Source organism: Leclercia adecarboxylata (assembly GCF_035787115.1).
GTDB lineage: Bacteria > Pseudomonadota > Gammaproteobacteria > Enterobacterales > Enterobacteriaceae > Enterobacter > Enterobacter adecarboxylatus_E.
In genome coordinates this window covers 1-114,937 of the sequence record NZ_JALKTL010000004.1, presented here as the reverse complement: position 1 = coordinate 114,937, position 114,937 = coordinate 1, and the positions used below count along the sequence as shown (strand labels likewise).

The window sequence follows — 114,937 nt, the reverse complement described above, 5'->3', positions numbered from 1 at the left end:
CCAGCACGTTTATTTGCTGCTTAGTTTCAGTCAGATGCTGTTCAATACGGGCACGGATGTCAGGGTAATTATCGATACGGCTCGCCATTGATTCGAGCATCGATTCGGCTTGCTTTTCCATGGCGTGAGCATCGCGTAGCCAGTCATGGTAGTGTTCTACGTGATTCATATTCTCTTCCTCGGGTTCGGTTAATTCCGGCTTACTTTTCCGCTTTCTGGTTAATATTACCGACGGCCAGATCGGTGAGTTTAAGATCGGTGGATTTCTCTTCTTCCAGCGTCTCGGCTAATAATTTTACCGCCTGGGTATAGCCTAATTGCTCCGCCAGGGTGGCGAGCGTGCCATAGCTGGCAATTTCATAATGTTCGACTTTCTGCGCTGCGGCGATTAGAGCCGCATCGCGGACTTCATTTTTATCTGTACTTTCAATAACTTCATTGGCTTCTTCAATTAAGCCTTCCATCGCCACACATTTCATTCTTTTCAGTTTGATATTGGGCGTTTTCTCAACAACCTGATCGATACGTTCAATCTGACCGTGCGTCTCTTCCAGGTGCGCTTTAAACGCTGCGCTTAATTCAGGGCTGGAGGCTTCGCGGGACAATTTAGCCAGCGCGCGGGTAAGCTGTTTTTCTGCACTATAGGTATCAGATAGTAAATGAATAAATACATCCTCTATACTTTTCATATTCATATCTTTTCTCCGGTGACATAGAAATTCTGCGAGCCCGCGGACTCGCAGATTACCGATTCAAGTGAAGAACAGGCTTTAATAATGAGATGAATTAAGAGTTATCAGACTTACGTCCGCCACCATGGCTATGCTGACCCCCCTTTTTACCTGCTTCAGAAGCACGCTGCGGATCGTTTTTGAAATTACCGCCGCTTTGCTGTCCACCTTTTTTCCCTGCTTCAGAGGCCTTTTCACGATCCTGCGAGAAATTACCTGAACCACCACGTTGCTCTGCCATATTATGTTTCCTCATTTACATCGTTTATGTCAGTAAGATACGTTTTTATTCGTATCCGTTGTCGTTCAGGATTAAATTTAGCGTCTGTTTGCGAGGAGTCAAACTGGCTTCATGAAATAAATATCTTGTCACTTTTAGTCTTAGCTGAAAATAACGCTTCGCTTGTTTCACAAATATTCTTCGACAAGATTATGTAAACAAACGACCTTCCACTACTTCTGCTTTTTTGCTGTTTTTATGTTTCGCTGAAACGGGCGAGTCCAGGCGTGGCGGGGCTCTTTACGTAAGTTTACATTGGTGCTAATGGCATATAGTGCAGATAAATTTAATGTACGTGAGATTAGTCTTAATTGGGAGGTTGTATTATTTGCAGGCGCTTGTTCCGGTTATTAAATAATATGGCGAAGCGCTTGCGTATATTATGTATGGAATACAACTACTCACGTAAATACTACTTAGAACAGGGTAAACGAAGGGCGAAAAAATAACCTGACAAAGTATGATGGTGAATGCTGCGCCATACGCGATACTCAGCCGGAGCGGTGACGCGGTGTCATCCCTGTAGCGGCGACGGTGAACCCCATGTTTGATTTCATCTCTGGTGTCCTGATCCATACCCCCGTATGGGTGTATCTGATTCTGCTGTTTCTGATTAGCAGGGGTATCCGGGCGCGTAAGCCCGCTACCGTCACGCTGGAGAAGCTGGCCATCATCCCGGCCATATTTCTGCTCTGGGACATTTACGATTTGCTGGCGTTTCGCAAATTGACGATCGCCACGGGCTCCCTGTGGCTGGCAGGGTTACTCAGCGGCGCGGCGATAGGCTATATCCTGATCAAAGGTTCGGCGGTAACACGCGCTGCTGCCCCGCGCAGTATTTATCGTGCGGCGGATTATTCGGCGCTGCCCTTTATGATGCTGGCCTTTGCGGTGAAGTACGTGCTGGGGGTGATGAGCGCCATCGCGCCTGAGGCATTACAGCGCCCCGGGGCAAGTGCATTCGCCATTATTACCGGCGGACTGTTCGCCGGGGTCTTTGTGGGCAAGTTTGTGCGCTACGTGCGGGTGTATATGTCGGCACAGGTTCAGCAGGCAGGGTGAAAGGGGGGATTAAGCAACAAGGTTGCACAGGTGCGGCCGGACTGCCCGCGGCGCTACGCTTGCCGGGCCTGCGGGATTAGTGCGGATTGGGTTGGCCGGGTAAGGCGCAGCCGCCACCCGGCGATGGAATACTGGCACACAACCTTCCTTCGTCTATCTGGAGGGGTACAGAGTGGTTGTTGCGAACCGGGCATTCAGTCAAACCAGGTCGGGCGATCGCTGGTGGCGATCGCCATGCTGACCTCCAGCTCTTCCGCCACAATCCTCGTCAGTGATAAATCGGGCAGGTCATTAATATCGAAGAAGCCGATGCTGGTGGTTTCGTGATTAATCGCCAGACTGCCGCCCGTCTCTTCACACAGAAAAATGAGCTTGTAGACGTGCCAGGGCAGGGGGGGATGGCCGTGCAGATTGCGGTCCCAGACGCCCAGCAGTTTGGTGGCCTTTACCTCAAGCCCCGTCTCTTCGGCAACTTCCCGGCAGACGGCGGTGGAAGGCGTATCCCCCACATCGGCCCAGCCGCCGGGCAGGCTCCACAGGCCGTCCTCCGCTTCCCGCACCATCAGCAGCTTGCCGTCACGCAGGATAAAGGCGCGCACATCCGTCTTGGGCGTTGCGTAACCGGACTCGGTCACGTGATGGAGTGTTTCAGCGTCGATGTTAAAGCGTGTGCCGGCAAGCTCGGTGGCGATCTGCCGCAGGGCTTCATAACGCTCCTGGTCAAACACATCCCTGGAGTAGGTTAAACCGGTCTGGGCAATGGCGTTCAGTTTCTGAAACAGAGTATTGATATCGTTATCTTTCAGCGCTTCTGGCATTGTTTGTTCCTGGTTATTTGAAGGACATATAACCCTATCAGTTAATTCAGGTTGATAACATCACCGAAGCGCGGTGCATCAGGCGGATAGCCAGCGTTGACCCTCGGCTTTCATGGCTGATTCCAGTTCGCTGCCCCGGGTGGCAAATACCATTGAAGGTCACTGCGGGCGAGGCGATGCGGTGTTTGGCGCGTAAATCAGATGCGTCTATGCGCATGGATCCTTCAGCAAACTCGCTTGCCAGCCCCTCAGGCTACTATTGAAAATCCTGAAATTGCGGTAAGGCGCATCGGCGACTGGCAAATCCAGGTTGCGCTGTCAGAGGATCATCCTCTCGCACAGCAGGAGGCGATAACGCTGGAGATGCTGGCCGGACAACCCCTGGTGCTGTATGAAGCGCACCATGCTCATGAACATCTGTTTCTCGTGCTCACGCAGAAGCTGGGGGACAGGTGTCACATCGCCTGTCGCTCTGGCTGCACGCTGAGCACGCTGGCGATTGCGGCCACCGGATTAGGGCTGGCACTGGTTCCGGCACCTTTGCAGCAGGTGCATATCCCCGGCCTGGTCTACCGCCATCTTAATGAACCGGATTTAAGTGCCAATCTGGTGCTGATCGGCGGCGTCATGAACCCAGTGAAACGGTAAAAGCCTTTCTTAAGCTGTCTGGATAGCGGATCAGAACGGGCTGGCATGCCGGATGTGGACGGGCTCCCCGCTCACCGGATGCACAAACTGTAGCGCGCTGGCGTGCAGCATCAGGCGCGGCGCCCGTTCGGTGCCGGGCAGCCGCCGTCCGCCGTAGAGATCGCAGCCTAAAATCGGGTGGCCGAGATGCTGGCAGTGAATGCGCAGCTGGTGGGTGCGTCCGGTCTCCGGCGTCAGTTCAACCCGCGTCACCGGCACGTTCCCCTGATAATACCCGCGCTCAACCACCCGATAGCGGGAGCGGGCGGGCTTGCCGTTAATAGCGCAAATCGACATCAGCGGGAACAGCGCCGGATCTTTGGCAATCGCCGCGTCGATCAAACCTTCGTTGTCGGCCAGATGCCCGCAGAGCAGGGCGGTGTAGCGCTTGGTTACGCTGCGCTGGCTGAACTGCTGACAGAGGGCCGCGTTGATCGCCTTGTTGCGGGCGATCACCATCACACCGGAGGTGCCAAAGTCGAGGCGATGTACCAGCGTGCAGCCGGGGAAGATCTGCACCAGCCGGTGATGCACCGAGTCGAGATTTAGCGGGTTTTTGCCGGACAGGCTGAGCAGGCCGCTGGGTTTATTGATCAGTACCAGATGCTCGTCCTGCCAGAGTGTTTCTATCGCCTCATGGCAGGGCGGGGCAATAAAGTTATCGATAATCGCTGACATCAGGCTGGTCGCAGAGAAGAAAGGGAAACGGATGATAACCCATTACGTATGGGATTTAATCTGTGAAGCGTTATCGAGCCGTCTTATCGCAGGCACCAGGCTGGCGCCCGCCGTGGCGAGCAGCACGGCAAAAGCCGAGACCAGCAGCACGTTGCTGGTGCCGTACTGAATGGCCAGCGGCCCGGCGATCAGCTCCCCGAAGGGGATCGCCACAAATGAACCTACCGCATCGTAGGCATAGACCCGCGCCAGTTTATCCTGCGGAATATGCGTTTGCAGGGAATGGGCCCAGGCCACGCCAAAGAGGCCAAAGGTCACCCCGGCAATAAAGAACCCGGCTATCAGCCAGGGCGTTGAAGGAAGCTGGCTCAGCATGAAACCGGGCAGGGCGCAAAATGACACCAGCATCACGCCGATGAAGAGATCGCGGCGCGGGCGCCAGCGCAGGGCGAGAGACGAGCCCACGATCAGACCAATACTCTGTGCGGCTACAATCATTCCCCAGTGCGCGCGGCCAAAGGAGGTATCCGCAATCACCGGGCCAAGCACCATCACCACGCCGCTGAAGGCGGCATTAATAATGGTGAACTGCACGACGATGGACCACACCCACGCCCGGCTGGCGAACTCTTTCCACCCCTCTTTCAGATCCTGCAGCATGTTGCTCCGGGGAGACTCAGCCTCAACGGAAGTGACGCGGATCATCAGATAGAGCGGGGCCGCGGCGGCGAACCCCAGCGCGTCAATGGCAAGCCCCCAGCCCGGCCCGACCGAACCGATCAGAATGCCGCCCAGCGACGCGCCGATGACCGTGCCGCTGTAAACGCCAAGCTGGATAAAGGCGTTGGCTTCCCGCAGGCGCTTTCCCGGAACCGTCTGGGGAACCAGCGCCGAGGAGGCCGGTAAGGCGATGCCGGCGGCGGCGCCGTTTACGGCACCGAGCAGGGCCAGACTAAGGACCGTGGCGGAACCGTCGAGCACCGACCATGCCACGATAGCCTGCGAAATGGCTGCCACTACCGACGATGAGACCAGCACCCGGCTGCGGGAATAGCGGTCCGCCAGGACGCCGCCAAGCAGCAGAAACAGCACGTTAAAAAGCGAGCGGGACGCCACAACGATGCCTAAATCAGAGGCCGACCCGCCAATATCCAGCACCGCAAACGCCAGTGCGATGGGGGCGATACCGTTGCCCAGCACGGTGAGAAAACGAGCGGCAAAAAGATGGCGAAAGGCAGAGAAGTGAAAAGCACGCACGCGTTTATTATCGGTTTTCATTGCTGTTAATGGCTTCGGGATGAGGGGAAGTACTATAAAGTACCTGAAGGGCAAAAACACCTGATTGCGCTTTTCTGCCGGTAAACCTGAACCTGATTATTCGTGAGAATAATGCCATACTGCATTAAAAATCTGTGCAGGAAATGCATCAATGCGCGATACCGCCAACATCAGCCTGCGCTGGCTGCTTATCTTTAAAGATGTCTATGAGACCCAAAATTTTTCGGTGGTGGCGCGCCGGGAAGGGGTTTCGGCTTCGCAGGTTTCGCGAGTGATTCATCAGCTTGAAGATGCGCTCGGCCAGCAGCTTTTCTACCGCAACACGCGGGCGATCATCCCCACCGAAAGCGGCCATCTTTTTATCCGCTATGCCCGCCTGATGCTGGGTAATCTTGAGGAGGCGCGTCGGGAGCTGGATGAGCGTAAGCAGGAGCCGTCCGGCTTGCTGCGCATCAACGCCCCGGTGTTTTTCGGCCAGCGGCATATCGCCCCCGGGCTTGCGGGCCTGGCAGAGCGCTATCCCCGGCTCAGCATCGAGCTGACGCTGACGGATGATTATATTGATCCCCACCGGGATGCCGCCGACCTGATCTTTCGTATCGGCACGCTGACCGACTCCTCTTTCCACGCGCGGGTTTTCGGGCCGCAGTTTTATCATCTGGCCGCCTCGCCTGCGTACCTGCGTAAATACGGTACGCCTGAGGGGCCAGACGACATTAGCCGCCATAAATGCCTCGTCTATCGCGGGTCGTCGGGCCCTAACCGCTGGCTGCTGCGCACGCCTGGCGGGGAGTGGGTCCACTATCCCGTATCGCCCATATTGTCCTCCAATAACGCGGAAACCCTGCTGACCTCGGCGCTGGGCGGGATGGGGATAGTGCTGTTCCCGGACTGGCTCATCGGCGACAGGTTCCAGAGCGGAGAGCTGGTGAAGCTGTTGCCGGACAGGGAGGCCGCCATCAATACGGCGCCGCAGAATATCTCGGCGATGTACCCCCATGCGCGCCACCCGCCCCTGAACGTCAGGGCGGTGATCGATTACTACGTGGCGTTTTTCGGAACGCCGCTGTACTGGCAATCCGCAGCAAAGGGGTAAAGACGCGCGGGAGATTCTAATGATTTCTTATTATTGCTCTAAGTCATCCTGCTAATAAGACTGTAACTACGCTAATTCTCTTTCAGGGTGATTCACATGTTTGTGTCATGGTGGTTAATCGTTCCTGTCGTGGCAGGTATCGCCATCCTCTTTATGATGGTTTCCCGGCTCGCCAATGAGGTTGATAAGCTTGAAACGGCGTTAGAAGAGAGTCGGGGGCGGCTGAAGTCTCTCGGTCAACACGCCGAAGAGCGTAAACTGGCGAATCTGCGCATGACGGAAAATATCCGATCGGTGAGTAAGCCGGGTAAGGCGTAGCCGCCACCCGGCCAGGTGCTTAGCGCTCCCGCAGCGCCTCTTTCGCCCGGTTAAACGGCTTGATCATATAGTCCATCACCGATTTCTCGCCGGTCTTGATATCCACCGTGGCAATCATCCCCGGCACGATGGAGAAGTGCCTGCCCGCCTTGTTCACCAGATAATCCTGGCGGGTGCGGATAAACACCCGGTAGTAGAACACTTCCGGCTTGACCTCATCCTGAATGGTGTCCGGCGAGATGGTCTCCACCACGCCGTCCAGCCCGCCGTAGATGGCGTAATCGTAGGCGGTGATCTTCACCAGAGCCTTCTGGCCGGGATGAATAAAGGCGATATCCCGCGGCGACAGGCGTGTTTCAATCAGCAGATGGTCGTCCACCGGCACAATCTCCATCACCTCCCCGTTCGGTGGGATCACGCCGCCGATGGTGGTTACCTTGATGTTCTTCACGATGCCGCGCACCGGGGAGGTCATCGTCAGACGGGTGACCGAGTCCTCACGCCCCTTCAGCACCGCCGAGAGCATATCCACTTCAGCGTTCGATTTGGAGAGCGCCTCCCGGGCCTGAACGTAATACTGCGAGCGCAGGTCGGTGAGCTTCAGCTCCAGATCGCTTTTCTGCCGTTGCAGGCGCAGGGCCTCCACGTGGCTGGCGGCGCCGGTTTTCACCAGCCGCTGGGTGATGGCCAGCTCCTTGTTCACCAGATCCAGTGCCTGGCCCAGCTCGCGCCGGGCGTCTTCCAGCTGATCGCGGCGCGAGTTGTAGAGTCGGGTTTCGGCGGCGATAAGATCGGTCCATTTCGCCAGCTCCGGCGGGAAGGTCAGAGGCAGATCGTTCACCTCTGCACGCAGACGGGCGCTGGAGGCCAGCGACGCGCGATAACGGGCGGCGCTTTCGCCTACGTTGGATTCAGAGCGGGTGGGGTCGAGGCGCGCCAGCACCTGACCGGCCTGCACCTGATCCCCTTCGTGAACCTTCAGCTCGGCGAGGATCCCGCCGTCGAGAGACTGCAACACCTGCTCGCGGGAGCTTGGGATCACCTTCCCGGTGCCGGTGGAGACCTCATCCAGAATGCTGAACCACGCCCACACTCCGGCGACGATAAACAGCAGAAGGCTGAATAACACAATGCTTCTTGCCCCGGTATAGCCGCTCTCGGAGCCGAGGGCGTTATCCAGATCGTCCATCGCGGCGGCATCATGCTGTCTGATTTTCATTTTTCCACTCCCGGCCATGTGCCTGCTGCTGTTGCTGCATCCGGCTGTTGCTCAGCGCCTGGGCTTTTGGCGCATCCATCACCAGCATCCCCTCTTTCAGTACCACCACGCGCTCCACCAGCTCCAGCATCGGGACGCGGTGGGTCGCAACGATCAGCGTGCGGTTGCCGAGCCACTGGCCCAGACGCTGGATAAACTCACGCTCGGTGTGTTCATCCAGCGAGGCGGTGGGCTCATCCAGCAGCACGATGTTCGGGTCGCGCAGGAACATACGCGCCAGCAAAATCGACTGGCGCTGGCCGCCGGATAGCCCGACGCCGTTCTCCATAATCGGGTGATCCAGCCCTTTCTGCAGCTTCTGCACAAAGGTGGCCGCACCGCACATCTCCAGCACGGCAAAGATTTCGTCGTCGGTGGCGCGCGGCATCCCGAGGGTGATGTTCTCGCGCAGGGTGCCGTAAAACAGCCGCGCGTTCTGGCTCATAAAGCCGACGTTACGGCGCACGTCCGCCATGTCCAGATGGGGCAGGCTGAGGTTGTCGAGCCGCAACTCGCCGCCCACCAGATCCATCCCGCCGACCATCGCCTGCAGCAGGGTCGATTTGCCCGCGCCGTTGCGTCCCAGCACCGCCACATGTTCGCCGGGTTTGATCTCCAGCCGGTTGATGCGTAGCGCCGGGTTCTGCACGTCGCCGCCGTAGGCAAACTGCGCCTGCTCGAACAGGTAGTGGCCGCGCAGCACGTCCTGGCGGATCGGCGTCTCTTCACGCTGGTTCTCGGTGGGCAGCTGCATAATGTTGTCCAGCCCCTCTTTGGCGGCCTTCACCTGCTGCCAGCGGGCCAGTACGCCGCACAGGGTCGCCATCGGGGCGATCATCCGCGAGGCCAGCATCGAGGCGGCCACCACCGCACCGGTGGTCATTTCGCCTTCGATCACCATCGGGGCACCCACCACAATCACCGCGGTGTAGACCAGGCTCTGAATGGTCATCCCCCAGCTGATTAACCCCTGGGTCAGCTCGCGGGTCTTGAGGCCCGACTCGGCGGTGATCTGAATGTAGCTGTTCCACTGTTGCAGGAAGCGGTTCTCCGCCTGCATCAGCTTAATGTCCTCCAGCCCCTGCACGCTCTCCACCAGCACCGCGTTGCGCAGGGTCGATTCATGGGCCGCCTGTTTCGCCAGCGCCGCCAGCTTTTTCTGCAGCAGCAGGCCCGGCAGCACCATCAGTACCGCCGCCACCGGGGCGATCCACGCAAGCGACGGGGCGATAATCGCCAGTACCACCACGAACAGGAAGAAGAAGGGCAGGTCAACGATGGTGGAGATGGTCGATGAGGTGACCATCTCGCGGATCTGCTCCAGCTCGCGCAGCTGGGAGATAAAGCTGCCGGTGGAGCGGGGCACCGCGCTGTTACGCAGGCGCAGGGCATGGCCGAACACCCGGTCCGAGACGCGCATGTCGGCGCGTTTGCCCAGCAGATCCATAATGTGGGAGCGGGCGATACGCAGGATAAAGCCGAACAACGTGGCGATCAGCACCCCGATGGTCAGCACGTACAGGGTGGGGTAGGACTGGGCGGGGATCACCCGGTCATACACCTGCATCGAAAAGAGAATGCCCGCCAGCGACAGCAGGTTAATGAACAGCGCCGCCAGCATCACGTAGGTGTAGGGGCGCAGGTCGCGCATCACCAGCCGGTAGAGCCAGTCCGGGCGGTATTTTGAGATATAGGCATCCACGCGGCTGTCTTTCAGCGCCGCCAGCGGGCGCAGGGCCACCACCTGATGAATGGCCGGGAGCATCTTCGCCAGCGAGATGCGGTTGGTCTGCGCTTTGCCGTCAAAGAAGCAGACATCCAGCATATCTTCGCCGTCGAAGTGCTCAATGACGCCAATCTTGCCGTCGTTGAGCTCCACCACCACCGGCAGACGCCAGCTGTTGATAGATTCCTGTCCGTTGCTCAGCAGCTGAAAGGAGAGTCCCGCCTCCCGGGCCAGTCCGGTCAGCGCCGGGATTTTGCTTTTGCCCTGCAGCCAGGGGGCACCGGCCACCAGCGCGCCGGGGGAGCAGGCCACCCGGTAGCGGGTGGCGACATAGCCAAACGCCTGCGCCCAGTGCTCCAGCGCCTCTTGAGTCAGCGCGTCCTCCTGAAGGATATCGTCTCGCGTCATGGCTGGATCTCCACTGACTGAATGGTGTGGTTTTCAAGGCCGAAGGCATTGCGCATCCGTCCGGTGTTATAGAGGCAGTTGATCTGCAGCTGGCGGAGCTGCCCGGCGGTTTGCCACTGGGTAAAGCGGGCCTGGTAGACCTCCTGCTCGGCGTTCAGCACGTCCAGCAGGGGGCGGGAGCCGAGATCCAGATACTGCTGCTGATAGAGTTCGCGGGTGCGCTGGCTGAGCGTCTCCTGGCGGGACTGGATCTGCAGGGTGCTCATCAGGCTCATCACCTGGCTTTTGGACTCCAGTAGCTTTTGCCGCACGTCCAGCCGGGTACGCTGAATATTGGACTGCGCCGCCTCCACCGCGTGGCTGGCGGCGTTGCGCCGCGCGCTCAGGCCGCCGCCCTGGTAGATAGGCATCTCGACGTTGACCGACACGTTGTACTGGGTTTTGTCCAGCGTGTCGTGCCCAGGGTAGCGGTTGTTCATGTAGTGGCGCACCTGCGGTTCGAGCGAGACGGTGGGGGTCATCTGGGCGTTGGCATAATCGAGGTTCGCCTGCGCGACGTTGGCCTGCGCCCAGGAGGCGAGCACTGCGGGCACCAGCCGATCATCCGGCTCGTTGATGTCGCAGCTGCGGGCCAGTTTTTCCGGAAACGCGTTGCTGACCGCGTTCAGGTTGCTCCAGCCGAGGTTGCTCATCAGCGTGGCGCGGGCGCTGTCGAGATTGGCCTGATACTGCATCAGCTGCGAACGCGCCCCTTCGATACGGGCGTCGGTCTGTACCACGTCCGAGAGCGAAGTGGCCCCCTCATCGTTGCGCTGGCGGGTCAGTTTGCCGATGCCGCCAAGCGCCTCAAGCTGCTCTTCGGCGGTCTCCACCATCTGCTGCCACATCTGCACCTGCACCAGCGCGGTGGCAGTGTCCCGGGCGATGGTATCGATGCTCAGCAGCACGTTGGCTTGCTCCTGAACCACCCCCGCGTCTTCGGCGCGCACCTGGCTGGCGACCTTGCCGAAGTCATAGAGCATCTGGGAGAGGGAGACCACTACCGAAGGGGTGAAGCCGGTATCGCTGGAGTTGTTGCTGTAGCCGTTGTCCAGGCCCGCGCTGATTTGCGGGTAGTATTTTGATTTGGCGACATCGACCTGTTGGATCTGTTCGTAAAGTTTGCCCACCGCTTCGCGAATGGTGGGATGCCAGTTCACGGCACGGTTTACCGCATCGCCCAGGGTTAAGGTACCGGGAGCGGCCTGGCTTGTCGGCAGGGCGACCCGTCCGTCCAGGGCGGGCAGCGCCCGATCTTCATTTAATTGTCCAAAGCTAATGACCGCAGGCGAGTCGGCGGCGAGAACCTGCGCAGACAGCAGGCAGCACCCAAGCCACCAGCAAGGTACTTTGTTCATGGCATTATCCCTAAAAAAACAGAACAACTTTATAATGTTAAGCCCGGGCGACGAGCGCCCGGGTCTTGTTATTAGCGCTATCCGGTAATGATATGATTCTGGTTAACCAGCTCCTCGTAAGTTGTCTGAACGTTATCCAGTGTTACAAGTGTAGTATTGGTGTAATTATTTGCTGCACCGTCCCGGTCGACAGAGATCACGGTATTGCCATTGCTGTTAGTGACCTGCAAATAGTTACCCAGCGTCGCGTTATCCCCGTTCCAGCCCACCAGCAGATCGCTGATATCGATCTTGTCTCCCTGTTCCAGTGAGAAGTTGGTCCAGTGATCGTTACCACCGTTGCCGCCCGTCCTGTTACCCGCCGTACTGTTAAGCACTTCGTAAATCAGCGTGTCGCCATAGGCGCTACCGGTGAAGGTATCGTTATGCTCCGAGCTGACAAATTGCGGTGCCATGTCGATGGTCAGGGTGGCGGTGTCGGTAGTAGTGCCGTTATCGCCGGTCAGTTTGTAGGTAAAAGTCTCCTTCGTAGTCATGGACGCCAGCGAGACGCCGCTGTTCAGGGTGTAGGTGTAAGCCCCGTCCACGCCGATGGTCAGCACCCCGTAATGCCCCTGAACGGTGGCGGTGGCCGTGGCGGTGGTGTACGGATCCAGGGTAGTGGTGGTGCCGTTATAGCCGGTAATGCTCAGGCGGCTGTCCACCGAGTGCAGCTGATCCAGCACGCCGCCCGAATCCGAGCCGTCAAAGATGTTGCCGGTGACGGTGTGGCCCGCAGTGGTGAGCTCATTGTTAAGGAACACCGTGGTGCCGGTGACGTAAGGGGTAATGGAGATCGCCCCTAATCCCAGCGGGCCCATCGATCCGGTAAAGCTCAGGGTGTAGGTCCCGGCGTCCAGATCCAGTCCGCCGAGGTTAATAGTCGCTACGCCACCCAGAAGGATGCCCCCCCGGAATGAACCGCTGTCGTAGGTGACACCTCCCTGGGTAATGGACCAGTTCACGCTCAGGCCGCCCAGCGACAGCAGAGAGGCGACGTTAAAGTGCAGCACGATGTCGTGCAGGGCGGTGTTGGCCGCCACCACAAAGGTGCCGCTGCCTCTGCCGGAGGTTGAGGCCAGCAGGGCGGCGTTCCAGGTGGCGTTACCCACAGTATCATCGCGATAGGCTGCGACCTGCGACGTCGTTTCGAAGGCCAGCGCATCGCTGACGTCGTCCACCGCATCCAGCGCCACCGGCGTTGGCGTGATGTTCAGCGAGGCGGTGTCCTTGTCGCCATTCGGTGCCGTCACGGTGTAGATGAAGGAGTCCGGGGTGCTGATAAGATCGGCGCCCACCCCCTCCCGCAGGGTGTAGGTATATCTGCCCTGGGCGTCGATCTCCAGGGTACCGTACTGCCCCTCAATGCTGGTGGTGCCGGTGGCGCTCACGTCAACGCCATTCACCTGGGTGACAAGGGTGCCTGCCGGCGCGATGTCACTCTGCAGCACGTCGCCAGTGATGGCCTCAGTGGTGGTGCTGGTGACGGCATAGACATGGTCTTCCAGAATGTTGATCTGGTAGCCGGTGAGCACCGTGATCCCCGCCGCGGTGTTCATCAGGAAGAGATACTCCCCGGCCGGCAGGGTCAGCGTCAGCGGCGCCGAAGTGCCGCCCAGCAGCGGCGCGCGCAGCCAGCCCGCCTCGGTGCGCATCCGTTCGTAGCTTTGGGTCGCCGGGTTAAACTTGTAGATATACAGGTCAAACACCGAGGCCAGCGCAACCCCACCCACTGAACCCTGGATGGTCATGGTGCGGGTGGTGCCTTCCTCCACGCTGTACTTCATGGTCTCGCTGCGATCGTCGAGCAGGTTGAGGTTCAGCACGTTACCGAGGTTGACGCCCACTACGGTAAAGCCGCTCTGGCTCGATGGACCGTAGTCGATAGACTGCACCTCCGTCCCGAAGGTCAGGCTGGCGGTATCGTCCACCGCCGTCACGCTGTTGCGCACCGTGTTCTCACCCAGGGTGATCACCAGGCGGGCGTCGTCCGTGGCCCCTTTCCCGGTGATGTTATAGGTGAAGGTATCGGTCCGGCCCAGCACCGAGGCGCTGGTATTGGTCAGGGTGTAGGTGTAGCTCCCGTCAGCGTGCAGGGTCAGGGTGCCGTACAGCCCGTTGATGGTGGTGCCCGCCTCACCCGCCGCCACGTTCACGGTGAGGCCGTTGGCGTTGGTGACGCTGGTCACTACCGTGCCGTTCGGGGCGCTGTCGCTGCCGCTTACCGGATCGGTATCGGTGATGACGTTACCGTTTTGCACCAGCGTGCCGGTCAGGGTGCCCGCCGTGGTCTGGGTGACATCCACATCCAGGCTGGTGTAGGACCCGGTCGCCAGCAGGTTGGTGTTGTAGCTCAGCACCCGATACTGCCCGCCCGGCAGGCCGGTCAGATCCAGGGTCACGCCGCTGGCGCCCAGCGTCAGCAGGTTAGCGAACTGCGGCAGGCCGGTATCCACTTCGGTGGTCCAGGTGCTGCCGTTCCAGCGCTGCACAATGATCTCCAGGGTATTAAGCAGGGAGAGCACGATGCCGGTGGCGCTGGCGTTGATCGTCATATCCGCGCTGCCGCCGGTCGGTACGGTGAAGGTCACCTGGGCGGAGTTATCCCCCAGCAGCGACAGCACGTTGCCGACGCCGCCCACCAGCTGCACGCCGTAGTCGCTGTACTGGGCGGTACTGACGGTGGCGTTGGTGGTCAGGTCCAGCCCCACCACGTTGTCGCTGGCGGACAGCGGCAGGTTTGGCGCAACCACCGTGCCGGTGGCGGAGGTGTTGCCCGCCGCGTCGGTGGCGGAAAGCGTGATCCGCTCCCCTTCAGACTGCTTATCAAGGAAGGTGTAGCTCCAGCTGCCCTGGGCGTTGGCAGTGGTGGTTACTACGCTGTTATCGCTCAGCAGCAGGGTGATGGTGCTGCCCGCTTCGGCAGTCCCGCTCAGCACGCTGCCGTCAGCGTTGAAGGTTCCCTGCGGCGTGCCCGGCGCAACGGTATCGACAATTACCGTGCTCAGCGGCGTGGCCGGACTGGTGCCGACCGCGTTGCCCGCAGTGGCGGTAAAGGCATGGGAGCCGTTACCCAGCGGCACGGTCGGGGTGTAAGTCCAGACCCCGGCGCTGTTGGTGGTCACCGTGGCTAACAGCACGTTGTTGTCATACAGGGTGATGGTGGAGAGCGGCTGCGCGGTCCCGGTCAGCGTTGGGGTGGTGTCGTCGGTGCTCTGGCCGTTAAGCAGATTGCCGATGATGCTGCCCACGTTGTCGTTGACGCTGGTGATGACCGGCGGCGTCGGGATCACCGAGTACGGCACCCGCAGATCCACCGTCAGGCCCGCGTTACCGGCCCGGTCGGTGGCAAAGACGTGCAGCACCTCGGCGTTAACCTGCGGCGTGGAGAGAGCGATGCTGAAGCGCCCGGTGGCGTCGGCGACGCCGGTCCCCAGCACGGTCACGTTGTCGGTGCCGAGAATGGTGACGGTGCTGCCCGCCTCAGCGAGGCCGTTCACCCGGCCACCGCTCTCCAGCACGGTGAAGCCGCCCGGCGCCCCCGGAGCGACGGTATCAACGGTGATGGCGGTCACCGGTGACGCCGGGCTGAGGTTGCCCGCCGGGTCGGTGGCGGTGGCGGTAAAGTTATGTACCCCGTCGGTGAGCGTGGTGGTGGTCTGCGCCAGGGTCCACTGCCCCTGAGCGTTGGCTGTCACCTGGCCCACCAGAGTGGTGCCGTCGTAAATGCGCACCACGCTGTTCGCTTCGGCGGTGCCGTTGAGGGTCAGACGGGTGTCGTTGGTTGGGTTACCGTTGACGACCGGGCCCTGAATGGTACCGACGTCGTCCACCACCGAGGTGATAACAGGCGCGGTCGGGGCGGTAGCATCGACGTTAACGGTAAAGCCAGCGGTCGGCAGGCTGGCGTTGCCCACCGCGTCGGTGGCGGTCACCGTCAGGGTGTGCGGGCCGTCGGCCAGCGGGTTAGCCGGGGTAAAGCTCCAGGCGTTGTTGGCGTCGGCCACCACGCTGCCGAGCAGCTGGTCGCCGTCGTAAACGCTCACCGTTGAGCCCGCTTCCGCCGTGCCGCTGAGGGTCGGTTTCGCATCGTTGGTCAGCTGACCGCTGGTGAGCGTGACCACTGCGCCAACGTCATCCACTACCGACACCAGCACCGGCACCGCTGGCGGCTGTGTATCTACCGTCAGGGTGAAGACGGCAGACGGATCGCTGGCGTTGCCCGCCGCATCCGTCGCCACCGCCGTGAAGCTGTGCGTGTCGTTGGTGAGCGGCGTGGTCAGCGCAATCGACCAGTTTCCGCTGGCATCCGCGGTGGCGGTGCCCAGCAGCGTGGTGCCTTCAAAGACCTGCACCCGGGCATTCGCCTCGCTGGTGCCGGTGAGCACCGGCAGGGTGTCATCGGTGCGCTGACCGTTGGTGAGTGCCCCGGTCACGGTGCCGATATCGTCCTGCGCCAGGGCGATTACCGGCGCGAGCGGCTTAACGGTATCGACAATGACCGTGAAGCCCGCCGAGGCTTCGCTCAGGTTGCCTGCCGCGTCGGTGGCGCGGGCGGTGAAGGTATGGCTGCCGTTGCCGAGGGCCTCCTCAGGGGTAAAGCTCCAGTCCCCTGTGGCGCTGGCCTGTACGGTGCCAAGCGCGACGCCGTTGTCAAAGAGGGTCACCGTGGCGTTAGCGGCGGCGCTGCCCGTCAGGGTTGGGGTCGAATCGTCTGTCACCTGGCCGGAGACGGTGAGCGGCGTCTGGATGCTGCCCACGTTATCGGCGGCAGCCACGATGGCCGGTGCCGCCGGTGCCGTGGTGTCGACCGTCAGGGTAAAGGCCCCGCTGGCAGGGCCGGTGTTTCCGGCCGGATCGGTAGCGGTAAAGGTGACGCTGCGCAGCCCCTCGGCGAGGGCGGTGTCCGGGGTGAAGGTCCAGCTGCCTGAAGCGTTAACCACCGCGGTGCCGACCTCTTCTCCGTCTACCAGAATACTCACAATCGAGCCCGCTTCGCCGGTGCCGTTAAAGGTCGGACGGGTGTCGTTGGTCACGCCGCCGTTGTTTACCGTTCCGGTGATCGTTCCAACGTCATCCACCACGTTTGCCAGTACCGGCGCCAGCGGGGCGACGGTATCTACGTTCAGCGAGAAGGCAGGCGAGGTGCCCGACAGGTTGCCCGCGGCATCGGTGGCGCTGACGCGCAGCTCGTGCGGCCCCTGAGCCAGGTCGCTGTCGGGGGTAAAGCGCCAGTTGCCGGTGCCGTCCACCAGCGCGGTGCCGATCTCCTGGCCGTTATCCAGAATGTGCACGATGCTGCCCGCCACCCCGGTACCGGTCAGTTCCGGGCGCGCATCGTTGGTGAGCTGGCCGCTGGTCAGCGGGCCGGTGCTGCCCGCCACGTCGTCACTGACGCTGACAATCACCGGGGTGGCCGGTGGCGTCATGTCCACGGTCAGGGTATATGCCCCGGACGGCTGGCTGACGTTGCCCGCCAGGTCGGTGGCGATAACGGTGAAGCTGTGCAGCCCCTCCGCCAGTACCACCGTTGGGGTAAAGCTCCAGATCCCGTCGGCGTTAGCCTCTACGGTGCCCAGCAGGCGGTTGCCTTCATAGATGGCGACGCTGCTGCCCGCTTCTGCCGTACCGGACAGGGTTGGGGTGTTGTCGTTGGTTGTGCCGCCGCTGGCCACGTTGCCGGTAACCGGCCCGACGTCATCGTTCGCTCCGGTGATAACCGGCGCAGTGGAGAGGGTATCTACCACCAGCGAGAACGGTGCCGACGGCGGGCTGACGTTGCCCGCCGGATCGGTGGCGGTCAGGGTCAGGCTGTAGGTGCCATCATCCAGCGCCTCAGGCAGGGTAAAGCTCCACGCCCCGGTTGCGCTCACCGGTACGGTACCGATTAGGGTATCACCGGAGTAGATAGTGATGAGATCGCCCGGCGTCGCCGTGCCGTTCAGGGTTGGCTGGCTGTCGTCGGTTGGTCTGCCGCTCACCACCGCCCCGGTGACGAGGCCGACGTTATCCACCAGCGTGCCCAGCGCAGGCGCCGCAGGCGCAGTGAGGTCGATATTCACCGCTGCCCCCGGCGACTGGCCGCTGGTCTGGCCGTCAACGGTGGCGGTGACGCTGAAGCTGTGGTTGCCTTCCGCCAGGGCCGTTTCGATCGGGAATGTCCAGGCCCCGGAGGTAGCGTCGGCGGTGACGGTGCCCAGCGGTGTGGTGCTGCCGTCGAGGTAAATGGTCACCACGCTGCCCGCAATCGCCGTACCGGTCAGGGTCGGCGTGGCGTCGTTGGAGCTGCCGCCTTTAACGTTAATGTTTTCAGTGCCGTTGTCATCAACGATGGCGTCGATAACCGGTACGTCCGGCAGGGCTGGGGTGGCAGGGACATCATAGCTGCCCGGCTGGCTGGTGTTACCCGCCACGTCGCTCGCGGTCAGGCTCAGGCTGACCGCGTCGCTTTGCGGCGGGGTCAGGGCGACCGAGAATTGCCCCAGTGCGTTGGTGACGCCGGTGCCGAGCACCGCGCCGCCCGGGCCAGTTACCGTAATGGTGGAGCCCGGTTCGGCGGTGCCGTTCAGCGGCGTACCGCCGGAGACAATGTCGGTGACCACCGGCACACCCGGCGCCTGGGTATCAATGATGACGTTGACCGGCGTGCCGTCGCTGGTGTTGCCCGCCGCATCGCTCGCCACCAGGGTGAAGGTGTGCGGGTTATCGGGGAGCGGCGTACCGGCCGGGACTGACAGCGACCACTGGCCCTCGGCGTTGGTCTGCACCTCGCCCAGCAGTTGTCCGTCGACCAGAACAGTGATGGTGCTGAGCGGTTCCCCGGTGCCGCTGAGGGTCGGGGTGCTGCTGTTGGCGTACAGCTGGCCCTCAGCGAGGGTGCTGTCGGTGATGCCGGTGAGCTGCGGGATCGCCGGCGGTACGGTGTCGATGGTGAAGGTGAAGTCGCCCCCCGCCTCGCTGACGTTGCCGGCGGCATCCAGCGCCGCCACGGTCAGGGTGGTGGGGCCATCTCTCAGCGTCGGCGTGGTGATGCTCCAGCTGCCGTTGGTCACCTGCCCGCGACCGACCTCCACGCCGTTACTGTAAAGAATAACCGTGGTGCCATTCTCCCCGGTGCCGGTGACGGTCGGGATATTGCCGTTGCTGCTGCTGCCCGCCGGAATGTTGCCGGTGACCGGCCCGACGTTGTCATCCACGCTGCTGATAACCGGGATCTCAGGCACGGTGCTGTCCACGGTTACGGTCATGGTGCCGGATACCGGCGAGACGTTGCCCGCCGGATCGGTGGCGGTGAGGGTGAAGCTGTGGCTGCCCTCCGTCAGCGGCTGGTCCGGACGCCATGTCCAGTTGCCGTTGATGTCGACCACCACTTCGCCCACCGACAGGTTACCGGCTGTGGTCTGGTCATAGATGGTGATGATGTCGTCCGGCGTGCCGGTGCCGCTCAGCACCGGACGGGTGTCGTTGGTGGCGCCGTTGTTGCCAACCGGGCCGGTGATATCGCTGACGTTATCCGTCACCACCGGCAGTTCCGGCGCGTCTGGCGCGTCGGTATCGATGGTGATGCTCACCGACTGGGATGGCGCACTCTCGTTGCCCGCGCCGTCGCTGTTAGTGACGGTCAGGCTGAGATCGTAGGTGCCGTTGGGCAGATCCGCAGGCGGCGTCCAGGTCCAGGTCCCGTCTGGCTGCACGGTGGTTTCGCCGATAGGGGTGGTGCCATCGTAGATGGTAACGAGATCGCCCTCATTCCCGGTGCCGCTCAGGGTTGGGGTGGTATCGCGGGTGCTGTCTCCGCCGGTGAGGGTGGTTTCGCCTGCGCCATCAGGGTTAACGGTGATCGCCGGGGTGTCCGGCGTGGCAGGCGGCACGTTATCCACCACCAGGTTAAAGGTGTTGGAGAGGGCGGTATTGCCCGCCGCGTCGCTCACCGTGGCGGTCAGGGCGTGGGTGCCGTTCCCGAGCGGGGTGGTGAGCTGCACGCTCCATGCGCCCGTCGCGCTGGTGGTGGCGGTGCCGAGCAGGGTAGTGCCGTCATAGAGAGTAATCTGCGCGTTCGCCGGGCCGGTGCCGCGGATCAGCGGCAGGTTTTCGTCGGTCGGCTGGCCGCTGACCACGTCACCGGTGACGCTGCCGGTGGTGTCCTCGGCCAGGGTGATGACCGGGGCGGCTGGCGGTACGGTATCGATGGTGACGTTAAAGGCCGCCGATGGCTCGCCGGTGTTTCCGGCGGCATCTTTCGCGACCACGGTGATGACGCGCAGCCCCTCACCGAGAACGACTGGCGGCGTGAAGGTCCATTCGCCTCCCGCCCCCACCTGCGTGGTGCCCACTTCCTGACCATCCACCCGGATGCTGAGGGTGGTGCCCGCCTCCCCGGTACCGCTGAAGGTCGGCTGGCTGTCATTGGTGGCGCCGTTGTTCGTGATGGCAACCGGGCTGCCGGAGAGATCGTTGATTGCCTGGGTTATGACCGGCGCCTCCGGCGCGGTGGCATCCACCACAATGCTCCAGCTGTTGGATGGCGCACTGTTGTTACCTGCGGCGTCAACGGATTGCGCCGTCAGCACGTGGCCGCCGTCAGGCAGAGCGTCGGTGAGCTGGATCTCCCAGGTCCCCTCCGCACTGGCCTGGGTGGTGCCAATCAGATCCGTGCCGCTGTAGATCTCAATAGTGGCGTTGGCAGGGCCGGTGCCGCGGATCAGCGGCGTTGAATCGTTAGTGGTCTGCCCGTCGGTAACGGTGCCGGTATAGTCGGTCACGTTATCTACCACGTCGGTAATGACCGGCACGGCAGGCGGCGTGGTATCCGGGGCGACGATCTGACCTTCCGCCCCGGTATTCCCGGCCGGGTCGGTCGCCGTCACCGTCAGGAGCTCCCCGTTCTGTTTCGAGGTAGTGAGAGGGATGGAGAAGCTGCCGTCGTCGTTGACGACGCCGGTGCCGATCACCGTATCGCCATCGCGCACGGTGATGGTGCTGCCCGCTTCGCCCTGGCCGGTAAGGGTGCCGCCGTTGTTCAGCACAGTAAAGCTGCCCGGAGCCCCCGGGGCGATGGTGTCAACGGTGATGGTCGTCACCGGCGATGCCGGGCTGATGTTGCCCGCCAGGTCGGTGGCGGTGGCGGTGAAGTTATGCTCTCCGTCGGTGAGGGTGGTGGTGGTCTGGTCCAGCGTCCACTGGCCCTCGGCGTTGGCTGTCACCTCGCCCACCAGGATGTCGCCGTCGTAAATGCGCACGATGGAACCCGCTTCGGCGGTGCCGTTGAGGGTCGGACGGGTGTCGTTGGTCGGGTTGCCATTGAGGACTGGCCCCTGTACCGAACCGGTGTCATCCACAATTGAGACGATGGCTGGCGCAAGCGGCGCGGTGGCATCCACGGTGATCGCAAACCCATCGGTGGCCGGGCTGACGTTGCCCGCCGCGTCGGTGGTGGTCACCGTCAGGGTGTGCTCCCCGTCGCCCAGCGGGCTCTGCGGGGTGAAAGTCCAGGCGTTGTCATCCCCGACGAGGGCGGTGCCCAGCAGGGTGGTGCCGTCGTAAATGCTCACCGTGGTGCCGGCTTCCGCCGTGCCGCGCAGTGTCGGGGTAGCGTCGTTGGTCAGCTGGCCGTTGTCGAGCAGCACCTCGGTGCCGACGTCGTCGGTGACCGAGACCAGCACCGGCTCCGCTGGTGGCTGGGTATCCACCGTCAGGGTGAAGCTGGCGGACGGATCGCTGGCGTTGCCTGCCGCATCGGTCGCCACTGCCGTAAAGGTGTGTTCCGCATCGCTGAGCGGCCCGGTGAGGGTAACGGACCAGTTGCCGCTGGCATCGGCGGTAGCGGTGCCGAGCAGGATATCGTCTTCAAAGATCTGCACCTGCGCGTTCGGTTCGCTGGTACCGGTGAGCACCGGCAGGTTGTCGTTGGTGCTGCTTCCGCTGGTGAGCGCGCCGGTTACCGGGCCGACGTCGTCCTGGGCCAGGGCGATCACCGGAGCCACCGGCTTAACGGTATCGACAATCAGGGTGAAGCCCGGCGAGGCCTCGCTGAGGTTGCCCGCCGCGTCGGTGGCGCGGGTGGTAAAGGTGTGGCTACCGTTGGTAAGCGCTTCCTCCGGGGTCCAGCTCCAGTCGCCCGCGTCGTTAGCCTGCACGGTATCGACGAGGGCGCCGTTGTCATAAATGTCCACCGAGGCATTGGCTTCGGCCCTGCCGGTCAGGGTCGGCGTGGTGTCGTCGGTGGTCTGGCCGGAGGTGGTGATCGGCGTCTGGATAGCGCCGACGTTATCGCTGACTGATGTCACCGCCGGGGCTTCAGGCGCCACGGTGTCCACCGTCAGAATAAACGGATCGCTGGCAGGGCCGGTGTTTCCGGCGGTGTCGGTGGCGGTGAAGGTGATACTGCGGGTGCCTTCGCCGAGAGGCTCCTCAGGGGTAAAGGTCCAGCTGCCCGCGGCGTTGACCACCGCGGTACCGATCTCCCGATCGTCAACAATGATTTGGATCGTGGCCCCCACTTCGCCGGTACCGGTAAAGGTCGGGAGGGCGTCGTTGGTGGTATCGCCGCTCGCAAGGATGCTGGTGGCGTCGCCGACATCATCCACGGCGGTGAGCAGTACCGGCGCCAGTGGGGCGGCGGTGTCCACGTTCACCGTAAAGATCGGCGAGGTGCCCGAGCTGTTGCCCGCCGCATCGGTGGCGCTGACGCGCAGGTCGTGCGCCCCCGGCGCCAGATCGCTGGTCGGAGTAAAGCTCCAGTTGCCGGTGTCGCTGACTACGGCGGTGCCGATCTCCTGGCCGTTATCCAGAATATGCACGATGCTGCCCGCCACGCCGGTGCCGGTCAGTTCAGGACGCACATCGTTAGTGACCTGCCCGTTGGTCAGCAGGCCAGTGCTCCCCTCCACGTCATCGTTGACGCTGACAATCACCGGGGTGGCCGGTGGGGTCATGTCCACGAACAGGATGTAGGCTCCGGAAATCGGGGTGACGTTGCCCGCGCTGTCGGTGGCGGTGGCGGTAAAGATGTGCTGACCTTCCGCCAGCACGCTGGTGGGGGTAAAGCTCCAGGTGCCGGTGTCGGTGGCGGTGACGGTGCCGATCAGCCTGATGCCGTCATAAATGGCGACGCTGCTGTTGGCCTCCGCGGTACCCGTCAGGGTAGGGGTGTTGTCGTTGGTGCTGCCGCCGTCAGCGACGTTGTCGTTAACGCCGGTGATGACGACTTCGCCCGCGGTGGTGTCCACGATCAGGGAGAAGGCTTCCGAGCGTGAGCTTTCGTTGCCCGCCGGATCGGTGGCGGTGAGGGTCAGGCTGTAGGTGTCATCATCCAGCGGCTGGGCGAGGGTAATGCTCCAGGCCCCGGTGTTACCCACCGTTGCCGTACCGAGCACGGTGTCGCCCGAATAGAGGGTGATGATATCCCCCGGGGTGGCCGTGCCGTTGAAGGTGGGCAGGTCATCGTTGGTCGGGGTGCCGCTGACGATGGCCCCCGACACGGTGCCCACGTCGTCCACCACGCTACCAAACGCCGGGGCGGTCGGCGGGGTGAGGTCGATATTCACCGTCGCGCCCGGCGACTGGCCGCTGGTCTGACCGTCAGCGGTGGCGGTGGCGCTGAAGCTGTGGTTGCCTTCTGCCAGCTCGTTTTCGATCGGGAAGGACCAGGCTCCGGTGGTGGCGTCGGCGGTGACGGTACCCAGCGGCGTGGTGCCGCCGTCCAGGTAAATATTCACTTCGCTGCCCGGAATGGCCGTACCGGTCAGGGTTGGGGTGGCGTCGTTGGAGCTGCCGCCTTTGACGTTAACGGCGTCAGTGCCGTTGTCATCAAGGATGGTGTCGATAACCGGAGCTTCCAGCAGAGCTGGGGTGGTAGGGACGTCATAGCTGCCCGACAGGCTGGTGTTACCCGCCACGTCGGTGGCAGTCAGGGTCAGGGTTCCCGCGTCGCTTTGCGGTGGGGTCAGGGCGACCGAGAATTGCCCCTGGGCGTTGGTGATGCCGGTGCCCAGCACCACGCTGCCGTTGGTTACCGTGATGGTGGAGCCCGGTTCGGCGGTGCCGTTCAGCGGCGTACCGCCGGAGACAATGCCGGTGACCACCGGCGCGTCCGGCCGCAGCGTATCAACGATCAGGCTCACCGGCGTGCTTTCGCTGGTGTTGCCCGCCGCGTCGCGCGCAACAAGGGAGATGGCGTGGTTGTCATTTGACAGAACGGTGCCCTCAGGCAGCGGCAGCGTCCATGCACCCTGCGCGTCGGTCTGCACCTCTCCAACGGCATTTCCGTCGATAAGCACGGTTATGGTACTGAGCGGCTCCCCGGTGCCGCTCAGCGTTGTAGTGGATTCCTTTAAGTACAGCTGACCATCGGTCAGGGTACTGTCTTCGATCTCAAGAAGTTGCGGTATCACCGGCGGAACGGTGTCGATAGTGAGGGCGAAGTCGCCGCCCACCGGGCCGAGGTTCCCGGCGGCATCCACCGCCGCCACGGTCAGGGTGGTGGGGCCATCGTTCAGCTCCGGCGTGGTGATGCTCCAGCTGCCGTTGGTGACCTGCCCGCGCCCGACCTCCACGCCGTTGCTGTAAAGAATAACGGTGGTGCCGTTTTCGCCGCTACCGGTGACGGTTGGGGTATTGCCGTTGCTGCTGCCGCCCGCCGGGATGTCATCCACGCTGCTGATAACCGGGGTCTCTGGCAGAACGCTGTCGACGGTGACGGTGACGGTGTTTGAGACCGGCGAGGCGTTACCTGCCTCGTCAGTGGCGATCACGGTAAAGCCGTGCTGCCCCTCGGCCAGCGCATCATCCGGGCGCCAGCTCCAGTTGCCGTTGACGTCGACCACCACCTCGCCCACCTTGAGGTTACCCTCTGCGGTCTGGTCGTAGATGCTGATGATGTCGTCCGGCGTGCCGGTGCCGCTCAGCACCGGACGGGTGTCGTTGGTGGCGCCGTTGTTGCCCACCGGGCCGGTAATTTCGCTGACGTTATCGGTGATGACCGGCGCGTCGGGTCGATCCGGGGCGTCGGTATCAATGGTAATACTCACCGGCTGCGACGGGGCGCTCTCGTTGCCCGCGCCGTCTTTGTTGGTCACGGTCAGGCTGAGATCGTAGGTGCCGTTTGGCAGTCCTTCTGGCGGGGTCCAGGTCCAGGTCCCGTCCGGCTGTACGGTGGTTTCGCCGATGGGGGTGGTGCCGTTATAGATGGTGACCACATCCCCTTCAACGCCGGTACCGCTCAGGGTTGGGGTGGTGTCGCGGGTGCTGCCGCCGGAGGTGAGGATCTGTTCCTCGCCGCCGTCAGGGTTGACGGTGATTTCGGGTAACGCCGGGGTGCCTGGCGCCAGCGTATCCACCACCAGGTTAAAGCTGTCGGAGGTGGCGGTGTTGCCCACCGCATCGCTGACGGTGGCGGTGATAACGTGGGTGCCGTTCCCCAGCGGGGTCGCCAGCCGCAGGCTCCAGATGCCGTCTGCATTGGTGGTGGTGGTGCCCAGCAGGGTGGTGCCTTCATAGAGGCTGATCTGCGCGTTTGCCGGGCCGGTGCCGGAGATCACCGGCCGGGTTTCGTCGGTAGGAACATTGGCTTCCACCTCGCCCTGTACGCTGCCGGTGTTATCTTCCACCAGGGTAATGACCGGCACGGCAGGCGCGGTGGTATCGATGGTGAGCGTGAAGGCGCCAGAGGCGACGCTGTTATTCCCGGCGGCATCTTTCGCCACTACCGTGATGTCATGCTGACCCTCCTCAAGGGCGGTCGCGGGGGTGAAGCTCCAGTCGCCGCCGCTGCCTACAAGGGCGGTGCCCACTTCCACCCCATCCACGCGAATGCTGATGGTGGCTCCGGCTTCACCGGTGCCGTAGAGGGTGGGGCGGTTATCGTTGGTGGTGCCGTTGTCAGAGATGACCCCGGCGGAGCCAGGCAGATCGTTGATCACCTGCGAGATGGCCGGTGTGCCCGGCGCGGTGGCATCAATGATGATGGTCCAGGTGTTGGACGGGTCGCTGTGGTTGCCGTAACGGTCCACCGCTTCCGCCCGCAGGACGTAGCCGCCGTCGTCGATCAGCAGCAGCTCTGTAGACCAGTTGCCGTCGGCGTCCACTTCGGCAAAACCAACCTGATCCTCGCCGCTGTAGATGTAAATGGTGGTCCCCGGCTCACCGGTGCCGGTGATGAGCGGCTGGGTGTCATTAGTGACCTGCCCGTCCCTGACCACGCCGGTGATGTCGTCCACGTCATCCACCACGCTTGTGATAACCGGCGCCTGCGGCGGGGTGACGTCCGGTGCAATCACGCTGCCTTCCGGCCCGGTGTTGCCCGCCTCGTCGGTAGCGGTTACCGCCAGCGCTTCACCGTTTTGCCGTGGGGTGGTAAGAATAATATCGAAGTTGCCGTCAGCGTCAGCGATCCCTCTGCCGATCACGTCGTCGCCGTCGCGAATGGTGATGGTGCTACCCGCTTCCGCCTTACCGGTGACGGTCGCGCCGTCCGCAGAGATCTGCAGGTCGGTTGGCGCGTCAGGCGGGATGGTATCCGTTACCACTGCGGTGGCGGGCTGGCTCTGGTTGCCGGCGGCATCGACGGCCACCACGTTAAGGGTATCCCCCTCGTTTTGCGCCTGGTCAAGCTCTACCCTGAACTCACCGTTAGCATCGGCAGTGCCGCGGCCAATCTCGTCCCCGGCACCGTTGGTGATGATGATGGTGCTGCCCGCCTCGGCGGTGCCAGTGACCTCGGTACCGCCGGGGATCTGGCTGATGGTCGGCAGGGCCGGTGGCGTGCGGTCGACGGTGAAGTCAAACGGGGTGGAGGCGGGGCTGGTGTTGCCCGCCACATCGGTCTCGGTCAGGGTGAGAGAGTGGGCCCCCTCCGCCAGCGGGGTTTCCGGGGTAAAGCTCCAGGTGCCGTCTGCGCCGACGATGGCCTGGCCCACGACCTGACCGTTGTCATAGATTGTGATGGTGCTGCCCACCTCGCCGGTGCCGTTCAGGGAAGGGCGGTTGGCATCGGTGCTCTGCCCGGCGGTAAGTGTCCCCTGATTTATACCGGTGGTGTCATTCACCGTCACGCCGGATGGCGCGTTCGGGGCGAGGGTATCCACGGTTATGCTGAAGGCCGGGGATGCCGGGCCGGTGTTGCCCGCGCCGTCGGTGGCCCGGGTGATTATTTCATGCGCCCCTTCGCCCAGCGCAGTGGTCGGGGTAAAGGTCCAGCTGCCGTCGCTGTTGACCTGGGCGGTGCCGATGGCGTTGCCGTTGTCGTAAAGGGTGATGGTGGTGCCGGGCTCGCCGCTGCCGCTGAAGGTCGGGCGGGCGTCATCGGTGGTCTGGCCGCTGGTGAGCGACCCGGTTACGCTGCCCACGTCATCGACCACGCTCGCGACGATCGGCGCGGTGGGTGGGGTTGTATCTGCGGCGGTCACCGGGGTGCCCGGGCCGACGTTGCCTGAGCCGTCGGTCGGCGTTACGGTCAGGGTCTCTCCGTTGGTGTAAGGCTTGCCGAGATCGACGGTGAACTCGCCGTTGCCGTTGGTCTGGCCCTGGCCGATAACGTTTCCACCGGCATCGGTAACGGTGATGGTGCTGTCAGGTTCGGCGCTGCCGCTAAGGCGGGTGCCATCTGCTGAGAACCGGAGATTACCCGGTGCGCCTGGCGGTGTGGTGTCGTTCGGGTCGGTGCCCGGCAGGGGAGGGGTACCGCCATTACCGTTATCACCGCCACCATCACCGTCGCTTCCGCCACCACCGCCGCCACCACCACCGCCTGCGGCCAGCGCAATGCCGCCGGCCACCGCTACGCCGCCCAGCGCCCAGGGCCAAATCGCCGCTTCACCCGCGGACGCGGTAGTGGTGCCCGCCAGCAGAGCGTCAATGGAAGCAATCGACTGGTAACTTTCCCCTGCCATTGGGTCGGCAATCCACCACAGCGCCCCGTTGTCCTCCTCCAGCACCAGCTGGCTGATGCCATTATCGCCACCCACGAAGAAATTTTTGACGGTAATGGTTTCGCCATCGGTCAGCTTAACAATCAGGTCATTACCGCTTCGGTCGTACTCGAGAATGTCGGCCCGCCCGGCGTGGATCTTTACGATGGAGGCGTCGCTCAGCGTCACCTGAGACCCGTCTGTTACCCTTTCCACATGCGTCAGTTTGGAGGTGACAGTGATTTTGCTCATGTGTATTACTCCCGGCAGAGTGCAGAGAAATGGTGTGCAGTTTTAGCCATTTCTGTTCAGCAGATTAAGCGCCACCCGAAGGGATATTGTTTATTTCAAACAATGACCCTGGGTAATTATTTAAAAGTGATTACAAGCTGCCGATACAGCTATGGTGGCAGCGACATATAGCCTTTGTTACTTAAGAGGTAATGCGGTTGGGAATATATTTTTCGGCGGTAAAATCCTTGTCGTTAATAATGGTAAGAATTTATGATTGACTAAATTTGATATAGCCAGAAAGTATCAGAAGTGCAAATTCAGTACGGGTTAATAAGCGTTTAGCGAGATTTAAAACGTTATTAATTGTCAGGTTAATATGTCGGCATGAGGCACGGTGCGGCCTGTGTGGGGTTTTGAAGCGAAGCGGTGTTCCGTTTTTTTGTATTTAATTTAAAAGGATAAGTATATTCAGACAGAGGTGATTACTTTGGGTGATATTTCAGTGTGGCTATCTAAATAATTCAGTGAGAGTGAATGTAATAGTGCATATGATATATTCATGAGGAGTTTTTGATATTAATTTTTAGCCATTGAATTAATGGAAAACTGTGCTATTTAGATGGGCGTATAACTTAAGGCAACCAGGATATTTGGTAGAAATATCATTACGCAGGCAGGGTCACATTATTAGCAAAATAGAACGACGGGTTGTCTTTTTGCATGCCGGGTAAAGCGCAGGCGTTACCCGGCATGTAGCTATCGTTAACCGGTAATAATATGGTTCTGGTTCACCAGCTCCTCGTAGGTGGTCTGCACATCATCCAGCGTCACCAGCGTGGCCGGCGCAAAGGTTGTGCCAGCGCCATCCCGGTCGATCCCGATCGTCGTGTTGCCCTCGCTGCTGCTGACGTGGAGATAATCCCCCAGCGTGGCGCTATCGCCACTCCAGCCGACCAGCAGCTCGCTGATGTCGATTTTGTCTCCCTCCGCCAGCGAGAAGTTACTGACGTGACCGCTCCCGTTATCGCTGAGCACGTTGTAAATCAACGTATCGCCGGTGGTACTGGCGCTCAGGGTACTTACCGATGGCTCCTCACTTTGGGCAAACGCCGCGGTGGCGACCGGTGTGGTCGGCGGGTTCGGGGCTGCCGGATCGACGTTAATCGTCCAGGTATCGGAGATCAGGCTGTGATTACCGCGGCGGTCAACGGCATCGGCGGTGAGAGTGTGGGACCCATCGGTCAGGCTTGCCGGCACCTGGAAAGACCAGTTGCCTGAAGCGTCGACCTCCGTCATCCCGATTTGAATGGCCTCGCTATAGACAAAAATTTTGGTGCCAATCTCACCGGTACCGGAGATCGTCGGCGTGCGATCGTCGGTTAACGTCCCGCTCACGACTGTACCGGTCATGTCCGGCACATTATCTGCCACGTCGGTAATAATGGGGGTGGCCGGTGGGGTCGTGTCATCGGCTTCGACCGTACTGGGATCGCTGGTGTTGCCCGCCCGATCGGTAGCGGTAAGGCTCATGATCTCGCCGTTCAGCCTGGCGCTGGGCAGCGTAAAGGAGAAGTTGCCTGATTCATCAGCATCCATTTCGCCGAGTCTTGTGGTGCCCTCCATGATGACCACTTTGCTGCCTGCTTCCGCGATGCCGGTGAGCGTCAGGCCATCGTCGGAGATATCCAGCTCGGCAGGGGCGTCCGGTGGCGTCGCGTCGCGGGCGGTGGCCTGGGCGGGCGGGCTCGGGTTGTTGGCGGTGTCGAAGGCGTAGACCGTTAGTACCTCGCCGTTGAGCTGGGCAGGTGAGATATTAACGGTGAAGGTGCCGTCGGCCTCTACGGTGCCGGTACCAATCTCCTGTCCCGTGGCGTCGCGTACCGAGATGCGCGCGTTGGTTTCTGCTTCACCGCTCACGCTGTCGCCCGTTTCGGCGACGGTGAGGGCCGTTGGTGCCGCCGGGGCGGTACTATCCGGCACGGTCAGCGGCGCCTCAGGACCTTCGTTTCCGGCCCGGTCAGTGGCGACGGCGCTCAGCGTTTCGCCGTTGACCTGCGCCGGGGTCAGGGTCAGCGTAAATGCGCCGTTGACGTCCGCCGTGGCCGTGCCCAGGCTTTCGCCCAGGTCGTTGGTGACCGTAACCGTCGAGTATGGCTCGGCGCTACCGGTGAGGGTGGTACCTGTGGCATCGATCGCAAGGCCACTCGGTGCAGCCGGAGGCGTACGATCGACGGTAAATTCAAAGGGCGCGGAGGAGGGGCTCAGGTTGCCCGCGACATCCGTCTCCGTCAGGGTGAAGGCATGTTGGCCTTCGGTCAGCGGTTCAACAGGGGTATAGCTCCAGGCGCCGTTGTCTGCGACGATGATTTCCGCTATCAGCAGTTCGTTGTGGTAGAGGGTAATGGTACTGCCGGGATCGCCGGTGCCGCTTAGCTCCGGCTGGTTAGCATCGGTAAAGCCGCCGGCGGTGACGAACCCCTGGACGTTGCCCTCGTTATCCATCACCTGCAGAACCGGCGCACCTGGGGCGACGGTATCAATGGTGAGGTTGAACGCCGGCGAGTCCGGGCTGGTATTGCCTGCGGGGTCGGTGGCGCTGGCGGTGATCTCATGGTAACCGTTAGCGAGATCGGCGGTGGGGGTAAAGGTCCAGCTGCCGTCGCTGTTCACCACCGTGCTGCCGATGTTTTTGCCGTTGTCATAAATTGTAATGGTTGAACCGGCCTCACCGCTGCCGCTAAAGACCGGGCGCGGATCGTCGGTGGTCTGATCGCTGTTCAGCGCGCTGGTCAGGCTGCCGACATCGTCGTCAGCAATAATAATCATTGGCGCATCCGGCGGTGTGGTATCCGCAGCGGTAATGCTGGTGGGCGGGCTGACGTTGCCGGAGCCGTCGGTGGCTTTGGCCGTCAGGGTCTCGCCGTTGGTGTAGGGAACCCCCAGCTCGACGGTAAATTCACCATTGCCGTTGGCTTTGGCTTTGCCCACTACGTTACCGCTGGCGTCAGTGACGGTCACCGAGCTGTTGGCTTCGGCGCTGCCGAGCAGCTGGGTATTGCCGTTGGCGAAATGCAGGTTAGTTGGCGCGGCGGGTGGGGTGGTATCGAGCGAGACCGGACCCGGATCGATACGATCGTCACCGCCACCCCCGCCGCCGCCGCCACCGCCTGCCGCCAGCGCAATACCGCCTGCGGCGGCCACGCCGCCGAGCACCCACGGCCAGATGGGGGTATCACCCGACGAGCTGCTGACGTTGCCCGCCAGCAGCGCATCGGTGGTGGGGATCGACTGATAACGCTCAACCGCCAGCGGGTCTTCAATCCACCACAGCGCCCCGTTTTCATTCAGCACCAGCTGGTGGTCGTTGACGTAGTAGTTCTTCAGCGTCACGGTTTCGCCGTTGGTCATCCTCACCAGCAGATCGTTATTGCTGCGGGAGTAACTGGCAATATCGCCCCTGCCGGCCTCGAGCTTAACGACGGAATCCTCGCCCAGAAAGATCTGGTTACCTTCTGCGACTGTTTCTTGATGGGTCAGTCTGGAGATGACAGTGAATTTACTCATTTGTATAACTCCCAACAGAGTGTAATGAATTGCTGTGTGTTTAAATCATTTTTTGCAGCAGATTTTAAGCGTTCGCAAAGCGACACTATTTGTCAGAAATAGTGACCTGCTGAAATAGTTTTATCTGCGACTTTGTTGTTTTTTGCGCAGGCGTGATGATTGCCATCCCTGTTATAAATATTGCTGGCGTTTTATGAGTGCATTAAAGGATATAGCCAGAAAGGACCAAAAGCGCAAATGGCGAAGCGGTAAATATAAAATTGCCGCTCGCTTAACCGAGAAAAAGCCAAATTAACAAGAGGGTATCGTTAGGGGTTGCTTTTAACTTATTGATTTATAGTATTAATTTTTTAAGTGTGAAACTTTTTTATGCGGAGTAATGATCCCGAAGGTTGCGGGCGATCACAAATTTAATCGCTGAAGAGGATTTTATTTATTAAATGTGAGGGCGCGTCAGGACAGTCTGAGTTATATTTTTGCGACTGGGTAATAGAAGCTTTACTGTGTTTTTGAATAATACAAAGGTATGATTTTTTCTCTTGTGAATAACGCCTTCTGCGAAACGCTCTACGACATTCGTACTATTTATCTTGCGTTTACTATTTTCTGAAAAGCAGTATAGAACAGGCGGGGATTTTTACCGGGGCAATTATTAATAAATATTATCGCATGAAGTGGAAGATTTACGGGCGTCGCATCGCCTGGATCGCAATCGCAATTGCGATGCGATCGTCCACCACCAGCGCAAAGCGATCCATCTTATACGCCGAGCGTGAGATTTCGGTAGTGGCATGTAGCGCGATCGTTTCTTCTGACAGGGGATCGAACGTGGCATCAAGGATCACCGGGCGGCTGAGTTCCCGGACGGTGAGCGTGCCGAACGCGCGGTAACGATCCGCGCCGAGTTTCACCACCCGGGTGCTGGTAAAGGTGATGGTCGGGTAGCGGGCGGCGTCAAAAAACATGTCGCTTTTCAGCTGCCAGGTGAGCAGGTTGTTGGATGCCTGGAGCGTGGCGACCGGTACGGTCACCCTGATGCGATCGTCAAATTCGTTGTCCGGATTCAGCGTCACCGTCCCCGTCACCCCATTGAGATGCGCCCATGACAGGATGCCGCCAAAGGCTCGCCATGAGAGCTTAATGGCGGTCTTCTGCGTGTCGATGGCATATACGACGGGCGCTGCGTACAGCGACGGGCACATGAGCGTGACGACCAGCAGAAGCATGAGGCGCAGCATAGGGTGGCTCTCCCTTTGACGGACAAAACGTTAACGCAGCAGATCGCAGGTTATTCGGCGTTTGCCCTGCGTGAGATAAGCGTAGAAACAGGGGAGAACCTCGGCAAGGTGTTTCAGGATATTGTTAAATATGGGTTTGTGTCGGGTTAACCGTTTCATAAGCTTTTGTTGAGCGGTGCGACAACGCCGGGTGGCGGCTACGCCTTACCCGGCTTATAAAACGGCAGCCTGCTGGTATCAAATCTCCTTAAACGCCAGCTCCAGCCGCGCCTGCAACGGTTTAAAGAGGTAGTTCAGGAAGGTACGTTCCCCGGTTTTAATCGTCACGCTGGCGGGCATCCCGGCTTTAATCTTGTGATGGCGCAGCAGGCGCACCCCCTCCGGGGAGACCTGCACTTCGGCCAGGTAGTAGGGCTGCTGGGTCACTTTATCGATCAGACGATCGGCCGAGACCGTGAGCACCCGGGCAGGCACCGACGGCAGCAGGGCGTGGTTCAGCGCCGGGAAGAGCACGTCAACGGTCAGCCCTGGCGCCATTTTATCGATGGCCTGCACCGGGATTCTGGCGTCGATCTGCAGCGGCTGCCCGGCGGCGACGATATCCATCAGCTGTTCGCCCGGCTGGATCACCCCGCCCACGGTGCTGACTTTGACATCCAGCACAATCCCGTCAATCGGGGAGCGGATGACGGTATTATCCAGCTCGTGACGGGTCGATTGCAGCTCATCCTCCAGCATCGCCACCTCTTTTTGCTTGAGGGTTAACTCAGACTCCACCTCCCGCTGGTACTGGTGCTGCACCTGGAAGGCTTTGATCCGCAGTTCATTTTGCTGCGACTTCAGTTTGGCGATGTTGAGAATATCTTCTGAAACGGTACTGGAGATCTCTGCGGCCTCACGCTCCAGCACCATCAGCTGGGCTTTCGGGTAGTAGTTCTTCTCGCTGAGCGCCCGGATGGCCCCCAGCTCTTTATTGATCAGCGTGAACTGGTGCTCGCGATAGCCCTTAATTTTATTCAGGTTCTCCGTCTGTCCGACCAGTCCGTCAAGAGACTCTTCGATCATCGAAAGCTCATCCTGAATGTTTTTCCGCCGGGTCTCAAAGAGTCTGGCCTGTAACTGCTGGCTCTCGGCCAGACGTTTGTTACCGGCAAAGTTCTTCACCAGCGCGTCGCTGAACGTAATGGCATCCGCGCCGTTGCGTTCTGCCAGCAGGCGGTCCTCGCTGGTTTTCGCCGAAATATACTGGGCGCTTAACGCGCTGTAGCGCATGTCCAGCTGCAGGGGGTCGAGGCGCATCAGAACCTGGTGCTTTTTCACCACTTCCCCCTCTTTCATATAGATATCGGTTACCCGGCCACCGCTTAAGTGCTGAATGGTTTTGCGGTGGCTGGAGACCGTCACCGTCCCGTCGGCCACTACCCCGGCATCCAGCGGCGCTTTCACCGCCCAGAGCAGAAATCCGCCCACCGCAATAACGATCACCGCCAGACCGCGAATCAGCGGTGGCCAGATATTGATATCGACTGTCTGGTCGTCTGGCATTGCCGGGCTTTTTTTGTTGTTTTTCATGATAATGCCTCACGTTGAGGTTGATGGCTTTCAGCGGCCGGGGCTTCGCTGGCAGGGGCGACGGGTACCGATTTGAGCATGTTGGCCTGGCGCAGGTTGGCAAACACCTGCTCGCGCGGGCCGAACGCCTGGACGGCGCCTTCATTAATCAGCAGCACTTTATTCACCACCCCGAGCAGGGTCGGGCGATGGGAGATCAGCACCACCGTTTGCCCCTGGGTACGCAGGGTGTTAATCGCCTTGATCAGGGCCATCTCTCCGGCGTCATCGAGGTTGGCGTTAGGCTCATCAAGGACGATAAAGGCGGGGTTGTTATAGACCGCCCGGGCCAGGCCGATGCGCTGGCGCTGGCCGCCGGAGAGCTGGTGGCCGCTGGCGCCGAGTGGGGTGTCGTAGCCCTGCGGCAGCCGTAAAATCATCTCGTGGACCCCGGCAAGCTGGGCGGCGGCGACGATCGCTGCGCTGTCGGCGGGGCCGAAGCGGGCAATGTTCTGGGCGATGGAGCCGTCAAACAGCTCCACGTCCTGTGGCAGGTAGCCCATCGACGGGCCGAGCAGGGTTTTATCCCACTGGCAAATGTCGGCACCGTCCAGCCGCACTTTGCCGCTCAGCGGATGCCATACGCCCACCAGCAATTTTGCCAGCGAGCTTTTACCGGAAGCGGACGGCCCGATGATCCCCAGCACCTCGCCCTGTTCGAGCTGGAACGAGACGTTACGCAGCGTGGCGATTTTCTGCCCCGGCGGGGCGGCGAATATGCCTTCGACGCTGATGATGCCTTTCGGCGCGGGCAGGGTAAGGTTCGCTTTGGGCGCCGGATACGCCTCCAGCAGGCTGGTGAGCTGTTTCCAGGCGCTGCGGAACTGCACAAACTGTTTCCAGCTGCCGATGATCTGTTCCACCGGGCTCAGCACGCGACCGAGAATAATAGAGGCGGCAATCATCAGCCCGGGGGTGATTTCACCCGCAATGACCAGCAGGGCACCGGCTCCCAGCGAGATGGACTGCAGCAGCACGCGGACAAACCGGCTCAGGCTGCTGAAGACCGCGGATTTATCGGCAATGTGGGTCTGTAACACCATCACTTTGCTGTGTCCTTCCAGCCAGTGGTTTTTCAGGGTGGCGAGCATCCCCATGGCTTCAATGGTGTCGGAGTTCTGCAGCTGCTTATTCAGAATGATCGAATTACTGACGCTCAGCATATGCGCCTGCTGAATCGGCGTTTTGGTGCAGAGCTCCGTTAAGACAGTCAGGCAGAGCAAAATAAGGATCCCGCCCAGCGACAGATAACCCAGCAGGGGATGCACCAGGAACGCCACCAGCAAATAGAACGGCGTCCAGGGAATATCGAGCAGGGCAAATAAGCTGTTGCCGGAGAGGATCTGGCGAATTTGTGCCAGCTCGTTCAGCGCCTGCGCCGGGTTATTATCCCCGGTGGCAATTTTGCGCTTAAAGGCGGCGTTAAATACCAGCTGGTTTAATTTTACATCCAGCCGGTTGCCAAGCCGGGTCATCACGCTGGAGCGGGCAAACTCAATCATCCCGATAACCATATACAGCCCGACGATCAGCAGCGTTAACATCAGCAGGGTGGTGGTGTTCTGGCTGGCCAGAACCCGGTCGTACACCTGTAGCATATAAATTGCCGGCGCCAGCATAAGCATATTTATGACACTGCCAAAAAAGAGCAGGGTAATAAATGCAGGCCTGGTTCCCCTCAGGGCATTTTTCAGTTCTGTTGACTTATACTGGCGCGGCATAGGGTGCTCCTTATTAAATCAATGAGGTCTTGTTATGGGTTTACGCTGTGCGTTAACTGAACTGGAAATCCGTTGCCGTTATTGCACTCACCGTCGTATTCAATAAGGTGATCCGTTCCCCGCTGGCGAAGCTCAGGACGGTAGACGTACCATTTGCGGTCATCGTGATGCTGTTGGCGTAATTAGCCGCAGTCAGACCTCTTCCCGCCAGGTTGATCAGATCCTGACCGCCCGCAGCGTTGCTGTCGAAATCGGTAATCACGTCCTGCCCGAAGCTGGCGCCAAAGACATAGGTATCGTTGCCGCCGTTACCGGTCAGGGTGTCATTGCCGCCACCGCCGTTGATCCGGTCTACCCCGGAGCCGCCGGTAATGGTGTTTGCCAGGGCGTTACCGGTTGCGTTGAAGCCGCCGATGCCGGTAAAGGAGAGCACCTCCACGTTTTCCGCCAGCGTGTAGGTGGTCAGCGTGGTTCTCACGGTATCGTTGCCGCCGTTGACCCCCTCCGTGACCGTATCGCCGGCGTTATCAAGCTGATAGATGTCGTTGCCGAGACCGCCGGTCATGGCGTCAGCCCCCTGGCCGCCGTCCATGAGATCGTTGCCGTTACCGCCGGTCAGGGTGTCATTCCCGGCCTGGCCGAACAGCGTATCGTCGCCATCCATCCCGTTCAGGGTGTCGTTCCCTCTGCCGCCCGTCATGGTGTTGGCCAGCGCGTTGCCGGTGCCGTTGAAGTTGCCCGTCCCGGTGTAGGTCAGGTTCTCGAGGTTATCCCCCATCACGTAGCTGGCGGCGCTGACCTGAACGCTATCGGTTCCGGCATTGGCCTCCTCGGTGATGACGTCGCCTGCGTTATCCACGACATAGGTATCGTTACCGACGCCTCCCGCCATCTGGTCGGCACCCGCGCCGCCGTCCAGCGTGTCGTTACCCGTTCCGCCAATCAGCACGTCATCGCCCGCCAGGCCGAACAGGGTATCGTTACCCGCGCCACCGTCGATGTAGTCGCTGCCGGCGGTGCCGAACAGGGTATTCCCTGCGCCACTCCCCACCTGGATGTTGCCCACCAGCTGGGTTGGGGCGGAGGTCAGGGTCACGGACGGGTTGCCCTCATCGTCGGTGACGGTGACGATCACCCGCAGCTGCCGCTCAACCTGTGCCTGGGTCGGGGTAAAGGTTGCCGCCGTGGCCCCGGCAATGTTGACGAAGCCCTGGCCCAGACTCATCTGCCACTGGTAGCGGAAGTTGTTACCGTTGGTCAGGCCATCGCCATCGGTGATGCCCGAGACGTCAGCCGTCAGGGTCTGGGTGCGGGTTGGGGTCAGGTCGCTGATGACCGGCACGCCGCGGGTTGGCTGATCGCGAGGGCCTACCGCGCTGGTGATGTCAGAAATGAGGGATTCTGCATCGCCCATCCGGTCGGTGAAGCTGGCGGTGACCCGCAGCTGCGCGCCGGAGAGGTTATTCCCCACCCGGAACTCGGTGCCGGTGGCCTGGTCGCGCCACTGGCCGCCAATCAGCGCCTGCCAGGTGTAGGTGATCGGCAGGTTGTCGGCCAGACCGTTACCATCCGCCAGGGCAGAGGTATTCACCCGCAGCAGATCCCCCACGGCAGGTGCCTTGTTGCTGATATCGACGCTGCCCGTGGCTTTTTGCGCCGTTACCCACAGCTGGGTGTTGTCGCCAAACTCCAGTTTCTCGATATTGAGCAGACGGTCGGTACCGTCACCGAGCGGCAGGTTGGCAGAGACGGTGGCATGGTTAACCGTCAGGCTGCCATCGGCGTTGCGGATGAAGTTGTAGTTACCGTTGACGTCGCGGTAGAGCGCGATGTCGGTTTCACCCGTGTTTCCGTCATAGAGGATCTCACGCACAATGTGCAGCTGGCCCGGGTTCAGCGTGCCGTTCAGCATTTCGGCTTTGAGCTCGTTCATGCTGTCGGCGCTCTTGATCACCGCGCCATTCGCGTCCCGGACTTCGATACGCACGTTCAGCCAGGCATCGCCATCGATGATGTCGTCACCGGCTTTGCCCATAATGCGATCGCTGCCGCCGCCGCCGAGGAGGATGTCCGCACCGTTGTCCGGGTTCAGCACTACGCCATCCACGGCACCGTTGATGAGCGTGTTGCCGACCACCTTATCCAGCCCGTTGATCCGTGCGACCCCTTCCAGGGTGAGGTTGTTGGACAGCGGGGTGCCCTGTACGGGGGCGGTGCCGATGGGCTGGTCGGTGCCGGTGAGCACGTCGTCAAACTTCCAGCCGGACAGCCCTTCCACCAGGTCGAAGCGATCGCGCAGGATAAACTCCTGCTGGTTAACGAAGATCGGAATGCCGAGGTCGGAGTTGGCCCCGACCACGTCGCCCTTGTGGATAGCCCAGTCAAAGCCCGCCATGCCGTTGTTACGCTGGATGCCGGCGCCCTGCACCATAATGTCATCGCCCGCTTCGCCGTCGTAGTCGGTGTCGTTGCCCTGACCGTTCAGCACATCGTGGCCAATGATGGTGCTGTTAAAGAACAGCTCGGAGTTTTCGCCCGTCAGGGAGTCAAAGCCGTCGCCGCCCTCAATCCAGTCGTCACCTTCGTTGCCCATCAGCGCATCGCCGCCGGAGCCACCGAGGATGAAGTCATTATCCAGCCCGCCAAACACCTCCTGCGCATCTTCGCCGACGACAATAAAGTCCTGCCCGCTGCCGCCGAAGCTCAGGTCGTTACCGTTGCCGGAGAAGATGACGTCGTTCCCGGCATCGCCGTGCAGGAAATCAGCGCCGCCCACCGGCGTACCGGTGTCGGTGATGATGTCGTCGCCGTCGCCGCCGTGCACGGTATCGGCTTCATCGCCGCCGTCGAGACGGTCGTTGCCGCCGTCACCCCACAGGCTGTCAATGCCCAGACCGCCGATTAAGGTGTCGTTTCCGGCCGAGCCGCCGAGCACCACGTGGCCGCCACCGATATATTTGAGGTACGCGCCGTCCGCCTTGCCGTCGCCGTCGACATCCGCCCCGGCCGCCTTACGTACCACCAGCGGGGTGAGCAGATCCTTAATGGCGTTCCCCCATTTGGGATCGGCCCCCATCTGCACCGCGGTGTTCACCTCCAGCACATGGTCCGGGGTCATAAACAGTTTGGCGTGGACGTGGGAAGAGCCTTCATTGCCGAGGTCGCTGTTACGCATCACCAGTGCGGCAAAGGAGTTGGCCTCCAGCTGGTTGAGCATGTTCAGCCCCTGTGTGCGGCTCAGGTAGTAGAAGCGGTCCCCGTCCTGCAACATCTCCATCTGGGTTTCGAAGACGAAGTTGAAGGTAGAGCCAAGCATGCCGCCGAACTCCATTTTCCGTTCGGCCAGGCCGCCAATCCAGAAGTCGACCATGTTCAGGCCGGACTCTTTGTTCGCCCACGCGCCGGTGCTGTTGAAGAAATCAAAGGCGTCGGCGCGGGTGGCATCGTCGGCCGGGCCAAACAGCAGGAATTCGACCGCCGCGCGTTTTTCGGCGATGGTCTGGGCGTTGAGGATCAGCTGATGCTGGCCGTAGGCGGCCATAAAGTTGAGGATCGAGGCGGTATTTTTCAGGTTCGCGGCGAAATCAGCCCAGCTCTCATAGGGCTTCAGTTCGCTGTTGCCGGTGAGTTCGAAGAACTGTTCCCGGGCCTGGTTGAGGGTCGGCATAAAGGTGTCGCGACCGCGGGCGATGTTGAGCGCACCGAGATCCAGCGGCAGGCCGACCAGGTTATTACGCAGCGCCCCGGTCAGGAACTCGTCGATCTCGTTCCCCACCTGACGGGTCATGCCGCGCACGATGGCGCCGATGGCCGCCTGATTATCCAGCGAGCCGTTATTATCGAAGGCCAGCGGATTGAGGAAGGCCTGAATCAGACCGAGGTCGTCGCTTTGCATATCAAAAGTGGTGCGATCCACGGTCTCCGTCAGCATCGAGTGGCCGAAGCGGTACACCACGTGAGCGAACTCCGCGAAGATGGCCGGGTTGATGTCGGCGGTGTTCGAGAAGACAAACGGGTCAACTGCCGGTTGTACCGCCCGGGCGAACTCTTCGAATACCAGATGCTGGTATTCCATCTCGGTGGTGAAGCGACCGGCCTGGAACAGGTATTCGCCGTTCCAAACCAGGGTGCTGGTGTCCGCCGGGATCTCTGTGATCTGATGGTTCGGCATCAGCCACTGGTTGATCAGGTTGATATCGCCCGACCCCAGAAGGGTGGTTTTATACTGCTCCACCAGGCGGTTATGTTCGTCGTGGAACACCGAGTGCACCGCGGTTAAGCCAATGTTTTCGTTGCCGCGACCGTCGCCGGTGATGAAGTGGCGATCGAGCAGTTCGTTATCGTAAGTGCCCGCTTCCACCGTACCGTTGATCAGATTGTCGGCGTCCTGCAGCAGGTTGCCGTTAGCGTCAAGTTTTGGCACCGCAGTATGGGCAATATCGTCGAGGAAGGCGTGGCCAGTACGCAGCGTGTCCGGCGGCAGTACGCCACCGTTGGCTTCAACCAGCCCGTGGAGGGTGACAATTTGCACCTTGCCGTTGGCGCTTAGCATCAGGTTGCCGTAGCGATCGGTGGCCAGCAGCGGCACGTTGAAAATATCCGCATCGGTCAGCTGAATGCCGAGGAACTGCAGGGCATGGGCCTTGACCTCACCCCAGGTGGCGATCCCGTGCGCGCCATCCAGCAGATGGCCGGTTGGCTCCGGTTTACCGTCGATCATGGTGTATTCGCGCAGGAAAATCTGGTGCGACGGATGGGAGGTGTAGGTCTGGTTCTGGTCTATCCACGGGGTGGTGGTGTTAACGGTGTTATGGGTGGCATCCACCTTCGCCCGGGTGAGGAGCATGAAGTTAGTTGGTGAGCCGGGGACATACAGCGGATCGTCAGGCATTAACGGGATAAAGACGATCCCGTTGCCCTCTTTGGGGATCAGATCCAGACCGTGGTCAAAGAACTGGCCGAAAAAGGTCATCCAGCCGTTAAAGGCCGGGGAGAGACCGATATCCGGGGAGAGGTTGGGAATAGACAGGCTGCCATTTTCACTGGTACCGCCGCCGGGGGCGTCTGCCAGCCCCTCCGCCGCCTCTACTGCCGCCGGGTTATTGGCGCTCTGGTCGGAAATAATATTACTGATGGTACGCGGATCGGAATCCGTCACCATGCTGTTGGGGCCGGAGGCGCTCAGATATTTTGCCAGCTCGGGATCGTTCATGATGGCTTGCAGATCCAGCGGTATCAGCCTTGGCATGGTCTGGTCGGCGGAGCCGTACATTTCCTGGCCGGGGATCAGGTTGTTCCACGAGCCATCCACCGTACGTATCCCGTAGGGCAGCAGCGGGTCGCCTACGGCATCACGCAGCGCATCGCCGTCAATGGTGCCATCGGCTCTGGTGGCCGATTCGGAGATCTTGATCTGCTTCAGAATAAATTCGAGGTCATGCAGCGTGACGGTAAAATCATATTGTTCAGCCATAACTTTTTACCTCAGTCTTGAATCGCTATCATCATTCGCTTTCGCTGTATAAAAAACGTGCGAAAAGAATGCGCCGGGTCATACGGGATTAATTTTTTGTTGGTAATTGCATTAATGCGCTCCGTGTTAAGTCGTTAATGACAATACCCTTTCGCCCGGTTTTTCCGGGATTGTGGGGAGAGAATTTTGGGTAAGTTTATTTATCCCTCCTGTGAAGGGATAAATAAAATCACTAACGGACTCAACGCTTCGAATACGCAGAGATATTCAAAGGATTGGGATCGCAGGCATGACAATGTTTTAGCGCGGCTTAATGGATGTGTAAAAGTGTTATCACATGTTACAGTCCCGCTATGGAGATAACTATGGAATGTCTTTATCTTCCAACAATAATGCTTTTTTATGAGCGCTTTGGGATTGGTTTATTATTTTTCTACGCCATTTTAAATAGCATTAAATGAAAATAAGACGGCAAGGGAGGGCAGGTAAAGGTTATTTAAAATTCTTCGCAGGCTTATTAAAAAAAACGCCATGCTTAACATTTTTTCCAGGTGATTGTAAATGAAAAGAAAAAATAAGGCTGGTATACTCTTTTTGTAGGCGATAGCAGAGGTTTAACGAGGCAGGAAAATTAATGCCAGCGGTTGTTGTCAATGTAACCGGTTGCGCAGACTTGTACATTTTAAACAGCATTGTCTATGTTTTCGAAATTTCTTTTTTATCAACTTCTGTTAACTGACAGGAGTATTTAACCAAAGTTTTTGCGTTGTTAATTACTCAGTCGCGGGAACAATATTATCCTGCGAAGTAATAGTTGAATGGTTGGTAAAAATAAATAAGGATAAAACTGACGGCGAGTCAATATAAACAGTGGTTAATATGCAATTGAGAATTATTCAGATTTTATTATAGTGATAACAATGAGACGTGCTGAACGTCCGGAAGTACCTTAAAGCGTTGGGGAAGGGCGAGAGAGGTTGCCTGAGAACCTGAATTTTTGATGGAGGTGTCATGTTGTTACTGAATCAACTGGATGCAAAAGTCAAAGCTCAGGGCGGGCTGATCGTCTCCTGTCAGCCGGTACCGCAGAGCCCGATGGATAAGCCGGAAATCATCGCGGCGATGGCGCTGGCGGCGGAGCAGGCGGGCGCCGTGGCGCTGCGTATCGAAGGTATTGCCAACCTGCGGGCGGTGCGCGCTCTTGTAAGCGTGCCGGTTATTGGCATTGTGAAGCGCGATCTCCCCGACTTCCCGGTGCGCATCACCCCCTGGCTGGAGGATGTGGATGCCCTGGCAGAGGCCGGTGCCAGCATTATTGCCTTTGACGGTACGCAGCGTCTGCGCCCGGTGCCGATTGACGCTCTGCTGGCCCGCATCCGGCAACATCAGCTGATCGCGATGGCGGATTGCGCCTCGCTGGAAGAGGGGCTCTACTGCCATCAGCAGGGAGCGGAGTTGATTGGTACCACGCTTTCGGGCTACACGTCTGAGGTGACGCCCACGGCACCGGACCTGGCGCTGGTGGCCTCGCTTAGTCAGGCCGGTTGTCGGGTGGTAGCCGAAGGGCGTTATAACTCACCGGCGCTGGCGGCGCAGGCTATCGGGCAAGGGGCATGGACCGTGACGGTAGGTTCCGCCATCACCCGGCTGGAACATATCTGTGCGTGGTATCGGGATGCATTACAGAGAGCGATAAAATGAGCTTCCTGGCCTGCACGCTGTGCATTTCGCCGTCATGGTAAAAGGTCCAGCGGTCGTGGAGGCGCCCGCGCAGGACAAAGGTCAGAGCGTTGATCCGGCTTAACTCGTCGGGATGAGACGGCTCGCCGTGGCGGGCGATCCACGCGGGGGAGGCCACCAGTACGCGCCGCATCGCTGAAACTGCTCAGCACCGGGACCCGCACGAATAATGACACATCTTCAAGCCGAGCCATTTTCATCTCCCGAGTATAGGTCTTGTCTTCGCGAAGCTATTTTTCCCGTCACAGCTTCGCTTTACCATCCAATTATTACGACCCACACCCTAAAATGCCGGAGAGATTATGAAAGCCATTGCCATTACCCGTTCCGCCCCTGACAACATCGCGTTCCTGCAGGATATTGAATTACCGCAGCCGGTGGCGACAGGACACGATCTGCTGATTGAAGTGAAAGCCATCTCCGTTAACCCGGTGGATACCAAAGTCCGTTCCGGCTTTACGGGCGATACGCCGCGCGTTCTCGGCTGGGACGCGGTGGGTATTGTTGCCGCGGTGGGCGAGGCGGTGACGCTTTTCGCCCCGGGGGATGAAGTCTGGTATGCCGGTGCGCTGGGACGGGCAGGCAGCAACAGCGAGTTTCAGCTGGTGGACGAGCGTATAGTCGCCCTGAAGCCCAAAACCCTGGATAACGCGGCCGCTGCCGCGATGCCGTTAACCGCCATCACCGCGTGGGAGATGCTCTTCGATCGACTGGGCGTTCAGGAGCAGGGCAACGAAGGCGACACGCTGCTGATCGTCGGCGCTGCGGGCGGGGTGGGCTCCATCCTGGTGCAGCTGGCGCGCAAGCTGACGAAAATGACTGTGGTAGGTACGGCGTCACGCCCGGAAAGCCAGCAGTGGGTGCGGGAAGCGGGAGCGCATCATGTTATCGATCACAGCAAACCGCTTTCCGAAGCGCTGGCCGCTGCGGGGATCAACGAGGTAACCCATGTCGCCAGCCTGAACCACACCGCTGCGCATTATGCAGAGATCATCAAGGTGCTGGCACCGCAGGGTAAACTGGCGCTGATTGACGATCCTGAGACGCTGGATGCCCGCCCGCTGAAGACGAAGAGTATCTCCCTGCACTGGGAGTTTATGTTTACCCGCTCAATGTTTGAAACCCAGGATATGATCGCCCAGCACCAGCTTTTGACCCGCGTTGCAACGCTGATTGATGAGCAGGTGATCACTACAACCTTGGGTGAGCACTACGGAGCCATTACTGCAGCGAACGTGCAGAAGGCCCATGCGCAGCTCGAAACCGGGCGTGCGGTCGGGAAGATTGTGCTGGAAGGGTTCTGAGATGGCCTCCTCTGACATCATCTCGCTTATTGCGGTTCTGAAAGCGAAGCCCGGCAAGCGTGACGCGCTGAAGATGGCCTTACAGGCGCTGTTGCTGCCGACCCGTCAGGAGCCCGGCAACGTTGAGTATCAGCTGTTTGAGCTGCGCGACACGCCAGATATGTTTTACGTCCGGGAAGCCTGGCGAGGCCAGCAGGCATTAGAGGCTCACATTGCGCTGCCCCATTTCCAGGCCTTTATCCTGCAGATGGATGAGTTGCTGGCGGAGCCGCTGCGACTGGATTACCTGACGGCGGTAGAGCCTTAAGGGTTCTGTTAAGAGACGCAGGGAAGGTTGGAGTACTGGAACAGAGAGACGGTAGAAACAAAAAAGCCCGCATTGCGGGCTTTCAGGACTTCGTATCAGGCTCTGGTGACCATCAACAAAGAATTTTGGTGGGCTGGCGGGAGTTGAACCCGTGTCCGAAAGTTTTTAATCCACTAATAAATATGAATTAATTTCCCATAAAAATCCGCGCGGCTCCTTTACGGCTCCTTTCGTGTCCCGCCACTGGCTAGTAGTGGTCTTCGCTCAGTGTTTCCGTCGTACTCTTTCAAATAAGATCCGTAATGCCTGAAGAGCATCTCCGGCCCCTTATGGCCCATCTGTCCGGCGAGCCAGAAAAGGTTGGCGCCCTGGCTGATGTGGCGCGTCGCAAATGTATGCCGGGTCTGGTAAGGGTTGCGGTACCTAATCCCCGCCTTACGTAAAGTTGGGACCCAAGCTTTTTTGCGGATCGCGTCTGCGCTGGCCCACGGCTTATTCGTTTTCGGATCCTCGAATATCGTTGCGTCTTTCATGAAGGTGAAAGTTTTCTGATTCGCCAGCACTGCCATCGCCACATCGTTAAGTTCTACTTTGCGTGTTCCTGCCTTTGTTTTCGTCCCCTTAATAACGCCAACTACACTCGCGTTCTGAACGTGCGCAGTCTTCCCGATGAAGTCGATATCGCGCCAGCGCAGCGCGCATAATTCGGAACTGCGCAAACCCGTCTGGATAGCGAACATAAACAGGTTTTCCCACTGCTTATTACCGGCAGAGGAGAGGAGGGCATCTACTTCTGCTGGTGAAAGCGGATCGACAATATAGTCGCTGTCAGCAGTCGATTTGTCGCTTTGATACCGGGATGCCGTTACCAGAGATACCGGGTTGAGTTGGAGCACGCCATCTGTTACAGCCTCGTCAAGCGCTGAGCGCAGGAAAGAAAGCTGGTTGCGAATTGTCTTTAGCGTAGTGGTGCGGCTCTGGATCCATGCTTTCATCGCAGCCGGCGTCAGCTCGCTTGCAGGCAGTGAATGAAGGGCTGCCAGAGCGCTACGACATTTTTTATAACCGCCAATAGTAGACGGCGAAAGTTTTCGCGTTTCACAGATGTGGATGTATTCGTCCAGGTACATTTTTATTGTCTTTCCAGCGGCCGCATTGCCAAATAATTTTAACCGTGCAGATCGCGGGAAATATTCTGCATAAACGAATGTTCCACGCTCGATTTGATTATGGATTTCGCCGAGGGTACGCTCGGCGTATTTCAAGTTTTTGGGGCTCACTTCCAAATTAGAAAGGGGCTCTCTGCATTTCACCCCTCTATAAGTGAACGTGATATTGATGGTTTCACCCTGGCTGTGCTTCCTGATGGTCACGCCGCGCGGGAGTTTAGGCGACTCTGTCTTGCCCATTTAGCTACCTCACTTAGATCAATCCATCTCTCCTTAACGCCTTCCACCTTCAGCACTTGAACTCCCTCCCGCCACACACCACGCTGCACGCGTTTATTGATGGCTTCGAGAGTCTCGCCTGTTTCACTGCAATAAGTTGAGATAGGGACACAATCGAGGTTCAGCATAATTCCTCCACTTTACCGGCTGCACCCGGTTACTCTTTAAAGATACAGGTTCCGCAACCATTACGGATCCAGTCACAACAACTGCCACATGGGTTTACTTTTTTGGCTGCGGATCCTCCTGCTGAGGTGCTGCTACGACGATCGGTTTAATGGTTGACAGCTTAAGCCTGCGAGCTGTCAGCGGCGCGCCACTGCGGCGGCCGTCTTCCTTGCGATAGGTTTCACGCTGACCAACGCACCAGGTTGTCGGCGTCTCATGCAGCTTTACGGTCTTCTCGCCGTCCTTGGTGATGATGGTACCGGTATGGGTTTTGACTTTGCTCATTGGGCCGCTCCATGATGAAGTGTTGAAACAACCTCTCCGGCGCTACGACGGGCGTCTGCCGCCAGCCGGTCACGCTCGCTCAGTGATTCGCACAGCGCGGCTCGGGTTACATCCAGTCGCGTAGCCAGTTCGGTGACCAACTTCGCTGACTCCGGTGGTAGTGACCGGGCAGCCTGGTGTGCTTCAGCCACTAACTGTCTTGTGGTCAGGCGCATTTGCGGATCCCCATCAGCTCGTTGAACCGGGCCATGAACAGACCGTAGGCCTGCACCGGGCGTAGCGGAATGACAGTAAACAGGTCGGTTGGCGGGATACCGACGAGAACAGGCCACACAGTGCCGTCGTCGATGTCCAGATCGCGGCGTTCGGTACCGAGCATGACCAGGTCGGCATATTTAACGGTTGGGTGCTGGTGGGCCGGCAGTCCGAACTTCTCGCGGATCACGCCATCCACATACGCTTCGACACGACGGTAGTCAGGCAGAATACGCTTCAGCGGTGCGGGAATATCCTGGACGTAGGCTTCAGCTGCATCATGCAGCAGCGCTTCGAGCGCGAACTCTGCGGGAACCAGCTGGCTCACCAGCACCGAATGCTGCGCAACGCTGTAGAACTCCGGCAGGTGGCCAGCAAAGCGGCAGATGTGAGAAAGGGCAGTGGCAATATCCTCGATCACGATATCGTCGTGATGAATATTGAGGTAGTTAATATGCTTCCCGGACAGTGTCTGAATATATGACATTACGTGTTCTCCATTTAAACGCGCTGCACCGCGCCTCTTCTCAAAACAGACCAGGTTGAGTGGTCTTCTTCGTGGTTTTCTTTTGCTTCAGCTCGGTTTTTGAGGTCTGTTTCTCAGCCCATAATTTCGCGAAGCGTAAGCAGTCATCAAAGATCGCGCCTTTTTTACTGGCCTGGGACATGCGCTTATAAAGGTCGATCGCCTGCCACGCCCCCCCCTGGGCCACCGTTACGGGAAAACCTGCGCGAATTAGCTCTTCCCGGACATTCTTTTCAATGAACTCGATATGGTTCACATTGCCTCCATTTATCCCGATTAAGCGGAATTTAGGCTGCAGCAACCCAACCCATTACGATGGGGAAGGTTGCTATTCAGGGGTTATAGTTGGGCTTCGCCGCCTAGCGCCGTCGTCAGATTTTTTAGGAGGGCATTAAGCTCGCCGGTCATCAGGACGAAGTCAGCGTCAAAGCGAAGAGCGGCATCCTCCCGATCAATATCATCGTTCTGGTCGCGCAGCTCGTCTGCGAACCTGAGGCGCTTAATCGCCGCGTCATCACTCAGAACGAAATTGATGCGCTGCTGCCAGTCCAGCGACAGCCGGGTTACCAGCTTGCCAGCATTAAGGTGGGTGGTGATCTCTTCGCTGGAGAGTTCCTGCTTTTTAAAGCGGCCGACTCCGCCATCTTCAAGGATGGCCTTGAGCTCAGCTTCATCACCCAGGGCGAAACCCTGAGGCGCGGATCCAGATCGCACCCATTCGGTCATCGTCAGCTCTATCGGGGTTTCCATCGTTAGCGGCACCACCGGTAAGGAGCCGAGAGTTTTACGCAGCAGCGCCAGCGCGTCTTCGGCCCGACGGGCGCTGGAGGAATCGACCAGTACCAATGCTTTCTGCAGGTCTACCCAAATGCGGATCGTGCTGCTGCGGGTAAAAGCACGAGGTAGCAGGGAATGAAGCACCTCATCGCGCAGTGAGTCCTTTTCTGTTTTTTTCAGCTTGCGGCCCTGTTGGACTTCCAGCTTCGCAATCTTCTTGTTCAGTTCCTCGGTAATGACCTGCTTAGGCAGAATCTTCTCGTCGCGACGAATTACCAGCAGCAGTTGGCCGCCGGTGAGGTGGAACAGCTGATCAGAAAGGGTATCCATTGGCGGTACCCAGCCAGCCTTGGCGAAGTCCTGGCTGCCGCATGGGGTGAAGCGGAACGCCTCCAGCTTCTGAGTCAGTTCTGCGGTGTCATTGTCGTCGACGATGATCACATCGCGGCTCAGGCGGTAGGTCAGAAGGTTTTTGAAGAACGGGTTATTCATTAGGTTGTCCTCTGAGCGCCTCTGCACAGGCGCTACGGGTTAGTTTCTCCACACAACACAGGAGAGCACCTGCGGTTAGGAAGCCGCCCGGATGGATTGGGTTATGAGCCCGTCACCCGGTGATGCTCTCGTGTGTTGCGTAAAAAAATGCGGCATCCTCACGGGTAGAGAAAGATGCCGCCAAAGACAGCAATGCAGCTATTACAGGTCTTAGGTTGTGGTGGCGGCCCTTGCATGCCGCTGTAACGCCGTTTCCCTCCAGTCCGCGTTCTGACTGTTACCCCTGCGCATTACTCATGCCGGGCTTTGATCACCACAACGAGAAAAGCACTGTCTCGAGTTCTGTCGCCGGCCTGTTAAGCAGGCGCCGTTCCCTAAATGCTTTCGCCGTTGTGTTGGTCTATTCATCCCTCCCGGTCCGGCAGCGCTACCTCGCCGGGAAGAATGAAAAGGGCAATTACGTTGCCAGTCGGCTTGTTGGTCTGGGCTGTAGCGTCAGGTGCAGCCGCGCGGGGTTTGCTCACCGCCCCAAGTTCTCCCCGCTATTCTTTAGCGCGAAACCTGAGAGAAACGCCTTCAAGACTGTCGGCTTTCGCCATGTTCGGTGCGAATCATCCCCATCTTCATACGCCTGGGGCGGCTACTGCGTGGGCGTCCTGCCTGCTCGCTGTTGCTTTCAGGTACATTATGTACCGTTAGGGTACATTGTCAAGCACAAAAAAGCCCGCTTCCGCAGGCTCAACTTTAAAATTTAAATTTTGTTAAGGTACCTTCGAGGTTTTCCTGAAAAGATCACCGTACCGATTATGGAGCAGCTGCCGTCTATCTTAACGTAGGGCTCCGGCCAACTTTGATTCAAGGCCTTAAGGTACTTACTGCCGCCATCCTCAATTAACCTCTTGAAGGTGGTCTCTCCTGAATCGTGCATTAAGGCGATAACGTCATCGCCATGACATGCCGGAATTTCGGGATCTACAAAAATCATGTCGCCCGGACGGTACTCATCGATCATAGAGTCACCAATCACGCGCAAGATATACGTCATGGGTCCGCACGGCACAGGGCACGGATAAGTTTCAACACTACTCAAGTCAACCTCGGCAAAGCCAGCTTCCGTCCATGCTCCTGCCTGCACCCAGGATATAACCGGAACCAATGTTATATTTCTATTAGTGTCTGATACGTCAGGACTTTTTGCAACATTAGTGGTTTGGTGTTCCTGATCCAACCAGCCTAACGGCAAATCAAAGCATTTTTCAATATGGCGAGCCATTGCATCGCCAATATTTTTAGACGCGCCATCCCCCATAAACCTGCTGGTTTGGGTAGGTTCTCTGTCGATCATGGTGGCGAAGTAAGTATTTCCGCCGACACCGTCACGCAGTTTTCTGGCGTTTAACCGCCTAATTTCCTGAATCGTTTTCATCCCAGAATTAAACATTGTGTACCTTAAAGGTACAAGTACCTTGTAGGTTCATATTATTCATGTAATATGTACACAGGAGGTACATATTATGAAAGAGTATTGGGACTCTTTATCGAAAGAGCAGCAGTGTGAATTAGCAGTAAGCGTCAAATCAACCCCCGGTTATCTGCGTTTAGTTTTCAACGGCTACAAAAAGGCAGGGTTCGCCCTCGCCAAAAAGCTCGAAGAGATCACAGCTGGCGCAATAACTAAATCTGATTTGCGACCTGACATCTACCCGAAACAGTAACCAAGATCGTGAAGAAAAGACACCACAGCATCAAGGAGTTAACCGTGGATAACCAACAACACTGGCAAGTCGAAAAACAGCCCGCATGGCTGGTGGCGGCAATTAAAAAGACCATCTCAAGCCTGCCAGGCGGTTACGCCGAGGCCGCTGAATGGCTGGGCGTGACAGAGGATGCGCTTTTTAACCGCCTGCGTACCGGCGGCGATCAGATTTTCCCAATGGGCTGGGCGATGGTTCTCCAGCAGGCCAGTGGCACCAAGCACATCGCTGATGCGGTATCGCGCCAGTCGAACAGCGTCAACGTTCCGCTGGTGGATATTGAGGACGTGGATAACGCCGATATCAATCAGCGCCTGATGGAGTCTATTGAGTGGATCGGTAAGCACTCGACATACGTTCGCAAGGCTACTGCTGATGGCGTGATTGACCAGGCCGAACGCGAGCAAATCGAAGAGAACAGCTATCAGGTCATGCAGAAATGGCAGGAGCATTTAACGCTGTTATATCGCGTTTTTTGTGCGGCAGAAAAGAATGACGCCCGCGAGTGTGCAGCTCCGGGCGTCGTGGCGTGTCGAATCAGTGGAGAAACTAACGCATGAACAGTTTAACGGTAAAGAACCGCTTGCCGCAACTTCGGATGATCCCGGTGCCGGGCCTTCCGCTGTTTCGGTATGAACGCAGAGTAGCAAACCGCTGGGTGGCATGTAACCACAGCCGCGCCACTGCAATCGTGGGTGTGTACTACCGGAGGGCAAAGGCCTTATGCGCGAACTCGACCGCTGGTTTAAAGACCGCCGGGGGATCCCCGTTCGTGTCATCCGCTGGGAACCAGAAGCGCAGCGCGTTATCTACCTGCGTTCTGGCTACCCACACGAATGCTCAAGTCCACTCCAGGTCTTCAAGCGCGATTTCAGGGAAATTGAGGTAGGTCCAGATGAGCATGGAATTAATGGTCAAAGCCATGAAAGCAAAAGTGGGTAACCCGCTGCGCAAGCTCGTGCTGATCAAACTAGCCGATAACGCCAGTGATCAGGGCGAATGCTGGCCCTCCGTTCCCTATATCGCAGAGCAATGCGAGATATCTGAGCGCTCAGTGCAAAACCATATCAAACAGCTGGTTGAGGATGGTCTGGTATCGGTTGAAGTCCGCAAGGCGGCCACAGGTCTGAACCGTACCAACGTCTATAAACTCAACCTTCCCAGTGGTGCAAATGCTGCACCCTCTGGTGCACGTCCTGCACCGGGTGGTGAATCTCCTGCACCAGGGGGTGAATCTGCTGCACCGGTTAGTGGTGCAGGAGCTGCACCCGGAACCAGTCAGTTCTCTGAACCAGTCAATGAACCAGTCAATGAAAACTTATTTGATCTGGCCTGGGCGTTATATCCGAAGCGGGCAGGTGGTAACTCGAAAAGCGCTGCGCTGAAAGCCTGGGATGCCCGCGTTCGTGAAGGCGTTTCGCCTCTCGTCATGCTGGAGGGTGTGAAGCGCTATGCCGGGTTTGTTGCTCAAACAGGCAAGACCGGTACCGAGTTTGTCAAACAGGCCAAAACCTTCTTCGGCCCTGACATGCACTACGAAGACGACTGGATAGTTCCAGCCAGTTCCGGCATCAAAGAGGATCCGCTTTTTAAATCCAGCTATGTCGGCACCGACTATTCGCAGGGAGCCAAAGGCTTCCGGGTGGTGAACGGATGAGCATCGAATCCGAAGTTTTGCAGTACGCGCTGGATAACCCAGGCTGCAGCACCCGGCAGGTTGCCAATGTTCTGACTCATAGCTCGTTTCGCACGATCAGCCGCTGCCTGTTCCGTTTTCACAACGAGGGGAAGCTCAAGCGCGAGATTCATAACGACACGACGATTGTGTATTACCCCTGCGAAGACTTCGTCAAAACCGAAGCCGCTGCAGCAGCTGCGTCCTACGCAGACACGGTGAAGACTCTGACTGATTTAGAGAATTACGCCATCGAGCTGGAGAAGAAGGGGTTTTACCTGCGTGCAGCCACGGTATGGCTTAAGGCTTTCGACCTGTCTCCAGCGAATAAGGATCGGGAGCGTTACGTCAAACGGCGTGCGTCATGCCTCAAACAGGCCAAGAAACGCTGCGTAACAGACGCATGTTTGCTGGCAGGCCATTACATCGGAGAAGACCAATGACCAATAAATACTGCCGGGACCTGGCCGAACTGCGCAGCCAGCCGCTGCATGAACTGAAGGAAGTTGGCGACCAGTGGCGTACGCCGGATAACATTTTCTGGGGCATCAACTCCATGTTTGGCCCGTTCGTGTTGGACCTGTTTACTGACGGCGAGAACAGCAAATGCGAAGCGTACTACACCGCTGAGGACAACGCGCTGGTGCAGGACTGGTCCGCCCGGGTGTCAGAACTCAACGGCGCCGCTTTCGGAAACCCGCCTTACAGCCGCGCCAGCATGCATGAAGATGATTACATCACCGGTATGCGTTACATCATGCAGCACGCCAGTGCGATGCGTGACAAGGGCGGTCGCTTTGTCTTCCTGATCAAGGCTGCAACCAGCGAGGTATGGTGGCCTGAAGATGCCGATCACGTTGCGTTTATCCGCGGCCGCATTGGTTTCGATCTGCCGATGTGGTTTGTGCCAAAAAACGAAAAGCAGGTGCCGTCCGGAGCGTTCTTCGCCGGTGCGGTCGTCGTATTCGACAAGACCTGGCGCGGCCAGGCAATGAGCTATATCAGCCGTAAGGATCTGGAAGCGCGAGGCGATGCATTCATGGCGCAGATCCGTCGTGAAGCTGAGCGCCTGATTAACCAGGTTGAACCACAGCAACAACCGCAAAATATTCCGGAAATTATTCAAGAGCCCGCAGCGCTGGTGGATGAAGCTCCACCAGCAGCTGCTGAGCAAGAACTCCCGCTGACCAAGAAAGACATTCTGGAGCAAAGCGGTTTTAACTTCTGGGCGTGTGCATGCGCGGCGTTCGGCGACAAAGAGGTATACACCTTCTCAGAATCACGCTTTGCGCACACCTGGGCATCTGATTCCGTCACAGCACCCGAAATTATCGTTGTGCCGACGGAAACGATCACCAAAGCGATAGAGCTGATTAAAGAGAATGTCGATCAGCAACAGCTCATTGCCTGGCTGGACCAGCAAAGCTTTGAGCATGAAAACATCCGCGAGGATATGAAGTCCCGCCTGCTAACCCTGGCGCCAGAGGTGATCACCGAATACGGGATGGCCGCCGCTGAGGTAACGGCAGTTCTCGAGTCCATCCCTCAGCATCACTGGCACAACATTCGTTCTCTGAGGGCCCGATTCCGGCTCATGATGGATGAACGCAAAGCCGGGCGGAGTGAGGAGAAAGTAGCGTGAAAACCCTGAGCATGCGCCAGCAGGAGGTCTTAGACCTGCTGGTAGATTACCAGAAAGAACACGGGTTCCCTCCAACCGTTGCTGAACTGGCCGGGTTAATGGGCTGCCGCTCGCATAACTCGGCGCGGGACACTTTGCTCATCCTCCAGCGAAAAGGGGCAATCACGATCACCCCGGGCGTTTCCCGCGGGATCTCTATTACAGGGCAGCAATCCGAAGATGAAGCCATTGCGATAATTCGTGCGCTGCTGATCGGCGATGAAAGTGCGCGGGAGCAGGCGCTCACATTTCTGGAGATCCGCGGGGTCGAGCTATGAAGCTAACCCTGCCATTCCCGCCGAGCGTCAATGCCTACTGGCGATCCCCAAACAGCGGCCCGTTGAAAGGTCGCACTCTCGTTAGCGCAAAGGGGCGGGCATTCCAGAGTGAGGCATGCGCGGCGATCATCGAGCAGTTGCGACGATTACCGAAGCCCAGCAGTGCGCCGGCGGCGGTGGAGATCGTTCTTTTCCCGCCGGACGCCCGCCGTCGCGACATCGACAACTACAACAAAGCGCTGTTCGACGCGCTGACCCACGCGGGCATCTGGGAGGACGACAGCCAGATAAAGCGAATGCTGGTGGAGTGGGGGCCGGTGCTGAAAGGTGGCAGGGTCGATATCACGATCACACCCTACAGGCAGGAGGTGGATAAATGTCCAGCTGTGGGTTGAAAGAAAGTCGATCTGGCAGTAATGTCAAAAAGTGCAAGCGAAGCGGGCGTGCAGGCCCCTCGCAATACAATCAGTGGAGAACAAAATGAGTCAATTACTCGTGATTGATGGCGTTTCCGTACGCCGTGATATTTTTGGTCGTTACTGCCTCAACGATCTTCATCGTGCTGCTGGTGCTCAGGATAGGCACAAGCCAGCGTTCTGGCTTCGCAACGAGCAAACCGAACAATTAATAAGCGAGTTGCAAAATAGCAACTCGGAAACGCCGGACCCGGTCAGTGTTATCCGCGGCGGGAAAGAGCAGGGCAGCTACGTCTGTAAAGAGCTGGTCTACTCCTACGCCATGTGGATCAGCCCGCAGTTCAGCCTGAGGGTGATCCGGACGTTTGATGCAGCTGTAAATCAGCCCGCCACTCTTCAGAGCCAGGCGGCAGATAAAATGCAGGCTGGCGTTATCCTGCTCGATTTTATGCAACGATCTCTTAATCTCTCCAATTCCTCTGTACTCGGCGCGTGCCAAAAGTTGCAGGATGCAGTTGGTCTGCCGAACCTTGCCCCGCAGTACGCCATTGATGCCCCCGCTGGCGCTCCTGATGGATCAAGTCGCCCCACGCAATCGCTGAGCGCGCTGCTCAAAGCGAACGGCATCCGTATGTCAGCTACGATGGCTTACCAGCAACTGGCAAAGCTGGGTATTGTCGAACATAAGGAGCGCCGCAGCCGGTCAGGTGTTAATGGTATTAAGCGCTTCTGGGCGATGACAGCTAAGGGTTGTATGTACGGCAAAAACATCACCAGCCCGGCGAACCCGCGTGAGACTCAGCCGCATTTCTTCGAGTCAAAATTCCAGGAGCTGTTGCGCCTGCTCGAAACTGTGCATTGAGGTGTCTGTGAGAGCATTACTAACCCCTGTCGTCATAAAAGAGTTCGGGATCGTCGCGTTCCGGCCAGGTCCTGAGCTTATACCGCATTTCCATCGCGGTCGCATTCTTTTAGAGAACGAGCCGGAGCGCCTGGCAGGGCTTCCAACCGGGGAGATCCCGGTGGCGCGCCAGCCGCTGGCGGAGGACCCCGCGATGGTACCTGTATTCGAACATGCCGATGTGATTAGGCGGGCCGGTGGCCTGTCATGTCTCGAAGGCTGGCTGTTGCGGGAATCTGGCTGCCAGTACCGGCACACCGACTACCACCACCACGAAATGGTCACCATGCGGCATGTGCCCGGCGTGCTTCGGCTGTGCTGGGCCTGCGATATCCGGGTGCGGGAGCAATTTACTAACGAACTGGCGGGCATTGCGCGGGAGAACCTGGTAGCCTGGCTACTGTCGGTTGTTCGCGCCGGGCTGGGTTTCGATGATTCGCACGTCGTGACCCTGCCAGAACTGTGCTGGTGGCTGACGCTCAACAAGCTGGCGCACGCCATCCCTGAGGCGGTGGCGCGCAAGGTCCTGCGTATTCCGGCAGAGAAAGTGCAGTCGGTGACGCGTGAGGCTGACATTGTGCCATCGTTACCGCCCACCAGCATTGTAGAGGAGGCCGTTAAAAAGGTGCTGGCGCTGCAGGTGGATCCGGAGACGCCCGAGTCCTTCATGTTGAGGCCAAAGCGCCGACGCTGGCAAAACGAAAAATACACCCGCTGGGTAAAGGCGCAGCAGTGCGCGTGTTGCCAGAATCCGGCAGACGACCCCCACCACCTGATCGGCCACGGCATGGGTGGCATGGGCACCAAAGCGCATGATTTGTTCGTGATACCGCTGTGCAGGGCGCATCACGACGAATTGCACGCTGACGCTGTGGCATTTGAAGCGAAGTACGGCACGCAGCCGGAGCTGCTGTTGAAAACATTAGACCGGGCGCTGGCCATCGGCGCACTGGCGTAGACGGAGTGGAGAACGCTATGAATCTGGACGGAGTTTTAAAGTTTTTTGCACCGAAAGGGATGCACATCTCTGATAGCGTGCCCGCAACCGCGGGCGATCAGTTAACGGTAACCGACATCATGGCGGCGCTGGGCATGACCCAGGCCGACGCCGGGATCGGCCTTGCCATGTATCTGGGGAAGGCTGGCATCAGTCCACAGGATAAAGAAGCCGCTATCAACTGGCTGACGGAGTACGCCAAGCAGCACGCACCACTGGCGGTACGCAAAGCAGCTGTTAAAAAGTTTCCTCTCTGCATGCGGATCCTCGCCAGATTCGCATTCAAGGATTACGCCTCATCAGCTGCTGACAGTTCAGATTGCCCGAAATGCCGGGGCAAGGGCTTCATAACCAGGACCAGCGTGATTACCAAAAGTCATTACACAATGCGCCTGCCTCAATTTGCTAAGGATCTGGGTCAGTCTCCATCTGATTTTGAAGTCTTCCGCGAGGTAAAGGATGTTGACCACCAGCTGTGCGGCAAGTGCAAAGGAACCGGCCAGATCAGTAAGCGCTGCCAGTGTGGCGGATCTGGTCAAACCCTCGACCGAAAGCAAACTGAGTTGCAGGGTGCGCCGGTTTATAAGGAGTGCAAACGCTGTGAGGGGCGAGGATACAGCAGGCCGAAATCATCAGTGGCGTATCGCGGCGTTCTGGCCGAGCTGGACAGCCTTCCTGATCGCACCTGGCGCTATAGCTGGAAGCCGTTCTATGAAAGCCTGGTGACGAAATGCTTTCAGGAGGAAAGCAACGCAGACACTCAGTTGAAGAAAGTAACAAGAACGCATAATTTGATATAAATCTCACTATTTAGCGTCACGTTGCTTGCAAAGTTGCCGTTTTTGTGTAAATTTGACGTTAACGATGGGCATTGTATGTTCAGCGTTAAGAAGCCCGCCATCGAGCGGGTTTTTTTTAGTGCATCCAAAATAGATAAATTCTATATAGCGGTAATATAATTGTTTGGCCTTTATCTTGGGGATCAAACAAATGCTGATTTTTGAATTAACTAAGCCTGGTAGCAATATCAGCCATGAAGATTTAGAACTGGGCTGGAAGCTTGAAAGACTATTAAGTCACCTGGAAACAGCGTTTTATGACGCTAACATCGCATTAAATTTATTCAATCTCGAAATGCATAATAGGTCTGGTAATGTTGGCCTCGATCATCAACGGTGGCAGGATGATATGCAAAAGCGTCGAGATTTAGAAGTACAAGTCCGCCAGGAGTTGGGCTTGCTGCCTTATGACCGTAGCGAGAAAGTGGCAATTGAAGTTGAGACTCGCTTTAAAAAAGAGAAATGGAGTAATGGAGAAATTCCATCAAGTCATCAGCACCGATTTATTTTTTTGCATGCCAAATCCTTTCTCAATGCTCTCGACACGATAGATAGGTTTTTAAAAGTCATATCTGAAGAAAACGGTGCTCCTCCGGAAATTAAAAGATTACACGCCAGGATTGCCGATGATTTCCCTAACTTAAGAGCTGTGAGAAATTCAGCGCAACATTTAGAAGATAGGGCGCGTGGTCTTGGCGCTGGAAGAGAGCCAAAACCCTTACAACTTCAACCAATTGATAACGGTTTCGTTGTTGCGCCTTCAGGAGCATTGATGCTTAGTAACTTGCATGGGACCAAACTTGGGTACACCATGGCCGATGGTCACTATGGTGAAGTAGATGTTTCAGAGGAATCAATGCTGAAAATCACTACGATAATTCAAGAAGCATTTAACTCTTTCTCTTGGATTGGCCCACCACAACATCTTCCAAGATAATATCAATTGATAAATATCTGAAGGCTGCCTATTGGCGGCCTTTTTTGTTTCCCCTCGTACTGAGAGGACTCACGGCAATAAGAGGGGGCTCAATGTCCGATCCAATTTCCGGCACCGGGTTAGCTGGTGGTGCTCTTACAGGTGCCAGTGTCTATGGACTGCTGACCGGGACAGATTACGGCGTGGTTTTTGGTTCATTTGCAGGAGCTGTCTTTTATATCGCAACGGCGGCAGACTTGGGCGCACCCCGCCGACTGGCATATTTCGTAGTGTCTTATATCGCTGGCATTCTCTGTTCCGGCCTGGTTGGTTCGAAGCTGGCCAACTGGACTGGCTACAGTGATAAACCTCTGGACGCTATTGGCGCCGTTATTGTTTCTGCATTAGCCGTCAAAATCCTGACGTTCCTGAATAACCAGGATGTCGGCTCGCTGGTGGCGCTGATAACGCGCCGGGGAGGCTCAGGTGGTTCTAAATGACCCGACAGCAACTATCAACGCGCTGATCTGCGCTGGCGTAGTTCTTACTCTGATGTTTTACCGCCGGGGTGATTCACGGCATCGCCCGTGGGTTTCCCGCCTGGCATGGCTGATTACTGTGACGTACAGCGCCGTGCCACTGGCCTACCTTTGCGGCATTTATCCTCATTCATCGTGGGCCACCATTGGGGCCAACGTCCTTTTCCTTTCCGTGCTGGTGGCCGTCAGAGGCAACGTTGCGCGTCTGGTTGATCAACTGAGGCACTAATGAACCAATCACAATTTCAGAAGGCGGCTCGCATCAGCGTCGGGCTGGCTGCGCGCTGGTTTCCGCATATTGACGCTGCAATGAAAGAGTACGGCATAACTGCTCCGCTCGATCAGGCCATGTTTATTGCCCAGATGGGGCATGAGTCTGCCGGGTTTACACGGGTGGTTGAAAACCTGAACTATGCAGCTGAGAACCTGGTACCAACGTTCGGTAGTCATCGCATCACCGTACAGCAGGCTGCTGCCCTCGGCAGAACGTCAACGCAACCGGCCAACCAGAAGGCAATCGCCAATCTGGTTTATGGCAATGAGTGGGGCAAAAAGAACCTGGGCAACCAGGTGGCGGGTGACGGCTGGAAATACCGGGGCCGCGGTCTGAAGCAGATCACAGGCCTGAGCAACTATCGCAACTGCGGTCAGGCGCTGAAGCTTGATCTGGTAACCCACCCCGAGCTGCTGGAGCTGGATGTCTATGCCGCGCGATCAGCAGCATGGTTTTACGTGTCCCACGGCTGCCTGCTTTATTCGGGCGATGTTGAGCGCGTCACGCTGATCATCAATGGAGGGCGTAACGGCCTGGATAAACGGCGCATTCTGTTTAACCTGGCAAAATCTGTGTTGGTGTGAGGTCACTATGGGTATTGAAACGATCATAGGGCTGGTCGCAGCAGTGATAGCTGCCATAGCTGGCGCTTTTGGCCTGGGCCACGTTCGCGGCACCAGCAAAGCCGAGGCAAAAGCAGACCAGCAGCGTACCGAAGATAATGCCGCAGCCACGGTCGCTGTGGCAGAGCGCCGGGTTGAAGCAACGAAAGAGGCCAGCAATGTACAGCAAACTGTTAACCATATGCCTGGCGACGATGTTGATCGCGAGCTGCGTGACTCGTGGAAGCGCCCCGGTGGTGGTTGATACTGCCTGTGACTGGATAAAGCCAATCTACCTGACCGATCATGACATTGATGTGCTGGATAAGCAGACGAAGAAAGACATCCTGGCGCACAACAAATCATGGCAGGCGAACTGCATAGATTATGAGGGACATGAATTTAACGAATGAGTTTTTGTAGGTCATGACCTGCAGAAGGTAAATGTTCCGAAACTATAATGGATGACTAGCACCTAAATGTCTGGTTCTAGAACTGCACAAATGGAAATAAATTTGCTTTAACCAATCGATAAAATCAGTAGTCAACCATTGACAAAATAGGTTTTATGAAATTCTTTAGCAAAAAGTGCTATTGAGCTTCATGTTATCCACAGAGTTATACCTAAATTCTTGTTTTGATAAATACCTTAAAGGTAAGATTTGCCCCACACGAGAAACTCTTCGTACAAAATCAAATTGGGAAGGCGGATATCCCTTGGACTCACAAGAAGATTCTCAATCTTATACCGAGTGGGCTGGATATCATGGAACGAGTCTTCAATCTGCTGAACAGATAGTGGTGAGCAACTACAGGATCAGCGAGGCAGACAACGATTGGCTAGGAAATGGTGCCTATTTTTTCATCAGTGGGTTTACCGATCCTATTGAAAACGCAGTCAATTGGGCAAGATTTCGTTCCTGGGACCGGCAAGCACGTAAACGCAAGTACAATCGCTATGCTGTGCTAAAATCATTGATACGTACTGAATCACATCTTGATTTGGATGACATTGATGATTTGATACGTTTTAACAAAATCAGGGACAAGTTAGCTCAGAGAATGAAGCAAGAGGGATATGGCGATGCTTCAGCCCTACAAAACGACTGTTTTGTTGCTAATTTTGCTCTTCAAAATCTTAATCTTGACGCGTTAGTACGACGAGACGCCATCACTACGCAACGCGGTCAATTGAAAGCTCGCATACCAAATTGCAGAATCATGTGTCTGAAGGAACCGACACGATGTGCCATAAAGCATGATATTGTCACTAAGGGGTCAATATGAACAAAACAGCGTGGTTAGAAGCAGCATTAGACCTAATCGACACAATGCCACGTGACGAGTTTTTGTCTGCACTTCATAAGTGTGGGGTTATGGACAAATCCTCAGAGGAAGTCACGCACAAGCCTACCTATGATTTGATAGGAGCTGCTGCTGGTCAGATTGCTCGAGAAGAAAGTCACGTCTGGCAATGTGAATTTTTCAGAATGGACGATGAACTTCTAAGTTTTTTCCCAAAAATTTCAAACTCAGCGCCTCAAGGGGCGCTGTCTCTTTTCTCGGCGGCATAAGTCATGCACCTCAAGCTTAAAGATAACAAAGTTGATGAGCTGTTAATCACTAAAACTCAAGAAGAGACTGAGCTTGTCAATCGCATCAATTTTACCTACTCCAGCCATCCTGTAGCTGAGTGTGATACAGATTTTTTTGTGAAGTTTGATTTCACTTTAACTTCCGATAGAGGGTTTAAATTTAAGTTATTACATGACTTTATCTTTGAATGCGATGAACCTCTTGACGAGTCTTTTTGGAAAGGGTCTTTCCATAAAATCAATGCCCCTGCTATTGCATACCCCTATCTGCGAGCCTTCGTCAGTACTGTGCTTCTGAACGCCGGGCTTGAATCTGTTACCTTACCATCGATTAACTTCGTTGAGATGGCAAAGAAAATGGATAGTGAAAGCGAAGATTAAGTTTTCCTATTTATCTGAAAATATTATTAAAGATTTTATAGACCGCCTCCGGGCGGTTTTTTATTGCCATCACCATGGGTAGACCCATCGTAATGGCTGTAGAGGATAAATATTAAATATGCCCTATAGGGGATAAATCACAGCCTCGCTCACGCGGGACTTTTTTATTGGAGCCAATAATATGCCAGCAGCTATCCCTCGCGCCTGCCGTAAACGCGGGTGTTCCGGCACTACCACAGACCGTTCCGGCTACTGCGATGCGCACCGTAACGAAGGGTGGCAGCAGCACCAGCGAGGACTGAGCCGCCACCAGCGCGGCTATGGCAGCAAGTGGGATATCATCCGCGCACGCATCCTTAAACGTGATCGTCACATTTGCCAGGCGTGCTTGCGCAGCGGCAGACCGCGTCCGGCAGAAACGGTCGACCACATCATCCCGAAAGCTCACGGCGGCACAGATGACGACAGCAACCTGGTTGCGATCTGCTTCAAATGCCATAAGGCCAAAACCGCTCGGGATCGTTTAAACCGAAACTAACCCTTACAGGTAAAAGCATGACTGATTCATTAATTGACTCAGGGCACACGCACGTCGGTGCTAAGGCGTTGCGAGCTGCCTGTTCTGTTGATGGGTGTGGATTGCCAGCAAGAGCCAACAACACACCGTATTGTGAAAAGCATTACATGCGTGTTCGCCGTCATGGTTCAACGGATAAGCTAAGCACACTCAAGCCAGGCAACCTCACTCACTCGGGTGGTTATGTGCTAGTAAATGCCCCCACTCATCCGTTAAGCCGTAACAGTAACCGAGCCTATGAGCATCGCGTCGTCTACCATCAGCATCATGGCGATGGCCCTTTCAGCTGCCATTGGTGCGGAATCATGGTTACCTGGGATGATATGCATGTCGATCATCTCGATGACTGCAAAACCAATAACGCTGAGTCAAACCTTGTTGCCAGCTGCGCCTTGTGTAATCAGAAGCGCGGCAGTGAAAAGATGAAGGCCACCCACAGAAATAAGTCGCACAGACGTTACACGGCTCATGGCAAGACAATGTGTCTCAGTGAATGGGCTGAGTACCTTGGCATTTCACGCAACTCGATTGAGTACCGACTGAAAGCAGGCTGGGATATCAACAAGGTGTTTAGCCCACGCATCGGTAACAGTGGCCCTCCAAGTAAGAAGCTCGCCAGATCGGTGCATGACAACGTCAAATGAGAATCAATATCGATAAATGATTTCAAATGCAATCATTTCTAGCATAATGATATCGATTCTCATCAATGGGGGAGGGCGGGATCAAAGTTCAGGACCATGCCTGCTAAGGACCGCCGCCTAACCCTTTCTCGCATCGCCGCAGGTTAGAAAACTTTTTTATGGGGTCCCCCATCCGATGATTAATAGGAGTTTTCGATTATGTCAGGACCACCGAAAACCCCGACCCATCTGCGTCTGGTGAGGGGTAACCCATCAAAACGTCCGATCAATAAAGACGAGCCGCAACCCCCGGCAGGGGTACCCCCAACTCCGAAGCATTTCGACAAGCAGGCGAAGTACTGGTTTAAGCGAATGGCTGAAGAGCTTGATGCCGTCGGCGTCGTTTCTCAGCTGGACGCCCGTGCACTCGAACTGCTGGTCGAGGCTTACACCGAGTACCGGCACCACTGCGACACGCTGGAGATCGAGGGGTATACGTACCGGACTGAAACGCAGACCGGGGATGTGCTGATTAAAGCGCACCCGGCGGCAATCATGAAGGCAGATGCCTGGAAGCGTCTCCGCGCCATGCTGGCCGAGTTCGGCATGACGCCTGCCAGTCGGTCGAAGGTCAGCACCAAAACGCCGGATGCGGTTGATCCGCTGGCTGAGTTCATGAAAGCGAGGGATTAATGGCTAAGGTTGCAGAGGGTATCCGCTACGCCGAGCGCGTCGTGGCGGGGGAGATTATTGCCTGTGAGTTTGTCCGGCTGGCATGCCAGCGTTTTCTGGACGATCTGAAAAACGGCGAGGCGCGTGGGATCTTCTTCAGCGAACCCAGGGCGCAGCACATCCTGAATTTCTACAAATTTATACCCCATGTTAAGGGCGCGCAGGCCGGTCAGCCCATCGACCTGATGGACTGGCATATTTTCATTCTCATCAATATCTACGGGTTTGTGATCCCGCTGGTGAACGAGGAGACCGGCGACGTGGTGCTGCGCAACGATGGCAGCGGCCGCCCGGTTATGGTGCGGCGGTTCCGCACCGCTTACAACGAGGTGGCGCGTAAGAATGCCAAATCCACACTTTCCTCCGGCGTCGGCCTGTATATGGCAGGTGCAGATGGCGAGGGCGGCGCTGAGGTTTATTCGGCGGCCACAACCCGCGACCAGGCGCGTATCGTGTTTGAAGATGCCAAAAACATGGTGAAGAAAGCGAAAGCGACACTGGGCCGCCTGTTTGAGTTCAACAAGCTGGCGATCTACCAGGAGCAGAGCGCGTCGAAGTTCGAGCCCCTTTCCAGCGACGCGAACAACCTGGACGGCCTGAACATCCACTGCGGCATTGTCGACGAGCTGCACGCCCATAAAACCCGTGACGTCTGGGACGTGCTGGAGACAGCAACCGGTGCGCGCCTGCAGTCGCTGCTGTTCGGCATTACCACCGCCGGCTTTAATAAAGAAGGCATCTGCTATGAGCTGCGCGATTATGCCATCAAGGTACTGCGCGGTTTCAACAGCGATGTGGAAGGAGCGGTTAAGGACGATACCTTCTTTGCCATCATCTACACCCTGGACGAAGGCGACGACCCTTTCGATGAAACGGTCTGGCAGAAGGCGAATCCGGGCCTCGGCATCTGCAAGCGCTGGGACGATCTGCGTCGCCTGGCGAAGAAGGCCAAAGAGCAGGTGTCCGCCCGCGTTAACTTTTTCACCAAACACATGAATATCTGGGTTACGGCGGAGTCTTCCTGGATGGACATGCTGAAGTGGGAAAAATGCGAACTCATCGCGCCGGCACATGAACTGAAAACCTATCCGCTCTGGGTGGGGGTCGATCTGGCGAACAAAATCGATATCTGCGCCGCGGTAAAAGCCTGGCGTTCTCCCGACGGGCACGTTCACACCGACTTTAAATTCTGGCTGCCGGAAGGGCGGCTTGAGAAGTGTTCCCGGCAGATGGCCGAGCTCTACCGCAAATGGGCGGAACTGGACAAGCTCATCCTGACCGACGGGGATGTGATAGACCACGCGCAGATCAAGGAAGAACTTCAGGCGTGGGTGGCCGGTGAAAGCCTGAAAGAAATCGGTTTTGACCCGTGGAGTGCCACGCAGTTCAGCCTGGCGCTTGCCGAGGAAGGCCTGCCTCTGGTGGAGGTTCCACAGACGGTTCGTAACTTCTCCGAAGCCATGAAGGAAGTCGAGGCGCTGGTTTACGGTGGACGGCTCCATCACAGCAATCACCCGGTGATGAACTGGATGATGTCGAATGTGACGGTTCGGCCGGATCGTAATGACAATATCTTCCCCAACAAATCGACCCCGGAAGCCAAGATTGACGGCCCGGCGGCGCTGTTTACCGCAATGAGCCGTCTGCTTGTTAACGGTGGCAACGACCAGCAGGACCTGAGTGGATTCTTTGACAACCCCATCATGGTAGGTTTCTGATGAAGAAAAGTAAGCAGCCGGGCAAGGTAAAAAGCGCCTTGCTCAACTGGCTGGGCGTGCCCATCAGCCTGACTACCGGAACGTTCTGGCAGGAGTGGTATGGCACGAGCAGCAGCGGCAAGGTGGTGACTGCAGATCGGGCGATCCAGCTTTCTGCTGTCTGGGCCTGTGTCCGGCTTCTGAGTGAATCGGTATCCACGCTACCGGTTAAAATTTACACCCGAGAGGCTGATGGATCGCGCAAGCTGGCGCAGAACCATCCGGTTTACCAGGTGCTTTGTCGCCGCCCAAATCTGGAAATGACGCCGTCGCGCTTTATGCTGATGGTGGTGGCCAGCATCTGCCTGCGCGGTAATGCGTTTGTCGAGAAGCTGTTTATCGGCAATAAGCTGGTGTCGCTGGTGCCACTGCTGCCCCAGAACATGGTGGTGAAGCGGATGGACACCGGGCGGCTGGAATACACCTACACCGAAGACGGCAGGCAGCGCGTAATTCCCGAAAAGAATCTGATGCACATCCGTGGGTTCGGTCTCGATGGTGTTTGCGGCATGATGCCACTGAGTTCCGGCCGGGATGTGATTGGTGCGGCGATGGCGGTAGAAGAGTCGGCAGCAAAAATTTTCGAAAACGGGCTTCAGAGTTCCGGCTTTCTCTCTGCTGATATGGCTCTGGATGATGATCAGCGTGATCGGCTTCGTCAGTACATGGCGAAGTTCACCAGTTCCCGGAACGCCGGGAAAATCATGGTGCTTGAGGGCGGACTGAAATATCAGAACGTCACCATGAATCCAGAAGCGGCGCAGATGCTGGAAAGTCGCTCTTTTGGCATTGAGGAAATCTGCCGCTGGTTCCGCGTGCCGCCGTTTATGGTTGGGCATACCTCGAAGCAAAGCAGCTGGGCATCGAGTCTGGAAGGGATGAATCTCCAGTTCCTGACCCATACGCTGCGCCCGCTGCTGGTGAATATTGAGCAGGAGATTTCCCGCTGTTTGCTGAATGGTGAAGAGGAACTCTTTGCCGAGTTCTCGGTAGAAGGCTTGCTGCGCGCCGACAGTGCTGGCCGGGCGGCGTACTACACCAGTGCGCTGCAGAACGGCTGGATGTCCCGTAACGACGTGCGCCGCCTGGAGAACATGCCACCGATTGAGGGCGGCGATCTTTATACGGTGCAGCTCAACCTGACGCCGCTTGAAGACCTGAAGCAAAACAGCCAGGCAGCACAGGCTTTCGCGCTGCGACAGGTTCATAACCACGTATTCCCCGACATCCCCTTCGAACAGTCCCCGCTGAAACAAGCGGCTTAGGAGTATCCATGACGATTAAAAGCCTTCCGGCTGCGCCGGAGGGGCGACCTTTTGCGCGCGAAAAACCTGATCTGCCAGCTGCGGCAATGGAGCGCTGGAACGGTGGCATCCGCGCCGCCCGGGACGGTGACAACAGCATTTCTATCTTCGACGTGATCGGCGCTGATTACTGGGGAGAAGGTGTAACGGCCAGCCGCATTGCGGGTGCGTTGCGCTCGCTCGGTGGTGCTGACGTGACGGTTAACATCAATAGCCCCGGCGGCGACATGTTCGAGGGGCTGGCCATATACAACCTGCTGCGAGATTACGACGGCAAAGTAACCGTGAAGGTGCTTGGCCTGGCGGCATCGGCAGCATCGATTATCGCGATGGCCGGTGATGACGTGCAGATCGGACGAGGCGCTTTCCTGATGATCCATAACTGCTGGGTCTATGCCATGGGTAACCGTCACGACCTGGCGCAGATCGCCGCTGACATGGAGCCGTTTGATAATGCGATGAGCGATATATATCAGGCGCGCAGCGGTCTTGATGCCGACACTATCGGCAAGATGATGGACGGCGAAACCTATATCGGCGGCAGCGAAGCGGTGGAAAAGGGCTTTGCTGACAGCCTCCTCTCAGCTGATGAAATTGCTGACGACGACGACAGCCCGGCAGCGGCGCTGCGCAAAATTGATGCCCTGCTGGCCAAAACCAGTACGCCGCGATCGGAGCGGCGAAAACTCCTTAAAGCCTTATCCGGCAGCAAGCCAGGCGCTGCTGCCACTCCTGAAGGTATGCCGAGCGCTGCCACCATCGAAAACGAAACTATTGACCGACTGGAAGCCGCGCTCAGCGGCCTGAAAGCGGCTGCCCAGTAAAACGGAGATGTTATGTCTGATGTAAATGAGATCCTGAAAAAAGTTAGCGCCAGCATTGAAGAGGCGACCGGCAAATTCAATGCCAAGGCAGAAGAAGCCCTGAAAGAAGCAAAGAAAAACGGCGAGCTATCAGCGGCAACCAAAGATACTGTCGACAAAATGGCAGTGGAATTTAATGCCCTGAAAGATGCTGAGAAAACGCTTAAGGCGGCGCTTGGCGAACTTGAGCAGCAGGTTGCTCAGATGCCGCTGGCGAATGCTGCAAAAGTGATCGAGACAGTCGGCCAGACCGTTATCAGCAGTGAAGCGCTGAAAGCGTTCGCGGCAAGCGTTGAAGGCGGGAAGCGCGTCAGCGTTCCGGTGAATGCTGCGCTGATCTCCACTGACGTGGCAACCGGCGTGGTTGAGCCGCAGCGCCTGCCGGGTATTGATACCGCGCCGAAGCAGCGCCTCTTCATCCGGGATCTGATTGCGCCGGGCCGCACCTCTGCACCGGCCATCTTCTGGGTGCAGCAGACCGGATTCACCAATGCGGCGAAAGTCGTGCCGGAAGGTACCGCCAAACCGTACAGTGATATTCAGTTCGCCACGCAGATCACTCCGGTGACCACCATCGCGCACATGTTCAAGGCGTCCAAACAGATCCTGGATGATTTTGCACAGCTGCAGTCCACTATCGACGCTGAAATGCGTTACGGCCTGAAGTATGTGGAAGAGCAGGAGATTCTCTTCGGTGATGGTACCGGCGCGCACCTGAAAGGCATCGTCCCTCAGGCATCTGCTTATGACGCTGCCTTTACCGTTGAGCAGCAGAACGGCATCGATGATCTCCGCCTCGCAATGCTGCAGGCGCAGCTGGCGCGCTTCCCGGCTTCCGGCCACGTCCTGCACTTCATCGACTGGGCGAAGATTGAACTCACCAAGGATACGCTGGGCCGCTATATCCTGGCGAACCCGGCGGCCCTGACCGGGCCAACCCTGTGGGGCCTGCCGGTTGTGGCTACTGAAGCAGCAGCATTCCAGGGCAAGTTCCTGACTGGTGCGTTTAACGCAGCGGCGCAACTGTTCGATCGTGAAGATGCCAACGTGGTTATCTCCACCGAGAACGCCGACGACTTCGAGAAAAACATGATCTCGATTCGTTGCGAAGAGCGTCTGGCGCTGGCCGTGAAACGGCCGGAAGCGTTCATCTACGGATCCTTCACTGCGCCTGCTGCTGGTGGCGGTGCGTAAACCTTAATGGCGGCCTGCGGGCCGCTTTTCTTTTTCCTTAAAGGAGACAGCCATGAAGCTGATCGCTATCAAGCCCATCTACTTTGAAGGCAACGTGCTTACCGAAGGTACTGAGTTCGAAACGCTGGAGCAGCACGGCCGCGAGCTTGTAAACCGCGGTTACGCCGAAGAGCCCGGCGCCAGAAAGCCGGATCCGGAAAAAGATCCTGAGCCGAAAGGCAAGGGTAAAGGCAAGTAAGGGGCGCGCATGCTGACCAAAGAGCAGGTTAAGCGCCACTGCAACATTGAGCAGGATTTTACGGAAGACGATATCTGGATCGCTACCAGTATTAAGGCTGCGGCGCGGTACGTCGAAACGTGGACCCGCCGCCGGCTTTATGACACTGCCGATGATCCTGACTATCTTGCTGACCCAGATCGGTTGCTTTATGGCGAAGATATCGAAATGGCTATGCTGCTGCTTATCGGTCACTGGTACGCAAACCGCGAAGCTGTAAACGTAGGTAACGTAACTTCTGCGCTTGCGTTCTCCACCGAAGCGCTTCTTCAACCCTACAGGATATATGGCGTATGAAAGCGGGACGACTACGACACCGGGTTACGTTACAAAAGCCAGCGTCTGGGCGCCTGCCTTCCGGGCAGCCAGCCACTGGCTGGGTGGATGTGGCTTCAGTGCGCGCTGAGGTCGCGGACGTGTCCGGCCGGGAGAGGATAGAGGGTGGGGCTGAGGTAAGCAGCACCACAACACGGATCTGGATGCGTCGCTATCCCGGCATTCCGGTATCCACAGGCTGGCGCGCCGTTCATCTGCCACCAACCGGTAACGGCGAGGTATACGACATTCAGTCGGCTATTTCTGCCGAAAACGGGACCCGCCTGGAGTTGCTTTGTGAAAAGGGGGTGAAGCAGTGATCTCAACGAGTCTTGATTTCTCCGGCCTGGCCGACATCGCTAAGGATCTGGAAACGCTCAGCCGGGCAGAAAATAACAAGGTTTTGCGTGATGCCACCCGGGCGGGTGCTCAGGTTCTGAAAGAAGAAGTAGAGAATCTCGCGCCAGTCAAAACCGGCAAAATGAAAAAAAACGTGGTGGTGGTGACCCAGAAAGGACATCGCCGCGGCGAAATTACTTCCGGCGTACATATTCGGGGAGTCAATCCGGACACCGGCAACAGCGATAACACAATGAAGGCCGACAATCCGCGCAACGCGTTTTACTGGCGGTTTGTGGAGCTCGGGACATCGAGTATGCCAGCGCACCCCTTTGTTCGTCCTGCGTTTGACACCCGGCAGGAGGAAGCCACGCAGGCGGCGCTGGCCCGCATGAATCAGGCTATCGATGAGGTACTGGCGAAATGACTGAAGCCGATATCTATCCACGCCTCAGAGCGCTGGCAGGCGGCAACGTCTTTCCGTACGTGGCGCCGCAGGGAACCTCTGCGCCATGGGTGATCTACCTGTTGCCTTCCTCCTCCAGTGAAGATGTATTTTCCGGCCCGGCGGAGACAGCCTGCACGGTTCAGATCGATGCCTGGGCTTCGTCAATTGATGACGCCCGGGAGCTGCGTGATCAGGCTAAAGTTGCTCTGGCCGATCTTCACCCTGTCGGACTGAGCGAGATCAACGGCTACGAGCCTGACACTGGGCTTTACCGGGCCACGCTTGAAGTTCATATCTGGCAATAACTCCACACTTCATATTAACTCTGCCGCCTCCGGGCGGCTTTCTTGCATCCGGAGATCTCCATGTCCTCTAAGTATGAAAAAACGCAGGGTACGAAAATTAATATTTCGGAAAATCCTGCAACCGAACCAAACCCAACCGGTGCCACCTGGCAATCCATTAACTGCTCAACCAAAGAACTTAGCTACACCGGAGGGCAAAAGTCAGACATCGACACTACCACGCTTTGTTCTACCGAGCAGGAGATGACCAATGGCCTGGCCGCGCCAGGTGAAATGACGGTTTCCGGTAACTGGTCTGCTGATGAAGAGGGGCAGAACACACTACGCGCCGCTTACGACACTGACGCGCTGCACGCGTTTCAGGTGATCTTCCCGTCCGGCAACGGTTACGCATTTCTGGCTGAGGTGCGCCAGAACAGCTGGAGCCTGGGCACCGCCGGGGTGGTGACCGCATCGTTTACGCTGCGCATCAAAGGCAAGCCTGTCCCGATCGTGCCTGCACCCTCTGCAGGCTAATAGCAGCGGCGAAAGCCGCTTTTTCTGAAATCGAACCGAGAACAATGCAATGGACAAGAAGATTTCACAGAATTCGCTACGCTCGCTCGCGCTGGCGCCGATGGCAGGTTTCCGTACCAAAACCGTCACCGTTCCGGAGTGGGAAAACGCCAGGGTAAAACTTCGGGAGCCGTCAGCGCAGGCCTGGCTTGAATGGCAGCAGGTGCTTAATCCGATGCAGGGAGAAAGCGATCCAGAAAATCTGACAGCGGCAGAACGCGCGCTGCGCAACAAGAGCGCTGATGTGGTGCTTTTTATTGATGTGCTACTGGAGGAAGATGGCTCGCAGGTCTTCAGCGAAGAAGATAAGCCGCAGGTCGAGCAGTTCTATGGCCCAGTGCACTCCCGCCTTCTCAAGCAGGCGCTTGACCTGACCACTTCGGCGGCCGAGGTGGAAAAGCCGTAAGCCAGCCCGGCACGTTCTTCCTGATGACGCTGGCGCTCCGTCTGGGGCGCACTCTGTATGAACTGAAGCAAACCCTGACGGCCAGAGAGCTGCGCATGTGGATTGAGTTTGACCGCATCAATCCCATCAGCGATCGGCGCGGTGATATTCAGGCGGCGCAGATTTCCGCTGCCGTGCTTAACTCGCAGGGCGCTAAGGTAAGCATGGATGATGTCATCCTCCAGTGGAATGCGCCCGAACAGGAAGAAAGCAGTGCCGGGCTGGAGGGGTTCTTTGCGGCGCTGGCTGGATAGCTGCCAAGTTAGAGATCCAAACTTTTACGTTAACTGAGAAAAAATAAAAATGACGAAGCCAGCCAAAATCATAGCACCTATTATTTTGCCGATATTTTCTGCAGCTTGCTCTGTGTTTTGGTTTTCTTTGTTAATTTCCGCAGTTTTCTCATTAATGGTGGCTGTAATCACGTCAAACTCTTCAGCAAGGGTGTTATAGATACAGATCTGAGCTTCTTCCGGTTCGTTTTCAAAGAAATCCTTAATGGCGTCATTACTCTCCAATGTTGCTATATGGGTGTTCTCTCCTATTGAGGATATATAATCAAAATAGTCACATTGTGTTTTGGCAAGCGCCCTGATTTTAGAACGAATCGGTTTGTAAATTAATAATCCACCATCTCTTTCTTTAACTTCATAATAATCTTCCGGGCACCCGGGTACTTCAAAATTCAAACTTAGCATCAATATCTCCAGAAATAAGTTAAAAAATGTCCTGTTTCCCGCTTCCTGCTACGGACTGAATGTTAAATTCTCTATCAGAAGGTGCAAGAGATGGCTGCTCTACGCGAGCTAATAATCAAAATATCCGCAAACTCTCAATCTTTTCAATCTGAGATTGCTCGCGCCTCGCGCATGGGTTCGGATTACTACCGCACCATGCAGAATGGTAGCAGGCAAGCTGCAGCGTCCGCAAAGGAAAGCGAAAAGGCTTTAGCAGAGCTAACAGATGGCTTTGCTAGCGCAGGGAGGGCGGCAGCTGCAGCTGGTGCTGCATTCGCGACAGGAAAATTAGTTCAGATTGCCGACGAATGGACCTCAGTTAACGCCCGTTTAAAACAGGCATCCAGCTCGACTGATGACTTCACTAACTCTCAGTTGCAGCTCATGCAGATTAGCCAACGAACCGGGACCGCGTTTTCTGATAACGCCAATCTCTTTTCACGCGCAGCGGCATCTATGCGGGAATTTGGTTACGACTCGGCGGATGTTTTGAGGGTAACTGAGGCAGTTTCTACAGGGCTGAAGATTTCTGGAGCGAGTGCAGAGGAATCCGGATCCGTAATTACTCAATTTAGTCAGGCGCTGGCGCAGGGTGTATTACGTGGTGAAGAGTTTAACGCCGTCAATGAATCAGGCGATCGCGTTGTCAGGGCGCTGGCTGCTGGTATGGGCGTAGCTCGAAAAGATCTAAAAGCGATGGCCGATCAGGGTCAGCTGACCATTGATAAGGTTGTGCCTGCGATCGTTAGTCAGCTCGATACGTTGCGCGGTGAGTTTAGTTCAATGCCGCAAACTGTCTCCGGTTCGATGCAGAGAGTAACGAACTCCTTTATGGCATGGGTTGGAGGAGTAAATCAGGCAACCGGTGCAACGGCAGCATTGTCTGGTGGGCTAGATGGTCTCGCTGGTTTTCTTGATGATCTGTCACGTTCAGCGGTAAGCGGTACGCTGGATGATGTTGCCAATAATATGACGCTTGTTACTACTGCAGCCACTGGTCTGGTAGGTATTGGTCTGGCGAAATATCTTGGTGGCATTGTCACAAGTGCTACTGGTGCTACTGCTTCGTTGATATCCGCCGCAAAGGCTGAAGTTGCGTTGGCCGTAGCGCAAGAAAGAGCAGCGCAATCGTCGGTTTCAGCCTCTCGCGCCGACGTTTATCGGGCACAGCAAGCGCTGCAGTCTGCTCGCGGGGCTGATATTCAGGCTGCTCAACAGGAAAAGATTGCTGCCGCAGAAACAAAAGTTACTGCTGCACAGGCGCGCCTGACCGCGGCACTGGCCAGCGGAACTGCGACAGAAAAGATGAGAGCACGCGCTGCGCTGGAAAGAGCACAATCGGGATTGGCTGCCGCAAAGAATGCGGACGCACAGGCTGCCGCAGAGAGAAGGCTAGCATCTGCTCAGGCTGCATTAAAGCGTAATCTTGACGGCAGAATCACTGCACAAAACAACTTAAATAGCGTTACTTCTGTCGGCACCCGGCTAATGGGCGGGGCGATGGGATTAATTGGCGGAGTACCTGGTCTCGTCATGCTTGGTGCTGGTGCGTGGTATGCCATGTATCAAAATCAGGAACAGGCTCGACAGTCAGCACAAGAGTACGCCAGCCAGATAGATCAGATTAGAGAAAAGACATCTCAGATGTCACTTCCTGAAACTGATGATAACAGGGGTAAAACGGTCGAGGCTCTGGTAGAGCAAAATCGCTTAGTTGGAGAGCAACAGGAAAAAGTTGAAGCCCTTAAAAGGCAAATAGATGATCTCAACTCATCCCGCGGAAAGCCGGGAATTACCAGCGAAAACGATTTAAATATCGTTAACGCAATCAGCATTGTCACTGGCCAGTTGACTGTAGAAGAAGACAAGCTGAACCGCATGCGAGATCAATCTCGCGGCATTCAGCAGGCGCTTGAAGAAATAGAGCGCCGCAGGAACGACTTAATTAAGGAGCAAGCTTGGCGTCAGAATGCAGCCTATCAGTCTCTATTGGTAATGAATGGGCAGCATAGTGAATTAAACCGACTTCTTTCTCTGGGAAATCAACTGCTTTCATCCAGAAATGCTTTGGCGACTGTTCCGTTTGCCATTCCACAAGCCCCTGTCTCAACCCAGGATCAGCAAAGCCTCATTCAAAAGCAACAGCAAGCGGAGTTAGCAGCATTAACAGGCCTCGCCAGGGTTCGCAAGCAGGCTGAATTTGATCTGCAGAAAATGGGACGAACTGGACCGCAGAATTACGCTTACGCGTCTGATTACACCAAGGCGGCCGAGGAAGAATACAACAATGCGCAGCGCGTAGCCGATGCTCAAAGATCTCAGGCAGACGCTACACGAGATGCAGGCAAAGCCGCTCGTGAGGCAACTCAGCTAGCAGAGCAGTACAGCCGAAAAATGGCAGACCTGAGTATCGCTACCGAAGTGCAAAAAGTTCGCGCTACGCAGGGCGAGCAGGCAGCTGAATTATTTGCCGCATCTCATGAAAACGGTACTAAGTGGAGCGAAGAGCAGCGAAAATCTATTGAGGCCGGAGCCGTGGCGCTGGCCCAGTGGTCGCAAAAAGCCGACGAGGCGGTACGCAAACAGCGTGACATGACCGACGCGCTTAAGGATCTCAAGGATGCAGCGCGCCGATATCAGGATGAAACAAACCTGAATGTCGCCACGTCAGGGATGGGGAGTCGTGATCAGGATCAGTACCGTGAACGACAGGAAGTAGAGCGGGTCTTTGATAAAACGGATAAAGGCGCAGAGGCTGTTGCCGCCCGCGCTTCGGCGCTCGATGCGCTTGATAAAAAATATCAACAGGCTAAAGCCAGCGAACTGGACTGGCGGGCTGGCGTAAGTGCTGGTCTTGCTGACTGGATGGATAATGTCAGCAATGTCGCGGGCACGGTTTCGCAGGGCATTACCTCAACCATGGATAGTGCTCTGGATAACGTCGCTTCTATGCTCGTTCGCGGAAAGGCTGACTGGAAAGAGTGGGGGCTTTCTGCGCTTGAGATGATCGCAAAAGTTAGCCTGCAGATGGCTGCCGTCAGCGCGCTGGGTGGCTCGTCGGGCCTGCTGGGCTCTCTGGTAGGTAGCGTGGCGGGGGCATTTGGTGGGGGCGCAGCGGCTGCGGCTGGTGCAACGCCGTCTGGCGCATATTCCGCAGCTGCAGGTGCACTCACCTTCAACGCTAAAGGCGGAGTTTACGACTCACCCTCGCTCAGCGCGTTCAGCAACAGCATTGTCGATACGCCGACTTTCTTCGCGTTTGCTAAAGGCGCAGGCGTCATGGGAGAGGCTGGGCCGGAGGCAATCATGCCATTGACCCGGGCCGCTGATGGTTCGCTGGGTGTGCGCGCCGTATCTTCAGGGGTGAATCATGCATCAGGTTATGGCAATGCAGTCATTAATGTTCACGCCCCGGTCAACATTACCCAGGATGGTTCTGCAGGTGAAATCAGTAACGCCAATACCGCCAGCACAGCACGCCAGCTTGAAGGTATTGTCCAGCAAACCCTTACCGATCGCCTGAGGAAAGAAATATCGCCAGGCGGCATCCTCTATCGCCGCTAAGGAGCAATATGGCAATCGACACTTTTACCTGGTGCGTCCGCATAGGGCCCACTGGAGCAAATACTGTAGCCACGCTTCAGGCGCAGTTTGGCGACGGCTATAAGCAGGTGGCTGGCAATGGGATCAACACCGATGCCGAAACCTGGAATCTGGCATGCAATGGCGATGTGGCGACGATGAAGAAAGTTCGAGATTTCCTTCTTAGCCATGTCATCAAATCGTTTTGGTGGGTTAACCCGTGGGGTGAGCAGAAGCTATACCGGGTTAAAGCTGATTCTGTCAGCCCAACCTTTCCCCACGGTGGCTTTGTAGAGTTGTCATTTGTGTTTGAACAGGCTTACGCGCCTTAATAGCCGAGAGGCAGGAGAGATTTATGACTTTAGAAAAACGATTGGCAGCATTAGAAGCAGAATTGGACGAGATGAAAGCCCAGAATGCAGCTATAAAAGAATCAACAAGCCGGGCTTTAGATGATCTTATGACACGGGTCTCAAGTTTAACCTCGACACTGGCAACTTTTGAGTCTGGAATGACTGGTAAAAATTAACATTGGGAAAAATTTTCACGCGCTTTACGTATGGCTAATTCTTCCAATTGCTTGAGTGTCATATTCTCTGCATGGCCATGTGGCAACTCCAGCCAAACGCCATGGGTTGAATCATCATCCCCTTTTAGATTGGCTAATATTCTGTGGTTATTGCCATGTGTATTTGAAAGGCCGCCTAAAGTTTCTAATTTGAATTTCATATAAATTCCTATACAGAGGTGATCAGCCATCCCTCATTGCTGTGTGCGCCCACGCCCTAAACATGGGCGGGCTGAATAACCACCATACGCGGGGATGTGAATCAGCGACATCCTGATATTCGATCAGTAGCCACCTCCGGGTGGCTTTTTTTATGGGCTACATATGAGCTTTACGAACGACGTACAGAAACTGGAGCCGGGTGAACTGATACAGCTCATCGAGATCGACGGCACCGAATTTGGCATGGATACCGTGCTGCGCTTCCATGCCCACAATATTGCTTCTGCAGGATGGGCTGCATTCGCCGCTGACAACCTGCCTGCCATTATCTGGCAGGGTCAACAGTACGACCCTTACCCTTACGAGCTGAAAGGCCTGGAGCTGTCCAGCACCGGGGCACAGCCCACACCCACGCTTTCCGTGTCGAACGTTGGCAACTACGTGACTGCGCTGTGTCTCGGGTACGACGACCTGGCGAGGGCCAAGGTGAAGATCCACACCACGCTGGCGAAATATCTCGACGCGGCCAACTGGACAGCCGGCAACCCGAACGCCAGCCCGGCGGACGAGCGCGTGCAGCTTTTTTACGTCAACGCCAAAACCGCTGAAACGCGGGTGCAGGTCGACTTTGAACTGTGCTCACCCTTTGACATCCAGAACCTGCAGTTACCCACCCGGCAGATCACGCCGGTCTGCACCTGGTGCACGCGCGGCTGGTACCGAACCGGCACCGGGTGCGACTACAACGGGAACCGCTATTTTCTCAAGGATGGCACCCCCACGGATAACCCGGCGCTGGATATGTGCGGCGGCCTGATGCCGGACTGCGAAGCGCGGGTCGGGGCCGGTAACCCGCTGCCGTTTGGCGGCTTCCCGGCGGCAAACCTTCAGGGTAAATGACCATGCGAAAAAAACTGATGGATGCGATCCGCGCCCACGTCTCCGCGGAATATCCGAACGAGGCCTGCGGCGTGGTGGTGCAGGCCGGGCGGGCGCAGGCCGGGCGGGCGCAGCAGTACATTCCCTGCCGCAATATTTCAGCAACGCCCACTGAGGCCTTCACGATCTCGCCGGAGGATAAGCTCGCCGCGTCGGAGCGGGGTGAAATCATTATGGTTGTCCACTCCCATCCGGATGTGGTGCAGCTTGTGCCCTCCGAAATGGACAGGGTGCAGTGCGACTGGTCCGGGGTGGAGTGGGGCATCATGAGCTGGCCGGACGGGGACTTCTGCACGCTGGCGCCACGTGAGGACCGGGACTACGCCGGGCGGCGCTGGGTGCTGGGCTTTGCTGACTGCTGGTCGCTGATCCGTGAGTGGTACCAGCGTGAGCACGGCATTACCCTGGGTGATTACTCGGTACCGTACGAGTGGTGGGAGCAGGGCGAAAATCGTTACGACGATAACTGGGAGGCAGAAGGCTTTGTTCAGGTGGACCCGGCTGATATGCGTCCCGGTGATATGATCATGATGCGCATACAGGCGCAGGTGACGAACCACGCGGCCGTTTACCTCGGTCATCACGAGCACCAGGACAATATCATGCTGCACCATAATTTCGGCAGCCTGTCTGCCCGGGTGCCGTACGGCAAGTATTACCGTGACCGCACCGTTCGTGTGGTCCGGCACAGGGAGCTGATGAATGCTGAAGACACTCATTCTTGAAGGCCGCATGGCGAAAAAGTTCGGCCGCGAGCACAAATTTCACGTTGAGGATCTGCGCGAGATGCTGCGCGCCATGTGCAGCCAGGTTCCCGGTTTTAAACGCTACCTGTCAGAAGGGCATATGAAGGGGATCCGTTTTGCTTTCTTCAATGGCAAACACAACATCGGGCTTGACGAGTTCGACATGACCCGCGGCGGTGCGGTGTACCGGATTTCAGCCATTACTGAAGGCTCAAAGCGCGGCGGCGTACTGCAGATCGTTATCGGGGCGGTGGCGCTTGTGGCCGCGTATTTTACCGCGGGTGCTTCGCTGACAGCGATAGGTCTGAGTACAGCTGCCGCAACTGCGACAACAACGGCCCTGACTGGACTCGGCCTGTCGATGATGCTTGGGGGTGTTGTTCAGCTGCTGACACCCCAGCCGAAATACAACGTCGGTGCCTCGTCCAGCACGGACAACAAACCCAACTACGCCTTTGGCGCGCCGGTGAACACTGTGGCCGTGGGTTATCCGGTGCCTGTGTTTTTTGGTGAGCGCGAGATCGGCGGGGCAGTTATCAGCGCGGGGATCTTCTCCAGCGACCAGCAGTGAAATTTATTCTCAGCTACAGGCCACCTCCGGGTGGCTTTTTTTATGGGTGAAATATGCGACTTCCCGAAGATGAAACCCTTATTCAGGGACGTAAAGGCGGTGGTGCTAAACAGCACACCCCTGTTGAGGATCCGGATGACCTGCTGTCGACAGCTAAATTAAAAATGCTGCTGGCCGTTGCTGAAGGTGAAATCCAGGGTGAGCTGACGGCACAGAACATCTTCCTTAACGACACCCCGCTGGCGAACGCCGACGGCAGCTACAACTTCACCGGCGTGAAGTGGGATTTTCGTCCGGGCACTCAGGATCAGGACTACATTCAGGGATTGCCTGAGGTCGACAACGAAATGTCGGCCAACGTGACAGTGACCACCACCGCGCCGTGGACACGCCAGTTCTCTAACCTGATGCTGGATGCCGTGCGTATTAAGCTGAGCCTGCCCGTACAGTACACCTATAAAGACAACGGTGATATGGTCGGGACGGTCACAGAGTACGCCGTTGATCTCTCGACTGATGGTGCTGCCTGGCAGACGGTGGTTAACGGCAAATTCGACGGAAAGACAACCACGGAATACCAGCGCGACCTCCGCATTGATCTGCCAGCGGCCACTACTGGCTGGGCTGTGCGGGTACGTCGTATCACGCCTGATTCCATCGGGAACTCAAAACTGATAAACGCCTTCAAGGTGTTCTCGTTTGCTGAGGTGATCGACAGCAAGTTACGCTATCCCAATACGGCGCTGCTGTATATCGAGGTCGACTCCAGCCAGTTTACCAGTGGCGCGCCGAAGGTGACCTGCAGGCCGAAGGGGAAACTGGTACGTGTCCCGGACTCCTACGACCCGGTTACGCGCACCTACAGCGGCACCTGGTCGGGTGGCTTCAAAATGGCCTATACCAACAACCCGGCCTGGGTATTCTACGATCTGGTGCTGGATGAGATTTACGGCATGGGTACCCGCATCGATGCTGCCATGATCGATAAGTGGGAGCTGTACGCCATTGCGCAGTACTGCGATCAGAAGGTGTCGAACGGGGCGGGTGGTACCGAGCCGCGCTTCACCTGCAACGTCTACATCCAGAGCCAGCAGGACGCCTACACCGTTCTCAGCGATTTAGCGGCGATATTCCGGGGGATCACCTTCTGGGGCAACGACCAGATTTATGTGCGCGCGGATGTGCCGCAGGATGAGGTGGATTTTACCTACCATGCCTCGAACGTGATCGACGGGCTGTTTACCTACGGCGGCGGCAGTTACAAAAACCGCTACTCGTCGGCTCTGGTGTCCTGGTCTGATCCTCAGAACCATTACAGCGACACCGTTGAGAGTGTCTACGATTCAGACCTGGTGAAGCGGTACAAGGTCAACCAGATGTCAATGACGGCGATTGGCTGCACCTCCCAGAGTGAGGCGCACCGCCGGGGCCGCTGGGCACTGCTGTCAAACGCGCGCGACGGAACGGTGTCATTTGGCGTGGGGCTGGACGGTTATATTCCCCTGCCTGCAGAAATTATCGGTATCGCGGATCCGTTCCGTGCCGGTAAGCAGAACGGCGGGCGTATCCGGGCGGTGAGCGGGCGAAATGTCACGCTTGATCGTCCTGCTGACTACGCCACTGGCGACCGCCTGGTGGTCAACCTGCCGGACGGCAAGGCGCAGACGCGGACAATCGCGTCCATCAGCGCAGACAAACAGACGGTGACGGTCACCACCCCCTTCAGGCTGTCTCCTGAGTCCGGCGCAGTGTGGGCCATCGACAGCGACAACCTGGCTATCCAGTATTTTCGCGTGACATCCATCCGGGCTAACGACGACAGCAACGGTGGTTTCACGATCACCGCGGTCCAGCATGACCCGAATAAATACCGCTATATCGATGACGGCGTGCGCATCACCCCGGCACCGGTCACCGTCACGCCGGTAAGCGTTCTGCCGGCACCGAAAAACATCATCCTCAGCGAAACCGACCACATCGAGCAGGGGCTTACCGTTGCCACCATGAATGCTTCCTGGGATCGGGTGGAAGGCGCTATCCGGTACCAGGCGCAATGGCGCAAGGATAATGGCGACTGGATAAACGTCCCGGTGAGCAGTGCCCAGGGATTTACGGTGCAGGGGATTTACACCGGGAGTTATGACGTGCGGGTGCGGGCGCTGAATGCCCAGGACTCAAGCTCGCCGTGGGGCTACGCCAATACGACTTACCTTACGGGCAAAAACGGCAGGCCGGGAACGCCGCAGGCACTGGCCGCCACGGACGATGTTGTCTGGGCTATCGATATTACCTGGGCTTTCCCGGATGGCTCAGGTGATACGGCATACACCGAAATTCAGCGCGCCACCACCGAAGACAAAGCTAACCCGCAATTACTGGCGCTGGTGCCGTATCCGGCCACGCATTACCAGCATGGTCCCATGCTGGCGGGCGTCAGTCAGTGGTATCGTGCGCGCCTGGTGGATCGTATCGGCAACACCGGAGACTGGACGGAGTGGGCGGCAGGACAGTCCAGCTCGAAAGCCAGTGATTATCTCGACATGATCGGCGACTCGCTTGAACAGACTGAAGGCTATAAAAACCTCGTGTCGGACATTGCCGATCTGGGTGAAGATATCCAGTCGGCGCACGACGACATTAGCTCAGTCACAACAGAGTCGGCGGCGACCAAAGCGGGCCTGGCGAAGGAGATCACGGACCGTAAGAAAGCCATCACCGACGAGGCAGCGGCCCGCGGCCAGGCACTGCTGACCGAGAAGAACGAGCGCGTCGCGGATATCAGCAACGTCAACCAGACGATTCAGACCACCACCGAATCGCTGGCGCAGCAGATTGCGCAGGTGTCGGCGGGGACCGGTTCGCAATTCGACCCGGCGAAAATTTGGTACTTCGATTCGACAGTAGAGGGCTGGACCGGGAACGGGACCCCGACAATCGTTGACGGGTGGATACGTCCGGCGAACCATGCCACCGATCCGTGGGTGGCGTCTCCCGGCTCACTGGGTGTTAACTCGTCGTCCTATCGCTTCGTTAAAATGCGCATCAGGAAGTTCGGGGCGCCGGGCTGGGCGGGGCAGCTGCGCTGGCGTGGTACCGGTGGCTTTAACGACACCAACATGCTCACCGTCGCCGAGCCTGCATATGACGCGAACGGTATCGCCACGGTGGAGTTCGACAATATCCCCTGGCTGACCGAAACCACGATGAATCAGTTCAGACTGGATCTGTCCACTAAACAGGATGCGACGAACTATTATCTGATTGACTGGGTAGCGGTCGGGCGGCCAACGCCGGGGGCCGGGATGGCGGCGCTGCAGCAGGAAACGACAGCCCGTGTCACTGGCGACCAGGCGGAAGCTACGGCGCGCGAGACGCTGGCGACTCAGATCCGGGGCGGCTATACCGGTGACGATCCGTCAAAACTGGCATCGGGTCTGCTGTACACTGAACGCCAGGCGCGCATCACGGCGCAGGAAGCTGAGGTGACGGAGCGGAAGAAGCTGGAATCGACCGTAAACGACAACCATGCCGCTGTGACCCAGGAACTGGCAACGCTGACAACTGAGCAGGATGCTCAGGCCACCACGCTTTCGGGCCTGCAGGTGACTGTCGGCAAAAACACCGCCGATATCACGACGGTCACTAAAGCCGTTGCTGACAACAACAAGGCGCAGACCTCCGCGCTGGCTGCGGTTAAGGCCACGACTGACAAGAATACGGCGGAGATCAGCACAGAAGCCACGGCCCGTACGGATGGTGACAGTGCGCTGGGCCGCCGTATCGACAGTCTGAAGGTTGACGTGGACGGCAACACGGCCAGCAGGGATGCCGGTATTGTAGGCAACGTCACCAATGCGCTCGCCAACTTCATGGCGTTCTCGGATCAGCGCGTGACGTTTGCCGTTGGTGAAACGAAAACGATGGCCGAGATCAGCGACGTCCGGAAGACCTCTGCGGATGCCACAAGTGCCGTGGCGGAGCAGGTCACTACGCTTAAGGCCACGGTAGAGCAAAACGGGCAGACCAATGCTGCAGCCATCACGCGCATTGATAAAGCCGTTACGGATCTGGAGAGCGCGACGGCAACCAGCATTGAGCAGGTGACGGCAGCCATTGGCGATACCAACTCCGCAGTCCAGACGACCAGTGAAGCTGTTGCTGATATCAACGGTAAGCTTAGCGCGCAGTGGGGCGTTAAAGTCCAGGTGGAGGAGAACGGCATCAAGCGTATCGCGGGTATTCAGCTGGGTATTGATGCCACAGGCTCTTCTAATTTCCTCGTCAGCGCCGACACGTTCGCGGTGTATAACCCGACGACAACCGGGCAGGAGCTGGTGTTTGCGGCGACCGGCGGCCAGATGTTCCTGCGATCGGTATTTATCCAGGATGGGTCCATTGATAACGGCAAGATCGGGAATTACATCCAGTCCAGCAACTGGGACGGGACCGGCAATGTCGGCTGGCACATCAATAAATCCGGGTATGCCACGTTTAACGGCGTGACCGTTCGCGGGACTATCTATGCCACTGACGGAAGTTTTAAAGGCAGAGTTGAGGCAACCAGCGGGAGCTTCAGGGGCACGGTAGAGGCTACGTCTTTCATAGGGGACGTGGCAAACGTAGGTATAGCGCCGGATGCCTACATATCAGGCGCTGGCGTAGCATCAAGTTCAATTACCTTTACCGACTCATCCTCCTCATCGCTGGATAAATCGGCTCTGCTTGAGGCAATGGTTTATGTCACATCTATCTCGGGCACAACGTCCGTAAATATCACCCTCAACATAAACGGTAATGTCCGCGATATGGGCTCTATTGGCGTGCCAGCTGGAACGGGAGGACTCTGGATAACCGTACGTCACGCAGTACGCAACCTTACGGCCAATGTGATCAACGGGACCATTACTGTTGTTGGCTCGGGCACGGCAGGTAAGCGCATTGCCGCCCCGACACTGACCATTACCCGGGGCACCGGCTCCTTCTCCTGATCCTCATAACCTCAGACCACACAACCCGGCTCCGGCTGGGTTTTTCATTTTAAGGACATCACGAATGGCCACACTTGATGACGATTTAGCAAAAGCCGTCACGGAAGGGTTTCGCCAGGCGCAAATTGATATCGTCAACCAGGACCTGATTTTATCGGGTAACGGTGACGTCACCGTAACCCTGGCAGACGGTTCAAAGAAAACGGGGCCGAGCTGGGCGAAGCTGACAGCTGCTGCGATGGCTGCAGGGACCAGCGCGGCGGCGGCGGAAGCGTCGGCGAAGAACGCAAAAACATCAGAAACGAACGCGAACTCTTCAAAGAACGCAGCAGCAACATCAGAGAAGAATGCGAAAACGTCAGAGACGAACGCTGGCGCCTCTGAAACCAATGCGGCAAAATCTGCGTCAAACGCCAAAACGTCAGAAAACAATGCCGCGTCCAGCGCCAGTAGTGCCGCATCATCGCTGGCCGCTGCGCAGCAGCTGACCTCCGTCCCTTTCGAGGCCGCGCCTTCCCCTGACGTCTGGGCACCGCTCAACGATGATTTACGTCTGCTTGCCGGATTCGCACCCTATGACAAGCTGACTATTTCCGGGCAGGTGCTGGAACTGGCAACAAAATCAGTGGGTTTTACACGGGCGACCACTGCGACATATATCGATAAATCCGGCGTATTGCAGACCGCTGATATTAACGAACCGCGTTTCGAGCGAGAGGGACTATTAATTGAGGGGCAGGGAACTAATAGCATGCTTTATTCAGGGGACCAGAATGCTGCCTGGTGGCCTAAAGCAAGGTGTACTACAACGCCTGGGTTTGCCGCGCCAGATGGCAGCAACTCTGCGACAAAATTAATACCAACATCGGAATTGGGTTCGCATTATATCAGCAAGACATTGCCCGTCACTACAGGCGGCACTTATACATTAAGTTACTTTGTAAAGGCGGGGGAATACACTAAATGCCGCCTTAGTTTTTCCGGCACCCTTGTTCCTGATGGACGGAGTTGTGATTTTGATTTAGTTGCTGGCACAATGAGACCTTTAGGTACTACAGGGACACCTACAATCACACCTCTGTCTAATGGATGGTATCGTTGCTCAACCACTTCTGATGTTATATCTGAAAATGGAACTGTAAACTTTAATATATGGGTGCTGGACGAGAACGGGAATACCTCAGGCTTCGCTGGTGATGGCGTTAAAGGTATTTATGTCTGGGGTGCGCAATTAGAATCCAACCCTGTCATGACCAGTTATATACCCACAACAACCGCAGAGGTGACAAGGGCTCAGGAAACATTACGGATCCAGCCCTCCGGTAATATTGGGTATGGTGTTGTTGGGGATCTATTTAACAGAACTATCAGTTTTGAGCTTTCTGTGGATGCCTTCGTTCCAACTGCCGCAGGATATTTCAACTTATTAGCTGGTGTGGGTGTAGGGAAAGATATTATGCTTCGCATTGCAACTGCGACTATCAACTCTCTCCGTTCGAGCGGCAGTATCAGCCCTAACATTAGCGTCACATACCCGTTTAATCGTCAGGTATTTACTCAAACGATTGACACTGACAATACCCTGACTGCTTATTTTAACGGACAGAAAGGCGTAAGGACGGGGGCACCCGCGGCACCTAATGGTGTACCCACTTCTATAAATGTCAGCTCACAATCTCAGTTGGTTTACCACATTCGGAACTTCCGAATCTGGCACCGCTTATTAACCCCTAACCAAATTAATGGACTCCGCTGATGAGAAACTTATATCTGAGCTTTGCTGACGCCGATGAAATGCGCACGCAGTTAATCGGGGCGGGATTTATGGTTGATGAGGAGCAGGGTGATTTTTATCACCCTGATATCAGCCTGGATGTCGTCGGCGTTATCACTCTCCCTGCCGAAGTTATCAATCCCGGTGAAGAAAACGAAATCATCAAATACACCACCGAACCCGGCTATCACGCCAATTTGCGGGTCATGAATGACTCGCTCGATTTATACGGGTTGAACGACTTTGTGGTTACACCGAAAACACCGGCTCGCGTCTGGGCGTAAGGAGATAACATGGCTTTGAGAAATGACAGTATTACGCTGACCATGGCGGAAATATCCGACCTTACAAAACCCCTAAGTCTCACTCAAGGTGGTACTGGGGCAACGACAGCGGTAAATGCCAGGAAAAATATTGAAGCCGCCAGAGGCGGCGTAACAGTCTCAGGAGGATATGCAACCATCATTAGCGTAGAGCCTGGAATTTATTCTATCAGTGGGGGCAATTTCAGTGATGGAAATAATGGTGACTTTGGCTCGTTATTTTCTTCTGGTGTGTACGGCTCAAGTCTAAATGGGCAAATATTTATCCGTAATGATGGTACAGCGCTGCTTTTCCGCGGAGGTAGTGATGCCACTGTGCGAAAAGTCTACACAGATGTAAATACAACAAGGGACTCGAACGGGTTTTTAAAGGTAGCTTCTCCAGTAGTCCAGATTTTTAGTGATGGAAGCTTTGAGACGAACGATGAATCAGAAGGGGTAACTGTGACCCGCCAGGCAGAAGGAGTTTATCTTCTTGAAGGTTGTATAGGACTGAACTCAGATGCCGCATGGGGTGGGCCCGATGGTGGCTTTGAAATCCCTCTGGACAGAAATAAACAGCCGCGTATCTGGCTGGACTATGAGGTTAACCCGGACGGTTCTGTACTGGTGAAAACCTATCATCGCACTCACCCGGGGGCGCCGCAGTTCGCCCGCAACGAACGGGAAGGGTTTAACGAGGGCGACCCTATCGACATTCCTGCCGATCAGTACGTCTCCATCCGTGTGGAGATGCCGGTGGACAGCATCTGGAATCAGCGTCAGCTGGAGGCCGCAGCTGCTATGGCTGAAGCAGCCCAGGACGAGCAGCCTGATGTTCAGCAGTAATTATCAATAGGCACAGCCTCCTTGCTCTGCACTTCCTTTAAAACTACTGTATATAAAAACAGTAAAGGGAGTGCAGATCATGCCCCGCTTAAACGACATTAATGCCGCATTTACGGCAGCAATACAGCAAAACCCTAAAGGATTTCAGTGTTTACGCACTGATGACTTCATCCGCGAGTTGCGCGTCAGGAACTGGCATTTCAGCCAGGCTGATGCCAACGAGTGGATAGAGCGTTATCAAGAGTTCTTCGTAGACAAGACGCCTGACGATAGCCAGAATCGCCTCTGGATGCTCCGTAACATGGGGAGGGTGCTCTGATGAGTTTTCCTTCACCGGCAACGGACTATGTCGAGCGGCGCTTAACGCCGGAGCTGATCTGCGGCGTTGGCATCGACACTCGCATAATGGAAACGTCATGCGGCTTTGCCGTGATCGAACCTGTTACCCGACTTGTGCAGGGGCAGGTTCTGCTGATCCTCAGTGGCGGGCATACCCAATTTGCACGCTTTCTGGGAAAAGCATTAATCACAGAGGACGGCGAGGCGATAGAAGGCGACGCAGCGGAAGAGGTAGAAGTAATGGGTAGGGTGACTTTCTTCATAAACAGCACAGACGCTGATGATAGGCCGGTGTAAAAAGAACTCATAAAAAAGCCCGCATCAGCGGGCTTCTTATCACTTGGGAGCCGCGGCTCCTTTGCGTATCCTTTTTTGTCCCCTCACCGTCTGGTCGGTGTCCTGCTGAGACTGCTAACCTCCTGTTATTGCTGGTGATGTCCTATCACCGTCCAATCATGATTGGTGGAGCTGGCGGGAGTTGAACCCGCGTCCGAAATTTCTACATCCTCGGTACTACATGCTTAGTTTGTCTTTACATTCGCACGCCAGCTGCGGACAGACACGCTACTAACGAACTAGCCTGATTAGTTTTAACGCTTCAACCCCAGGCAGGATTTCCACGCGATCTCTTTTGGGTTTGACCTCTCTTTGATCCCCGTCTTAAGAGCGGAAGCTAGGGAGAGAGGGCTCTTAGCAGGTTATTAAGCTGCTAAAGCGTAGTTTTCGTCGTTTGCGACTATTTTTTTGCGGCTTTTTACGAGGCAAACCGCCCCTCGGCATGCACCTTGGGTTTCGCAAATCCCGTCGAATCCAGAATCAGCCCCAATAGTGATACAGCAAGTATACCAGAATTTGCAGACCGGATACCACCCCGAAACGCTAACTTATTGAATCGCTCAATAAGTATCCGGAAATTAACGGCCTGCGTGCTTCATGATGCGCGCTTTATCGACCTGCCATTCGCGATCTTTCACGTCGTTACGTTTGTCGTGCTGCTTCTTACCTTTGGCGACGCCAATTTTCACTTTGCACCAGGCGTTTTTCCAGTACAGCGACAGAGCAAGCACGGTGTAGCCTTCGCGATTGATGCGCCCAAAGAGCGAATCCAGCTCGCGCTTGTTCAGCAACAGCTTGCGGGTGCGGGTCGGATCGCAGACGTAGTGAGAAGAGGCGACCGTCAGCGGCTGAAAGTTAGCGCCAAACAGGAAGGCCTCGCCGTCTTTAAAGATTACATAGCTGTCACCGATGTTAGCTTTACCGGCGCGCAGCGATTTAACTTCCCAGCCCTGCAACGCAAGGCCGGCTTCGAATTCTTCTTCAATGAAATACTCGTGGCGGGCACGCTTGTTGAGCGCAATGGTTGCCGAGCCAGGTTTATGTGCTTTTTTCTTCGTCATAAGTGTCGTAAAGCCGTAGGTAATCTGATGTCAAAAAGTCACCTCATTGCGTCCGTTGAGGTCTAACGCGCTATATTAGCATGAGATAAGGCTCAGCGTTTTTTTAACAGGTGATAAATGTTATTATTTGTTGGTTGTTTGATCAGGAAAAATGTTATGCCTCAGATTAGTCGTACTGCGCTTGTCCCCTATAGTGTGGAACAAATGTACCAGTTAGTGAATGACGTTCAGTCATATCCGCAGTTTATCCCGGGTTGTACCGGGAGCCGCGTGCTGGAGTCAGGCCCGACGCAAATGACGGCGGCGGTGGATGTCTCCAAAGCCGGGATCAGCAAAACCTTCACGACCCGTAACACGCTGACCAATAACCAGAGTATTCTGATGCATCTGGTGGATGGTCCCTTCAAAAAACTGATGGGTGGATGGAAGTTTGTTCCTCTGAGTGCAGATGCCTGCCGGATCGAATTCCATCTCGACTTCGAGTTTACCAACGCCCTGATTGAGCTGGCGTTTGGTCGCATATTTAAAGAGCTGGCGGCCAATATGGTGCAGGCGTTTACCGTGCGTGCCAAAGAGGTTTACAGTGCAGCCTGAAATCGTGGTGGAAGTGGCCTACGCGCTGCCGGAGAAGCAGTATCTGCAGCGCGTCACCCTGCAAGAGGGGGCGACCGTTGAAGAGGCGATCCGTGCTTCTGGCCTGCTGGCATTGCGCAGCGATATCGATCTGGCGAAAAACAAAGTCGGGATTTACAGCCGTCCGGTCAAGCTGGCCGATACGGTAAAGGATGGCGACCGGGTAGAAATCTACCGTCCGCTGATTGCCGATCCAAAAGAGCTACGTCGTCAGCGTGCGGAGAAGGCCGCTAAATAAGTGGTTTCCAGGCTGCGGCGAGAAAACAAAAAAGGTGCTCATTGAGCACCTTTTTGCATTTCTGAAACCTTACTCTTTGGTGAGCGCCGGTTTGTTGTCGATGTTGGTCAGCACGCCGCTGCTGTTGAAGGTCAGCGTCAGGGTCTGCTGCGACACGTTTTCGTGGCCTGGTTGCTGGCGGAACACGTAGAACCAGGTATTGGTGCCGAAGGGATCTGACATCATCGGTGTACCCAGAGCATAAGCGACCTGCTGCTGCGTCATGCCAACGCGAATTTTAGACACATCGTTCGGTGCGAGATAGTTCCCCTGGTTGATGTCAGGGCGGTAAACCACTCGTTCCAGAGTGGAACAGCCTGCGGTCAACATCAAAAGAACCGCTGCGGCAGCGGTCAGCGTTTTACAGCGCATAGTGATTTGATTCCTTTTCGGGCCCGGGCAATACGCGACGGCTCATATGTAATATGCCGATGATAATAGACCTTTCACCACATTAAAACCTCTGGCGGCCGGTCTGTCGGCGTTTTTATTGTTCACTATGACTCTGAGAAACCAAAAAAGTTTACGCGGCCAGCAGTTCTTTCGCGTTTGCCAGGGTATTGCGGGTGACTTCGCTGCCGCCCAGCAGACGCGCCAGCTCCTGCAGACGGGCACGTTTGTCCAGCGGCTGCATGTGCGTTTCGGTCATCTCGCCGTCGGTTTCCTTGCTGACAAAGAAGTGATGATGGCCGCAGCCAGCAACCTGCGGTAAGTGCGTTACGCACATCACCTGCGTGGACTCACCAAGCTGACGGAGCAGTTTTCCGACCACCGCCGCGGTTGGACCGCTGATACCCACATCCACTTCATCGAAAATCAGCGCCGGGGTTTCCATTTTCTTCGCAGTGATCACCTGAATCGCCAGGGCGATACGCGACAGCTCACCGCCTGATGCGACCCGGGAGATGGCCTGCAGCGGCTGACCCGGGTTGGTGGTAACCCGGAACTCAACGCGGTCTGCGCCTTCAGCCGTCAGGTGAGTGGCTTCGAACTTCACATCAATGGTGAAAACCCCGTGCGGCATCGACAGCAGATGCATGCTCTCAGTAATGTGCTGGCTGAGCTCCTGAGCATAGCGCTGACGGACGTTGTGCAGCTGCGTAGCCGTTTCCAGTGCCTGCTGATGATGCACGCTAACCGCCAGAGAGAGGGTCTCAAGCGAGTCGGCCTGATCGTCGAGCTGATGCTGCTCATCCAGCAGGGACTGGTGGAAATTGGGCAACTCCTCGGGTGAAACATGGTGCTTACGCGCAAGGGAGATCTGGCGTGAAATGCGCTGTTCCAGTTCAAACAGGCGATTGGGATCCAGATCCAGCCGCTCGCAGTAGTGACGCAGCTCGTCACTCGCTTCGGAGATCTGAATCGCAGCCTCTTCCAGCATATCGAGCATACCGGAGACTTTGCTGTCCATTCCTGCCAGTTCGGTCACCAGCTGACGCACGGTGTAGAGCTGGCTTTGCAGATTCACCTCTTCGCCATCGGCCAGTAAGTTCAGCGCCTGCTGGCTGGTGGAGAGCAACTGGCCGCTATTGGCCAGGCGTTTGTACTCTTCGTCGATCTGCTCAAACTCACCCGCCAGCGGGCTGAATTCATTCAACTCTTTCAGCTGATAAGCCAGCAGTTCGGCGCGGGCTGCGCGCTCCTGGCTCTGCTGCTGATGCAGCGCCAGTTCCCGGCAGCTTTGATGCCACTGACGATAGTGGTCAGCCATCAGCTGCATCAGCGCAGATTCGCCAGCATAGCCGTCGAGCAAGGATTTCTGCTGTTCAGGTTTGATGAGCTGCTGGTGGGCGTGTTGACCGTGGATCTGGATTAACAGCTGACCCAGCTCGCGCAGTTGAGACAGCGGCACCGCGGTACCGTTGATAAAGCCGCGGGAGCGGCCATCGCTGCCGATAACGCGGCGAAGTAAGCACTCACGCCCATCTTCAAGCTGGTTCTGCTCAAGCCAGCGCAGGGCGGCGGGGGTATCTTTCAGGGAGAAACGGGCGCAAAGATCGGCGCGGCTGGCGCCAGCGCGCACCATGTCACCATCAGCACGACCGCCGAGGCAGAGCCCGAGCGCGTCAATCGCAATAGATTTACCGGCCCCGGTTTCACCGGTGATAGCCGTCATCCCGCTGTTGAATTCAATTTCGAGCTCACGAACGATGGCGAAGTTGCTGATGGTCAGTTGTGCCAGCATAAACGTTTTCCTGTATGAAAAACCATAACTGTGTTTGTGTACAGTATAATCTGGTTTTTTATACAGTAAAGTGCTGGATGCGATTTCAGAACAATTTTTTCGACCAGCCGAGTTTTGAGCTTAATGTATTGAAATAGCTGTAGTCTTTCGGGTGGATGAGATTCAGGTGATAATCACAGCGGCGAATCAGTACGTCTTCACCTTCCTGTATCGGCAGTGCGATTTGGCTGTCGCAGCTAATTTCCAGGTCGTTACGGCGGTGAGAAAAGCGCAGACGAATGGTGCTGCTGCTGTTAATCACCAGCGGACGGGCCGAAAGGGTATGCGGGAACATCGGCACCAGGGTGATGGCATCCAGCGATGGCGTCAGGATCGGGCCGCCCGCCGAGAGCGAGTAGGCCGTGGAGCCGGTTGGCGTCGAAATGATCAGGCCGTCAGAGCGCTGCGAGAAGGCAAAGATTTCGTCGATATAGACTTCAAACTCAATCATGTGTGCCACTTTTCCAGGATGCAACACCACTTCGTTGATGGCGGTGCTGATCCGTTTCTGGCAGTCCTGCTGACACACCTGGGCTTCCAGTAAAAAGCGTTTTTCGCTGATGTAGTGACCTTCCAGCACGTCGGCGAGCTGCTGCTGGGCGTTATCCGGGTCGAGATCGGTCAAAAAGCCCAGGTTGCCACGGTTGATGCCAATGACTTTAATATCGTACCGGGCAAGAGTACGCGCGGCCCCGAGCATATTCCCGTCGCCGCCCACCACGACGGCCAGGTCGGCCTGCTGACCAATTTCCGCCAGCGTGCCGGTTTTAACGTTTTTTAACTGTAACTCCTGGGCAATTTGCTGTTCCACAATCACGTCATAGTTTTTCGCGCACAGCCAGCGATAGAGCATTTCATGTGTCGTCAACGCAGTAGGGTGACGCGGATGACCGACAATCCCAATACACTTGAAATGGTTGCTCATTTTCTGAAGGTCCTTGTGCGAATGAATGATGACAATGTGGCTTGCTCCCTTGAATCCCGGAAACTGATCCCCATAATAAGCGAAGTTAGCGAGTTGAATGCAGAAAAACGCGGAGAAATTCATGAGTAGTAAAGAACAGAAAACGCCTGAGGGGCAAGCCCCGGAAGAAATTATCACGGAGCAGCACGACGAAGTTGAGGCAGTAGAAGCTGAGGCTGGTGCTGAGCAGGTGGATCCGCGCGATGAAAAAATTGCGAATCTGGAAGCTCAGTTAACTGAAGCCCAGAACCGCGAGCGCGACGGTATCCTGCGTATCAAAGCAGAAATGGAAAACCTGCGTCGTCGTACCGAGCTGGACGTTGAAAAGGCGCATAAATTTGCGCTGGAAAAATTTGTCAACGAACTGCTGCCAGTGATCGACAGTCTGGATCGCGCGCTGGAAGTGGCGGATAAAGCCAATCCGGATATGGCGCCGATGGTTGAAGGGATTGAGCTGACGCTGAAATCCATGCTGGACGTCGTGAAGAAGTTTGGCGTGGAAGTGGTAGGCGATACCAACGTGCCGATGGATCCGAACGTGCATCAGGCGATTGCGATGGTAGAGTCTGAAGATGTTGCTGCCGGTAACGTACTGATGGTCATGCAGAAAGGCTATACTCTGAACGGCCGTACCATTCGCGCTGCGATGGTCTCCGTGGCGAAAGCAAAAGCGTAATTTGCCTGCCGTAGTGCCGGGGGGCGGCTTCGCCTTTCCCGGCCTACAAAAACTTATTCCGCGACGCTCTCCCTGAGCGGTTTGACCGGAACGACTTTGACCTGCTTAATCATATTGTCCTGCACGTCCAGGATATCAATATCATACTGATCGATTCTCACCCGCGTGCCTGCCGCCGGGATCTCCTCCAGCGCTTCCAGAATCATGCCGTTAATAGTGCGGGCTTCTTCTTCCGGCATCTGCCAGTTAAAGGCTTTGTTGAGTTCACGGACGTTCGCGCTACCGTCGATCAGTACCGAGCCGTCATTTTGCGGCGTCACCTCTTCGGCAAGGGTAGGGGACATGGAAGTGGTAAAGTCGCCGACAATCTCCTCCAGAATATCCTCTACCGTGACCAGCCCCTGAATGTCGCCATACTCATCAACCACCAGGCCCACTTTCTTTTTATTGCGCTGGAATTTGATCAGCTGAGTGCTGAGGGGCGTGCCTTCCGGGATGTAGTAAATCTCATCCGCCGCGCGCAGCATCACCTCTTTGGTAAACTCCTTTTTCTCAGTCATCAGACGATAAGCTTCACGCACGCGCAGCATGCTGATGGTGTCGTCCAGCGAGTCCCGGTACAGCACGATGCGGCCGTGCGGAGAGTGGGTCAGCTGGCGGACAATCGCTTTCCAGTCGTCGTTGATGTCGATACCGACGATCTCATTGCGCGGGACCATAATGTCGTCCACGCTGACCTTTTCCAGATCCAGCACTGACAGCAGCATATCCTGATTACGGCGGGAGATTTGCGAACGCGACTCGTGCACGATGGTGCGAAGTTCATCTTTGCTCAGCGCGCTGCTGACCACTACATCTGCTTTGATGCCGACCATGCGCATCAGTATCCGGGTCACGCCGTTCAACAGCCAGACCAGGGGCATCATCAGAACGAGCAATGGCGACAGCAGGAAGCTGCTGGGGTAGGCGACCTTCTCGGGGTAAAGGGCTGCGATGGTCTTCGGCAACACTTCGGCAAAGACCAGCACCACAAACGTCAGCACCCCGGTGGCGATTGCAACCCCGGCGTTGCCGTACAGGCGCATGCCGACAATAGTGCCCAGCGCGGAGGCAAGAATATTGACCAGGTTATTGCCGATAAGAACCAGGCTTATCAGGCGATCCGGCTTACGCAGCAGTCTTTCTACACGACGGGCAGCCCGGTTACCCTGTTTGGCGCGATGACGTAACCGGTAACGGTTGAGCGTCATCATGCCGGTTTCTGAGCCGGAAAAATAGGCGGAGATAACCACCATGACGATCAGGGTAACGATCAGCGTGGTGGTGGAGATGTGTTCCAGGGGGAACTCCTTTGTTACTTAGCCGGCAAGTTGCTGGATGATGCGACTACCAAAATAGGCCAGAGTCAGGATGCCTGCCCCCGCCACGTTGAACCAGACCACGCGGCGACCGCGCCAGCCTTCATGATAATGGCCCCATAACAGGACAATATAGACAAACCACGCAATGATGGAGAGCACGGCCTTGTCAATATTCTCCATGCTGAAGAGGTTTTGCATATAAAACAGGCCCGTGCTCAGCGTGAGCGTCAGCAGCACCACGCCGACCTGAGTGATGTGGAACATCTTACGCTCAATGCTCATCAGCGGCGGCATTTCGTTGCTAAAGACCAGCTTTTTATTTTTAAGCTGGTAGTCAATCCAGGCCAGCTGAAGCGCGTACAGCGCGGCAATGATCAGCGTGGCGTAGGAGAACAGCGACAGGCCAATATGTACCATCATGCCCGGGGTGGTCTCCAGATGCGTGATAAATTCATTCGGCACGAAGGTGGCAAAGGCAAGGTTGATCAGCGCAAAGGCGTAGACAATCGGCAGCAGCAGCCAGCCGCGGTTTTTCGAGGCCACAACGGTCATCACCGTACAGATCATCAGGCTGACCAGCGAGCCGACATTAAGCAGGCTCAGATTCTGCCCGCTACCGTCGCCCGGCAGGATGCGCGCTTCAAGCGCAAAAGCGTGGCTGATTAACGCGATGACCGCCGACAAAATAGCCATTCGCCGCCAGCCGCTGTTTTTTTGTAACAGGCCAGGAATGATCAGCGCGAGGCTGACGGAGTACGCGACGAGGGCGATCAGAGCGAAAACAGGCATAGAGATGTCGACAGTGTCCTGATAAGAAAGAGATGCAGTATAACGTTACGTGAGGCGTGCTCCAACCGTTGCATAACAACAAAGGCGGCTTCATGTTATACTGCGGCAAAATTCTGTGTACGTGTCGCGCCAGCGACCTAACGTTTCTACCCCAGGCGAGAGACAATGTTTGATAATTTAACCGATCGTTTGTCGCGCACGCTGCGCAACATCAGCGGCCGTGGACGCCTTACTGAAGACAATATTAAAGAGACGCTGCGCGAAGTGCGTATGGCGCTGCTCGAAGCAGACGTCGCGCTGCCTGTCGTCCGTGATTTCATCAACCGTGTAAAAGAGAAAGCGGTTGGACATGAAGTAAACAAGAGCCTGACCCCGGGTCAGGAGTTCGTCAAAATCGTCCGTAACGAACTGGTTGCGGCGATGGGCGAAGAGAACCAGAGCCTGAACCTGGCAGCACAACCGCCAGCGGTAGTGCTGATGGCAGGTTTGCAGGGTGCGGGTAAAACCACCAGCGTCGGTAAGCTGGGTAAATTCCTGCGCGAAAAGCACAAGAAAAAAGTGCTGGTCGTCTCTGCTGACGTTTACCGCCCTGCGGCGATCAAACAGCTGGAAACGCTGGCCGAACAGGTTGGCGTGGAGTTCTTCCCGTCCGATGTAGGACAGAAACCGATCGATATCGTTAACGCGGCACTGAAAGAGGCGAAGCTGAAGTTCTTCGACGTGCTGCTGGTGGATACCGCCGGTCGTCTGCACGTTGACGAAGCGATGATGGACGAGATCAAACAGGTGCATGCCGCGATTAATCCGGTAGAAACCCTGTTTGTGGTCGATGCCATGACCGGTCAGGATGCGGCCAATACTGCGAAAGCGTTTAATGAAGCGCTGCCGTTAACCGGCGTGGTGCTGACCAAAGTGGACGGCGATGCCCGCGGCGGTGCGGCGCTCTCTATTCGTCATATCACCGGCAAGCCGATCAAGTTCCTCGGCGTCGGCGAAAAGACCGAGGCGCTGGAGCCGTTCCACCCGGATCGTATTGCCTCCCGAATCCTCGGCATGGGCGACGTGCTGTCGCTGATCGAAGATATCGAGAGCAAAGTTGACCGGGCACAGGCCGAGAAGCTGGCGTCCAAGCTCAAAAAAGGCGACGGTTTCGATCTGACCGACTTCCTGGAGCAGCTGCGCCAGATGAAAAACATGGGCGGTATGGCGAGCCTGATGGGTAAGCTGCCGGGCATGGGACAAATTCCGGATAACGTAAAATCCCAGATGGACGACAAGGTTCTGGTGCGTATGGAGGCGATCATCAACTCCATGACGCTGAAAGAGCGTGCGAAGCCGGAAATCATTAAAGGCTCCCGGAAACGCCGTATCGCGGCGGGTTGTGGGATGCAGGTCCAGGACGTTAACCGCCTTCTGAAGCAGTTCGATGACATGCAGCGCATGATGAAGAAGATGAAGAAGGGCGGTATGGCGAAGATGATGCGCGGGATGAAAGGCATGATGCCACCAGGATTCCCTGGTAGATAATATCGGGCTACCTCATTTGCCATTTTGACGCCGGGGTGTGCTCGCTATCCTCACGTACGAGAAGTACGCTCCGGTAGCTGCGCGCACGCCGACGCCAAACTGGCTGCACCGGTTATGCCCTGGCCTTGTGCAGTAAAAAACAGATGCTGATTGCATTTTCCCCAGAAATCAGTAAAATTTTCGGGCTTTTAATATGACACCGGGCTCCTTCCCTCGATGGGGCCCGGTGTTTTATTCACACAAGAGGATGTTATGGTAACTATTCGTTTAGCACGTCACGGCGCGAAAAAGCGTCCGTTCTACCAGGTTGTTGTTACTGACAGCCGTAATGCACGCAACGGTCGCTTCATCGAGCGCGTTGGTTTCTTCAACCCACTGGCCGCTGGCGCAGAAGAAGAAACCCGTCTGGATCTGGATCGTATCGCTCACTGGGTTGGCCAGGGCGCTACCGTTTCCGATCGCGTTGCTACGCTGATCAAAGCAGCAAACAAAGCAGCTTAATCTGTCACGGTGGTCATGATGAGCAAAAAAGCACCTGTTGAACCGATTGTATTGGGCAAAATGGGTTCTTGCTACGGTATCCGTGGTTGGCTCAGAGTGTTTTCCTCCACCGAAGACGCCGAAAGCATTTTTGACTATCAGCCCTGGTTTATCCAGAAGGCCGGTAAGTGGGAAGAGGTCGAGCTGGAAAGCTGGCGTCACCACAATCAGGACATCATCATCAAGCTGAAAGGCGTTGACGATCGTGATGCCGCGAATGCGCTGACTAATTGTGAAATTGTCGTCGATTCGTCGCAGTTGCCACAGCTGGAAGAGGGCGACTATTACTGGAAAGACCTTATGGGTTGCCAGGTGGTCACTACTGAAGGTTACGGTCTGGGCAAAGTCATCGATATGATGGAAACCGGATCCAATGACGTTCTCGTCATTAAGGCAAACCTGAAAGATGCGTTTGGTATCAAGGAGCGGCTGGTTCCGTTCCTCGATGGGCAGGTTATCAAGAAAGTCGATCTCGCTACTCGTACTATCGAAGTAGATTGGGATCCTGGTTTTTAAATTCTCCTGAAAACGGTAAAAGACGGCGCTATGTGGATTGGCATAATTAGCCTGTTTCCTGAAATGTTCCGCGCGATTACCGATTACGGGGTAACTGGCCGGGCAGTAAAAAATGGCCTGCTGAGCATCGAGAGCTGGAGTCCACGTGACTTCACGCACGACCGGCACCGTACCGTGGACGATCGTCCTTACGGCGGCGGACCGGGGATGCTCATGATGGTACAACCCTTACGGGATGCCATCGCAGCAGCAAAAGCCGCGGCAGGTGAAGGCGCAAAGGTGATTTATCTGTCACCTCAGGGACGCAAGCTTGATCAAGCGGGCGTCAGCGAACTGGCGACGAATCAAAAGCTGATTCTGGTCTGTGGTCGCTACGAAGGGATAGATGAGCGCGTAATTCAAACCGAGATTGACGAAGAATGGTCTATCGGCGATTACGTTCTCAGCGGTGGTGAGTTACCCGCAATGACGCTGATTGACTCCGTCGCCCGGTTTGTTCCGGGGGTACTGGGCCATGAAGCCTCCGCAACGGAAGATTCCTTTGCTGACGGATTGCTGGACTGTCCACACTATACCCGTCCTGAAGTGTTAGAAGGGATGGAAGTCCCGGCAGTGTTACTGTCCGGCAACCATGCCGAGATACGTCGCTGGCGTCTGAAGCAGTCGCTGGGCCGTACCTGGCTTAGAAGACCTGAACTTCTGGAAAACCTGGCTCTGACTGAAGAGCAAGCAAAGTTGCTGGCCGAGTTCAAAACTGAACACGTGCACCAGCAGCAGAAACATGATGGGATGGCCTGAGGCCCCCGAATATCAGTTTACCCAGGATAAGAGATTAAATTATGAGCAACATTATTAAGCAACTTGAACAAGAGCAGATGAAGCAGGACGTACCTTCCTTCCGTCCGGGTGATACCGTGGAAGTGAAAGTATGGGTTGTTGAAGGTTCCAAAAAACGTCTGCAGGCATTTGAGGGCGTGGTTATCGCTATCCGTAACCGCGGTCTGCACTCTGCATTCACTGTTCGTAAAATTTCCAACGGCGAAGGCGTTGAGCGTGTCTTCCAGACTCACTCTCCGGTAGTTGACAGCATTGCTGTTAAACGTCGTGGTGCTGTACGTAAAGCTAAACTGTACTACCTGCGTGAGCGTACTGGTAAGTCTGCTCGTATTAAAGAGCGTCTGAACTAAGATTCGCTTAAGCGACATCCTGTAAAAAGGGCTGGCCGAAAGGCCGGCCCTTTTTTTATCTCTATGTGCGCTGCACGTTAACTTATTCGTCATAAATCGTTTACAATGCCCCTGCTTTAACGGAGGGTAAGTGACGACTAAACAGCATCAGACACAATGGCAACGTATCGCGGCAGGTCTCGCGTTATTTGCGATCCTGATGATTGTGTTTGCGCCGCTCGTCTCTGTCTCGTTGCAAAAAGATCCCATGAGCGTAATGCCCGGCATGCACCATGAGATGAATATGATGACAGAGCACCCTACCCCGTCCGAAAGTATGCCGGTCGACCATGCTGAAGCCTGCGGCTATTGTGTCTTGTTGGCTCACGTGCCGGGCGTAATGCTGGCGCTGGTGATGCTACTCTGCGCCGTGTTGCTCAGACAGCGACTGACGCCGCCGCGTCCTGCCGTCCGCTACTGGCACTTTTCCCCCTGGCTCTGTCCCGATACCCGCGCGCCGCCGCGCCTGTCTGCTTAACCCATATAAAACGTGCATCTTTTGATGTACCGATAACTTCTACCTTAAAAAGGGAAAGCATGACTACCTGCACTTCACGCGCAGCATGGGGTAACCTGCTGCGTCGTCTTCACTTCTATGTTGGTCTGTTTGTCGGACCGTTTATCTTTATCGCTGCGCTCTCCGGCACGCTGTATGTCGCCACTCCGCAGCTGGAAAACGCGCTGTATCACCATGCGCTGTTCAGCGAGACGCAGGGCACGGCGCGTCCCCTTGCTGAGCAAATTGCGGTCGCGGAAAAGGTCACTGGCGGAGAGCTGCGGTTGCACGCCGTTCGTCCGGGCCTGTCGGCGGGGGAAACCACCCGGGTGATGTATGCCGATCCGACGCTGGATGCTTCAGAAAACCGCGCAATATTTATCGATCCGGTCAGTCTGGACGTGCGCGGCGATATGACGGTTTACGGCACCAGCGGTATTCTGCCGTTGCGCCAGAAAATCGATTATCTGCACCGGTCGTTGATGTTGGGTGATATGGGGCGCCTTTACAGCGAATTGGCTGCCTCGTGGATGTGGATCGCCGCACTGGGGGGCGTTGCGCTGTGGTTCTATACCCGACCAAAACGACGCATCAACAACCGCTTTCAGAACCGCCGTCGGCTGCACGTAACGCTGGGCTGGAGTCTGCTGGTGGGTATGCTGCTGTTTTCCGCTACCGGTCTCACCTGGTCCCAGTGGGCGGGGGGTAATGTGGATAAACTGCGGGCAGAGATGAACTGGCTCACGCCACAGGTAAACACGCAGTTGCATGGCCCGGCGCAAGCAGCCGATCCGCATGCCGATCACCATAGCCATCACATGACCATGCCAATGCCGCAGATGAAGCCCGATCCGGCATTGTACGACGGCGTGTTAAAGGCGGCTAATGCGGCAGGTATCGACGCCACGAAACTGGAGATACGTCCGGCGAAAAATGGTGCTCAGGCATGGACGGTGACGGAGATCGATCGCAGCTGGCCTACGCAGGTTGATGCAGTGGCCGTTGACCCCGCCAGCCTGCAGGTTATCGACCAGACCCGTTTTACGGATTATCCCCTGATGGCCAAACTGACCCGCTGGGGGGTGGATTTCCATATGGGCGTGCTGTTTGGTCTGCCGAACCAGCTGGTGCTGATCGCCTTTGGCCTTGCGCTGTGTGTGATGATTGTCTGGGGCTACCGGATGTGGTGGATGCGCAGACCCCGCCAGACGGCAACCGATCCCGCGCAGACCCTGTATCAGAGCTGGCTGGCGTTACCGCTGTGGGGACGCGTTGTATCGTTCACTATCGCCGTGTTACTGGGGCTGGCGATGCCCGTCATGGGATGCAGCCTGGCGCTGTTCGTCGTGATTGACTGGTTGCGCTGGCGGGCGGCATCAAAAGTATCTCTTGCCGAAACGGTGAAGTAATGACTCAGGGCGTGCTGATCACCACCGCAACGCGGCGGTTCTCGGCACGCCCCTGAGCGGTTTTATTGTCCGCAATCGGGTACTGCTTACCTAATCCCTGGGTCGTCAGATTGCTGCGTGGAATGCTGGCGCCCTGCGCCCAGACATCGGCGACCACATTAGCCCGTTTCAGCGATAAGTCTTTGTTGTAGTTCTCTTCGCCATAGTTATCGGTATGTCCGTCCATTCGCGCGTGTTTCAGGCCCGCAGCGGCAAGACGTGATGCCATGCTTTTAACCTGCTGTTCGCTTTCCGGTTGCAGCTGATATTTGTTTTTACCAAACAGGATCTTCGCAGAGAGGCCAAGCGACCAGTCGCCGTTGGTCTCGTTAAAGCCGTAAGATTTCATGGCAGCGATCTGTTCCGCGCTAAATTTGCCTTGTGGCGTCTGGCATCCCGTCAGCAGCATTGATGCCATCAAAAGCGGTGCAACGTATCGCCTTAACATAATGTGTTCCTTTTACGCAGTTGTTTTTGAACGCTGGTGTTTAACCAGATACATATTCCGGTCAGCTTGCTCCAGTAACGCTTCAACGGAGTGATGTTCCCAGCTAAGCGCGAAGCCAATGCTGAGCGACAGCCTTGAGGTGTGTCCATTGTGCAGATCGTATGACGGGCTGAACTGTTGCGTCAGGGCGGCACAGAGGCGCAGGACCTCATATTCCGAATGGACGCCATAGAGGATCATGGCGAACTCATCGCCACCAAGGCGATAGGACTGATGGCGCTCGCCGCCAAACTCGACCATGCGGCGGGCCACTTCAATCAGCACACGGTCACCCGCGGCGTGCCCCCAGGTATCGTTAATCAGCTTAAAATCATTTCCATCCAGGAAGAGCAGGGCGGAGTTAGTCCGTGCTGAAGAGTCGCTCATCAGCGCCGTGATGCTGGTACGAAAAGCGGCCCGGTTTGCCAGACCGGTGAGCGGGTCGTGCATGGCGGTGCGCAGCAGCTGGGCATTTTTTGCCTGTAGCTTTAGCTGCCACTCTTCCATTTCATCCAGCAGGCTATTGAAGTCCTGACCGAAGCGATGAAATTCATCGATGCGCTCCTCGGATACCCGGCGTGAGAAGTTACGGTTTGAGCGCACGTCATGTACCACCTCGGCTATGTTTTGCAGGGCGGTGACAACACCATTATGCAGGGTACGGGTGATGGTTAATGCCACCATAGAGGCGAAGAGGATGCATCCGGTTAACACCGCCAGAGAGGTCCAGAGAAAGTGACTGATCAGGCTGTCGCGCGCGGTAAGGTGTAACTCACCAATCGGCAGGTTATTGTGCCAGACGCGCTGCCTGATGGGTTGGGGGAATAACCACTGGCTGACCAGCTGACTCAGGGGATCGGCCCGATCGTTCGGCCCCATTGACCATGCGGCAAAACGATTATCGTAGCGGTCCAGCAATATCGCTGAGGAGAACTGCCCCTGTTTGCCAAGTGTGGCCAGCGCTTCGTTGGCGGCGGCGGTATCATGAAACACCAGCGTCGCTTCCAGGCTGCGGCTCACTGTGGCGCTGGTTAATTCAAAGTTTCGTTGCGCGTACTGTTTCAGTGTTACCACCGAAGCAATACACAATAATAACCAGATAAGCGTCATTGTAATGAGGACGCTAATTATACTGATGCGCCTGAGCGTTCTTTTGAATGTTGGACGCGGCGCTGATGTAAATTCCTTATTCATGCTTCGTATTCCGTGCAAGCATTAACACATCAGGATTGACCCGGACTCCGCTACGCGACAGCACATCCAGATTGACGGAAAATCTTACGCTGGCGTTGTCTATTATCAGGCAGAAAGCACTCCCTGTAAGACATTGTGGATTTTGCTCCGCAATTAATAGTAACGGTCTGGAATTAAACGCTGTGCTTAATTCAAGCTGGGCGGTGGGGGACTCACTGCCAAAATAGAGTGCGTTGCATCCCGCACTCAGGGCTTCCCGATCGCTATGAATAATAACGGGAGTATAAGGCAGCGCGTCCGGACCATTGGCACTGAGCGCCTCAACGTAGCTTGAGGAGGCGAAAATGCACAGGGTTGGCTGGCCAGAGAGTGTGGGCCAGCGGGTGTAACTGACAATCCCGGAGACAATGGATCGTACCGATTTATCGGTTCTGGATAATGTTCCGCCAATGGCGTGCCCGCAGGATATTAGCAGCATCAGTACCAGGGCCGCCCGGTACCAGGAAATAAGAAAATAGTTACCCACCAGAATCCGCCATACCACTCTGGAAATATTTGCCCTTGAGTTTCGCCGCAAGAATACCATTTTTTATCCGGGCAGTCATTATGGCGAAATAATATTCAGGGACTTAAGTAAAATCTTGCGTTCTTAATTTACAGAAACAGTGTTAGCGGTATTAATTTAAACGGATGGCTTTTGTTCCTTCGTCCATACCCTGTTGCCAGGCGGTACGCAGCGCAGTGACGTTATTGGCGGTATCACAACTGGCGGGGAATATTCGACCGGCTAATCCCCAGGCATAAACAAAGTTTTCCTGGCATATTTTCTCTTGCCCCTCTTTATATCCGCTGAGATAGGCAGAGCGGTCTACTTTGGGGTCGTTAAAGTTAGCGGCAAGGGTTTCACTGGATTTTACGGCCACGCCATTCATCGCGTCTTCTTTCCCGGCATCATACCAGTCGGTTCCCGTCCAGGTAGGTTGATGAGTATAAGGATCAATCTGGCAGGCAGTTAACAGTAGGCACAAAAGCGGGGTAACGGTCAGGCGCATAAGAGATTCTCCTTTTTCCATTGAGCATAGCCTGGCGTTAAGAACCTATGCTGTAATTTTTACGTTACATCATAATCGAATGTTTTTTGCTTTAAAGTGGGTGTTGTAAAGTATTATTTACGTATTTTGGATTGAAATCTTTACTTGTTATGATATCGTTGGGCTTCCTCAGTGAGGAAACCACTATCGCAAACGAGCTTCCAGGATCGCCATCATGCAAAAAGACGCGCTGAATAACGTACATATTACTGATGAACATGTTTTGATCACGCCGGATCAACTGAAAGCGGAGTTCCCGCTGAGCGTTGAGCAAGAGGCGCAAATCGCGCGCTCTCGCCAGACCATTTCCGACATTATTGCCGGGCGCGATCCGCGTCTGCTGGTGGTATGTGGTCCATGCTCTATTCACGATCCCGAAGCGGCCATCGAATATGCGCATCGTTTTAAAGCCCTGGCCGAGGAGGTCAGCGATAGCCTCTACCTGGTCATGCGCGTCTATTTTGAAAAACCTCGTACCACCGTTGGCTGGAAAGGGTTAATTAACGATCCGCACATGGATGGCTCGTTTGATGTGGAAGCCGGTCTGAAGATTGCGCGTAATCTTCTGGTGGAGTTGGTTAACATGGGGCTGCCGCTGGCAACAGAAGCGCTGGATCCAAACAGCCCGCAATACCTGGGCGATCTGTTTAGCTGGTCAGCAATCGGCGCGCGTACTACCGAGTCGCAGACGCACCGCGAAATGGCATCTGGCCTCTCTATGCCGGTCGGTTTCAAAAACGGTACCGACGGCAGTCTGGCGACAGCCATCAACGCCATGCGCGCCGCTGCCATGCCGCACCGTTTTGTCGGTATCAACCAGGCCGGCCAGGTTTGCCTGCTGCAGACCCAGGGCAACCCGGACGGACACGTTATCCTGCGCGGGGGCAAAGCGCCTAACTACAGCCCGGCAGATGTCACCCAGTGCGAAAAAGAGATGGAACAGGCAGGACTGCGCCCGGCGCTGATGGTAGATTGCAGTCATGGTAATTCCAATAAAGATTACCGTCGTCAGCCTGCGGTGGCGGAATCCGTCGTCGCGCAGATTAAAGATGGCAACCGTTCGATTATTGGCCTGATGATTGAAAGCCACATCCATGAAGGTAATCAGTCATCTGAGCAGCCACGTAGCGCCATGAAATACGGGGTATCCGTGACTGATGCCTGCATCAGCTGGGAGACCACCGATGCGCTGCTGCGCGAGATCCACAAAGATTTGAACGGCCAGCTGGCGACGCGTCTGGCTTAAGAGGTTAGTTATGGTTGCTGAATTGACCGCCCTGCGCGATCAAATTGACGAGGTAGACAAGGCGCTGCTGGATTTACTGGCGCGCCGCATGGCGCTGGTTGCCGAGGTGGGTGAAGTCAAAAGTAAATACGGCTTGCCAATTTATGTGCCGGAACGCGAAGCCTCTATGCTGACGTCCCGGCGCAAAGAGGCCCAGGCGCTGGGCGTCTCGCCGGATTTGATAGAAGATGTGCTGCGCCGTGTGATGCGTGAGTCATACTCCAGCGAAAACGACAAGGGATTTAAAACCCTCTGTCCGACATTGCGACCGGTAGTGATCGTTGGTGGCGGCGGACAGATGGGCCATCTCTTTGAGAAGATGCTCACGCTTTCCGGCTACCAGGTGCGCATCCTTGAAAAAGAGGACTGGGCCCAGGCGGAGGCGATGGTTGCCGATGCGGGTATGGTTATCGTCAGCGTTCCGATTCACATCACCGAAGAGATTATCGCCAGACTGCCGCCGTTGCCGGCAGACTGTATTCTGGTCGATCTGGCCTCGGTTAAAAATGGTCCACTGCAGGCGATGCTGGCCGCGCATGACGGCCCGGTGCTGGGACTGCACCCGATGTTCGGCCCGGATAGTGGCAGCCTGGCGAAACAGGTTGTGGTCTATTGCGATGGACGTCAGCCAGAAGCCTACCAGTGGTTCCTGGAGCAAATTCAGGTGTGGGGCGCGCGGCTGCATCGTATCAGTGCCGTCGAACATGACCAGAATATGGCCTTTATCCAGGCGCTGCGTCACTTCGCGACCTTCGCGTATGGTCTGCATCTGGCGGAAGAGAACGTACAGCTTGAGCAACTTCTCTCGCTGTCATCACCTATCTATCGCCTGGAGCTGGCGATGGTGGGGCGGCTGTTTGCTCAGGATCCGCAGCTGTATGCGGACATCATTATGTCCTCGGGCAATAATCTGGCGCTGATCAAACGTTACTACCAGCGTTTTGGTGAGGCGATCACCCTGCTGGAACAGGGCGATAAGCAGGCCTTTATCGACAGCTTCCGTAAGGTCGAGCACTGGTTTGGCGACTATGCCCAGCGCTTCCAGAGCGAGAGCCGTATTCTGCTGCGACAGGCGAATGACAGTCGCCAGTAATCTGATGATGTATATACTGAAAGCCAGCACTGCTGGCTTTTTTCATTTTGGGGATTTGTCATGGCTGAACCACACGTTCTGTTTGATTACACGGGGCATTTACCAGAGTGCCCGACCTGGAGCGAAGCAGAAAGCGCCCTCTACTGGGCGGATATTCTGGAAGGCGAGATCCACCGCTACCATTTGCCGACAGGTGACCACAGCGTTCTGTCTTTCCATGAAGAGGTGGGCTGCTTTGCCCTGCGCGAAGGAGGGGGCTTTATTGTCGCCATGCGTAACGCCATCTGGCTGGCGGACAAGCACGGTCTGCTGCAGCGAAAAGTTTGTGATAACCCGTCGAACCCTCAGCTGGCGCGCTTTAATGACGGAGGAACCGATCACTTTGGTCGCTTTTATGCGGGCACATTCTGGGCGCCGGGAGACTACAATGGCGCCTTGCTGATGCGGATCGATAATGACCTGACGCCGGAAGTGATCCAGTGTGATATTCACGGTCATAACGGTCTGGCATTTAGCGATGACAAGCGCTGGATGTACACATCCGACACGCCTAATGCGGTTATCTATCGAACGCCGCTGGATGAGCAGGGCGAGCCGGGTAAGCGGGAGGTCTTTCGTCGGTTCAAACCGGGGGAGGGGATCCCGGACGGCGCGGCGGTGGATGTGGAAGGCTGTTACTGGAGCGCGCTCTTTGACGGCTGGCGGATCGCGCGTTTCTCACCGCAGGGCGAACAGCTGGAAGAGTACCGGTTACCGGTGCGTTACCCGACCATGGTCTGCTTCGGTGGCGATGATATGCAAACGCTGTTTATCACCACCACCCGTGAGAATATGGACCCGCAGGATGTGGCGGCATACCCTCTTTCCGGCGCCATTTTCACCCTGCCCGTCAGTGTGGCAGGAGTGAAAAAGGGACCATTTATTACGCGTTAAGCCGGATCAACCGGCACCACGTTTTCGCTCGGATAGCAGCCAAGCACTTTCATTGAGCGGGTAATTTCACCCAGTTCGCGCAGGGCTTTCTGCAGGGATGCAGATTCGAGGTTGGCCTGAATATCGAGATAGAACATCTCTTCCCACGGGTTGCCATGAATAGGGCGTGATTCCAGTTTAGTCATGATCAGGTTGTGATTGCGCAATACCAGCAGGGCTTCTACCAGCGCACCGGCCTGCTGGCCCGTCGCCATCAAAAGAGTCGTTTTCGCCGGAACCTGATCGGAAACATTGATCGCTTTACGCGCCAGGACGATAAAACGGGTGATGTTTTGCGTCTGGTTCGCCAGGTTACGCTCCAGCACCTGCAATCCATACAGCGCGCCGCCTGCTTCGCTCCCCAGTGCGGCAACGGTGGGGGAGTTTGCCTGTGCGACTTTTTCCATTGCTGCTGATGTGCTTTCGGTATATTCAATTTTCCAGCCTGGATAGCGGTTCAGGAACTGGCTGCACTGCTGGAAAGGTTGCGGGTGGCTGTATACCGTCTCGATTTTGCTGAGATCGGTGGAGCCGGAAACCAGCACGCAGTGGTCGATAGGGATCGTCAGCTCGCCAACCAGCGACAACGTGGTGTGCTGGAGCAGATCGTAAACGTCGTTAATTGCCCCGGAACTGGTGTTCTCAATCGGCACAACGGCGTAATCCGCTTGCCCGGTTTCCACCTGATTGAAAATATCGGCGAACTTCGCGCAACCGCTCTCAATAAACTCTTCGAAATGACGGGCTGCATACTGACGCGCGGCAAGATGAGAATAGGAACCTTTAGGGCCCAGGAAGGCGATACGTGCCGAATGCGGATTGGTTTTATTCAGATGCTGCTGCAACAAGGCCTGCTGCGTGAGGACGGAATCTTCAATAATCAGCTGAAACAGGCGGGTGATGTAATGCGCATCCAGATGGTGAGTTTTACCGAGGTTGATCAGGCGTTCCAGCAGGTCGCGTTCACGATCGATATCGCGTACCGGACGATGCGATGCCAGCTTCGCTTTTCCTACCTCGACGGCAAGTGCGCGGCGCTCAGCCAGCAGCGAAAGCAATTTTTCATCCAGAGAGCTGATCTTATCTCGCAGATCCAGTAACGGGTTTTCCGATGTCATAGCGTTGCCTTTGTCATTTATCGTTATCAATAAAAAAGGCCCCCCGGTGTGGGAGGCCTTATTGTTCGTCTTCGCATTCTTTATCACACGACGAAACGCCTCCCAATCAGGGGAAGGTAAAAAAGAATGCGAAGAAAAACGGCTTAACGGTCATGGATGGTTCCTCAGAAAGACAGACTTAAAGTACCCGTACTGTTTTCACCCTGTCAATAAAAAACGCGCCCGAAGGCGCGTTGGCGATAGACTCAATGTAAAGGATTACTCATCTTCAACTTCTTCTGCGAAGCTGGCGTCTTTCACCGATGTTGTGGCGCGACGGGCTTCACCTTTGTGTTGCACTTTATTGAGCTGCCGTTCCAGCTTGTTAATCAAATCGTTGATAGCGGTGTACATATCCTCGTGTTTCGCGCTGGCGACCAGATGGCCGTTTGGAGTATTGATAGTTGCGTCAGCGATGAAACCCTGTGGCTCCTTAGAGAGAATGATATGCGGATTAATCAGGTGTGTTTGCCATTTATCCAGTTTGGCGAGACGGTCTGCGACGTGCTGGCGAATTGCCGGAGTAATTTCCATTTGTTTACTGGTAATGTTCATTGTCATAAATTTTACCTCTTGTCTTTCCCGTCTTGGTGATTCCAGCATACCGTTCTGAATGTCAAAATGTGTGATGTAAATCACATTTTAATGTCACTTTTTGTCAACGGATTCTTTTTGTGAGGCAGGACAGGAACAGGTAAGATTTACCTTGTCGAAGAAAGAAATTGCGGCCATAGTTGATAGGATTCGTGCGAGCTAAACCGCTTCAGCGCAGTATGAAAATGAATAAAAAAACGGCAGCCACTGGGCTGCCGTTTTGCATTTTTCGATAGTGATCAGGAGCTGCTGCTGTTGGCAGCAATGATTTTCGCCACTTTTTCAGCCTGTGACGTCATCTGCAGCTGACGATAGGCGTTTTCCATCAGTTTCAGGCCATCACGTGTTGCCTGCGTATCCGGATAATCACGCAGCATGCCTTCGACACGGTTCACAACGGCAACGTAGGCACCACGGCGGGTATAATATTCCGCTACGGAGTATTCATATTTCGCCAGACGGTCTTTCAGGAAAACCAGTCGTTTACTGGCATCCGTAACGTACTGGCTGTTCGGATAGCCGCGGACCAGTTTGGAGAAGTCATTGAACGCATCACGGGCATGCTGAGGATCACGGTCGGAACGATCAACCCCAAAGAAGCCCTGCAGCGCGCTGTCATCCAGAGCCATGTTGGTCAGGCCGCGCATATACATTACGTAGTCAATATTAGGATGGGTCGGATTCAGACGCATGAAGCGATCTATGGTCGCCTGGGCCAGTGGCAGATCGGCATTTTTATAGTAGGCGTAGATCAGATCCAACTGTACCTGCTGGGAATACGGGCCAAATGGATAGCGATTATCCAGCGCTTCCAGTTGCGTTATCGCCTGTTTCCAGTTACCGTCCTGCAGCTTTTGCTGAGCAGTCGCATAGATTTCATTCGGCGGATTGTCAGGGACCTGTTCATTCGAACCGGAGCAGCCTACCAAAGCCAGGCTCAACGTGGCCGCTGCCACCAGATATTTCATGCGCGTCATGACGTTTTGACTTTCCTCAAATGTTTGTCCGGGAGAATCTCTTTCCTGCTCCCGATTAAGACCAGCTACAATAGCACACTATATTAAACGGCAAAGCCGTAAAACCCAACGTTAAACGAAGAAGCAGTCTATGGCACAACGAGTAGAACTCACCGCAACAGTCTCCGAAAAACAGCTCGGACAACGCTTAGATCAGGCTTTGGCCGAAATGTTCCCTGATTATTCGCGTTCACGCATAAAAGAATGGATTCTTGACCAGCGCGTGCTGGTAAATGGCAAGATCTGGGACAAGCCAAAAGAGAAAGTGTTGGGTGGGGAAGTGGTCGCCATCAATGCTGACATCGAAGAAGAAGTCCGTTTTGAACCTCAGGATATTCCACTGAATATCGTCTACGAAGATGACGACATCCTGGTCATTAATAAGCCGCGCGATCTTGTTGTTCACCCAGGGGCAGGTAACCCGGACGGCACAGTGCTTAACGCGCTGCTGCACTACTATCCCCCTATCGTGGACGTACCGCGTGCCGGTATCGTTCACCGTCTGGATAAAGACACCACCGGCCTGATGGTCGTTGCAAAGACCATTCCGGCGCAAACGCGTCTGGTGGAGTCCTTGCAGCTGCGTGAAATCACCCGTGAGTACGAAGCGGTTGCCATCGGTCATATGACTTCGGGCGGGACGGTAGAACAACCTATCAGCCGCCATCCGACCAAGCGTACCCATATGTCTGTTCATCCAATGGGTAAACCGGCCGTCACGCACTACCGCATCATGGAACATTTCCGCATTCACACGCGTCTGCGTCTGCGTCTGGAAACGGGCCGTACTCACCAGATTCGTGTCCATATGTCGCATATCACTCATCCGCTGGTGGGCGATCAGCTATACGGTGGCCGTCCGCGTCCGCCGAAAGGGGCTTCCGAAGAGTTTATCGCCATGCTGCGTAAATTCGATCGTCAGGCGCTGCATGCGACTATGCTGCGTCTCTACCATCCGATTACCGGCATTGAGATGGAATGGCATGCGCCAATCCCGCAGGATATGGTGGATCTTATCGACGCCATGCGTGCCGATTTCGAAGAACATAAGGATGACGTGGACTGGTTATGACCAAACTGATTGTCCCGGAGTGGCCTGCGCCAGATGGCGTGGCGGCCTGCAGTTCTACCCGTATCGGGGGAGTAAGTAAGGGAGCCTGGGAATCATTAAACCTGGGCGCTCACTGTGGCGATGATCTTGATCACGTTGAAGAGAATCGCCAGCGCATGTTTGCGGCAGGTCAACTGCCGTCAAAACCGGTCTGGCTTGAGCAGGTACATGGTACCGCTGTACTCCGTCTCACCGGAGAGTCGTACGCCTCGAAACGTGCAGATGCTTCTTACAGCAATACTCCGGGCACGGTTTGCGCCGTCATGACCGCCGACTGCCTGCCGGTGCTTTTCTGCAACCGTGCAGGTACAGAAGTAGCCGCCGCTCACGCCGGCTGGCGCGGCTTATGCGCTGGTGTTCTGGAAGAGACCGTCGCCTGCTTTGCTGACAGTCCGGATAACATCCTCGCCTGGCTTGGCCCGGCCATTGGGCCGCGAGCCTTTGAGGTGGGCCCGGAGGTGCGCGACGCTTTTATGGCGCATGAACCACAGGCAAAGAGCGCTTTTCAGCCGGCAGGGGATAAATACATGGCGGACATCTATCAGCTTGCCCGCCAGCGCCTGACACGTGTTGGTATTAGCCAGATCTACGGCGGCGATCGCTGCACCTTCACCGAAACAGGTGATTTCTTTTCCTATCGTCGCGACAAGACGACTGGACGTATGGCAAGTTTCATCTGGCTGATATAACCTATAGAATCAAGACGATCCGGCACGCGCCGTTTTCTTTTCGCATAATTCAGGTCATTCACCTTGAATAATTGAGGGATGACCTCATTTAATCTCCAGTAGCAATTTTGACCTGTTATGGGAGGAGTTATGCGTCTGGATCGTCTTACTAATAAATTCCAGCTTGCTCTCGCCGATGCCCAGTCTCTCGCACTGGGGCACGACAATCAGTTTATCGAACCTCTTCATTTAATGAGCGCCTTACTGAATCAGGAAGGGGGTTCGGTACGTCCTTTATTAACCTCTGCCGGCATTAATGCAGGCCAGTTACGCACTGCCATCGATCAGGCGCTGAGCCGCTTGCCGCAGGTAGAGGGCACAGGCGGCGATGTACAGCCGTCTCAGGATCTGGTGCGCGTACTGAATCTGTGCGACAAGCTGGCGCAGAAACGCGGCGATAACTTTATTTCGTCAGAACTTTTTGTTCTGGCGGCGCTTGAATCACGTGGCACCTTGACCGACCTGCTGAAAACGGCAGGCGCAACCACTGCCAACGTGACGCAGGCGATTGCACAGATGCGCGGAGGTGAGAGCGTGAACGATCAGGGTGCCGAAGACCAGCGTCAGGCATTGAAGAAATATACCGTCGATCTGACCGAGCGTGCTGAACAGGGCAAGCTTGATCCGGTAATCGGCCGTGACGAAGAGATCCGCCGTACGATTCAGGTTCTGCAGCGCCGCACCAAAAATAACCCTGTCCTGATCGGTGAGCCGGGTGTGGGTAAAACCGCCATTGTGGAAGGGCTGGCCCAGCGTATCGTCAATGGTGAAGTGCCTGAAGGTTTAAAAGGCCGCCGCGTACTTGCACTGGATATGGGCGCGCTGGTGGCGGGTGCGAAATACCGGGGTGAATTTGAAGAACGCTTAAAAGGCGTGCTGAACGATCTGGCGAAGCAGGAAGGCAACGTCATTCTGTTCATTGATGAATTGCACACCATGGTTGGAGCAGGCAAAGCCGATGGCGCCATGGATGCCGGGAACATGCTGAAGCCAGCACTTGCACGCGGTGAGCTGCACTGCGTCGGGGCCACCACGCTTGATGAATATCGTCAGTACATCGAAAAGGATGCAGCGCTTGAACGTCGCTTCCAGAAAGTGTTTGTGGCTGAGCCGTCAGTAGAAGATACCATCGCTATCCTGCGTGGCCTGAAAGAACGCTATGAGCTGCACCACCATGTGCAGATCACCGACCCGGCCATCGTGGCGGCTGCGACCTTGTCGCATCGTTATATTGCTGATCGACAGTTGCCTGACAAAGCGATCGACCTTATTGACGAAGCGGCTTCCAGTATTCGTATGCAGATTGACTCTAAGCCAGAAGAGCTGGACCGACTTGATCGCCGCATCATTCAGCTCAAGTTAGAGCAGCAGGCGCTGAAGAAAGAGTCTGATGACGCGAGTAAAAAGCGTCTGGATATGCTTAATGAAGAGCTGGAAGATAAAGAGCGTCAATATTCTGGTTTAGAAGAGGAGTGGAAAGCGGAAAAAGCCTCCCTCTCTGGCACCCAGACGATCAAAGCCGAGCTGGAGCAGGCGAAGATTGCTATTGAGCAGGCGCGTCGCGTGGGCGATCTGGCGCAAATGTCTGAGCTGCAGTACGGCAAAATTCCGGAACTGGAAAAACAGCTGGCGGCTGCAACCCAGGCTGAAGGCAAGTCCATGCGTCTGTTACGTAATAAAGTGACGGATGCAGAAATTGCAGAGGTACTGGCGCGCTGGACCGGGATCCCGGTAGCCAGAATGATGGAGAGCGAGCGCGACAAATTACTGCGTATGGAGGAAGACCTTCATCATCGCGTGATTGGTCAGGATGAAGCGGTTGAAGCAGTATCGAACGCCATTCGCCGTAGCCGTGCAGGTTTGTCCGATCCGAATCGTCCTATTGGCTCCTTCCTGTTCCTGGGGCCGACCGGTGTCGGTAAAACGGAGCTATGTAAGGCGCTGGCGAACTTCATGTTCGACAGTGATGATGCGATGGTGCGTATCGACATGTCCGAGTTTATGGAAAAACACTCGGTATCGCGCCTTGTGGGTGCGCCTCCAGGATATGTCGGTTATGAGGAGGGCGGATATCTGACAGAAGCAGTACGCCGTCGTCCATACTCCGTTATTCTGCTGGACGAAGTTGAAAAAGCTCATCCGGATGTTTTCAACATCCTGTTGCAGGTCCTGGATGATGGTCGCCTCACTGACGGACAGGGCAGAACGGTCGATTTCCGTAATACGGTGGTCATTATGACTTCGAACCTGGGCTCCGATCTGATTCAGGAACGTTTTGGTGAACTGGATTACAGCCATATGAAGGATCTGGTGATGGGTGTGGTCAGCCACAGCTTCCGCCCTGAGTTCATCAACCGTATCGATGAAGTGGTAGTTTTCCATCCACTGGGTGAAAAACACATCGCTTCTATTGCCCGTATTCAACTGCAGCGTTTGTATAAGCGTCTGGAAGAGCGTGGATACGAACTGCATATTGCGGACGACGCACTGCAGTTGCTGAGCGCAAATGGATACGATCCGGTATATGGAGCACGACCTTTAAAACGTGCCATCCAGCAGCAGATCGAGAACCCGCTGGCGCAGCAAATCCTTTCAGGGAAACTGCTTCCGGGCAAAATGATACAGCTGGTCAAGAAAGACGATCAGATTGTAGCAGTGCAGTAAGTCACAAAACGGCAAAAACGAGTCCCCTGGGACTCGTTTTTGTTTAAAAACCAGGCAACAATGGCGGTTCTGGGGTGGTTTTGATTGAAAAGTAAGCGGTCGGAAAATAAATTTCACTTTATACTTGCCAGTCCGGATTAACCGCCTATAATGCGCCACCACTGACACGGAACAACGGCAAACAAGCCGCCGGGTCAGCGGGGTTCGGTAAGAACCTCACGGAGAAAAGCGAAAATAATCGCTTGACTCTGAGGCGGGAAAGCGTAATATGCACACCCCGCGCCGCAGCGAAAAAGCGAAGCGGCACTGCTCTTTAACAATTTATCAGACAATCTGTGTGGGCACTCAAAGTGACATGGATTCTTAATGTCCTCGGACAATAAATGAATACCAAGTCTCAAAGAGTGAACACGTAATTCATTACGAAGTTTAATTCTACGAGCATCAAACTTAAATTGAAGAGTTTGATCATGGCTCAGATTGAACGCTGGCGGCAGGCCTAACACAT

Annotated in this window: 110 protein-coding genes, 1 other RNA gene, 4 pseudogenes and 1 other annotated feature (1 of these 116 cut by a window edge); of the genes and pseudogenes, 71 read left to right on the top strand and 44 right to left on the bottom strand. The window is 56.5% G+C overall.

The features are described from left to right. The 3 genes from MXM41_RS14410 to MXM41_RS14400 all read right to left on the bottom strand — a co-directional run. Positions 1-169 carry the 5' portion of a ferritin-like domain-containing protein gene (locus tag MXM41_RS14410; RefSeq protein ID WP_325932671.1) on the bottom strand. Its footprint begins 338 nt before the window's first position, so 169 of the gene's 507 nt are visible here — the first part of the coding sequence; it begins with the start codon at positions 167-169; the stop codon falls past the left edge of the window. A gap of 31 nt (positions 170-200) precedes the next feature. Then, positions 201-695, bottom strand: a complete 495-nt coding sequence (locus MXM41_RS14405; RefSeq protein ID WP_325932670.1) for a ferritin-like domain-containing protein — start codon at positions 693-695, stop codon at positions 201-203. 91 nt (positions 696-786) lie between these two features. Continuing rightward, the gene (locus MXM41_RS14400) at positions 787-972 is read right to left on the bottom strand and encodes a general stress protein (protein ID WP_032613375.1); all 186 of its coding nucleotides are present in this window, start codon (positions 970-972) and stop codon (positions 787-789) included. Between the two features lie 582 nt (positions 973-1,554). Between MXM41_RS14400 and MXM41_RS14395 the strand changes: the two genes are divergently transcribed. Further along, on the top strand, positions 1,555-2,073 hold the full coding sequence (locus MXM41_RS14395; RefSeq protein WP_325932669.1) for a hypothetical protein: 519 nt from the start codon (positions 1,555-1,557) through the stop codon (positions 2,071-2,073). A gap of 194 nt (positions 2,074-2,267) precedes the next feature. On the opposite strand, the gene MXM41_RS14390 is transcribed toward MXM41_RS14395, so the two are convergent. After that, complete coding sequence (locus tag MXM41_RS14390) at positions 2,268-2,891, bottom strand: NUDIX hydrolase (protein WP_325932668.1); 624 nt, start codon at positions 2,889-2,891, stop codon at positions 2,268-2,270. 151 nt (positions 2,892-3,042) lie between these two features. Continuing rightward, positions 3,043-3,141 (bottom strand): annotated as a pseudogene (locus MXM41_RS22860) (nuclear transport factor 2 family protein); the annotation flags it as partial. Here MXM41_RS22860 and MXM41_RS14385 point away from each other — a divergent pair. Further along, positions 3,129-3,539 carry a LysR family transcriptional regulator substrate-binding protein gene (locus MXM41_RS14385; RefSeq protein WP_325932667.1) on the top strand — a complete coding sequence of 137 codons (411 nt, stop codon included), beginning with the start codon at positions 3,129-3,131 and terminating at the stop codon, positions 3,537-3,539. The pseudogene MXM41_RS22860 and the gene MXM41_RS14385 overlap by 13 nt on opposite strands. A 30-nt stretch (positions 3,540-3,569) precedes the next feature. Here MXM41_RS14385 and MXM41_RS14380 read toward each other — a convergent pair whose 3' ends face one another. After that, positions 3,570-4,256 (bottom strand): RluA family pseudouridine synthase, encoded by a 687-nt coding sequence (locus MXM41_RS14380; protein WP_325932666.1) that lies wholly within the window; start codon positions 4,254-4,256, stop codon positions 3,570-3,572. 42 nt (positions 4,257-4,298) lie between these two features. After that, positions 4,299-5,534, bottom strand: a complete 1,236-nt coding sequence (locus MXM41_RS14375; RefSeq protein WP_325932665.1) for an MFS transporter — start codon at positions 5,532-5,534, stop codon at positions 4,299-4,301. A 151-nt stretch (positions 5,535-5,685) separates the two neighbouring features. On the opposite strand from MXM41_RS14375, the gene MXM41_RS14370 reads away from it, so the two are divergent. Beyond that, positions 5,686-6,630, top strand: a complete 945-nt coding sequence (locus tag MXM41_RS14370; RefSeq protein WP_325932664.1) for a LysR family transcriptional regulator — start codon at positions 5,686-5,688, stop codon at positions 6,628-6,630. 96 nt (positions 6,631-6,726) lie between these two features. Next, a complete protein-coding gene (locus MXM41_RS14365) occupies positions 6,727-6,948 on the top strand; it encodes a hypothetical protein (protein ID WP_325932663.1) in 222 nt (73 codons plus the stop codon). A 19-nt stretch (positions 6,949-6,967) separates the two neighbouring features. On the opposite strand, the gene MXM41_RS14360 is transcribed toward MXM41_RS14365, so the two are convergent. The 10 genes and pseudogenes from MXM41_RS14360 to MXM41_RS14320 all read right to left on the bottom strand — a co-directional run bounded on the left by MXM41_RS14360 (position 6,968) and on the right by MXM41_RS14320 (position 41,522). After that, complete coding sequence (locus MXM41_RS14360; RefSeq protein WP_325932982.1) at positions 6,968-8,137, bottom strand: HlyD family efflux transporter periplasmic adaptor subunit; 1,170 nt, start codon at positions 8,135-8,137, stop codon at positions 6,968-6,970. Positions 8,138-8,147: 10 nt separating this feature from the next. Further along, positions 8,148-10,340, bottom strand: a complete 2,193-nt coding sequence (locus MXM41_RS14355; RefSeq protein ID WP_325932662.1) for a type I secretion system permease/ATPase — start codon at positions 10,338-10,340, stop codon at positions 8,148-8,150. Then, positions 10,337-11,737: a TolC family outer membrane protein gene (locus MXM41_RS14350; RefSeq protein WP_325932661.1), complete on the bottom strand. Its 1,401-nt coding sequence runs from the start codon at positions 11,735-11,737 to the stop codon at positions 10,337-10,339. The genes MXM41_RS14355 and MXM41_RS14350 overlap by 4 nt, the downstream gene beginning before the upstream one ends. A gap of 77 nt (positions 11,738-11,814) precedes the next feature. Continuing rightward, positions 11,815-20,598, bottom strand: a complete 8,784-nt coding sequence (locus tag MXM41_RS22855) for a BapA/Bap/LapF family large adhesin (RefSeq protein WP_418936793.1) — start codon at positions 20,596-20,598, stop codon at positions 11,815-11,817. Next, positions 20,596-27,933: pseudogene (locus MXM41_RS22850) on the bottom strand (Ig-like domain-containing protein); the annotation flags it as partial. The pseudogene MXM41_RS22850 and the gene MXM41_RS22855, both read right to left, overlap by 3 nt. 744 nt (positions 27,934-28,677) lie before the next feature. Then, positions 28,678-31,479 carry an Ig-like domain-containing protein gene (locus MXM41_RS14340; RefSeq protein ID WP_325932659.1) on the bottom strand — a complete coding sequence of 934 codons (2,802 nt, stop codon included), beginning with the start codon at positions 31,477-31,479 and terminating at the stop codon, positions 28,678-28,680. A 683-nt stretch (positions 31,480-32,162) separates the two neighbouring features. Continuing rightward, entirely contained in the window at positions 32,163-32,717 is a 555-nt protein-coding gene (locus tag MXM41_RS14335; protein ID WP_325932658.1) for a YceI family protein, read from the bottom strand. Between the two features lie 237 nt (positions 32,718-32,954). Continuing rightward, complete coding sequence (locus tag MXM41_RS14330; RefSeq protein WP_325932657.1) at positions 32,955-34,289, bottom strand: HlyD family type I secretion periplasmic adaptor subunit; 1,335 nt, start codon at positions 34,287-34,289, stop codon at positions 32,955-32,957. Continuing rightward, a complete protein-coding gene (locus MXM41_RS14325) occupies positions 34,286-36,049 on the bottom strand; it encodes a type I secretion system permease/ATPase (RefSeq protein ID WP_325932656.1) in 1,764 nt (587 codons plus the stop codon). Before MXM41_RS14325 ends, MXM41_RS14330 begins: the two co-directional genes overlap by 4 nt. A gap of 52 nt (positions 36,050-36,101) precedes the next feature. Next, positions 36,102-41,522, bottom strand: a complete 5,421-nt coding sequence (locus tag MXM41_RS14320; RefSeq protein ID WP_325932655.1) for a peroxidase family protein — start codon at positions 41,520-41,522, stop codon at positions 36,102-36,104. 1,011 nt (positions 41,523-42,533) lie between these two features. Between MXM41_RS14320 and MXM41_RS14315 the strand changes: the two genes are divergently transcribed. Continuing rightward, positions 42,534-43,223, top strand: a complete 690-nt coding sequence (locus MXM41_RS14315; RefSeq protein ID WP_325932654.1) for an N-acetylmannosamine-6-phosphate 2-epimerase — start codon at positions 42,534-42,536, stop codon at positions 43,221-43,223. Here the strand turns inward: MXM41_RS14315 and MXM41_RS14310 are convergent. Continuing rightward, positions 43,213-43,392 (bottom strand): annotated as a pseudogene (locus MXM41_RS14310) (LysR family transcriptional regulator); the annotation flags it as partial. The gene MXM41_RS14315 and the pseudogene MXM41_RS14310 sit on opposite strands and share 11 nt — an antisense overlap. A gap of 172 nt (positions 43,393-43,564) precedes the next feature. Here MXM41_RS14310 and MXM41_RS14305 point away from each other — a divergent pair. Then, on the top strand, positions 43,565-44,566 hold the full coding sequence (locus tag MXM41_RS14305; RefSeq protein ID WP_325932653.1) for a zinc-binding alcohol dehydrogenase family protein: 1,002 nt from the start codon (positions 43,565-43,567) through the stop codon (positions 44,564-44,566). A 16-nt stretch (positions 44,567-44,582) separates the two neighbouring features. Next, positions 44,583-44,873 carry a putative quinol monooxygenase gene (locus tag MXM41_RS14300; protein ID WP_325932980.1) on the top strand — a complete coding sequence of 97 codons (291 nt, stop codon included), beginning with the start codon at positions 44,583-44,585 and terminating at the stop codon, positions 44,871-44,873. A gap of 218 nt (positions 44,874-45,091) precedes the next feature. On the opposite strand, the gene MXM41_RS14295 is transcribed toward MXM41_RS14300, so the two are convergent. The 8 genes from MXM41_RS14295 to MXM41_RS14260 all read right to left on the bottom strand — a co-directional run bounded on the left by MXM41_RS14295 (position 45,092) and on the right by MXM41_RS14260 (position 50,250). Then, on the bottom strand, positions 45,092-46,282 hold the full coding sequence (locus MXM41_RS14295) for a site-specific integrase (protein ID WP_156264424.1): 1,191 nt from the start codon (positions 46,280-46,282) through the stop codon (positions 45,092-45,094). Then, positions 46,243-46,449, bottom strand: a complete 207-nt coding sequence (locus tag MXM41_RS14290) for an excisionase (RefSeq protein WP_231600409.1) — start codon at positions 46,447-46,449, stop codon at positions 46,243-46,245. The genes MXM41_RS14295 and MXM41_RS14290 overlap by 40 nt, the downstream gene beginning before the upstream one ends. A gap of 94 nt (positions 46,450-46,543) precedes the next feature. Further along, entirely contained in the window at positions 46,544-46,774 is a 231-nt protein-coding gene (locus tag MXM41_RS14285) for a hypothetical protein (protein WP_325932652.1), read from the bottom strand. Beyond that, positions 46,771-46,965: a hypothetical protein gene (locus MXM41_RS14280; RefSeq protein ID WP_325932651.1), complete on the bottom strand. Its 195-nt coding sequence runs from the start codon at positions 46,963-46,965 to the stop codon at positions 46,771-46,773. The genes MXM41_RS14285 and MXM41_RS14280 overlap by 4 nt, the downstream gene beginning before the upstream one ends. A gap of 14 nt (positions 46,966-46,979) precedes the next feature. Further along, entirely contained in the window at positions 46,980-47,516 is a 537-nt protein-coding gene (locus MXM41_RS14275) for an HD family hydrolase (RefSeq protein WP_325932650.1), read from the bottom strand. A 40-nt stretch (positions 47,517-47,556) separates the two neighbouring features. After that, positions 47,557-47,811, bottom strand: a complete 255-nt coding sequence (locus MXM41_RS14270; protein ID WP_325932649.1) for a hypothetical protein — start codon at positions 47,809-47,811, stop codon at positions 47,557-47,559. An 83-nt stretch (positions 47,812-47,894) separates the two neighbouring features. Then, on the bottom strand, positions 47,895-48,824 hold the full coding sequence (rdgC, locus tag MXM41_RS14265) for a recombination-associated protein RdgC (RefSeq protein ID WP_325932648.1): 930 nt from the start codon (positions 48,822-48,824) through the stop codon (positions 47,895-47,897). Positions 48,825-49,575: 751 nt separating this feature from the next. Continuing rightward, positions 49,576-50,250 carry a LexA family protein gene (locus MXM41_RS14260; protein WP_103826553.1) on the bottom strand — a complete coding sequence of 225 codons (675 nt, stop codon included), beginning with the start codon at positions 50,248-50,250 and terminating at the stop codon, positions 49,576-49,578. Between the two features lie 88 nt (positions 50,251-50,338). Between MXM41_RS14260 and MXM41_RS14255 the strand changes: the two genes are divergently transcribed. The 35 genes from MXM41_RS14255 to MXM41_RS14085 all read left to right on the top strand — a co-directional run bounded on the left by MXM41_RS14255 (position 50,339) and on the right by MXM41_RS14085 (position 71,660). Further along, positions 50,339-50,539, top strand: coding sequence for a YdaS family helix-turn-helix protein (locus MXM41_RS14255; protein WP_103826518.1), 201 nt, complete (start codon positions 50,339-50,341; stop codon positions 50,537-50,539). 44 nt (positions 50,540-50,583) lie between these two features. Further along, positions 50,584-51,138 carry a YmfL family putative regulatory protein gene (locus tag MXM41_RS14250; RefSeq protein ID WP_258754912.1) on the top strand — a complete coding sequence of 185 codons (555 nt, stop codon included), beginning with the start codon at positions 50,584-50,586 and terminating at the stop codon, positions 51,136-51,138. Between the two features lie 163 nt (positions 51,139-51,301). Continuing rightward, positions 51,302-51,520, top strand: coding sequence for a DUF4222 domain-containing protein (locus MXM41_RS14245; protein WP_156264418.1), 219 nt, complete (start codon positions 51,302-51,304; stop codon positions 51,518-51,520). Continuing rightward, a complete protein-coding gene (locus tag MXM41_RS14240; protein WP_325932647.1) occupies positions 51,474-52,235 on the top strand; it encodes a helix-turn-helix domain-containing protein in 762 nt (253 codons plus the stop codon). The genes MXM41_RS14245 and MXM41_RS14240 overlap by 47 nt, the downstream gene beginning before the upstream one ends. Beyond that, positions 52,232-52,696: a PerC family transcriptional regulator gene (locus tag MXM41_RS14235; RefSeq protein ID WP_325932646.1), complete on the top strand. Its 465-nt coding sequence runs from the start codon at positions 52,232-52,234 to the stop codon at positions 52,694-52,696. Before MXM41_RS14240 ends, MXM41_RS14235 begins: the two co-directional genes overlap by 4 nt. Beyond that, positions 52,693-53,895, top strand: a complete 1,203-nt coding sequence (locus MXM41_RS14230) for a phage N-6-adenine-methyltransferase (protein WP_325932645.1) — start codon at positions 52,693-52,695, stop codon at positions 53,893-53,895. Before MXM41_RS14235 ends, MXM41_RS14230 begins: the two co-directional genes overlap by 4 nt. Further along, positions 53,892-54,212 (top strand): LexA family transcriptional regulator, encoded by a 321-nt coding sequence (locus MXM41_RS14225; RefSeq protein WP_325932644.1) that lies wholly within the window; start codon positions 53,892-53,894, stop codon positions 54,210-54,212. The genes MXM41_RS14230 and MXM41_RS14225 overlap by 4 nt, the downstream gene beginning before the upstream one ends. Continuing rightward, positions 54,209-54,607 (top strand): RusA family crossover junction endodeoxyribonuclease, encoded by a 399-nt coding sequence (locus MXM41_RS14220; RefSeq protein WP_313390122.1) that lies wholly within the window; start codon positions 54,209-54,211, stop codon positions 54,605-54,607. Before MXM41_RS14225 ends, MXM41_RS14220 begins: the two co-directional genes overlap by 4 nt. 85 nt (positions 54,608-54,692) lie before the next feature. After that, complete coding sequence (locus MXM41_RS14215; protein WP_325932643.1) at positions 54,693-55,490, top strand: KilA-N domain-containing protein; 798 nt, start codon at positions 54,693-54,695, stop codon at positions 55,488-55,490. 7 nt (positions 55,491-55,497) lie between these two features. Beyond that, positions 55,498-56,487 carry a DUF968 domain-containing protein gene (locus tag MXM41_RS14210; RefSeq protein ID WP_325932642.1) on the top strand — a complete coding sequence of 330 codons (990 nt, stop codon included), beginning with the start codon at positions 55,498-55,500 and terminating at the stop codon, positions 56,485-56,487. Positions 56,488-56,504: 17 nt separating this feature from the next. Then, entirely contained in the window at positions 56,505-57,326 is an 822-nt protein-coding gene (locus tag MXM41_RS14205; protein ID WP_325932641.1) for an antitermination protein, read from the top strand. A 190-nt stretch (positions 57,327-57,516) separates the two neighbouring features. Next, entirely contained in the window at positions 57,517-58,302 is a 786-nt protein-coding gene (locus MXM41_RS14200) for a hypothetical protein (RefSeq protein ID WP_280713374.1), read from the top strand. A 92-nt stretch (positions 58,303-58,394) separates the two neighbouring features. Then, positions 58,395-58,781, top strand: coding sequence for a phage holin family protein (locus tag MXM41_RS14195; RefSeq protein ID WP_156264409.1), 387 nt, complete (start codon positions 58,395-58,397; stop codon positions 58,779-58,781). After that, positions 58,768-59,049: a phage holin family protein gene (locus MXM41_RS14190; protein WP_126524667.1), complete on the top strand. Its 282-nt coding sequence runs from the start codon at positions 58,768-58,770 to the stop codon at positions 59,047-59,049. The genes MXM41_RS14195 and MXM41_RS14190 overlap by 14 nt, the downstream gene beginning before the upstream one ends. Next, positions 59,049-59,678 (top strand): glycoside hydrolase family 19 protein, encoded by a 630-nt coding sequence (locus tag MXM41_RS14185; protein ID WP_325932640.1) that lies wholly within the window; start codon positions 59,049-59,051, stop codon positions 59,676-59,678. The genes MXM41_RS14190 and MXM41_RS14185 overlap by 1 nt, the downstream gene beginning before the upstream one ends. A 7-nt stretch (positions 59,679-59,685) precedes the next feature. Beyond that, positions 59,686-59,961: a hypothetical protein gene (locus MXM41_RS14180; RefSeq protein ID WP_325932639.1), complete on the top strand. Its 276-nt coding sequence runs from the start codon at positions 59,686-59,688 to the stop codon at positions 59,959-59,961. Beyond that, positions 59,912-60,109, top strand: coding sequence for a hypothetical protein (locus tag MXM41_RS14175; protein WP_325932638.1), 198 nt, complete (start codon positions 59,912-59,914; stop codon positions 60,107-60,109). Before MXM41_RS14180 ends, MXM41_RS14175 begins: the two co-directional genes overlap by 50 nt. Before the next feature lie 304 nt (positions 60,110-60,413). Next, positions 60,414-60,983 (top strand): hypothetical protein, encoded by a 570-nt coding sequence (locus MXM41_RS14170; protein ID WP_325932637.1) that lies wholly within the window; start codon positions 60,414-60,416, stop codon positions 60,981-60,983. Next, a complete protein-coding gene (locus MXM41_RS14165; RefSeq protein ID WP_064363165.1) occupies positions 60,980-61,270 on the top strand; it encodes a hypothetical protein in 291 nt (96 codons plus the stop codon). Before MXM41_RS14170 ends, MXM41_RS14165 begins: the two co-directional genes overlap by 4 nt. 3 nt (positions 61,271-61,273) lie before the next feature. Continuing rightward, complete coding sequence (locus MXM41_RS14160; RefSeq protein ID WP_325932636.1) at positions 61,274-61,672, top strand: protein-export chaperone SecB; 399 nt, start codon at positions 61,274-61,276, stop codon at positions 61,670-61,672. A 181-nt stretch (positions 61,673-61,853) separates the two neighbouring features. Continuing rightward, positions 61,854-62,210: an HNH endonuclease signature motif containing protein gene (locus MXM41_RS14155; RefSeq protein WP_325932635.1), complete on the top strand. Its 357-nt coding sequence runs from the start codon at positions 61,854-61,856 to the stop codon at positions 62,208-62,210. Between the two features lie 17 nt (positions 62,211-62,227). Continuing rightward, entirely contained in the window at positions 62,228-62,893 is a 666-nt protein-coding gene (locus tag MXM41_RS14150) for a hypothetical protein (protein WP_325932634.1), read from the top strand. Between the two features lie 198 nt (positions 62,894-63,091). Then, on the top strand, positions 63,092-63,565 hold the full coding sequence (locus MXM41_RS14145; protein ID WP_164529882.1) for a phage terminase small subunit P27 family: 474 nt from the start codon (positions 63,092-63,094) through the stop codon (positions 63,563-63,565). Then, positions 63,565-65,322 (top strand): terminase large subunit, encoded by a 1,758-nt coding sequence (locus MXM41_RS14140; RefSeq protein WP_085451494.1) that lies wholly within the window; start codon positions 63,565-63,567, stop codon positions 65,320-65,322. The genes MXM41_RS14145 and MXM41_RS14140 overlap by 1 nt, the downstream gene beginning before the upstream one ends. Then, on the top strand, positions 65,322-66,626 hold the full coding sequence (locus tag MXM41_RS14135; RefSeq protein ID WP_325932633.1) for a phage portal protein: 1,305 nt from the start codon (positions 65,322-65,324) through the stop codon (positions 66,624-66,626). The genes MXM41_RS14140 and MXM41_RS14135 overlap by 1 nt, the downstream gene beginning before the upstream one ends. An 8-nt stretch (positions 66,627-66,634) precedes the next feature. Then, on the top strand, positions 66,635-67,489 hold the full coding sequence (locus tag MXM41_RS14130; protein ID WP_325932632.1) for a head maturation protease, ClpP-related: 855 nt from the start codon (positions 66,635-66,637) through the stop codon (positions 67,487-67,489). A gap of 12 nt (positions 67,490-67,501) precedes the next feature. Next, the gene (locus MXM41_RS14125; protein WP_114317019.1) at positions 67,502-68,722 is read left to right on the top strand and encodes a phage major capsid protein; all 1,221 of its coding nucleotides are present in this window, start codon (positions 67,502-67,504) and stop codon (positions 68,720-68,722) included. Between the two features lie 52 nt (positions 68,723-68,774). Then, a complete protein-coding gene (locus MXM41_RS14120) occupies positions 68,775-68,960 on the top strand; it encodes a hypothetical protein (RefSeq protein ID WP_097455187.1) in 186 nt (61 codons plus the stop codon). A gap of 9 nt (positions 68,961-68,969) precedes the next feature. After that, positions 68,970-69,296: a head-tail connector protein gene (locus MXM41_RS14115; protein WP_097455186.1), complete on the top strand. Its 327-nt coding sequence runs from the start codon at positions 68,970-68,972 to the stop codon at positions 69,294-69,296. Continuing rightward, the gene (locus tag MXM41_RS14110; protein WP_325932627.1) at positions 69,293-69,634 is read left to right on the top strand and encodes a phage head closure protein; all 342 of its coding nucleotides are present in this window, start codon (positions 69,293-69,295) and stop codon (positions 69,632-69,634) included. The genes MXM41_RS14115 and MXM41_RS14110 overlap by 4 nt, the downstream gene beginning before the upstream one ends. Then, positions 69,631-70,080 carry an HK97-gp10 family putative phage morphogenesis protein gene (locus MXM41_RS14105; protein WP_325932626.1) on the top strand — a complete coding sequence of 150 codons (450 nt, stop codon included), beginning with the start codon at positions 69,631-69,633 and terminating at the stop codon, positions 70,078-70,080. The genes MXM41_RS14110 and MXM41_RS14105 overlap by 4 nt, the downstream gene beginning before the upstream one ends. Further along, positions 70,077-70,406, top strand: coding sequence for a tail completion protein gp17 (gp17, locus tag MXM41_RS14100; protein ID WP_325932625.1), 330 nt, complete (start codon positions 70,077-70,079; stop codon positions 70,404-70,406). The genes MXM41_RS14105 and gp17 overlap by 4 nt, the downstream gene beginning before the upstream one ends. 60 nt (positions 70,407-70,466) lie before the next feature. Then, positions 70,467-70,922 carry a phage tail tube protein gene (locus MXM41_RS14095; protein WP_156264395.1) on the top strand — a complete coding sequence of 152 codons (456 nt, stop codon included), beginning with the start codon at positions 70,467-70,469 and terminating at the stop codon, positions 70,920-70,922. Between the two features lie 49 nt (positions 70,923-70,971). Beyond that, positions 70,972-71,367, top strand: coding sequence for a phage tail assembly chaperone (locus MXM41_RS14090; protein WP_325932624.1), 396 nt, complete (start codon positions 70,972-70,974; stop codon positions 71,365-71,367). Between the two features lie 23 nt (positions 71,368-71,390). Further along, positions 71,391-71,660, top strand: coding sequence for a phage tail assembly protein T (locus MXM41_RS14085; protein ID WP_325932623.1), 270 nt, complete (start codon positions 71,391-71,393; stop codon positions 71,658-71,660). A gap of 24 nt (positions 71,661-71,684) precedes the next feature. On the opposite strand, the gene MXM41_RS14080 is transcribed toward MXM41_RS14085, so the two are convergent. Beyond that, entirely contained in the window at positions 71,685-72,104 is a 420-nt protein-coding gene (locus MXM41_RS14080) for a hypothetical protein (RefSeq protein ID WP_325932621.1), read from the bottom strand. A gap of 90 nt (positions 72,105-72,194) precedes the next feature. Between MXM41_RS14080 and MXM41_RS14075 the strand changes: the two genes are divergently transcribed. Genes MXM41_RS14075 through MXM41_RS14065 form a run of 3 tightly spaced genes read left to right on the top strand, consistent with a single transcriptional unit; the run spans position 72,195 to position 76,254 of the window. Further along, positions 72,195-75,707: a phage tail tape measure protein gene (locus MXM41_RS14075; protein WP_325932620.1), complete on the top strand. Its 3,513-nt coding sequence runs from the start codon at positions 72,195-72,197 to the stop codon at positions 75,705-75,707. Positions 75,708-75,715: 8 nt separating this feature from the next. Further along, positions 75,716-76,057 (top strand): phage tail protein, encoded by a 342-nt coding sequence (locus MXM41_RS14070; protein ID WP_325932619.1) that lies wholly within the window; start codon positions 75,716-75,718, stop codon positions 76,055-76,057. Between the two features lie 23 nt (positions 76,058-76,080). After that, a complete protein-coding gene (locus tag MXM41_RS14065) occupies positions 76,081-76,254 on the top strand; it encodes a hypothetical protein (protein WP_313287647.1) in 174 nt (57 codons plus the stop codon). On the opposite strand, the gene MXM41_RS14060 is transcribed toward MXM41_RS14065, so the two are convergent. After that, positions 76,251-76,454, bottom strand: a complete 204-nt coding sequence (locus MXM41_RS14060) for a hypothetical protein (protein ID WP_313287649.1) — start codon at positions 76,452-76,454, stop codon at positions 76,251-76,253. The two genes, MXM41_RS14065 and MXM41_RS14060, sit on opposite strands and share 4 nt — an antisense overlap. Positions 76,455-76,617: 163 nt before the next feature. On the opposite strand from MXM41_RS14060, the gene MXM41_RS14055 reads away from it, so the two are divergent. The 10 genes and pseudogenes from MXM41_RS14055 to MXM41_RS14010 all read left to right on the top strand — a co-directional run bounded on the left by MXM41_RS14055 (position 76,618) and on the right by MXM41_RS14010 (position 87,260). Continuing rightward, positions 76,618-77,355: a phage minor tail protein L gene (locus tag MXM41_RS14055; RefSeq protein WP_325932615.1), complete on the top strand. Its 738-nt coding sequence runs from the start codon at positions 76,618-76,620 to the stop codon at positions 77,353-77,355. A 2-nt stretch (positions 77,356-77,357) separates the two neighbouring features. Next, complete coding sequence (locus MXM41_RS14050; protein WP_325932613.1) at positions 77,358-78,119, top strand: C40 family peptidase; 762 nt, start codon at positions 77,358-77,360, stop codon at positions 78,117-78,119. Then, on the top strand, positions 78,097-78,711 hold the full coding sequence (locus MXM41_RS14045) for a tail assembly protein (RefSeq protein WP_325932611.1): 615 nt from the start codon (positions 78,097-78,099) through the stop codon (positions 78,709-78,711). Before MXM41_RS14050 ends, MXM41_RS14045 begins: the two co-directional genes overlap by 23 nt. 53 nt (positions 78,712-78,764) lie before the next feature. After that, positions 78,765-81,234, top strand: a pseudogene (locus MXM41_RS14040) (host specificity protein J); the annotation flags it as partial. Positions 81,235-81,251: 17 nt separating this feature from the next. Next, on the top strand, positions 81,252-83,699 hold the full coding sequence (locus MXM41_RS14035) for a phage tail tip fiber protein (protein WP_418936792.1): 2,448 nt from the start codon (positions 81,252-81,254) through the stop codon (positions 83,697-83,699). Positions 83,700-83,763: 64 nt separating this feature from the next. Beyond that, positions 83,764-85,455, top strand: coding sequence for a phage head spike fiber domain-containing protein (locus MXM41_RS14030; RefSeq protein ID WP_325932610.1), 1,692 nt, complete (start codon positions 83,764-83,766; stop codon positions 85,453-85,455). Then, entirely contained in the window at positions 85,455-85,757 is a 303-nt protein-coding gene (locus MXM41_RS14025; protein ID WP_325932607.1) for a hypothetical protein, read from the top strand. The genes MXM41_RS14030 and MXM41_RS14025 overlap by 1 nt, the downstream gene beginning before the upstream one ends. A gap of 9 nt (positions 85,758-85,766) precedes the next feature. Next, the gene (locus MXM41_RS14020) at positions 85,767-86,624 is read left to right on the top strand and encodes a hypothetical protein (protein ID WP_325932606.1); all 858 of its coding nucleotides are present in this window, start codon (positions 85,767-85,769) and stop codon (positions 86,622-86,624) included. A 79-nt stretch (positions 86,625-86,703) separates the two neighbouring features. Continuing rightward, on the top strand, positions 86,704-86,943 hold the full coding sequence (locus tag MXM41_RS14015) for a hypothetical protein (protein ID WP_325932605.1): 240 nt from the start codon (positions 86,704-86,706) through the stop codon (positions 86,941-86,943). Beyond that, a complete protein-coding gene (locus tag MXM41_RS14010) occupies positions 86,943-87,260 on the top strand; it encodes a hypothetical protein (protein WP_325932604.1) in 318 nt (105 codons plus the stop codon). The genes MXM41_RS14015 and MXM41_RS14010 overlap by 1 nt, the downstream gene beginning before the upstream one ends. Positions 87,261-87,423: 163 nt before the next feature. On the opposite strand, the gene ssrA is transcribed toward MXM41_RS14010, so the two are convergent. Next, positions 87,424-87,787, bottom strand: a transfer-messenger RNA (tmRNA) gene (ssrA, locus tag MXM41_RS14005). Between the two features lie 90 nt (positions 87,788-87,877). Next, on the bottom strand, positions 87,878-88,360 hold the full coding sequence (gene smpB / locus MXM41_RS14000; protein WP_103180795.1) for an SsrA-binding protein SmpB: 483 nt from the start codon (positions 88,358-88,360) through the stop codon (positions 87,878-87,880). A 156-nt stretch (positions 88,361-88,516) separates the two neighbouring features. Between smpB and MXM41_RS13995 the strand changes: the two genes are divergently transcribed. Next, on the top strand, positions 88,517-88,954 hold the full coding sequence (locus MXM41_RS13995) for a type II toxin-antitoxin system RatA family toxin (RefSeq protein WP_197080107.1): 438 nt from the start codon (positions 88,517-88,519) through the stop codon (positions 88,952-88,954). Further along, on the top strand, positions 88,944-89,231 hold the full coding sequence (locus MXM41_RS13990; RefSeq protein ID WP_325932603.1) for an RnfH family protein: 288 nt from the start codon (positions 88,944-88,946) through the stop codon (positions 89,229-89,231). Before MXM41_RS13995 ends, MXM41_RS13990 begins: the two co-directional genes overlap by 11 nt. Before the next feature lie 69 nt (positions 89,232-89,300). Here MXM41_RS13990 and bamE read toward each other — a convergent pair whose 3' ends face one another. The 3 genes from bamE to nadK all read right to left on the bottom strand — a co-directional run bounded on the left by bamE (position 89,301) and on the right by nadK (position 92,419). Continuing rightward, on the bottom strand, positions 89,301-89,642 hold the full coding sequence (bamE, locus tag MXM41_RS13985; protein WP_325932602.1) for an outer membrane protein assembly factor BamE: 342 nt from the start codon (positions 89,640-89,642) through the stop codon (positions 89,301-89,303). 151 nt (positions 89,643-89,793) lie between these two features. Continuing rightward, positions 89,794-91,455, bottom strand: a complete 1,662-nt coding sequence (recN, locus tag MXM41_RS13980) for a DNA repair protein RecN (RefSeq protein WP_325932601.1) — start codon at positions 91,453-91,455, stop codon at positions 89,794-89,796. Positions 91,456-91,540: 85 nt separating this feature from the next. Next, positions 91,541-92,419, bottom strand: coding sequence for an NAD(+) kinase (gene nadK, locus MXM41_RS13975; RefSeq protein ID WP_039030089.1), 879 nt, complete (start codon positions 92,417-92,419; stop codon positions 91,541-91,543). Positions 92,420-92,540: 121 nt separating this feature from the next. Between nadK and grpE the strand changes: the two genes are divergently transcribed. After that, positions 92,541-93,134 carry a nucleotide exchange factor GrpE gene (grpE, locus tag MXM41_RS13970; protein ID WP_325932598.1) on the top strand — a complete coding sequence of 198 codons (594 nt, stop codon included), beginning with the start codon at positions 92,541-92,543 and terminating at the stop codon, positions 93,132-93,134. Between the two features lie 53 nt (positions 93,135-93,187). Here the strand turns inward: grpE and MXM41_RS13965 are convergent, their stop codons facing one another. Then, on the bottom strand, positions 93,188-94,474 hold the full coding sequence (locus tag MXM41_RS13965) for an HlyC/CorC family transporter (protein WP_325932976.1): 1,287 nt from the start codon (positions 94,472-94,474) through the stop codon (positions 93,188-93,190). An 18-nt stretch (positions 94,475-94,492) separates the two neighbouring features. Next, positions 94,493-95,284 carry an inner membrane protein YpjD gene (locus MXM41_RS13960; RefSeq protein WP_325932597.1) on the bottom strand — a complete coding sequence of 264 codons (792 nt, stop codon included), beginning with the start codon at positions 95,282-95,284 and terminating at the stop codon, positions 94,493-94,495. Positions 95,285-95,449: 165 nt separating this feature from the next. Here MXM41_RS13960 and ffh point away from each other — a divergent pair, with 165 nt between their 5' ends. The 7 genes from ffh to MXM41_RS13925 all read left to right on the top strand — a co-directional run bounded on the left by ffh (position 95,450) and on the right by MXM41_RS13925 (position 100,998). Then, the gene (gene ffh, locus MXM41_RS13955; protein ID WP_325932596.1) at positions 95,450-96,811 is read left to right on the top strand and encodes a signal recognition particle protein; all 1,362 of its coding nucleotides are present in this window, start codon (positions 95,450-95,452) and stop codon (positions 96,809-96,811) included. A gap of 252 nt (positions 96,812-97,063) precedes the next feature. Then, complete coding sequence (gene rpsP / locus MXM41_RS13950) at positions 97,064-97,312, top strand: 30S ribosomal protein S16 (protein ID WP_003863133.1); 249 nt, start codon at positions 97,064-97,066, stop codon at positions 97,310-97,312. A gap of 15 nt (positions 97,313-97,327) precedes the next feature. After that, complete coding sequence (gene rimM / locus MXM41_RS13945; RefSeq protein ID WP_301564410.1) at positions 97,328-97,867, top strand: ribosome maturation factor RimM; 540 nt, start codon at positions 97,328-97,330, stop codon at positions 97,865-97,867. A gap of 30 nt (positions 97,868-97,897) precedes the next feature. Next, a complete protein-coding gene (gene trmD, locus MXM41_RS13940) occupies positions 97,898-98,665 on the top strand; it encodes a tRNA (guanosine(37)-N1)-methyltransferase TrmD (protein ID WP_325932595.1) in 768 nt (255 codons plus the stop codon). A 41-nt stretch (positions 98,666-98,706) separates the two neighbouring features. Further along, positions 98,707-99,054: a 50S ribosomal protein L19 gene (gene rplS, locus MXM41_RS13935; protein ID WP_002914145.1), complete on the top strand. Its 348-nt coding sequence runs from the start codon at positions 98,707-98,709 to the stop codon at positions 99,052-99,054. 199 nt (positions 99,055-99,253) lie between these two features. Then, entirely contained in the window at positions 99,254-99,571 is a 318-nt protein-coding gene (locus MXM41_RS13930) for a DUF2946 domain-containing protein (RefSeq protein WP_418936791.1), read from the top strand. Positions 99,572-99,630: 59 nt separating this feature from the next. Beyond that, positions 99,631-100,998, top strand: a complete 1,368-nt coding sequence (locus MXM41_RS13925) for a PepSY-associated TM helix domain-containing protein (RefSeq protein ID WP_325932593.1) — start codon at positions 99,631-99,633, stop codon at positions 100,996-100,998. A 4-nt stretch (positions 100,999-101,002) separates the two neighbouring features. Here MXM41_RS13925 and MXM41_RS13920 read toward each other — a convergent pair whose 3' ends face one another. The 4 genes from MXM41_RS13920 to MXM41_RS13905 all read right to left on the bottom strand — a co-directional run bounded on the left by MXM41_RS13920 (position 101,003) and on the right by MXM41_RS13905 (position 103,770). Next, a complete protein-coding gene (locus MXM41_RS13920) occupies positions 101,003-101,485 on the bottom strand; it encodes an OmpA family protein (protein WP_325932592.1) in 483 nt (160 codons plus the stop codon). Positions 101,486-101,497: 12 nt separating this feature from the next. Next, positions 101,498-102,718: a diguanylate cyclase DgcN gene (gene dgcN, locus MXM41_RS13915; protein WP_325932591.1), complete on the bottom strand. Its 1,221-nt coding sequence runs from the start codon at positions 102,716-102,718 to the stop codon at positions 101,498-101,500. After that, complete coding sequence (locus MXM41_RS13910; RefSeq protein WP_325932974.1) at positions 102,711-103,196, bottom strand: YfiR family protein; 486 nt, start codon at positions 103,194-103,196, stop codon at positions 102,711-102,713. Before MXM41_RS13910 ends, dgcN begins: the two co-directional genes overlap by 8 nt. A gap of 199 nt (positions 103,197-103,395) precedes the next feature. Then, positions 103,396-103,770, bottom strand: coding sequence for a DUF2799 domain-containing protein (locus MXM41_RS13905; RefSeq protein ID WP_325932973.1), 375 nt, complete (start codon positions 103,768-103,770; stop codon positions 103,396-103,398). Positions 103,771-103,984: 214 nt separating this feature from the next. Between MXM41_RS13905 and aroF the strand changes: the two genes are divergently transcribed. Genes aroF through MXM41_RS13890 form a run of 3 tightly spaced genes read left to right on the top strand, consistent with a single transcriptional unit; the run spans position 103,985 to position 107,120 of the window. Beyond that, positions 103,985-105,055, top strand: coding sequence for a 3-deoxy-7-phosphoheptulonate synthase AroF (aroF, locus tag MXM41_RS13900; RefSeq protein ID WP_325932590.1), 1,071 nt, complete (start codon positions 103,985-103,987; stop codon positions 105,053-105,055). A 10-nt stretch (positions 105,056-105,065) separates the two neighbouring features. Next, positions 105,066-106,187, top strand: a complete 1,122-nt coding sequence (gene tyrA / locus MXM41_RS13895) for a bifunctional chorismate mutase/prephenate dehydrogenase (RefSeq protein WP_325932589.1) — start codon at positions 105,066-105,068, stop codon at positions 106,185-106,187. Between the two features lie 60 nt (positions 106,188-106,247). Next, entirely contained in the window at positions 106,248-107,120 is an 873-nt protein-coding gene (locus tag MXM41_RS13890; RefSeq protein WP_325932588.1) for an SMP-30/gluconolactonase/LRE family protein, read from the top strand. Here the strand turns inward: MXM41_RS13890 and pheA are convergent. The 4 genes from pheA to bamD form a co-directional block, all read right to left on the bottom strand. Beyond that, entirely contained in the window at positions 107,117-108,277 is a 1,161-nt protein-coding gene (gene pheA, locus MXM41_RS13885; protein WP_325932586.1) for a bifunctional chorismate mutase/prephenate dehydratase, read from the bottom strand. The two genes, MXM41_RS13890 and pheA, sit on opposite strands and share 4 nt — an antisense overlap. A 29-nt stretch (positions 108,278-108,306) precedes the next feature. Further along, positions 108,307-108,432, bottom strand: a sequence feature (Phe leader region). Continuing rightward, a complete protein-coding gene (locus tag MXM41_RS13880; protein ID WP_193767862.1) occupies positions 108,384-108,431 on the bottom strand; it encodes a hypothetical protein in 48 nt (15 codons plus the stop codon). (Overlaps the previous feature by 48 nt.) A gap of 103 nt (positions 108,433-108,535) precedes the next feature. Further along, entirely contained in the window at positions 108,536-108,877 is a 342-nt protein-coding gene (raiA, locus tag MXM41_RS13875) for a ribosome-associated translation inhibitor RaiA (RefSeq protein WP_032613238.1), read from the bottom strand. Positions 108,878-109,149: 272 nt separating this feature from the next. Then, a complete protein-coding gene (gene bamD, locus MXM41_RS13870; RefSeq protein WP_250585323.1) occupies positions 109,150-109,887 on the bottom strand; it encodes an outer membrane protein assembly factor BamD in 738 nt (245 codons plus the stop codon). Positions 109,888-110,017: 130 nt separating this feature from the next. Here bamD and rluD point away from each other — a divergent pair, with 130 nt between their 5' ends. From rluD to clpB, 3 genes are all read left to right on the top strand, one after another. Continuing rightward, positions 110,018-110,998, top strand: coding sequence for a 23S rRNA pseudouridine(1911/1915/1917) synthase RluD (rluD, locus tag MXM41_RS13865; RefSeq protein WP_325932584.1), 981 nt, complete (start codon positions 110,018-110,020; stop codon positions 110,996-110,998). Further along, positions 110,995-111,726 (top strand): purine nucleoside phosphorylase YfiH, encoded by a 732-nt coding sequence (yfiH, locus tag MXM41_RS13860; RefSeq protein ID WP_325932583.1) that lies wholly within the window; start codon positions 110,995-110,997, stop codon positions 111,724-111,726. The genes rluD and yfiH overlap by 4 nt, the downstream gene beginning before the upstream one ends. Before the next feature lie 129 nt (positions 111,727-111,855). Then, positions 111,856-114,429, top strand: a complete 2,574-nt coding sequence (gene clpB / locus MXM41_RS13855) for an ATP-dependent chaperone ClpB (protein WP_325932582.1) — start codon at positions 111,856-111,858, stop codon at positions 114,427-114,429. Positions 114,430-114,623: 194 nt separating this feature from the next. Here the strand turns inward: clpB and MXM41_RS13850 are convergent. Next, positions 114,624-114,937, bottom strand: a 314-nt coding sequence (locus MXM41_RS13850) for a hypothetical protein (protein ID WP_325932581.1), incomplete at its 5' end; no start/stop codon positions are given.

Bases quoted from the DNA above. Each gene is read 5' to 3' on its own strand.
- MXM41_RS14275 (WP_325932650.1), bottom strand. From the start codon at position 47,516: ATGTCATATATTCAGACACTGTCCGGGAAGCATATTAACTACCTCAAT.
- MXM41_RS14085 (WP_325932623.1), top strand. From the start codon at position 71,391: ATGACGCTGGCGCTCCGTCTGGGGCGCACTCTGTATGAACTGAAGCAA.
- rluD (WP_325932584.1), top strand. From the start codon at position 110,018: ATGGCACAACGAGTAGAACTCACCGCAACAGTCTCCGAAAAACAGCTC.
- MXM41_RS14070 (WP_325932619.1), top strand. From the start codon at position 75,716: ATGGCAATCGACACTTTTACCTGGTGCGTCCGCATAGGGCCCACTGGA.
- MXM41_RS14405 (WP_325932670.1), bottom strand. From the start codon at position 695: ATGAATATGAAAAGTATAGAGGATGTATTTATTCATTTACTATCTGAT.
- MXM41_RS13930 (WP_418936791.1), top strand. From the start codon at position 99,254: ATGATTGTGTTTGCGCCGCTCGTCTCTGTCTCGTTGCAAAAAGATCCC.
- MXM41_RS14230 (WP_325932645.1), top strand. From the start codon at position 52,693: ATGACCAATAAATACTGCCGGGACCTGGCCGAACTGCGCAGCCAGCCG.
- MXM41_RS13960 (WP_325932597.1), bottom strand. From the start codon at position 95,284: ATGCCTGTTTTCGCTCTGATCGCCCTCGTCGCGTACTCCGTCAGCCTC.
- MXM41_RS14235 (WP_325932646.1), top strand. From the start codon at position 52,232: ATGAGCATCGAATCCGAAGTTTTGCAGTACGCGCTGGATAACCCAGGC.
- MXM41_RS14375 (WP_325932665.1), bottom strand. From the start codon at position 5,534: ATGAAAACCGATAATAAACGCGTGCGTGCTTTTCACTTCTCTGCCTTT.
- MXM41_RS14290 (WP_231600409.1), bottom strand. From the start codon at position 46,449: ATGCTGAACCTCGATTGTGTCCCTATCTCAACTTATTGCAGTGAAACA.
- MXM41_RS14045 (WP_325932611.1), top strand. From the start codon at position 78,097: ATGCTGAAGACACTCATTCTTGAAGGCCGCATGGCGAAAAAGTTCGGC.
- MXM41_RS14110 (WP_325932627.1), top strand. From the start codon at position 69,293: ATGAAAGCGGGACGACTACGACACCGGGTTACGTTACAAAAGCCAGCG.
- MXM41_RS14155 (WP_325932635.1), top strand. From the start codon at position 61,854: ATGCCAGCAGCTATCCCTCGCGCCTGCCGTAAACGCGGGTGTTCCGGC.
- MXM41_RS14080 (WP_325932621.1), bottom strand. From the start codon at position 72,104: ATGCTAAGTTTGAATTTTGAAGTACCCGGGTGCCCGGAAGATTATTAT.
- MXM41_RS14010 (WP_325932604.1), top strand. From the start codon at position 86,943: ATGAGTTTTCCTTCACCGGCAACGGACTATGTCGAGCGGCGCTTAACG.
- MXM41_RS14025 (WP_325932607.1), top strand. From the start codon at position 85,455: ATGAGAAACTTATATCTGAGCTTTGCTGACGCCGATGAAATGCGCACG.
- MXM41_RS14370 (WP_325932664.1), top strand. From the start codon at position 5,686: ATGCGCGATACCGCCAACATCAGCCTGCGCTGGCTGCTTATCTTTAAA.
- MXM41_RS14140 (WP_085451494.1), top strand. From the start codon at position 63,565: ATGGCTAAGGTTGCAGAGGGTATCCGCTACGCCGAGCGCGTCGTGGCG.
- MXM41_RS14330 (WP_325932657.1), bottom strand. From the start codon at position 34,289: ATGAAAAACAACAAAAAAAGCCCGGCAATGCCAGACGACCAGACAGTC.
- grpE (WP_325932598.1), top strand. From the start codon at position 92,541: ATGAGTAGTAAAGAACAGAAAACGCCTGAGGGGCAAGCCCCGGAAGAA.
- MXM41_RS14075 (WP_325932620.1), top strand. From the start codon at position 72,195: ATGGCTGCTCTACGCGAGCTAATAATCAAAATATCCGCAAACTCTCAA.
- MXM41_RS14185 (WP_325932640.1), top strand. From the start codon at position 59,049: ATGAACCAATCACAATTTCAGAAGGCGGCTCGCATCAGCGTCGGGCTG.
- rdgC (WP_325932648.1), bottom strand. From the start codon at position 48,824: ATGAATAACCCGTTCTTCAAAAACCTTCTGACCTACCGCCTGAGCCGC.
- MXM41_RS14305 (WP_325932653.1), top strand. From the start codon at position 43,565: ATGAAAGCCATTGCCATTACCCGTTCCGCCCCTGACAACATCGCGTTC.
- MXM41_RS14395 (WP_325932669.1), top strand. From the start codon at position 1,555: ATGTTTGATTTCATCTCTGGTGTCCTGATCCATACCCCCGTATGGGTG.
- MXM41_RS14220 (WP_313390122.1), top strand. From the start codon at position 54,209: ATGAAGCTAACCCTGCCATTCCCGCCGAGCGTCAATGCCTACTGGCGA.
- MXM41_RS14130 (WP_325932632.1), top strand. From the start codon at position 66,635: ATGACGATTAAAAGCCTTCCGGCTGCGCCGGAGGGGCGACCTTTTGCG.
- MXM41_RS14125 (WP_114317019.1), top strand. From the start codon at position 67,502: ATGTCTGATGTAAATGAGATCCTGAAAAAAGTTAGCGCCAGCATTGAA.
- yfiH (WP_325932583.1), top strand. From the start codon at position 110,995: ATGACCAAACTGATTGTCCCGGAGTGGCCTGCGCCAGATGGCGTGGCG.
- MXM41_RS13910 (WP_325932974.1), bottom strand. From the start codon at position 103,196: ATGCTGCTAATATCCTGCGGGCACGCCATTGGCGGAACATTATCCAGA.
- MXM41_RS14050 (WP_325932613.1), top strand. From the start codon at position 77,358: ATGCGAAAAAAACTGATGGATGCGATCCGCGCCCACGTCTCCGCGGAA.
- MXM41_RS14320 (WP_325932655.1), bottom strand. From the start codon at position 41,522: ATGGCTGAACAATATGATTTTACCGTCACGCTGCATGACCTCGAATTT.
- smpB (WP_103180795.1), bottom strand. From the start codon at position 88,360: ATGACGAAGAAAAAAGCACATAAACCTGGCTCGGCAACCATTGCGCTC.
- MXM41_RS14115 (WP_097455186.1), top strand. From the start codon at position 68,970: ATGCTGACCAAAGAGCAGGTTAAGCGCCACTGCAACATTGAGCAGGAT.
- MXM41_RS14355 (WP_325932662.1), bottom strand. From the start codon at position 10,340: ATGACGCGAGACGATATCCTTCAGGAGGACGCGCTGACTCAAGAGGCG.
- gp17 (WP_325932625.1), top strand. From the start codon at position 70,077: ATGACTGAAGCCGATATCTATCCACGCCTCAGAGCGCTGGCAGGCGGC.
- MXM41_RS14215 (WP_325932643.1), top strand. From the start codon at position 54,693: ATGAGTCAATTACTCGTGATTGATGGCGTTTCCGTACGCCGTGATATT.
- MXM41_RS13920 (WP_325932592.1), bottom strand. From the start codon at position 101,485: ATGTTAAGGCGATACGTTGCACCGCTTTTGATGGCATCAATGCTGCTG.
- MXM41_RS14325 (WP_325932656.1), bottom strand. From the start codon at position 36,049: ATGCCGCGCCAGTATAAGTCAACAGAACTGAAAAATGCCCTGAGGGGA.
- MXM41_RS14090 (WP_325932624.1), top strand. From the start codon at position 70,972: ATGGACAAGAAGATTTCACAGAATTCGCTACGCTCGCTCGCGCTGGCG.
- nadK (WP_039030089.1), bottom strand. From the start codon at position 92,419: ATGAGCAACCATTTCAAGTGTATTGGGATTGTCGGTCATCCGCGTCAC.
- MXM41_RS14205 (WP_325932641.1), top strand. From the start codon at position 56,505: ATGAATCTGGACGGAGTTTTAAAGTTTTTTGCACCGAAAGGGATGCAC.
- MXM41_RS13925 (WP_325932593.1), top strand. From the start codon at position 99,631: ATGACTACCTGCACTTCACGCGCAGCATGGGGTAACCTGCTGCGTCGT.
- rimM (WP_301564410.1), top strand. From the start codon at position 97,328: ATGATGAGCAAAAAAGCACCTGTTGAACCGATTGTATTGGGCAAAATG.
- aroF (WP_325932590.1), top strand. From the start codon at position 103,985: ATGCAAAAAGACGCGCTGAATAACGTACATATTACTGATGAACATGTT.
- bamD (WP_250585323.1), bottom strand. From the start codon at position 109,887: ATGACGCGCATGAAATATCTGGTGGCAGCGGCCACGTTGAGCCTGGCT.
- rpsP (WP_003863133.1), top strand. From the start codon at position 97,064: ATGGTAACTATTCGTTTAGCACGTCACGGCGCGAAAAAGCGTCCGTTC.
- MXM41_RS13995 (WP_197080107.1), top strand. From the start codon at position 88,517: ATGCCTCAGATTAGTCGTACTGCGCTTGTCCCCTATAGTGTGGAACAA.
- MXM41_RS14120 (WP_097455187.1), top strand. From the start codon at position 68,775: ATGAAGCTGATCGCTATCAAGCCCATCTACTTTGAAGGCAACGTGCTT.
- MXM41_RS14245 (WP_156264418.1), top strand. From the start codon at position 51,302: ATGCGCGAACTCGACCGCTGGTTTAAAGACCGCCGGGGGATCCCCGTT.
- MXM41_RS14350 (WP_325932661.1), bottom strand. From the start codon at position 11,737: ATGAACAAAGTACCTTGCTGGTGGCTTGGGTGCTGCCTGCTGTCTGCG.
- MXM41_RS14015 (WP_325932605.1), top strand. From the start codon at position 86,704: ATGCCCCGCTTAAACGACATTAATGCCGCATTTACGGCAGCAATACAG.
- MXM41_RS13890 (WP_325932588.1), top strand. From the start codon at position 106,248: ATGGCTGAACCACACGTTCTGTTTGATTACACGGGGCATTTACCAGAG.
- tyrA (WP_325932589.1), top strand. From the start codon at position 105,066: ATGGTTGCTGAATTGACCGCCCTGCGCGATCAAATTGACGAGGTAGAC.
- MXM41_RS14160 (WP_325932636.1), top strand. From the start codon at position 61,274: ATGCACCTCAAGCTTAAAGATAACAAAGTTGATGAGCTGTTAATCACT.
- ffh (WP_325932596.1), top strand. From the start codon at position 95,450: ATGTTTGATAATTTAACCGATCGTTTGTCGCGCACGCTGCGCAACATC.
- MXM41_RS14285 (WP_325932652.1), bottom strand. From the start codon at position 46,774: ATGAGCAAAGTCAAAACCCATACCGGTACCATCATCACCAAGGACGGC.
- rplS (WP_002914145.1), top strand. From the start codon at position 98,707: ATGAGCAACATTATTAAGCAACTTGAACAAGAGCAGATGAAGCAGGAC.
- MXM41_RS14200 (WP_280713374.1), top strand. From the start codon at position 57,517: ATGCTGATTTTTGAATTAACTAAGCCTGGTAGCAATATCAGCCATGAA.
- MXM41_RS13905 (WP_325932973.1), bottom strand. From the start codon at position 103,770: ATGCGCCTGACCGTTACCCCGCTTTTGTGCCTACTGTTAACTGCCTGC.
- MXM41_RS14390 (WP_325932668.1), bottom strand. From the start codon at position 2,891: ATGCCAGAAGCGCTGAAAGATAACGATATCAATACTCTGTTTCAGAAA.
- MXM41_RS14095 (WP_156264395.1), top strand. From the start codon at position 70,467: ATGTCCTCTAAGTATGAAAAAACGCAGGGTACGAAAATTAATATTTCG.
- MXM41_RS14240 (WP_325932647.1), top strand. From the start codon at position 51,474: ATGAGCATGGAATTAATGGTCAAAGCCATGAAAGCAAAAGTGGGTAAC.
- MXM41_RS14055 (WP_325932615.1), top strand. From the start codon at position 76,618: ATGAGCTTTACGAACGACGTACAGAAACTGGAGCCGGGTGAACTGATA.
- clpB (WP_325932582.1), top strand. From the start codon at position 111,856: ATGCGTCTGGATCGTCTTACTAATAAATTCCAGCTTGCTCTCGCCGAT.
- MXM41_RS14030 (WP_325932610.1), top strand. From the start codon at position 83,764: ATGGCCACACTTGATGACGATTTAGCAAAAGCCGTCACGGAAGGGTTT.
- MXM41_RS14150 (WP_325932634.1), top strand. From the start codon at position 62,228: ATGACTGATTCATTAATTGACTCAGGGCACACGCACGTCGGTGCTAAG.
- MXM41_RS14180 (WP_325932639.1), top strand. From the start codon at position 59,686: ATGGGTATTGAAACGATCATAGGGCTGGTCGCAGCAGTGATAGCTGCC.
- MXM41_RS14135 (WP_325932633.1), top strand. From the start codon at position 65,322: ATGAAGAAAAGTAAGCAGCCGGGCAAGGTAAAAAGCGCCTTGCTCAAC.
- MXM41_RS14295 (WP_156264424.1), bottom strand. From the start codon at position 46,282: ATGGGCAAGACAGAGTCGCCTAAACTCCCGCGCGGCGTGACCATCAGG.
- MXM41_RS14340 (WP_325932659.1), bottom strand. From the start codon at position 31,479: ATGAGTAAATTCACTGTCATCTCCAGACTGACCCATCAAGAAACAGTC.
- recN (WP_325932601.1), bottom strand. From the start codon at position 91,455: ATGCTGGCACAACTGACCATCAGCAACTTCGCCATCGTTCGTGAGCTC.
- dgcN (WP_325932591.1), bottom strand. From the start codon at position 102,718: ATGAATAAGGAATTTACATCAGCGCCGCGTCCAACATTCAAAAGAACG.
- pheA (WP_325932586.1), bottom strand. From the start codon at position 108,277: ATGACATCGGAAAACCCGTTACTGGATCTGCGAGATAAGATCAGCTCT.
- trmD (WP_325932595.1), top strand. From the start codon at position 97,898: ATGTGGATTGGCATAATTAGCCTGTTTCCTGAAATGTTCCGCGCGATT.
- MXM41_RS14195 (WP_156264409.1), top strand. From the start codon at position 58,395: ATGTCCGATCCAATTTCCGGCACCGGGTTAGCTGGTGGTGCTCTTACA.
- MXM41_RS14335 (WP_325932658.1), bottom strand. From the start codon at position 32,717: ATGCTGCGCCTCATGCTTCTGCTGGTCGTCACGCTCATGTGCCCGTCG.
- MXM41_RS14360 (WP_325932982.1), bottom strand. From the start codon at position 8,137: ATGGACGATCTGGATAACGCCCTCGGCTCCGAGAGCGGCTATACCGGG.
- MXM41_RS14380 (WP_325932666.1), bottom strand. From the start codon at position 4,256: ATGTCAGCGATTATCGATAACTTTATTGCCCCGCCCTGCCATGAGGCG.
- MXM41_RS14020 (WP_325932606.1), top strand. From the start codon at position 85,767: ATGGCTTTGAGAAATGACAGTATTACGCTGACCATGGCGGAAATATCC.
- MXM41_RS14175 (WP_325932638.1), top strand. From the start codon at position 59,912: ATGTTGATCGCGAGCTGCGTGACTCGTGGAAGCGCCCCGGTGGTGGTT.
- MXM41_RS14165 (WP_064363165.1), top strand. From the start codon at position 60,980: ATGAACAAAACAGCGTGGTTAGAAGCAGCATTAGACCTAATCGACACA.
- MXM41_RS14315 (WP_325932654.1), top strand. From the start codon at position 42,534: ATGTTGTTACTGAATCAACTGGATGCAAAAGTCAAAGCTCAGGGCGGG.
- MXM41_RS14145 (WP_164529882.1), top strand. From the start codon at position 63,092: ATGTCAGGACCACCGAAAACCCCGACCCATCTGCGTCTGGTGAGGGGT.
- bamE (WP_325932602.1), bottom strand. From the start codon at position 89,642: ATGCGCTGTAAAACGCTGACCGCTGCCGCAGCGGTTCTTTTGATGTTG.
- raiA (WP_032613238.1), bottom strand. From the start codon at position 108,877: ATGACAATGAACATTACCAGTAAACAAATGGAAATTACTCCGGCAATT.
- MXM41_RS14400 (WP_032613375.1), bottom strand. From the start codon at position 972: ATGGCAGAGCAACGTGGTGGTTCAGGTAATTTCTCGCAGGATCGTGAA.
- MXM41_RS14255 (WP_103826518.1), top strand. From the start codon at position 50,339: ATGAAAGAGTATTGGGACTCTTTATCGAAAGAGCAGCAGTGTGAATTA.
- MXM41_RS14065 (WP_313287647.1), top strand. From the start codon at position 76,081: ATGACTTTAGAAAAACGATTGGCAGCATTAGAAGCAGAATTGGACGAG.
- MXM41_RS14060 (WP_313287649.1), bottom strand. From the start codon at position 76,454: ATGAAATTCAAATTAGAAACTTTAGGCGGCCTTTCAAATACACATGGC.
- MXM41_RS14365 (WP_325932663.1), top strand. From the start codon at position 6,727: ATGTTTGTGTCATGGTGGTTAATCGTTCCTGTCGTGGCAGGTATCGCC.
- MXM41_RS14035 (WP_418936792.1), top strand. From the start codon at position 81,252: ATGATCGGCGACTCGCTTGAACAGACTGAAGGCTATAAAAACCTCGTG.
- MXM41_RS14260 (WP_103826553.1), bottom strand. From the start codon at position 50,250: ATGAAAACGATTCAGGAAATTAGGCGGTTAAACGCCAGAAAACTGCGT.